The organism is Paenibacillus sp. V4I7 (assembly GCF_030817275.1).
Taxonomy (GTDB): Bacteria; Bacillota; Bacilli; order Paenibacillales; family NBRC-103111; genus Paenibacillus_E.
The window spans coordinates 3,457,406-3,572,748 of the sequence record NZ_JAUSZD010000002.1 but is presented as its reverse complement, the minus strand read 5'-3'; the positions used below and the strand labels follow the sequence as shown (position 1 = coordinate 3,572,748).

Annotated in this window: 116 protein-coding genes (2 of these 116 running past the window's edge); 113 read left to right on the top strand and 3 right to left on the bottom strand. The window is 42.7% G+C overall.

Features of this window, described 5'->3' with window-relative positions:
• The 6 genes from lepB to QFZ80_RS17605 form a co-directional block, all read left to right on the top strand.
• On the top strand, window positions 1–408 hold the 3' portion of the coding sequence (lepB, locus tag QFZ80_RS17630) for a signal peptidase I (RefSeq protein ID WP_307545068.1). The gene continues 210 nt to the left of window position 1, outside the view; only the last 408 of its 618 coding nucleotides appear in the window; the start codon falls outside the window, past its left edge; its stop codon occupies window positions 406–408.
• Window positions 409–419: 11 nt separating this feature from the next.
• Window positions 420–1,292 carry a ribosome biogenesis GTPase YlqF gene (ylqF, locus tag QFZ80_RS17625; RefSeq protein WP_307545070.1) on the top strand — a complete coding sequence of 291 codons (873 nt, stop codon included), beginning with the start codon at window positions 420–422 and terminating at the stop codon, window positions 1,290–1,292.
• A gap of 164 nt (window positions 1,293–1,456) precedes the next feature.
• On the top strand, window positions 1,457–2,104 hold the full coding sequence (locus QFZ80_RS17620) for a ribonuclease HII (protein ID WP_307545072.1): 648 nt from the start codon (window positions 1,457–1,459) through the stop codon (window positions 2,102–2,104).
• Window positions 2,105–2,170: 66 nt separating this feature from the next.
• Window positions 2,171–4,015, top strand: coding sequence for a hypothetical protein (locus tag QFZ80_RS17615; RefSeq protein ID WP_307560219.1), 1,845 nt, complete (start codon window positions 2,171–2,173; stop codon window positions 4,013–4,015).
• Window positions 4,012–4,329 carry an EscU/YscU/HrcU family type III secretion system export apparatus switch protein gene (locus tag QFZ80_RS17610; RefSeq protein WP_307545077.1) on the top strand — a complete coding sequence of 106 codons (318 nt, stop codon included), beginning with the start codon at window positions 4,012–4,014 and terminating at the stop codon, window positions 4,327–4,329. The genes QFZ80_RS17615 and QFZ80_RS17610 overlap by 4 nt, the downstream gene beginning before the upstream one ends.
• Window positions 4,326–4,703: a YraN family protein gene (locus QFZ80_RS17605; protein ID WP_307545079.1), complete on the top strand. Its 378-nt coding sequence runs from the start codon at window positions 4,326–4,328 to the stop codon at window positions 4,701–4,703. The genes QFZ80_RS17610 and QFZ80_RS17605 overlap by 4 nt, the downstream gene beginning before the upstream one ends.
• 82 nt (window positions 4,704–4,785) lie before the next feature.
• Here QFZ80_RS17605 and QFZ80_RS17600 read toward each other — a convergent pair whose 3' ends face one another.
• On the bottom strand, window positions 4,786–6,357 hold the full coding sequence (locus QFZ80_RS17600; RefSeq protein ID WP_307560217.1) for a YifB family Mg chelatase-like AAA ATPase: 1,572 nt from the start codon (window positions 6,355–6,357) through the stop codon (window positions 4,786–4,788).
• A gap of 200 nt (window positions 6,358–6,557) precedes the next feature.
• Here QFZ80_RS17600 and QFZ80_RS17595 point away from each other — a divergent pair, with 200 nt between their 5' ends.
• From QFZ80_RS17595 to QFZ80_RS17080, 104 genes are all read left to right on the top strand, one after another.
• Entirely contained in the window at window positions 6,558–6,815 is a 258-nt protein-coding gene (locus QFZ80_RS17595) for a hypothetical protein (protein WP_307545083.1), read from the top strand.
• A 282-nt stretch (window positions 6,816–7,097) separates the two neighbouring features.
• On the top strand, window positions 7,098–8,258 hold the full coding sequence (gene sucC / locus QFZ80_RS17590; RefSeq protein ID WP_307545085.1) for an ADP-forming succinate--CoA ligase subunit beta: 1,161 nt from the start codon (window positions 7,098–7,100) through the stop codon (window positions 8,256–8,258).
• A 48-nt stretch (window positions 8,259–8,306) separates the two neighbouring features.
• Entirely contained in the window at window positions 8,307–9,239 is a 933-nt protein-coding gene (gene sucD, locus QFZ80_RS17585) for a succinate--CoA ligase subunit alpha (protein ID WP_029195344.1), read from the top strand.
• 115 nt (window positions 9,240–9,354) lie between these two features.
• The gene (gene dprA, locus QFZ80_RS17580) at window positions 9,355–10,446 is read left to right on the top strand and encodes a DNA-processing protein DprA (protein WP_307545087.1); all 1,092 of its coding nucleotides are present in this window, start codon (window positions 9,355–9,357) and stop codon (window positions 10,444–10,446) included.
• A 68-nt stretch (window positions 10,447–10,514) separates the two neighbouring features.
• Window positions 10,515–12,617 (top strand): type I DNA topoisomerase, encoded by a 2,103-nt coding sequence (gene topA / locus QFZ80_RS17575; protein ID WP_307545090.1) that lies wholly within the window; start codon window positions 10,515–10,517, stop codon window positions 12,615–12,617.
• Between the two features lie 12 nt (window positions 12,618–12,629).
• Window positions 12,630–13,946, top strand: a complete 1,317-nt coding sequence (gene trmFO, locus QFZ80_RS17570; RefSeq protein ID WP_307545092.1) for an FADH(2)-oxidizing methylenetetrahydrofolate--tRNA-(uracil(54)-C(5))-methyltransferase TrmFO — start codon at window positions 12,630–12,632, stop codon at window positions 13,944–13,946.
• A 195-nt stretch (window positions 13,947–14,141) separates the two neighbouring features.
• Window positions 14,142–14,696, top strand: a complete 555-nt coding sequence (gene hslV, locus QFZ80_RS17565) for an ATP-dependent protease subunit HslV (protein WP_047672807.1) — start codon at window positions 14,142–14,144, stop codon at window positions 14,694–14,696.
• 68 nt (window positions 14,697–14,764) lie between these two features.
• Window positions 14,765–16,162, top strand: a complete 1,398-nt coding sequence (hslU, locus tag QFZ80_RS17560; RefSeq protein ID WP_307545094.1) for an ATP-dependent protease ATPase subunit HslU — start codon at window positions 14,765–14,767, stop codon at window positions 16,160–16,162.
• A gap of 41 nt (window positions 16,163–16,203) precedes the next feature.
• Entirely contained in the window at window positions 16,204–16,989 is a 786-nt protein-coding gene (gene codY, locus QFZ80_RS17555) for a GTP-sensing pleiotropic transcriptional regulator CodY (protein ID WP_029195350.1), read from the top strand.
• 223 nt (window positions 16,990–17,212) lie between these two features.
• The gene (gene flgB / locus QFZ80_RS17550; RefSeq protein ID WP_307545095.1) at window positions 17,213–17,620 is read left to right on the top strand and encodes a flagellar basal body rod protein FlgB; all 408 of its coding nucleotides are present in this window, start codon (window positions 17,213–17,215) and stop codon (window positions 17,618–17,620) included.
• A gap of 6 nt (window positions 17,621–17,626) precedes the next feature.
• Window positions 17,627–18,076: a flagellar basal body rod protein FlgC gene (gene flgC, locus QFZ80_RS17545; protein WP_171648834.1), complete on the top strand. Its 450-nt coding sequence runs from the start codon at window positions 17,627–17,629 to the stop codon at window positions 18,074–18,076.
• Between the two features lie 20 nt (window positions 18,077–18,096).
• Window positions 18,097–18,405: a flagellar hook-basal body complex protein FliE gene (gene fliE, locus QFZ80_RS17540; RefSeq protein ID WP_307560215.1), complete on the top strand. Its 309-nt coding sequence runs from the start codon at window positions 18,097–18,099 to the stop codon at window positions 18,403–18,405.
• A gap of 43 nt (window positions 18,406–18,448) precedes the next feature.
• Window positions 18,449–20,032 (top strand): flagellar basal-body MS-ring/collar protein FliF, encoded by a 1,584-nt coding sequence (gene fliF / locus QFZ80_RS17535; protein ID WP_307545098.1) that lies wholly within the window; start codon window positions 18,449–18,451, stop codon window positions 20,030–20,032.
• Window positions 20,033–20,044: 12 nt separating this feature from the next.
• A complete protein-coding gene (gene fliG, locus QFZ80_RS17530) occupies window positions 20,045–21,061 on the top strand; it encodes a flagellar motor switch protein FliG (RefSeq protein ID WP_171648839.1) in 1,017 nt (338 codons plus the stop codon).
• On the top strand, window positions 21,054–21,887 hold the full coding sequence (locus QFZ80_RS17525) for a FliH/SctL family protein (RefSeq protein ID WP_307545100.1): 834 nt from the start codon (window positions 21,054–21,056) through the stop codon (window positions 21,885–21,887). The genes fliG and QFZ80_RS17525 overlap by 8 nt, the downstream gene beginning before the upstream one ends.
• Window positions 21,884–23,209: a flagellar protein export ATPase FliI gene (gene fliI, locus QFZ80_RS17520; RefSeq protein WP_171688263.1), complete on the top strand. Its 1,326-nt coding sequence runs from the start codon at window positions 21,884–21,886 to the stop codon at window positions 23,207–23,209. Before QFZ80_RS17525 ends, fliI begins: the two co-directional genes overlap by 4 nt.
• A gap of 9 nt (window positions 23,210–23,218) precedes the next feature.
• On the top strand, window positions 23,219–23,662 hold the full coding sequence (gene fliJ, locus QFZ80_RS17515) for a flagellar export protein FliJ (protein WP_307545105.1): 444 nt from the start codon (window positions 23,219–23,221) through the stop codon (window positions 23,660–23,662).
• Between the two features lie 24 nt (window positions 23,663–23,686).
• On the top strand, window positions 23,687–24,604 hold the full coding sequence (locus tag QFZ80_RS17510) for a MotE family protein (RefSeq protein WP_307545107.1): 918 nt from the start codon (window positions 23,687–23,689) through the stop codon (window positions 24,602–24,604).
• 32 nt (window positions 24,605–24,636) lie between these two features.
• Window positions 24,637–26,070, top strand: coding sequence for a flagellar hook-length control protein FliK (locus tag QFZ80_RS17505; RefSeq protein ID WP_307560211.1), 1,434 nt, complete (start codon window positions 24,637–24,639; stop codon window positions 26,068–26,070).
• Window positions 26,071–26,105: 35 nt separating this feature from the next.
• Entirely contained in the window at window positions 26,106–26,549 is a 444-nt protein-coding gene (locus QFZ80_RS17500; protein WP_373460111.1) for a flagellar hook capping FlgD N-terminal domain-containing protein, read from the top strand.
• Window positions 26,546–26,932 carry a TIGR02530 family flagellar biosynthesis protein gene (locus tag QFZ80_RS17495; RefSeq protein ID WP_307545111.1) on the top strand — a complete coding sequence of 129 codons (387 nt, stop codon included), beginning with the start codon at window positions 26,546–26,548 and terminating at the stop codon, window positions 26,930–26,932. The genes QFZ80_RS17500 and QFZ80_RS17495 overlap by 4 nt, the downstream gene beginning before the upstream one ends.
• An 89-nt stretch (window positions 26,933–27,021) precedes the next feature.
• Window positions 27,022–27,843, top strand: a complete 822-nt coding sequence (flgG, locus tag QFZ80_RS17490) for a flagellar basal body rod protein FlgG (protein ID WP_307545113.1) — start codon at window positions 27,022–27,024, stop codon at window positions 27,841–27,843.
• Between the two features lie 61 nt (window positions 27,844–27,904).
• Entirely contained in the window at window positions 27,905–28,126 is a 222-nt protein-coding gene (locus QFZ80_RS17485) for a flagellar FlbD family protein (RefSeq protein ID WP_029195364.1), read from the top strand.
• Window positions 28,127–28,612 (top strand): flagellar basal body-associated FliL family protein, encoded by a 486-nt coding sequence (locus tag QFZ80_RS17480; protein WP_307545114.1) that lies wholly within the window; start codon window positions 28,127–28,129, stop codon window positions 28,610–28,612. It begins immediately after the preceding gene.
• 35 nt (window positions 28,613–28,647) lie between these two features.
• Window positions 28,648–29,646 (top strand): flagellar motor switch protein FliM, encoded by a 999-nt coding sequence (gene fliM / locus QFZ80_RS17475; RefSeq protein ID WP_171688257.1) that lies wholly within the window; start codon window positions 28,648–28,650, stop codon window positions 29,644–29,646.
• Window positions 29,636–30,928, top strand: a complete 1,293-nt coding sequence (gene fliY / locus QFZ80_RS17470; RefSeq protein ID WP_307545115.1) for a flagellar motor switch phosphatase FliY — start codon at window positions 29,636–29,638, stop codon at window positions 30,926–30,928. The genes fliM and fliY overlap by 11 nt, the downstream gene beginning before the upstream one ends.
• Window positions 30,929–30,952: 24 nt before the next feature.
• The gene (locus QFZ80_RS17465) at window positions 30,953–31,315 is read left to right on the top strand and encodes a response regulator (protein ID WP_029195368.1); all 363 of its coding nucleotides are present in this window, start codon (window positions 30,953–30,955) and stop codon (window positions 31,313–31,315) included.
• A gap of 48 nt (window positions 31,316–31,363) precedes the next feature.
• Window positions 31,364–31,993 (top strand): flagellar biosynthetic protein FliO, encoded by a 630-nt coding sequence (locus tag QFZ80_RS17460; RefSeq protein ID WP_307545116.1) that lies wholly within the window; start codon window positions 31,364–31,366, stop codon window positions 31,991–31,993.
• Complete coding sequence (gene fliP / locus QFZ80_RS17455) at window positions 31,990–32,763, top strand: flagellar type III secretion system pore protein FliP (RefSeq protein WP_307545117.1); 774 nt, start codon at window positions 31,990–31,992, stop codon at window positions 32,761–32,763. The genes QFZ80_RS17460 and fliP overlap by 4 nt, the downstream gene beginning before the upstream one ends.
• A 26-nt stretch (window positions 32,764–32,789) precedes the next feature.
• Window positions 32,790–33,059 (top strand): flagellar biosynthesis protein FliQ, encoded by a 270-nt coding sequence (gene fliQ / locus QFZ80_RS17450; RefSeq protein ID WP_029195371.1) that lies wholly within the window; start codon window positions 32,790–32,792, stop codon window positions 33,057–33,059.
• A gap of 12 nt (window positions 33,060–33,071) precedes the next feature.
• Entirely contained in the window at window positions 33,072–33,872 is an 801-nt protein-coding gene (gene fliR, locus QFZ80_RS17445; RefSeq protein WP_307560208.1) for a flagellar biosynthetic protein FliR, read from the top strand.
• Between the two features lie 10 nt (window positions 33,873–33,882).
• Window positions 33,883–34,977, top strand: a complete 1,095-nt coding sequence (flhB, locus tag QFZ80_RS17440; protein WP_307560206.1) for a flagellar biosynthesis protein FlhB — start codon at window positions 33,883–33,885, stop codon at window positions 34,975–34,977.
• A 21-nt stretch (window positions 34,978–34,998) separates the two neighbouring features.
• Window positions 34,999–37,032, top strand: coding sequence for a flagellar biosynthesis protein FlhA (flhA, locus tag QFZ80_RS17435; RefSeq protein WP_307545120.1), 2,034 nt, complete (start codon window positions 34,999–35,001; stop codon window positions 37,030–37,032).
• Complete coding sequence (gene flhF, locus QFZ80_RS17430; RefSeq protein WP_307560203.1) at window positions 37,029–38,333, top strand: flagellar biosynthesis GTPase FlhF; 1,305 nt, start codon at window positions 37,029–37,031, stop codon at window positions 38,331–38,333. The genes flhA and flhF overlap by 4 nt, the downstream gene beginning before the upstream one ends.
• Window positions 38,330–39,199, top strand: a complete 870-nt coding sequence (locus tag QFZ80_RS17425; protein ID WP_307545122.1) for a MinD/ParA family protein — start codon at window positions 38,330–38,332, stop codon at window positions 39,197–39,199. The genes flhF and QFZ80_RS17425 overlap by 4 nt, the downstream gene beginning before the upstream one ends.
• A gap of 49 nt (window positions 39,200–39,248) precedes the next feature.
• A complete protein-coding gene (locus QFZ80_RS17420; protein WP_307560201.1) occupies window positions 39,249–40,352 on the top strand; it encodes a protein-glutamate methylesterase/protein-glutamine glutaminase in 1,104 nt (367 codons plus the stop codon).
• 50 nt (window positions 40,353–40,402) lie between these two features.
• Window positions 40,403–42,469 carry a chemotaxis protein CheA gene (locus QFZ80_RS17415; protein ID WP_307560199.1) on the top strand — a complete coding sequence of 689 codons (2,067 nt, stop codon included), beginning with the start codon at window positions 40,403–40,405 and terminating at the stop codon, window positions 42,467–42,469.
• A gap of 27 nt (window positions 42,470–42,496) precedes the next feature.
• A complete protein-coding gene (locus QFZ80_RS17410) occupies window positions 42,497–42,958 on the top strand; it encodes a chemotaxis protein CheW (protein ID WP_307545125.1) in 462 nt (153 codons plus the stop codon).
• A gap of 36 nt (window positions 42,959–42,994) precedes the next feature.
• Complete coding sequence (locus tag QFZ80_RS17405; RefSeq protein WP_373460110.1) at window positions 42,995–43,582, top strand: chemotaxis protein CheC; 588 nt, start codon at window positions 42,995–42,997, stop codon at window positions 43,580–43,582.
• Entirely contained in the window at window positions 43,579–44,073 is a 495-nt protein-coding gene (locus QFZ80_RS17400; protein ID WP_307545127.1) for a chemotaxis protein CheD, read from the top strand. Before QFZ80_RS17405 ends, QFZ80_RS17400 begins: the two co-directional genes overlap by 4 nt.
• Window positions 44,070–44,507: a hypothetical protein gene (locus tag QFZ80_RS17395; protein WP_307545128.1), complete on the top strand. Its 438-nt coding sequence runs from the start codon at window positions 44,070–44,072 to the stop codon at window positions 44,505–44,507. Before QFZ80_RS17400 ends, QFZ80_RS17395 begins: the two co-directional genes overlap by 4 nt.
• 19 nt (window positions 44,508–44,526) lie before the next feature.
• The gene (locus QFZ80_RS17390; RefSeq protein WP_307545129.1) at window positions 44,527–45,315 is read left to right on the top strand and encodes a FliA/WhiG family RNA polymerase sigma factor; all 789 of its coding nucleotides are present in this window, start codon (window positions 44,527–44,529) and stop codon (window positions 45,313–45,315) included.
• A 35-nt stretch (window positions 45,316–45,350) separates the two neighbouring features.
• Entirely contained in the window at window positions 45,351–46,760 is a 1,410-nt protein-coding gene (locus tag QFZ80_RS17385; RefSeq protein ID WP_307560197.1) for a flagellar assembly protein A, read from the top strand.
• A 19-nt stretch (window positions 46,761–46,779) separates the two neighbouring features.
• On the top strand, window positions 46,780–47,103 hold the full coding sequence (locus QFZ80_RS17380) for a hypothetical protein (RefSeq protein ID WP_307560195.1): 324 nt from the start codon (window positions 46,780–46,782) through the stop codon (window positions 47,101–47,103).
• Window positions 47,104–47,137: 34 nt separating this feature from the next.
• Window positions 47,138–47,758 (top strand): hypothetical protein, encoded by a 621-nt coding sequence (locus QFZ80_RS17375; RefSeq protein WP_307560193.1) that lies wholly within the window; start codon window positions 47,138–47,140, stop codon window positions 47,756–47,758.
• Window positions 47,751–48,266: a hypothetical protein gene (locus tag QFZ80_RS17370; protein WP_307545133.1), complete on the top strand. Its 516-nt coding sequence runs from the start codon at window positions 47,751–47,753 to the stop codon at window positions 48,264–48,266. Before QFZ80_RS17375 ends, QFZ80_RS17370 begins: the two co-directional genes overlap by 8 nt.
• Before the next feature lie 250 nt (window positions 48,267–48,516).
• A complete protein-coding gene (gene rpsB / locus QFZ80_RS17365) occupies window positions 48,517–49,215 on the top strand; it encodes a 30S ribosomal protein S2 (RefSeq protein ID WP_029195233.1) in 699 nt (232 codons plus the stop codon).
• 112 nt (window positions 49,216–49,327) lie between these two features.
• Window positions 49,328–49,978, top strand: coding sequence for a translation elongation factor Ts (gene tsf, locus QFZ80_RS17360; RefSeq protein WP_307443477.1), 651 nt, complete (start codon window positions 49,328–49,330; stop codon window positions 49,976–49,978).
• Between the two features lie 92 nt (window positions 49,979–50,070).
• Window positions 50,071–50,796, top strand: a complete 726-nt coding sequence (gene pyrH / locus QFZ80_RS17355) for a UMP kinase (RefSeq protein ID WP_029195235.1) — start codon at window positions 50,071–50,073, stop codon at window positions 50,794–50,796.
• 3 nt (window positions 50,797–50,799) lie between these two features.
• Complete coding sequence (gene frr, locus QFZ80_RS17350; protein WP_029195236.1) at window positions 50,800–51,354, top strand: ribosome recycling factor; 555 nt, start codon at window positions 50,800–50,802, stop codon at window positions 51,352–51,354.
• A 64-nt stretch (window positions 51,355–51,418) separates the two neighbouring features.
• The gene (locus QFZ80_RS17345; protein WP_029195237.1) at window positions 51,419–52,192 is read left to right on the top strand and encodes an undecaprenyl pyrophosphate synthase; all 774 of its coding nucleotides are present in this window, start codon (window positions 51,419–51,421) and stop codon (window positions 52,190–52,192) included.
• A gap of 45 nt (window positions 52,193–52,237) precedes the next feature.
• The gene (locus tag QFZ80_RS17340) at window positions 52,238–53,032 is read left to right on the top strand and encodes a phosphatidate cytidylyltransferase (RefSeq protein WP_307545134.1); all 795 of its coding nucleotides are present in this window, start codon (window positions 52,238–52,240) and stop codon (window positions 53,030–53,032) included.
• Between the two features lie 24 nt (window positions 53,033–53,056).
• Complete coding sequence (locus QFZ80_RS17335; protein ID WP_307564151.1) at window positions 53,057–54,202, top strand: 1-deoxy-D-xylulose-5-phosphate reductoisomerase; 1,146 nt, start codon at window positions 53,057–53,059, stop codon at window positions 54,200–54,202.
• A 268-nt stretch (window positions 54,203–54,470) separates the two neighbouring features.
• Window positions 54,471–55,730 carry an RIP metalloprotease RseP gene (gene rseP, locus QFZ80_RS17330; RefSeq protein WP_307545135.1) on the top strand — a complete coding sequence of 420 codons (1,260 nt, stop codon included), beginning with the start codon at window positions 54,471–54,473 and terminating at the stop codon, window positions 55,728–55,730.
• Between the two features lie 22 nt (window positions 55,731–55,752).
• The gene (gene proS / locus QFZ80_RS17325; RefSeq protein WP_307545136.1) at window positions 55,753–57,201 is read left to right on the top strand and encodes a proline--tRNA ligase; all 1,449 of its coding nucleotides are present in this window, start codon (window positions 55,753–55,755) and stop codon (window positions 57,199–57,201) included.
• Between the two features lie 66 nt (window positions 57,202–57,267).
• The gene (locus QFZ80_RS17320) at window positions 57,268–61,578 is read left to right on the top strand and encodes a PolC-type DNA polymerase III (RefSeq protein WP_307560191.1); all 4,311 of its coding nucleotides are present in this window, start codon (window positions 57,268–57,270) and stop codon (window positions 61,576–61,578) included.
• 229 nt (window positions 61,579–61,807) lie between these two features.
• A complete protein-coding gene (rimP, locus tag QFZ80_RS17315) occupies window positions 61,808–62,266 on the top strand; it encodes a ribosome maturation factor RimP (protein ID WP_307555430.1) in 459 nt (152 codons plus the stop codon).
• 36 nt (window positions 62,267–62,302) lie between these two features.
• Window positions 62,303–63,400: a transcription termination factor NusA gene (nusA, locus tag QFZ80_RS17310; protein WP_047672911.1), complete on the top strand. Its 1,098-nt coding sequence runs from the start codon at window positions 62,303–62,305 to the stop codon at window positions 63,398–63,400.
• 29 nt (window positions 63,401–63,429) lie between these two features.
• Complete coding sequence (gene rnpM, locus QFZ80_RS17305; protein WP_029195245.1) at window positions 63,430–63,744, top strand: RNase P modulator RnpM; 315 nt, start codon at window positions 63,430–63,432, stop codon at window positions 63,742–63,744.
• Window positions 63,734–64,063 carry a L7Ae/L30e/S12e/Gadd45 family ribosomal protein gene (locus tag QFZ80_RS17300; protein WP_235549131.1) on the top strand — a complete coding sequence of 110 codons (330 nt, stop codon included), beginning with the start codon at window positions 63,734–63,736 and terminating at the stop codon, window positions 64,061–64,063. The genes rnpM and QFZ80_RS17300 overlap by 11 nt, the downstream gene beginning before the upstream one ends.
• On the top strand, window positions 64,053–66,980 hold the full coding sequence (gene infB, locus QFZ80_RS17295) for a translation initiation factor IF-2 (protein ID WP_307545138.1): 2,928 nt from the start codon (window positions 64,053–64,055) through the stop codon (window positions 66,978–66,980). The genes QFZ80_RS17300 and infB overlap by 11 nt, the downstream gene beginning before the upstream one ends.
• Before the next feature lie 6 nt (window positions 66,981–66,986).
• The gene (gene rbfA / locus QFZ80_RS17290; protein ID WP_307545139.1) at window positions 66,987–67,346 is read left to right on the top strand and encodes a 30S ribosome-binding factor RbfA; all 360 of its coding nucleotides are present in this window, start codon (window positions 66,987–66,989) and stop codon (window positions 67,344–67,346) included.
• Complete coding sequence (locus QFZ80_RS17285) at window positions 67,343–68,344, top strand: DHH family phosphoesterase (protein WP_307545140.1); 1,002 nt, start codon at window positions 67,343–67,345, stop codon at window positions 68,342–68,344. The genes rbfA and QFZ80_RS17285 overlap by 4 nt, the downstream gene beginning before the upstream one ends.
• A complete protein-coding gene (gene truB / locus QFZ80_RS17280; protein ID WP_307560189.1) occupies window positions 68,341–69,255 on the top strand; it encodes a tRNA pseudouridine(55) synthase TruB in 915 nt (304 codons plus the stop codon). Before QFZ80_RS17285 ends, truB begins: the two co-directional genes overlap by 4 nt.
• 43 nt (window positions 69,256–69,298) lie before the next feature.
• Window positions 69,299–70,234 (top strand): bifunctional riboflavin kinase/FAD synthetase, encoded by a 936-nt coding sequence (locus tag QFZ80_RS17275; protein WP_307560186.1) that lies wholly within the window; start codon window positions 69,299–69,301, stop codon window positions 70,232–70,234.
• A gap of 167 nt (window positions 70,235–70,401) precedes the next feature.
• Entirely contained in the window at window positions 70,402–70,671 is a 270-nt protein-coding gene (gene rpsO / locus QFZ80_RS17270) for a 30S ribosomal protein S15 (RefSeq protein ID WP_029195252.1), read from the top strand.
• A 267-nt stretch (window positions 70,672–70,938) separates the two neighbouring features.
• On the top strand, window positions 70,939–73,041 hold the full coding sequence (locus QFZ80_RS17265; RefSeq protein ID WP_307560184.1) for a polyribonucleotide nucleotidyltransferase: 2,103 nt from the start codon (window positions 70,939–70,941) through the stop codon (window positions 73,039–73,041).
• A 154-nt stretch (window positions 73,042–73,195) separates the two neighbouring features.
• Entirely contained in the window at window positions 73,196–74,248 is a 1,053-nt protein-coding gene (locus QFZ80_RS17260) for a polysaccharide deacetylase family protein (RefSeq protein WP_307560182.1), read from the top strand.
• A 106-nt stretch (window positions 74,249–74,354) separates the two neighbouring features.
• Complete coding sequence (locus tag QFZ80_RS17255; protein ID WP_307560180.1) at window positions 74,355–75,611, top strand: M16 family metallopeptidase; 1,257 nt, start codon at window positions 74,355–74,357, stop codon at window positions 75,609–75,611.
• Complete coding sequence (gene dut / locus QFZ80_RS17250) at window positions 75,598–76,053, top strand: dUTP diphosphatase (protein WP_307560178.1); 456 nt, start codon at window positions 75,598–75,600, stop codon at window positions 76,051–76,053. The genes QFZ80_RS17255 and dut overlap by 14 nt, the downstream gene beginning before the upstream one ends.
• Before the next feature lie 153 nt (window positions 76,054–76,206).
• Window positions 76,207–77,106: a dipicolinate synthase subunit DpsA gene (dpsA, locus tag QFZ80_RS17245; RefSeq protein ID WP_307560176.1), complete on the top strand. Its 900-nt coding sequence runs from the start codon at window positions 76,207–76,209 to the stop codon at window positions 77,104–77,106.
• Window positions 77,103–77,696 (top strand): dipicolinate synthase subunit B, encoded by a 594-nt coding sequence (locus QFZ80_RS17240; protein WP_171648901.1) that lies wholly within the window; start codon window positions 77,103–77,105, stop codon window positions 77,694–77,696. The genes dpsA and QFZ80_RS17240 overlap by 4 nt, the downstream gene beginning before the upstream one ends.
• A 36-nt stretch (window positions 77,697–77,732) precedes the next feature.
• A complete protein-coding gene (locus tag QFZ80_RS17235; protein ID WP_307560174.1) occupies window positions 77,733–78,770 on the top strand; it encodes an aspartate-semialdehyde dehydrogenase in 1,038 nt (345 codons plus the stop codon).
• Between the two features lie 51 nt (window positions 78,771–78,821).
• Entirely contained in the window at window positions 78,822–80,039 is a 1,218-nt protein-coding gene (dapG, locus tag QFZ80_RS17230) for an aspartate kinase (RefSeq protein WP_307545149.1), read from the top strand.
• A gap of 25 nt (window positions 80,040–80,064) precedes the next feature.
• Window positions 80,065–80,928, top strand: coding sequence for a 4-hydroxy-tetrahydrodipicolinate synthase (gene dapA, locus QFZ80_RS17225; RefSeq protein WP_307545150.1), 864 nt, complete (start codon window positions 80,065–80,067; stop codon window positions 80,926–80,928).
• Window positions 80,929–81,098: 170 nt separating this feature from the next.
• Window positions 81,099–82,775 carry a ribonuclease J gene (locus QFZ80_RS17220; RefSeq protein WP_307443445.1) on the top strand — a complete coding sequence of 559 codons (1,677 nt, stop codon included), beginning with the start codon at window positions 81,099–81,101 and terminating at the stop codon, window positions 82,773–82,775.
• Window positions 82,776–82,997: 222 nt separating this feature from the next.
• Entirely contained in the window at window positions 82,998–83,732 is a 735-nt protein-coding gene (locus QFZ80_RS17215) for a ClpP family protease (RefSeq protein ID WP_373460108.1), read from the top strand.
• Entirely contained in the window at window positions 83,729–83,968 is a 240-nt protein-coding gene (locus QFZ80_RS17210) for a YlzJ-like family protein (RefSeq protein ID WP_171688227.1), read from the top strand. Before QFZ80_RS17215 ends, QFZ80_RS17210 begins: the two co-directional genes overlap by 4 nt.
• 64 nt (window positions 83,969–84,032) lie before the next feature.
• The gene (locus tag QFZ80_RS17205; RefSeq protein WP_307545151.1) at window positions 84,033–86,582 is read left to right on the top strand and encodes a DNA translocase FtsK; all 2,550 of its coding nucleotides are present in this window, start codon (window positions 84,033–84,035) and stop codon (window positions 86,580–86,582) included.
• 123 nt (window positions 86,583–86,705) lie between these two features.
• The gene (sleB, locus tag QFZ80_RS17200; protein ID WP_307560172.1) at window positions 86,706–87,485 is read left to right on the top strand and encodes a spore cortex-lytic enzyme; all 780 of its coding nucleotides are present in this window, start codon (window positions 86,706–86,708) and stop codon (window positions 87,483–87,485) included.
• Between the two features lie 102 nt (window positions 87,486–87,587).
• A complete protein-coding gene (gene yfmF, locus QFZ80_RS17195) occupies window positions 87,588–88,868 on the top strand; it encodes an EF-P 5-aminopentanol modification-associated protein YfmF (RefSeq protein ID WP_307545153.1) in 1,281 nt (426 codons plus the stop codon).
• A 3-nt stretch (window positions 88,869–88,871) separates the two neighbouring features.
• The gene (gene yfmH / locus QFZ80_RS17190) at window positions 88,872–90,161 is read left to right on the top strand and encodes an EF-P 5-aminopentanol modification-associated protein YfmH (protein WP_307545154.1); all 1,290 of its coding nucleotides are present in this window, start codon (window positions 88,872–88,874) and stop codon (window positions 90,159–90,161) included.
• On the top strand, window positions 90,158–90,913 hold the full coding sequence (ymfI, locus tag QFZ80_RS17185; protein WP_307545155.1) for an elongation factor P 5-aminopentanone reductase: 756 nt from the start codon (window positions 90,158–90,160) through the stop codon (window positions 90,911–90,913). The genes yfmH and ymfI overlap by 4 nt, the downstream gene beginning before the upstream one ends.
• A 96-nt stretch (window positions 90,914–91,009) precedes the next feature.
• Entirely contained in the window at window positions 91,010–91,261 is a 252-nt protein-coding gene (locus tag QFZ80_RS17180) for a DUF3243 domain-containing protein (protein WP_307545156.1), read from the top strand.
• 93 nt (window positions 91,262–91,354) lie between these two features.
• Entirely contained in the window at window positions 91,355–92,206 is an 852-nt protein-coding gene (locus QFZ80_RS17175) for a hypothetical protein (RefSeq protein ID WP_307560169.1), read from the top strand.
• Window positions 92,207–92,334: 128 nt separating this feature from the next.
• The gene (locus tag QFZ80_RS17170) at window positions 92,335–93,078 is read left to right on the top strand and encodes a DUF3388 domain-containing protein (protein WP_373291262.1); all 744 of its coding nucleotides are present in this window, start codon (window positions 92,335–92,337) and stop codon (window positions 93,076–93,078) included.
• Between the two features lie 48 nt (window positions 93,079–93,126).
• Entirely contained in the window at window positions 93,127–94,011 is an 885-nt protein-coding gene (locus QFZ80_RS17165; RefSeq protein WP_307560167.1) for a helix-turn-helix domain-containing protein, read from the top strand.
• 142 nt (window positions 94,012–94,153) lie between these two features.
• On the top strand, window positions 94,154–94,645 hold the full coding sequence (locus QFZ80_RS17160) for a YajQ family cyclic di-GMP-binding protein (protein WP_047672977.1): 492 nt from the start codon (window positions 94,154–94,156) through the stop codon (window positions 94,643–94,645).
• Between the two features lie 128 nt (window positions 94,646–94,773).
• Complete coding sequence (gene rimO, locus QFZ80_RS17155; RefSeq protein ID WP_171688220.1) at window positions 94,774–96,102, top strand: 30S ribosomal protein S12 methylthiotransferase RimO; 1,329 nt, start codon at window positions 94,774–94,776, stop codon at window positions 96,100–96,102.
• Window positions 96,099–96,683 carry a CDP-diacylglycerol--glycerol-3-phosphate 3-phosphatidyltransferase gene (pgsA, locus tag QFZ80_RS17150; protein WP_307545160.1) on the top strand — a complete coding sequence of 195 codons (585 nt, stop codon included), beginning with the start codon at window positions 96,099–96,101 and terminating at the stop codon, window positions 96,681–96,683. Before rimO ends, pgsA begins: the two co-directional genes overlap by 4 nt.
• A 160-nt stretch (window positions 96,684–96,843) precedes the next feature.
• Window positions 96,844–98,094 carry a competence/damage-inducible protein A gene (locus tag QFZ80_RS17145; RefSeq protein ID WP_307560164.1) on the top strand — a complete coding sequence of 417 codons (1,251 nt, stop codon included), beginning with the start codon at window positions 96,844–96,846 and terminating at the stop codon, window positions 98,092–98,094.
• Between the two features lie 175 nt (window positions 98,095–98,269).
• Window positions 98,270–99,313 (top strand): recombinase RecA, encoded by a 1,044-nt coding sequence (recA, locus tag QFZ80_RS17140; RefSeq protein ID WP_047672987.1) that lies wholly within the window; start codon window positions 98,270–98,272, stop codon window positions 99,311–99,313.
• A gap of 76 nt (window positions 99,314–99,389) precedes the next feature.
• Window positions 99,390–100,082, top strand: coding sequence for a regulatory protein RecX (locus tag QFZ80_RS17135; RefSeq protein ID WP_307560162.1), 693 nt, complete (start codon window positions 99,390–99,392; stop codon window positions 100,080–100,082).
• Window positions 100,083–100,468: 386 nt separating this feature from the next.
• Window positions 100,469–102,010: a ribonuclease Y gene (gene rny / locus QFZ80_RS17130; protein WP_307545163.1), complete on the top strand. Its 1,542-nt coding sequence runs from the start codon at window positions 100,469–100,471 to the stop codon at window positions 102,008–102,010.
• A gap of 117 nt (window positions 102,011–102,127) precedes the next feature.
• Window positions 102,128–102,922 (top strand): TIGR00282 family metallophosphoesterase, encoded by a 795-nt coding sequence (locus tag QFZ80_RS17125; RefSeq protein ID WP_307545164.1) that lies wholly within the window; start codon window positions 102,128–102,130, stop codon window positions 102,920–102,922.
• A gap of 114 nt (window positions 102,923–103,036) precedes the next feature.
• On the top strand, window positions 103,037–103,297 hold the full coding sequence (locus QFZ80_RS17120; RefSeq protein ID WP_028558349.1) for a stage V sporulation protein S: 261 nt from the start codon (window positions 103,037–103,039) through the stop codon (window positions 103,295–103,297).
• 124 nt (window positions 103,298–103,421) lie between these two features.
• Entirely contained in the window at window positions 103,422–104,363 is a 942-nt protein-coding gene (locus tag QFZ80_RS17115; RefSeq protein WP_307560160.1) for a dipeptidase, read from the top strand.
• A 205-nt stretch (window positions 104,364–104,568) separates the two neighbouring features.
• Window positions 104,569–106,317: a 2-oxoacid:acceptor oxidoreductase subunit alpha gene (locus tag QFZ80_RS17110; RefSeq protein ID WP_307545166.1), complete on the top strand. Its 1,749-nt coding sequence runs from the start codon at window positions 104,569–104,571 to the stop codon at window positions 106,315–106,317.
• On the top strand, window positions 106,305–107,171 hold the full coding sequence (locus QFZ80_RS17105; RefSeq protein WP_057301495.1) for a 2-oxoacid:ferredoxin oxidoreductase subunit beta: 867 nt from the start codon (window positions 106,305–106,307) through the stop codon (window positions 107,169–107,171). Before QFZ80_RS17110 ends, QFZ80_RS17105 begins: the two co-directional genes overlap by 13 nt.
• A 95-nt stretch (window positions 107,172–107,266) precedes the next feature.
• Window positions 107,267–107,836, top strand: coding sequence for a phosphate propanoyltransferase (gene pduL, locus QFZ80_RS17100; RefSeq protein ID WP_307560158.1), 570 nt, complete (start codon window positions 107,267–107,269; stop codon window positions 107,834–107,836).
• 129 nt (window positions 107,837–107,965) lie between these two features.
• Window positions 107,966–109,435 (top strand): tRNA (N6-isopentenyl adenosine(37)-C2)-methylthiotransferase MiaB, encoded by a 1,470-nt coding sequence (gene miaB, locus QFZ80_RS17095; RefSeq protein WP_373460411.1) that lies wholly within the window; start codon window positions 107,966–107,968, stop codon window positions 109,433–109,435.
• Window positions 109,436–109,544: 109 nt separating this feature from the next.
• Window positions 109,545–109,934 (top strand): YlbF/YmcA family competence regulator, encoded by a 390-nt coding sequence (locus tag QFZ80_RS17090; protein ID WP_307555434.1) that lies wholly within the window; start codon window positions 109,545–109,547, stop codon window positions 109,932–109,934.
• Window positions 109,935–110,039: 105 nt separating this feature from the next.
• Window positions 110,040–110,816, top strand: a complete 777-nt coding sequence (locus QFZ80_RS17085) for a phosphonate ABC transporter ATP-binding protein (protein WP_307560153.1) — start codon at window positions 110,040–110,042, stop codon at window positions 110,814–110,816.
• Complete coding sequence (locus QFZ80_RS17080; protein WP_307560151.1) at window positions 110,813–111,295, top strand: low molecular weight protein-tyrosine-phosphatase; 483 nt, start codon at window positions 110,813–110,815, stop codon at window positions 111,293–111,295. Before QFZ80_RS17085 ends, QFZ80_RS17080 begins: the two co-directional genes overlap by 4 nt.
• An 83-nt stretch (window positions 111,296–111,378) precedes the next feature.
• On the opposite strand, the gene QFZ80_RS17075 is transcribed toward QFZ80_RS17080, so the two are convergent.
• Both QFZ80_RS17075 and QFZ80_RS17070 read right to left on the bottom strand, forming a co-directional pair.
• On the bottom strand, window positions 111,379–111,777 hold the full coding sequence (locus tag QFZ80_RS17075; protein WP_307545170.1) for a hypothetical protein: 399 nt from the start codon (window positions 111,775–111,777) through the stop codon (window positions 111,379–111,381).
• Between the two features lie 90 nt (window positions 111,778–111,867).
• On the bottom strand, window positions 111,868–113,115 hold the full coding sequence (locus QFZ80_RS17070; RefSeq protein ID WP_307545171.1) for a sensor histidine kinase: 1,248 nt from the start codon (window positions 113,113–113,115) through the stop codon (window positions 111,868–111,870).
• A 214-nt stretch (window positions 113,116–113,329) separates the two neighbouring features.
• On the opposite strand from QFZ80_RS17070, the gene QFZ80_RS17065 reads away from it, so the two are divergent.
• The 3 genes from QFZ80_RS17065 to QFZ80_RS17055 form a co-directional block, all read left to right on the top strand.
• On the top strand, window positions 113,330–113,506 hold the full coding sequence (locus tag QFZ80_RS17065; RefSeq protein ID WP_307545172.1) for a hypothetical protein: 177 nt from the start codon (window positions 113,330–113,332) through the stop codon (window positions 113,504–113,506).
• A 113-nt stretch (window positions 113,507–113,619) separates the two neighbouring features.
• Window positions 113,620–114,630 (top strand): 2-oxoacid:acceptor oxidoreductase family protein, encoded by a 1,011-nt coding sequence (locus QFZ80_RS17060; protein ID WP_171688207.1) that lies wholly within the window; start codon window positions 113,620–113,622, stop codon window positions 114,628–114,630.
• 34 nt (window positions 114,631–114,664) lie between these two features.
• Window positions 114,665–115,343 carry the start of a thiamine pyrophosphate-dependent enzyme gene (locus QFZ80_RS17055; protein WP_307560148.1) on the top strand. Its footprint extends 1,625 nt past the window's final position, so 679 of the gene's 2,304 nt are visible here — the first part of the coding sequence; it begins with the start codon at window positions 114,665–114,667; its stop codon lies beyond the right edge, outside the window.

Sequence of the window (115,343 nt, the reverse complement as noted above, 5' to 3'; positions counted from 1 at the left end):
CTCATTGTCAATAAAATTGTTTATGATATTCGCTCACCTAAACGCGGAGAAGTCATCGTATTCCATGCTCCGGAAGGTAAGGATTACATTAAACGCGTAATTGGTCTTCCTGGTGAGACGGTTAAGGTTACGGGTGACAAAGTGTTCATTAATGGTCAAGAGATTGATCAGGCTTTCATTAAAGAAGCGATTGAACAAGCGAATAAAGAAGGGCATGCTTATAATACATTGTCAGATTTCCCGGAGACGAAAGTACCCGAAGGTGAAATCTTTGCAATGGGAGATAACCGTCCGAATTCCAAAGATAGCCGGGCAAAAAGTGTTGGCTTCGTACCTTACAACAAAATCGTAGGTCGCGCTGAAGTTATTTTTTGGCCAGTGAGCAAAATTAGTTTCATACATTTTTGAGGTGAAGTAGAATGACCATTCAATGGTTTCCCGGTCACATGACCAAGGCTCGAAGACAGATAGAAGAAAAGCTTAAGCTGATTGATGTTGTTATCGAGCTCTTGGATGCCCGCATCCCGCTTTCAAGCCGGAACCCGATGGTAGATGAGATTTTAAAAGGTAAACCGCGCTTGGTTCTGCTTAACAAGAATGACTTGGCAGATCCACAAGTTACGGCGGATTGGGTTAAGTATTTTGCTGATCAGGGCCTACCGGCATTGCCGATTGATGCAGCAACAGGAACGCACGTCAAAGAAATTTTGCCGCGAGTTAAGCAGCTTTGGGCACACAAAATTGAGAGCCAGCTTCGCAAAGGGATCAATCCCCGCGCAGTAAGAGCGCTTATCGTAGGTATTCCAAACGTTGGAAAATCCACGCTGATTAATCAGTTAGCAGGTAAGAAAATTGCGGCAACCGGAGATAAGCCTGGTGTTACGAAGGGGCAGCAATGGATTAAAGTTGGAACCGAAATGGACTTGCTCGATACGCCAGGTATTTTGTGGCCGAAATTCGAAGACCAAATGGTTGGAATGAGATTGGCAGCAACGGGCGCCATTAAAGAAGAGCTGCTTCATTTAGATGAGATTGCACTCTTTGTCGTTAAATACATGGTTCAGAATTATGGAGCTGGTATTCAAGAACGATTTGGGGTTCAAGATCTTCCAGAGGATTTGGACGACATACAGGAAATGGTCAAAGTCATGGAAGCTATCGGTCGTAAGCGTGGAGCGATTGTGAGTGGGGGCAAAGTGGATTTGGACAAAGCCTCATTAATCATTATTCGTGAGCTTAGAGCAGGCAAGATGGGGCGCATTTCTTTGGAGAGGCCCCTTGATAAAAGGTAGTCAGGTCAATAAGTAAAGAAGGAAACGGTCACTTTTGGACTCAGCTGATCAAGCGGGTTCGGGGGTGGCTTTTTCTTTTTTACATATGTACATTGAAAAAAAAGGGTGTGGCTTGACCAAGTGCCAATCCTATATAATGAGGAGATGGAAAGGGGCGAAAGCCATTGCTGGAGCATGAAAAACAACTGTGGGAGCAAGGTTTTACTCTAATAGCGGGTATTGATGAGGTAGGCAGAGGCTGTTTATTTGGGGATGTAGTCGCGGCTGCGGTTATACTTCCGATGGGATATGTGCTGGAGGGTGTGGACGACTCCAAGAAGCTTTCTGAAAAGAAGCGAGATATCTTCTATGATCAAATCATGGCGGAAGCTTTAGCTGTTGGTGTAGGCATTGTGGATGTGGATAGAATTGAAGCGATCAATATAAAACAGGCGGCCAGGCTTGCTATGAAGCAGGCTGTGGAGCAGTTAAACATAGCACCTGATTTTCTTCTTGTGGATGCGGAGAACGTTGATGTGGACATAGAACAATCCGCGATCATTCATGGAGATGCACTTAGTCAATCCATTGCAGCCGCATCGATTATTGCTAAGGTTACCCGAGATCGCATGTGTGTGGATTGGGATGAACAGTTTCCCGAATATGGACTTGCTATACATAAAGGATATGCAACAAAGCACCATAGAGAGATGCTCTTGCGGTATGGTCCTACACCGCTGCATCGGAAATTATTTATACGTAAAGTGATGGCGCAATTGGAAGAGAAAGAGATTGTGCTCGAGTCTGAACAGCTGGAATTGGATCTCATTTAACTTATTATAGTAACGAAAAGGCAACAAGCCGCCGATAATATACATAAGTGTTTAGGAAGATTTGAGGTGAACGCCATGAATATTAGTGGTTTAATTCGCAGTTTAGTCGGTGATTTAACAGCATCTGAAAGTAAGGTGCTTGAATTAAAAGTAGGACAAATTGTTAAAGGTGTTGTGCTTCAGTTGCTCAGTGACCAAGAAGCGTTGATTAATATTGGCGGTGTGCAGGTGCGTGCCAAGTTGGAAACACCCCTTAAGCAAGGGGATGTTACGATGCTGCAAGTACAGCCCGAATCCAGTGGTGGTCAGATCCTGCTCAAGCCACTAACGGCATCAGATGTACAAATTACGGAGGATTCGCTCAGTGAGCTGTTAAAGGCATTCACGATAAAAGATACGGCTGGGAATCGTCAAATGGTGCAGCAGATGCAGCAGGAAGGCGTTCCGGTATCAAAGGAGAATGTGAAGGCTTTTGAGGCTGTAATGCGCAGCATGCCTGAGGGTGTCCATAAGGAAGAATGGGCACAGGCGGCTGTACTTGCCTATAAAAAGGGATTGCCGCTCACAGAGGCGACAGTGGGGGCTTTGAGACAGGTTACCACGGGGCAACCTGTCGGTAAGGTGCTGGAGCAGCTAGAGCAGCAGGCGACAGCCCTGCTTGAGCAAGATCCGGCACATCCGGCAGCGGATACCGCGAAGCAGGTGGTATCGCTGCTCAAGGAGCTGCGGGCTTCCGCTGCAGCTACGTGGCCTGCGCGGCCGGAGGCGCCGGCCGCTGTTACGCCAACTGCTCCGCAGGCTGGCGGTGGGGCTAAGGCGGCTCCCGCAGGGTCGCCGCCTGCAGTAGTGCCCGGCAGTGCGCCTGCGGCCGCTGCCGTTACGGCTCCGCCCGCTGCAACAGCAGCTGCGGGCGCGGAGCTTCCCGCGGCGGCTGCGCCACGCGCGGAGACCGCTACCGCCGCCTCGGCGCAGCCGGCGGCGGGGCCCCTGGCCGCCCGCGCAGCGGGGGCGGCCTCGCCAGAGGCTCAGGCGCGCAGCGCTGAGCCTGCAAGTGAAGGCGAACCGCCCGCGGCGAGTTCGCAGGTACAACCAGAGCCGCCTGCGAAGCAGAAGGCGGCAACAATAGAGGCGCATAATAGCGCGCCTCAAGAGGTCGAGGCTGATCCAGAGCCAAACTGGATCAGCCGCATGCTCAAAGCTGTAGGCGTGGAGCACGAGTCTCATCTAGCGGTGAAGCTAGATGAGCGCTCAGACGCTATGCTACGGGGGCGCAATAACTCGGACGATCAGCTGCCTAATCTGATCGCCACAGCATCCCAGCAGGACGACCCCGTCAAGCCTGCTGCTGACACACTGAAGAGTCTGCTGCTGCAGCTTACAGCCTCTGATGACACGCCAGCGCCGCTCAAAGAGGCGGCGCAGCAAGCGCTTGGGCAAATCACAGGGCAACAACTCATGTTGACAGGTGACAAGAGCTCTATGTTTGCACATATGACATTGTTTGTCCCCTTCATGGATGGCACTGGCCAGCAATCTGCCACCATTCACATCCAATCCCGCAAAGGGAAGCGCGGGGAAGTAGACGCGAGCAATTGTCGTTTGCTGTTCGACCTCCAAATGAAAGTGATGGGCAATACACTACTCGATGTGCATGTCATAAATAAAATCGTATCTTTGAACATCCACAACGATCATCCTGCCTTAGCTCCCTTAATGGAGGAGTCCAAAGAAGAAATTACAGCAGCCATGCATAAAGCGGGTTATCAATTTATCTCATTAAAATGCTCGCCATATCCGCTGCCGCCTGTTGTGGAGAATGAAGCTTCCAAGCAAGGGGCATCTGATGGTAGAGTAGATCTTCGAGCGCTCTATCAGCCAAAGGTCTACAAAGGGGTGGATTTCCGAGCATGACTAAGCAAAGGAATGCATCCGAGGATCCGCAACCGACTCCTCTTAAGAAGGCTGTAGCGCTTCGCTACTCACCTGAAGCGCAAAAAGCCCCAACCCTCATTGCGAAAGGGAAAGGGCACATGGCAGAAGCCATTCTTCAGAAAGCCAAGGAGAATGGGATCCCTATTCAAGAGGATTCCTCTTTGGTTGAAGTGTTGTCTAAGCTGGATTTGGATCAAGAAATCCCCCCAGAACTGTATCAATTGGTCGCTGAGGTATTAAGTTTTATCTATCGTTCAGATAACCGAATGAGATCGTCGAGGAATAATGGATGACGGAACTTCGTAAAGATGACCGGAAGCAGTTGGGGAAGCTTGGTGAAGAGTTGGCAGAAGCATTTCTAAGTGAGCGTGAATACCGAATTGTGGCACGTAATTGGCGCTGCCGTACTGGCGAGCTTGATATTATTGCAGAGAAAGCCAATAAGTTAATTTTTGTTGAGGTCAGAACGAGGCGCCCTTCAGGCCGTTTTGGCTCAGCCAAAGAATCCGTCGACTATCGCAAGCAATTGAAAGTCAAAGAGACAGCACAATTTTACTTGCATCGATTTCAAAAATACGAGCAATCCATTCAATTTGATGTGATCACTGTAGAGCTATCCGTGGATGGCGCAGCACCTCATATTGAACACATAGAAGGAGCGTTTTGAAGTCGTTTGTCGATATGACAACGGGTCGAAAGGCTTTTTTTGTGGTATAAACATATTTAGATGTTTACAATCTTTAATAACATCAGATTTCAATCTCTTCAATCCGCTGTTTTTTATCCAAATTACGGTATTGGATTGCCTCCGCCAGATGCTGCGGCTGGATGCTGTCACATTCCTCAAGATCAGCAATGGTTAGGGCTAGCCGGAGGATGCGATCATGGGCTCTTGCACTAAGTCCCAAAGCTTCAAAAGAGGCACTTAGCAGTTGATCACCTTCTGGTGTGAGATGACAAATTTGTCTCATCTGCTTACCGTTCAATTCATTATTATATTGGATGCCAGATCCTGCATAGCGTTGTTGTTGTCTTTGATGTGCCCGCATAACTTGCATTAACATTTCTTTTGAGGACAAGTGATTGGTTCGTTCCTTTAGTTGTGTGTAACTTGGTTTAGGTACTTCGACATGAAGATCGATGCGATCAAGCAAGGGGCCTGATATCTTAGAACGATAATGAACAATTTTAGCAGGACTACAGATGCAAGCATTAGCTTCTGTTTCGGCTCCATAATACCCGCAAGGGCATGGATTCATGGCGGCAGCCAATATAAAGTGAGAGGGGAAAGTGTAAACCGCTCTTGCTCTTGCAATTGTAACATGACGATCCTCAAGCGGCTGTCTAAGTACTTCGAGGGCAGTTCTCGTGAATTCCGGCAGTTCATCTAGAAAAAGAATGCCGCGATGAGATAAGCTAACTTCTCCCGGTTTGGGTATTGTTCCACCTCCGACAAGTCCGGCGGGTGAAATTGTATGATGCGGGGCTCTAAAGGATCTTGTACGCATGAGAGATGAGCGATCAATGAGCTTTCCTGAGGCACTGTATATCTTCGTGACTTCTAATGCTTCTTGGTCAGACATAGGTGGCAGAATCGAGGGCATGCGCTTAACAAGCATCGTTTTCCCCGTTCCAGGAGGACCGATTAATAGAATATTATGCATCCCAGCTGCAGCGATCATCATGGCACGCTTCACTTGATGCTGTCCGTTGACATCGGCATAATCTTCGACAAAGTTGTGTTCTTCGGCAGAAATTGTCGAAAATTCACTACCTTTACAATTAATGCCATTAAATATAAATTCGTGATGAGATTGCTTGTTCCAGGACTTGAAATCAGAAAGGTTAGTTATCGCGCACACCTCAATACCTTCAATTAAAGCAGCTTCAGGAGCATTCGCGAAAGGAAGACAGACGCGTTTTATCCCTATCTTTTTCGCGGCATGCGCCATAGAAAGAACGCCCGGTATGGGGCGAAGAGAACCATCCAAAGCAAGTTCACCTAGAAACAAAGTGTGCAGAAAGCTGTCCATTGGCACTTGACCGGTTGTAATCAGAATTCCTACCGCAATGGCTAAATCAAATGATGAGCCTTCTTTGCGTAAATCTGCTGGTGCGAGATTGACTGTAATTCGATCCATGGGGAATGTGTACCCACAATTTTTGATGGAGGAGCGAACTCTTTCAACCGATTCCCGAATTGCCGAGTCGGGGAGACCAACCAAGTTAATTTGTGGTAAGCCACTTGAGATATCGACTTCTACTTCTATCGTTTGTCCTTCTATTCCCTGCAAGCAAGCGCTCATGACTTTGCCATACATAATAAAAACACCTTCCTCTCCATAGTTACGCAGCTATATCGAGCTGTCATAAAGTGGGATAAAAGGTGCTTCCTTATTGATCCATTTTATACTTTGCCCTTATTGTATACGATAATGGTAAAATTACGCAATCCGGAAATGATCACCGCGTACGTTTTAAAAATGCACGGCTTGCACATACTGGAACTAGAGGTGATGATATGCAGGAGAAACCATATTTTTGTCCCAATTGTCGTTCCAATCGTATCAAGTTTAGTGTAATTACAAGCTATTCTCAGTCGTTTTTGAAGGACGCTTTATCAGGAAATATTACAGAATTCAAGGATCCTGACGCAATACCAGAGCCAGAACCTACGATTCAATGCTTGGTGTGCAGTTTCACGGGTAATGAGCTTCGCTTCATTAAACAAGCGGAGCGTGAACCGCGAATAAATACACCGACAACGCCGCTCTACTAAAAAGTCGAAGCTAGACGTATTTTTCAGTTATTGAAAATACGTCTTTTTTTTATGTTGAAGTGATAGCTAAAGTTTTTCAGTGTGAAAGGAAACTTCTAACGCATTAACGAAAAAAATAAGGAAACTGTCGAAAATTAGTGATACAATGGTTAGGGCTTGTGAAGAAGTGTGATACTAATTCCGGCAGCAAGATTTATTTCGTGCACTACACAAATAGGAAATTACACTTTTTCCCTGTATAGCACGTTTAGAAAGTCCATACTGATAGGAGGATTTTAGGAAATGAATATCCATGAGTATCAAGGCAAAGAAGTCCTGAGACAGTACGGAGTCAACGTTCCTAACGGAAAAGTTGCTTTTACCGTTGACGAAGCTGTTGAAGCAGCGAAAGAACTCGGAACATCCGTCGTCGTTGTAAAGGCGCAAATTCATGCCGGAGGTCGCGGGAAAGCAGGCGGCGTTAAGGTAGCCAAAAGCCTCGATGAAGTTCGTACATATGCAAGCGAAATTCTTGGTAAAGTTCTTGTCACTCACCAAACAGGTCCTGAAGGCAAAGAAGTTAAACGCCTGTTGATTGAAGAAGGCTGTGACATTAAGAAAGAATATTATGTTGGTGTGGTTGTTGACCGTACAACAGGTAGCGTCGTTTTGATGGCATCTGAAGAAGGCGGTACGGAGATTGAAGAGGTTGCTGAGCATTCTCCTGAGAAAATCTTCAAAGAAGTTGTGGATCCTGCGATCGGTCTTCAAGCTTTCCAAGCACGCAGACTTGCTTACTCCATCAATATTCCTAACGAACTTGTTAACAAAGCAGTTAAATTCATGCTTGCTCTTTATAAAGCATTCGTAGAGAAAGACGCATCCATTGCCGAAATCAACCCTTTGGTTGTTACTGGTTCTGGCGACGTTATGGCTCTTGATGCCAAATTGAACTTTGATTCCAACGCTCTTTTCCGTCACAAAGATATCGTAGAACTTCGTGACCTTGAAGAAGAAGATGCGAAAGAAATTCAAGCTTCTAAGTATGACCTGAGCTACATTGCTCTTGATGGTAACATCGGTTGTATGGTTAACGGCGCAGGACTTGCTATGGCCACTATGGACATTATCAAGCACTACGGCGGAGACCCGGCTAACTTCCTAGACGTAGGGGGCGGTGCTACGAAAGAGAAAGTAACAGAAGCTTTCAAAATCATCTTGTCCGATGAGCAAGTTAAAGGGATCTTCGTTAACATCTTCGGTGGGATCATGCGTTGTGATGTAATTGCTGATGGTGTTGTAGCTGCTGCCAGAGAGCTTGGACTTTCCCGTCCGCTTGTTGTTCGACTTGAAGGAACAAACGTTGAACTTGGTAAAAAGATTCTTAATGAATCCGGCTTGAACATTGTTGCTGCTGACTCCATGGCAGATGGCGCACAAAAAATCGTTGCTTTAGTTAAATAATTAAACCCGAGCGGTTTCAAATAATATAGGGGATGTGAACAAAAGATCATGAGTATTTTGGTTAATAAACATACAAAAGTCATTACTCAAGGGATTACCGGCGCTACGGGTTTGTTTCATACCAAAGGCGGTCTAGAATACGGCACACAAATGGTTGGTGGCGTAACCCCAGGTAAAGGCGGAACAAAAGTAGATATCACATTAGAAAACGGTGAGCTAGTTCAGCTTCCAGTTTTCAACACCGTTATCGAAGCTAAAAATGCAACTGGTGCTACGGCATCCGTTATCTATGTACCACCAGCTTTCGCTGCAGAGTCAATCATTGAAGCTATCGAAGCTGAACTTGATCTGGTTATCTGTATCACAGAAGGTATTCCTGTTCTTGACATGGTTAACGTGAAACGTTACCTGGAAGGCAAGAAAACCGTTCTAATCGGACCTAACTGTCCGGGCGTTATCACACCAGGCGAGTGCAAAATCGGTATTATGCCGGGTTACATTCATACGCCAGGGCACGTAGGTGTAGTGTCCCGTTCCGGGACACTAACTTATGAAGCCGTTCATCAATTGACAACTCGCGGCATTGGACAATCCTCTGCTGTAGGTATCGGTGGAGATCCTGTTAAAGGCTCCGAGTTCATCGATATCCTTAAACGCTTTAACGATGATCCAGATACGTATGCTGTCATCATGATTGGTGAAATCGGCGGTACGGCAGAAGAAGAAGCGGCTGAGTGGGTTGCTGCAAACATGACGAAGCCAGTTGTAGGCTTTATCGGCGGTAAAACAGCTCCTCCAGGAAAACGCATGGGCCATGCTGGCGCGATTATTTCCGGTGGTAAAGGAACAGCAGCTGAGAAAGTTGCAACAATGGAAAGATGTGGTATCCGTGTAGCGGCTACACCATCCGAGATGGGATCCACACTTGTTAGCGTGCTTGAAGAAAAAGGCATGCTGGATAAAGTTATTACAAAAAAATAGTTTTTTCTAACGAAGGTAAGCAACCTTCCATCTCCCTGATTCAGGGATTTGGGAGGTTTTTTGTTTTTCTTGACTTTGCAATTATTTGTTATTCAAGAAGGGAGTGTATATACTTATGGATAATCGTTTCATTTTGTTTGGCCTTCACGAGCTCGAGGGCGTTGGTTGGAAAACCATTCTTCAGCTCCTGAGCCGTTTCCCTGATCCGCATGTGCTGTTTGAGCTTTCAGCTGCAGCGATTGCCTCAAAAGGTATCCGAACTTCCATTGCTGAACAAATTGCCACGTGTCTTACACCGACATTTATTGAGCAAAAGCTTCTGTTATATAAGAAGCACTCCATTCAAATTCTCACACTTTTAGATGAGGACTACCCTCCGATTCTTAAAGAAATTGCGCAGCCTCCCTGGGTGTTATATGTGAAAGGGAATGTTTCATTATTGAATGGGCGACTCCTCGGTATAGTGGGAACACGTACTCCTACGCTTTATGGAAAGAAGATTGCTGAGGAGTGGGCAGCTGCCCTTTCAAGAGCAGGATTTGGTATCGTAAGTGGACTGGCAAGGGGGATTGACAGCAAGGCACATATTGGTGCATTGCAAGGTAAATCCAAAACGGTTGCAGTTCTTGGATGTGCGATTAATCAAATTTATCCGCGTGAAAATGCATTATTATATCGAAATATAGAACAAGAGGGTGTCATCATTTCTGAATATCCTATAGGCACGGGCATGCGGCCAGGAATGTTTCCGCAGCGAAATCGAATCATAGCAGGATTGTCATTAGGCGTTACGGTTGTGGAAGCAGCAGAAGATAGTGGATCACTGATTACAGTTGAGTTTGCGGTGGATGAATCAAGAGATGTATTCGCCGTTCCCGGTCCTATTGACTCTAACCAGAGTAGTGGTGTCCACAAGCTACTAAAGGATGGCGCTAAATTGGTTACCCGTGTTGAGGAGATTGTAGAAGATTATAAACATATGTTGAGCGAGGGAGATCAGGGTGCCATGAAGAAGCCTTTGCCGACATTTTCGCTTACGGATGAGGAAGGCGAAATCGTTCGAAAGTTGTCGAATGAGCCCGTCTCGATTGATGCTCTGTTAGAGGACGGTCAATTTACGTTTGGACATTTGCATGCAGTTCTGTTATCTTTGGTAATGAAAAAGGCGATTAAACAGCTTCCGGGTTCTACTTACATACTAGCATAGGCTAATACGAAGCTTTTCTTCTCGCCAATGACTTTACCTTGAAACCAAGAGGGGAGGAAGGACGATCCATGGCGGATTCTTTAGTCATAGTTGAGTCACCAGCAAAAGCCAAAACCATTGGCAAATATTTGGGAAGTAAATTTATCGTAAAAGCCTCGATGGGTCATATTCGCGACCTTCCGAAAAGCCAAATTGGCGTAGAAGTGGATCGTAACTTTGAGCCTAAATACATAACAATCCGCGGTAAGGGTTCTATACTTAAAGAATTAAAAGATGCGAGTAAAAAAGTGAAAAAAATATATCTGGCGGCGGATCCGGATCGTGAAGGCGAAGCAATTGCCTGGCACTTAGCTCATTATTTGGATGTAGGTCCCGAAGAGCTCTGCCGTGTTGTATTTAACGAAATAACGAAGGATGCGGTTAAGGATGCCTTCAAAACGCCGCGTCGAATTAATCAAGATCTCGTTAATGCACAGCAAGCTCGACGCATATTGGACCGACTCGTTGGTTATAAAATCAGTCCTTTACTTTGGAAGAAAGTAAAAAAAGGATTATCTGCAGGCCGAGTTCAATCGGTTGCGGTTAAATTGATACATGACAGAGAGAATGAGATTAAGGCCTTCGAACCTGAAGAATATTGGTCCATTACCGTTGTTTTGGATGCTGGTAAAACCATGTTCGAAGCAAAATATCACAGCATTAACGGTGAGAAAAAGGAACTGCACTCGCAAGAGGATGTTGATCTGATTCTAGCTGCTATGGGCAGTGATGCTTTTACAGTGAAAGAAGTAAAAGAGAAAGAACGCCAACGTAATCCTTCTCCTCCTTTCATTACAAGTTCTATGCAGCAGGAAGCCGCGAGGAAACTTAATTTCCGTGCGTCGAAGACCATGTCTGTGGCACAGCAGTTATATGAAGGAATAGACTTAGGAAAAGAAGGCACGGTTGGTTTAATTACCTACATGCGTACCGATTCAACCCGTATTTCGCCGGTTGCTCAAGAAGAAGCCAAGGATTTTATCATTAATAAATATGGTCCTGCCTTCTACCCGGAGACACCACGCCAGTACACGAAGAAAAATGCTAACGCGCAGGACGCACATGAAGGTATTCGACCAACATCAGTTCTTCGAGAACCTGATCAAATGAAGGCGTTTCTCAGTAAAGATCAATATCGTCTGTACAAGCTAGTCTGGGATCGTTTTGTAGCAAGTCAAATGGCTTCAGCCGTCTTGGATACGATGACCATTGATTTAACAGCTGGTGAAACCTTATTTAGAGCGAATGGTTCTAAGATGAAATTTGCTGGATTTATGAAGGTTTATGTCGAGAGCAATGACGACGGGACGACAGAAGAGGACAAATTGCTGCCGCCTCTGACTAAGGGTGATTCCTTGCAGAAGCAAAGCGTGGATCCGAAGCAGCACTTTACTCAACCGCCTCCAAGGTATACGGAAGCGCGTTTAGTTAGGGCGTTAGAGGAAATGGGCATTGGGCGTCCGAGTACGTACGCACCGACACTGGAGACGATTCAGAAGCGTGGGTATGTTGCAATCGAAGAGAAGAAATTCATGCCTACGGAGCTTGGTGAATTAGTTATCCAATTGATGGAGGAGTTTTTTCCTGAAATTCTTGATATCGAGTTCACGGCTCATATGGAAGAAGAGCTTGACTTCGTAGAAGAGGGAAAAGAGGACTGGGTTCGAGTTCTGGATACGTTCTACACATCCTTTGAGAAGCGGCTTATATTCGCAGAAGAGGAAATGAAGGAAATCGAAATCCAGGATGAAATTTCGGATGAGATTTGCGAGAAGTGCGGTAAACATCTTGTCTATAAAATGGGGCGTTTCGGTAAGTTCTTGGCGTGTTCAGGATTCCCGGATTGCCGCAATACGAAACCGATCATTAAAGATATTGGTGTTACATGTCCAACTTGCCATACCGGGAAAATTGTCGAACGCAGAAGCAAAAAGGGGCGAGTTTTCTATGGTTGCGATCAGTATCCAACCTGTGACTTCGTCTCATGGGATAAACCGGTCAATAAGCCATGTCCTGTTTGCAGCTCGATGATGATCGAGAAAAGAAGCAAGAACGGCGTGAATATTCAATGTACCGGGTGTGATCATAAAGAAGAAGTTAGTGAAGATAATTCAGATGATATGAAAGATTAGAGGTGTCCGATTTTGCCAGAATATCCAAGAGTGACAGTCATCGGTGCAGGATTGGCTGGAAGTGAAGCCGCCTGGCAAATTGCCCGTCAGGGCGTGCCTGTTACTTTATACGAAATGCGTAATGTCCGTAAAACCCCAGCACATATAACTGATCAATTTGCTGAACTAGTCTGTAGTAACTCACTACGTTCGAATGGACTTACCAACGCGGTAGGAGTACTGAAGGAAGAAATGAGACGTATGGATTCGCTCATTCTATCTTGTGCCGATGAGCATGCTGTACCAGCAGGAGGCGCATTAGCTGTTGACCGTGACGGGTTCTCTCAAGCTGTTACATCGACGCTCCGTAACCATCCGCTCATAGAGGTTCGCAATGAGGAAGTTCAAACCTTGCCTGAAGGCATTACAGTTGTTGCCTCAGGTCCATTAACTTCACCTGCTCTTTCTGCAGGACTTAAAGAGCTAATGGGTGAGGAGTACTTGTATTTTTATGATGCAGCAGCTCCGATTGTGGAGAAGGACTCCATTGATATGAATAAGGTGTACTTGGCTTCTCGTTATGATAAAGGGGAAGCAGCTTACCTTAACTGTCCTATGACAGAAGAAGAGTTCAATGTTTTCTATGAAGCTTTAATAACTGCTGAGGTTGCTGAACTGAAAGAATTCGAGAAAGAAATTTATTTCGAAGGCTGCATGCCCTTAGAAGTCATGGCGAAACGCGGTAGACAAACAGTACTGTTCGGGCCAATGAAACCAGTCGGCTTAATAAATCCACATACAGGCAAGATGCCGCATGCTGTCGTTCAACTCCGTCAAGATAATGCAGCCGGAACTTTGTATAACTTAGTCGGTTTCCAAACCCATTTGAAATGGGGAGAGCAGAAACGGGTGTTGTCCCTGATTCCAGGGTTAGAGCAAGCAGAGTTCGTACGCTATGGTGTTATGCATCGTAACACGTTTATAAATTCTCCGAAGCTTCTTGACCCTACTTATCAATTTAAACGTCGTGAGAATCTGTTTTTTGCAGGTCAAATGACGGGTGTAGAAGGATATGTGGAATCAGCGGCTTCCGGTCTGATAGCTGGTATCAATGCGGGGCGATTAGCTAAAGGGCAGCCTTGTTTGGTTGTACCGGAGGAAACGACTCTCGGCAGCATGGCACATTACATTACAACAGCTGATTTCAAACATTTTCAACCGATGAATGCTAATTTTGGTTTGCTTCCACAATTACCCGAACGAATTCGCAATAAAAAAGAGAAATACGAGAAGCTGGCTAACCGTGCTTTGGAAAGTATTCAGAATTTTAAGAAAACATATGCAGAGTAGGTTGTAATTGGACTCTTTGCTATGTTACTATAATTATGTTTTGTAGCATTTTTCATTCGTTTCCTCATACATTTACCTCTAGATGCGGTCATATCTCGAATTGACCTCGCTAGAGGTTTATCTCATTTATGAGACCGAAACCAACGTACAGAGTAACTTTCATGGTGTATGATTCCATTTGAGAGGTGAGAAGAGATGGATCCTAATCAAGCTACGTTTCATGCGACAACAATCTTTGCCATTCGTCATCAAGGCAAGGGAGCTATTGCTGGAGATGGGCAAGTGACATTTGGCAACAGCATGATTATGAAAAGCACGGCCAAAAAAGTTCGGCGTTTACATAGAGGGAAAGTCATCGCTGGTTTTGCTGGTTCTGTTGCCGATGCGATTACACTTTTTGAGAAATTCGAAGGTAAGCTGGAGGAACACCACGGTAATTTGCAGCGTGCTGCGGTAGAGCTTACGAAGGATTGGCGTCAAGATCGCGTTCTGCGGAGGCTTGAAGCAATGATGATCGTTATGGATTCAACCGGTTTACTACTGCTTTCAGGAAATGGTGAAGTGATTGAGCCTGATGACGGTATATTGGCTATTGGGTCTGGCGGCAGCTTCGCATTAGCTGCAGGAAGAGCGCTGCACCGCCATGCGTCGTCGCTTAGTGCTAAGGAAATAGCCCACGCTGCGCTAACAACTGCAGCTGAAATATGTGTCTTTACGAATCATAATATTATTGTGGAAGAGATTGAATAGTTAACGATTGAATAGTTAATGCTTACGATGTTAGTTTTGCTAAAGCAAAACTTTTAGGAGGGTACAAAATGGCAAACAGCTCCCTTACACCTAAACAAATTGTCCAAGAATTGGATCGATACATAGTAGGTCAGAAGAAAGCGAAGAAATCGGTTGCTATTGCTCTGCGAAACCGTTATCGGAGAAACCTCGTGGACGAGGCTATGCGGGATGAAATTGTTCCGAAGAATATACTCATGATCGGGCCTACCGGCGTTGGAAAGACTGAAATTGCGCGCAGATTAGCTAAATTGGTAGGCGCACCATTTATTAAGATAGAGGCCACCAAATTCACAGAAGTCGGCTATGTTGGTCGCGACGTGGAGTCAATGGTACGTGATCTGATCGAAACTTCCGTGCGTATGGTTAAGGCTGAGCGGATGGAAAAAGTGAAAGACCGTGCTGAGAAGCTCGCTAACGAGCGTCTTGTTAACTTGCTTGCGCCAAGTCCTACGCGTTCCAAAACACAGCGTAATCCTCTTGAGATGCTGTTTGGAGGGCAAAACCAACCAGATCAAGAAGAAAGTGCTCCAGATCCTTCACTTGCCGCCAAAAGGGCTCAAATCGCTGAGCAATTGACTAATGGTAAATTAGAGAATGAAGTTGTAGAAATCGAAGTGGAAGACTCTTCACCATCAATGATGGATATGCTGGCTGGTCAAGGCAATGAACAGGCTGGTATGAATATGCAGGAGATGTTCGGCAATCTTCTTCCGAAAAAAATGAAGAAACGTAAGCTGCTTGTAAAGGAAGCTAGGAAAGTGTTAGCTCAAGAAGAAGCGCAAAGATTGATTGACATGGATGAAGTGATCCAGGAATCTGTTAACCGTGCCGAACAGTCCGGTATTATTTTTATTGATGAAATCGATAAGATCGCTAGCAATAGCCGCGGCGGTAGCGGACCGGACATCTCTCGGGAAGGTGTTCAGCGAGACATTTTACCGATAGTAGAGGGTTCAACAGTTGTGACCAAATATGGGCCTGTGAAGACGGATTATGTCTTATTTATTGGTGCAGGTGCTTTCCATATTGCTAAGCCTTCTGATTTAATCCCAGAGCTTCAGGGAAGATTCCCGATTCGAGTAGAATTAAGTAACTTGACCTTAGAAGACTTTGTTTCTATTTTAAAAGAACCTAAAAATGCATTAACAAAACAATATACAGCATTATTGCAAACGGAAGGTATAACGGTTGAGTTTGCAGACGAAGCTATTTATGAAATTGCACGTATCGCGGTTGAGGTTAATCAGAATACGGAGAATATTGGTGCTCGGCGATTACACACCATTTTAGAAAAATTGCTGGAGGATTTATCCTTTGAAGCGCCTGAGATTACATTGGAGTCCATTGTCATTAACCCGGAATATGTCCGTGAGAAGCTTGGTGATATTGTACAAAACCGAGATTTAAGTCAATATATCTTATAATAAAGAACTACCGCATGGTTAAGTAAGTAGGAGGCATTTAAATGAGTTTATTAAATAAAACAAGAAGGCTAAATCGCTTGCTGCAAAAAGAAGCTGGCAATGCAGTTAGCTTTATGGATATGGCCGAGGTGCTGCGTGATATTGTTATTGCGAATATCTACGTCGTTAGCCGCAAAGGCAAAATTTTAGGATATGCGGTAACGAATGATCCTGTTTCTCCAGAAATGAATCAAACGATATTAATTGAACGCAGATTTCCGATGGAGTCCAATAATCTGCTGTTAAAGATTGAGGAAACATCTTCAACAGCAGAGCCGGATAGTCCATATTTCTATTACACGGAGCAAATGAAAGATATGTTTCCATATACGCATACTACTTTAGTACCAATTATTGGTGGTGGCTCTCGTTTGGGAACGCTTATTTTAAGTCGTAGTGAAGGAACTTTCATTGATGATGACTTAGTTCTGGCTGAATATGGATCTACAGTAATCGCGATGGAAATATTAAGAGAACGTGCTGAAGAAATAGAGGAAGAAGCTAGAAGCAAAGCAGTCGTTCAAGTTGCGATCGGTTCCTTATCTTTCAGTGAAATGGAAGCAGTGGAACACATTTTTGAAGAATTAGATGGTAAGGAAGGTCTTTTGGTAGCTAGCAAAATTGCCGATCGGGTAGGCATTACTCGATCAGTTATTGTAAATGCACTTCGCAAACTGGAAAGTGCCGGAGTTATTGAAACTCGTTCGCTTGGTATGAAGGGCACTTATATCCGTATTTTAAATGAGCAATTAATACAAAGTATCGAGCAATTAAAAACAAAATTATAGATAAACATATAGAAAAGCCCTGTCTTGTAAAAGATAGGGCTTTTTTCTTATTGTAAGTTATCGTAATATCTTAGATGATAAGAAAGGTCAACGAATGTTTTACATATTTCTACAATAAGGACCATTTCGAATTATTTTATGAAAATAATGTCGAAATAAGAAGGAATCGATAAATACAATGTTGAAGTATATGTCAAATATTCTATAGACGGGGGGTATCGAAATGTCTTTGTTAGACAAACCAAGTTGGAACTTGATGGAGCGATCGCTTGATGCATCGACTCTAAGACAAAAGGTTGTAGCAAACAACGTAGCCAATGCGGATACACCCTTCTTTAAGCGTTCGGATGTTGTGTTCGAAGAACTTTTACAAGGTCAGATGAATTCTTCAACACCCTCTATAGAAGGTTATCGGACAGACCCTAGGCATTTCTTAATAGGGAAATCCACAAATCTGCCAAATTCAGAATTAAAAACAGATGAATCGACAGCAATTAACAATAATATGAACAATGTCGATATGGATTATGAAATGTCGTTAATGGCAAAAAACCAACTTAAATACAATGCAATGATTCAGCAAATGAACAGCGAATTCAAAAAAATGCGCACAGTACTAGGAGGGAAGTAATAACCAATGAGGTTAACCAATGGATTTGACATCAGTTCATCGGCACTGACTGCTCAGCGATTAAGAATGGATGTTGTCTCTTCTAATATAGCGAATGCGGATACAACACGTGCAAAGTTCGTAGATGGGAAATGGGTTCCCTATACAAGGAAGTTAGTTGCTTTTGAAACGAAGTCACAACCCAGCTTTGCGCAGTCGCTTAATTCAGCAATGGCTGATGGTACAGGTGAAGGTGTGCGGGTGAATAAAATTTTTGAAGATAAGTCACCATTGAAGCAAGTATATAACCCAACTCATCCAGATGCGGATGGGAATGGATTTGTTTATATGCCCAATGTCGATGTGCTTAAAGAAATGGTCGATATGATCTCAGCTACTAGATCTTATGAAGCGAATGTAACCGCCCTTAATGCAAGTAAATCAATGATAACCAAAGCTTTGGAGATTGGTAGATAACCACTACAGGAGGTTGCATCATGATTGACAAAATAAGTTACAGTCCACTAAACATCATGAGTTCCATTCAACCAAAGGATAACTCCGGTGAAGGGGCTGCTGATCTTGGTAAAAGATTCGGTTCGTTCCTGAATGACGCCATGACAAACTTAAACACGCAACAAAAGCAAGTGGATAATTTGAATCAGAGTTTCATCAAAGGTGAGCTTTCCGATGTTCATCAACTGACAATAGCCTCTGAGAAAGCATCGATAGGACTTGAGTTGACTGTACAAGTCAGAAACAAAGTCCTTGAAGCTTACCAAGAAATGATGAGAATGCAGCTGTGATTGACTTAGATGCTGCTAAATTTTGGTTCGATGAGGTGACAGAGTGAACGAGAACCTGCTCCAGTACTGGGAAAAGGTGAAGCAATATTGGAATCGATATAGTAGAACTACGAAAATCACTTTTATAGCAACGATTGTCCTACTGATTCTTACTGCTGCAATAATAAGTATTAATCTATCAAAAACGGAGTATTCACTCGCATTTACGGAGTTACAGCCAAGTGATGCTTCAGCCATCAAGTCCTATCTAGATACCGCAAAGATTCCGTATCATCTTAGTGCTGATGGTAAAAGTATCGAAGTACCAACAAGCGAAGTAGCAAATGTAAAGCTTGGTGTAGAGTCCCAAGGTTTAAATAAGAACGGCTCTTTAGGCTTTGGTGCATTTAGCGACAGCAGTTCATTTGGCATTACAGACAACGAATTCAAAGTGAAATACTTGAACGCGATACAAGGCGAGCTTCAACAGTTGATTAACGCTAATCAAGCAATCGCTAGTTCTAAAGTTCTCATCTCACTTCCAGAAGAAGGACCCTTCTTACAGCAACAGCAAGAGAAAGCAACGGCGTCTGTCGTCGTGCAAACGAAACAGGGCTATACATTAGATCAAGCAAAGGTTGATACGATTTATAATTTAGTATCTCACAGTGTTAAGAATCTCCCTCTAGAGAATATTACGATCTCAGACCAATATGGACAGAGTCTTGTATCTTCGAAGGTCGGCGGAACGTCATCCTCGAGTTTAGTCACTAGTCAAGCGGATATTAATAACCAGTTCCGAAATGATTTACAGAAGAATATCAATACGATGCTGGGTACGATGTTTGGCCGTGACAAAGTGAATGTAAGTGTATTCTCAACCATGAATTTTGATCAAAAGAAAAGCAAAGAGCAGCTTGTCAGCGCTCCGAATCAAGTGGATCAAAAAGGGCTGGAAATTTCCCTGCAGGAAGCAAGCGAGTCTTATCAGAACAATGGTGCTGATACAGGTGGTGTACCAGGTACAGGGACTACAGATGTTCCAGGATATCCTGGGGCGGCCAGTTCAGGCAATTCTAACTCAGAGAAAAATAATAAGACTGTCAATTATGAAGTCAATCGAATTACGAATGATATTATCTCTACGCCTTATGTTGTGAAAGACTTAAGTATTAATGTAGGAATTGAGCCTCCGGTTAAAGATGATCCCAACTCATTGACGGCTGAGACCAAGGCTGCGGTGCAAAGTGCACTAGTAAACATTGTAAGAACTGCTTTAGCGGATAATAAGGTTACATATACAGACGAAGATTTACAGAAAAAAGTTACTGTATTCGCACATTCTTTTGCAAGACCAACGGACACACTCGCTTCGAAAACAACAACATACTTAACGTATGCAGGTTTAGCTTTAGCGGCGCTAGCAATTGGACTAATTGCAGGGTTTGCAATTAGAAAACGAAGAAAAGCTGCACAACAACAATTGGAACAAGAAATGAATATTGCAGCAGGCAAAGCAGAGCTTCCAACGATTGATATCGAAAATGTTACTAATGACAATCAAGTACGCAAGCAGCTAGAGACTCTTGCCAAAAAGCGACCAGAAGACTTTGTCAATTTGCTTCGTACTTGGTTAGTAGACGAATAGAGGTGCACTTGTATGGCCAAAGCTGCTCTGCAAGGGTTAACCGGACGACAAAAGGCAGCCATTCTTTTGATCAGTTTAGGCCCTGAGGTGTCTGCTCAAATATTTAAACACTTGCGAGAAGAAGAAATTGAGCAGTTAACGCTAGAGATTGCGAATGTTAGAAAAGTAGATTCTTATGAAAAAGAAGCCATTTTATCTGAATTTCATCAGATCTGCTTAGCCCAAGAGTTTATTTCTCAAGGTGGTATTGCTTACGCCAAGGATATCTTGGAAAAGGCATTGGGATCACAAAAAGCGCTTGATATTATCAATCGTCTGACAGCAACTCTGCAAGTGAGACCTTTCGATTTTGCAAGAAAAGCAGATCCTGCTCAAATTCTTAACTTCATTCAAAATGAGAATTCTCAGACAATCGCTTTGGTATTGTCTTATTTGCAAGCTGATCAAGCTTCGATCATCTTGTCGTCGCTACCACAGGAAAAGCAAGCTGATGTTGCTAAGCGTATTGCACTCATGGACAGCACCTCTCCTGAAGTCATTAGTCAGGTAGAACGCGTTCTTGAACAAAAGCTATCTTCAACTGTAACTCAGGATTACACAAATGCAGGTGGTATTGCTTCTATTGTTCAAATTCTGAATGGTGTCGATCGGGGTACAGAGCGTACCATTCTCGATTCCCTAGAAATTCAGGATCCGGAACTTGCGGAAGAAATTAAGAAACGGATGTTTGTCTTCGAAGATATTGTCAATATTGACAATCGTTCCATTCAGCGAATTATTCGCGACATTGAGAATGCTGATTTACAGCTTGCCCTTAAAGTTGCAAGCGAAGAAGTTCGCGATGCCTTGTTCAAGAATATGTCCAAACGTATGGCGGATACCTTTAAGGAAGAAATGGAATTTATGGGACCCGTACGTTTACGTGATGTTGAAGAAGCTCAGACCCGGATTGTTGCAACGATTCGCCGCTTAGAAGAATCTGGTGAAATCATCATCGCACGTGGTGGAGGAGATGATATTATTGTCTAATGTCATTAAATCATTTGCTTATTTTCCGTTAGATGATAAGAAATTAGTAGAAACGATTTCACCACTTGAATTATTACGCTCAGGTATGTTAACGGATGAAGCCAATCAATTGACTCCTGAACAGCAGCAGGAACTGACAGAAGCTACAAGTATGAAGGAGCAGATCCTTCAAGACGCTGAGACTTTTGCCCATGAACAAATCGATCAGGCTATGCAGGAGTGTACTGCACTTCGAGAACAAACGCATGCAGAAATCACGAGTTGGTGGGAGAGCCGCCGTGCTGAAGATAAAGAGCACATCGCGCAATCCAGACAATCAGGATTTGAAGAAGGGTACGAACAAGGAATTGTTCAAGCCGAAGATAATCTCCGACAAGAATACGGTGAGATGTTATCAGAAGCTCGAGCCATTTTGGAACAAGCTTACAAGCTTAAGCAGCAAATCATTCAAGAATCAGAACCCTTCTTAATTGAGCTTAGCACTTCGATTGCTGAGAAAGTAATTGGGCGTCAGTTAACTTTAAACCCAGAATGGGTAATTGATTTAATTCAGATGGTTCTTTCACGTAGACGAGAAAAAGGGATTATCGCGCTTTGTGTAGCACCTTCACAGTTTGCGTACATTCAAGATGCACGCGAAGAGTTACTAACTTCCATTGATTCACAAGCGGAATTACAAATTATCCCGGACTCTACGGTACAAGACCGAGGCTGTGTGATACGTTCCTCATTTGGAAGCATTGATGCGAGAATTGATACTCAGTTAAAAGAGATCAAGTCGGCGCTAAGACAATTGGCAACTCAAAGTGAGGTATCCGAGTTATGAGCAGCAAGCTGCCAAATGCTGATAAGTACAAGGAGCATCTGCATACGATTGATCCAATTCGAGTGAACGGTAAAGTGACGCAGGTGATCGGGCTGACAGTTGAGTCAGAAGGTCCTGATGTGAGCATTGGTGATCTTTGCTACATATATCCGCACAAGTCTAACAAGCCGCTAAAGGCTGAAGTCGTTGGATTTCGCAGCAATAAAGTGGTCCTGATGCCACTCGGTGATTTGGATGCCATAGGTCCTGGATGCGATGTCGTAGGTACCGGAAAGCCGCTTACTGTTCAAGTTGGCCATGAGCTGCTTGGTAAGGTATTAGATGGTTTGGGACAACCCTTAGATGGTTCATTCCTGCCCTCTAGAATGGCCCAATATTCAACGAATAATGTACCTGGTAACCCGCTAACACGTCCACGCGTTCTGAATCCAATTTCGGTTGGTGTTCGCTGTATTGATGGTTTACTAACAATTGGTAAGGGACAACGTGTCGGTATTTTCGCAGGTTCTGGTGTAGGTAAAAGTACGTTGATGGGAATGATTGCCCGTAATACATCCGCTGATGTCAACGTTATTGCTCTTATTGGTGAGCGTGGTAGAGAGGTTCTAGACTTTATCGAAAGAGATTTAGGTCCTGAAGGACTTGCTAGATCCGTTGTGATTGTTGCAACGTCGGATCAACCCGCTTTGATCCGAATCAAAGGTGCGATGATTGCAACTAGTATTGCCGAGTATTTTCGAGATCGCGGCTTAAATGTCATGATGATGATGGATTCAGTCACTCGTTTTGCTATGGCACAGCGTGAAGTCGGACTTGCCGTTGGAGAACCTCCAGCTACACGTGGTTATACGCCATCGGTTTTTGCAATGCTTCCACGGCTTCTAGAGCGTTCAGGTACGGGGCCAAAGGGCTCCATTACCGCATTTTATACCGTGCTTGTAGATGGGGATGACATGAATGAACCTATCGCTGATGCTGTACGAGGTATTTTGGACGGACATATTGTCCTAAATCGCAGCATTGCTAATAAGGGTCATTACCCAGCCATCGATGTTTTATCCAGCGTAAGCCGAGTCATGAAAGAAATTGTTCCTACTGAACACATGGAAGCAGCTGATCAATTGAAACGACTTCTTTCTATATATAAAGATTCGGAAGATCTTATCAATATAGGGGCATACCAAAAAGGTTCTAACCCAAATATTGATATTGCAATGGATAATATCGAGGCAATATGGGATTTCACGAAGCAAAAAACCTCTGAAAAGTTAACGTTTGAAGAAGCTCAAGAACGTTTGATTCATGAATTTTATAAGGGATGAGGCTCCTGAATGAATTTTCGTTATTCTTTCCAGCAAATTGTCGATTTGAAAAACAATGAACGAACACAGGCAGAGTGGATACTGTCTGAGGCAATGGGGCAACTAAGGAACGAAGAAACGAGTTTGCATGGATTGTTTGAGCAAAAAGATAGCCTTCATAACGAAATGGCAAGTGTATCTAGCAGTTCGGTATCCATCTCCAAGATGCTGTTGATGCAAAATTACATGAATCATGTTGATCATCAGATCGCCCGCAAGCACTTGGATGTGCAGCAAGCACAGCATGTCGTGCTCAAAAAGCAGGAACATCTTTCAGAAAGAATGATTGATGAGAAGGTATGGTCGAAAGCAAGAGAGAAGGCTTACAACCAATTTCAATCTTTTGTCGCGAAAAAAGAGCAAGAAGCTCTAGATGAAATGGCCACCAACCGTTTCAGACGACTCACGTATTGAGGAAGGTAAAGGAGGGAAGAGGAGATGGCCGATACAAGCATAGAGGGTGCATCTTATAGTGCACTGGAACGATTTCTGATATGGTTTGTCATCCCCTTTGTGTTTACGGCAGTTTTGCTCTTCGTACTGTTGTCAATATTTGATTATGATATCAAGAGCAGTATACAGAAGGCGCTGCACAATACACCGATCATTGGGGCAATCGTCCCTGCTCCCAAAGAAAAAGCAGTAGTTACCAGCGATGGTAAAGTGCCGACTTCTGAGCAAAGCATCAAGAATAAAGATGAAGAGATTACTAAGCTAAACGCAAGAATTGCTGAACTTCAATCGGCTTTGCAGAAAGCTGATTCAACAACTGAGCAGAAGGATCTATCACTGAAAGATGCTCAGGCGAAGTTAACCGAACTGGAAGAGAAGCTGAAGAATAAGACACAAACTGAAGAAGAATACAACAATCAAATTACTCAACTTGCGAGTATGTATGCAAAAATGAATCCAAGTAAAGCTGCCCCTATCATTGAAGCATTGACACCTAAGGAAATGGTACTAGTTTTTTCAATGATGAAAGCAGATAGTCGTGGAGCAATTCTTGAGAAAATGGATCCGATTAAAGCAGCTGAGGCTTCAATTGGGGTTAAGGATGTTGTTCCAGCTCGAGATAAACAAATCGCTGCTTTGCAAGAGAGATTGGCAACGAATGGAGCGAAAGACTCGACCAAGACCGGAACATCCGTAAGTAAAACAGATCTTGGGCAAACTTTTGCCAACATGACGCCGAAAAGTGCTTCAAATGTTCTACTGGAAATGAATAAATCTAATCCTGATAAAGTGTTAGCTATTCTCAGTGGAATGGATAACGCTTCTCGTTCTAAAGTCATGTCTTCTTTGTCAGACGCAAATAAAGAAATCGCAGCTTCAATTACAGCTAAACTTGTTCAGTAATGTCATTGATTTCACGAAGGGAGGTGAAAAAAATGGACGTACAAATGCCAATAGTACCTACAGGAAATAATGCTGCTTCAACAGCAACAGGCAAAGCAAGTTCGGCAACCAAAGATACTTTTTTTAATCAAGTATTAGATGGTCAAATTGTACAAGAGAGTGCTTCTGGTGATGTAAATGCTTCCGATCCAGCTCTTTCTCTGAACATGCTGCTTCAAATGCTTCAAAGCTTGGTATTACCCCTTCAAGGTGCCGCTGTACAGGAGGTCGAACAGGGGACGGAAGATCAACCTCTATCAGAAATGCTCTTGGAGGCAATGAACAGTAATCCTGCGCTTGCTGAACAAATATTACAAGACCCCAATGTAAAGAAGTGGTTCGAAGATGCTGAGCAGTTGTTAAATACACTTGGCGATTCACAATCTAACGAGGCTTTCACATTACCGAATGGATTGAATCTTCAGCACGCAGATACATTAAACTTACAGGCTCAGAATACTTTGCTTACCCTGACAACTTTGACTAAACAGCAGCCAGACAACGCAATTTTGAAGTTTTTGAACCAGGACTTACTTAGTACTATTGGGCCTTTGCTTCCAGAACTAATGGCGACTCTGAAGGGACCAACATCAATAACTGCTGCAACAACGAATATGCCTAAGTCCATTGAAGGTTTAGTAGATGGAAGTAAAACTGACACCTCATCTGTTGACAGAGCTAGTCACGTTAAACAGGCGAAAAAGCTTGGTGTTGAGCAGAAGAGTGATGGAGATTTATTGACAATCGTGCAACCTACAAAGTCAAAACTTGAGCTTTTAGCAATTAAGAATGTACTTCACGCACCAGTAATCGAGTCTACTTCAAAATCCGAAGAATCATTTGTAGATCTTGTTGATTTGCCAACTGAAACCGCTACAGCAACAAATACAATCGTTACGATCGGTGATCTGCAGAAAGCACAACAGGCTACTATCCCAGTTGATAAAGTGCCAACAACAACGATCAATGCAGCGAATTTTACTGAAGAAATGACAGAGCATGTATTGAAGAACATGAAGATTACGATGGCTGAAGGTATTTCCGAAGCTAAGCTATCTTTATTCCCTAAAAATCTCGGTCACATTGATGTAAGAATCTCGATGCAGGATGGTCAATTGATTGCTCAGTTTGCAGCTGATTCCTTGGCAGGTAAACAGATGCTGGAAAGTCAGCTTCCACAGTTAAGACAAGCTCTTCAAACACAAGGTTTGCAAGTTGAGAAGCTTGAGGTTACTCAAAATCAAAACATGCAATCCAGTATGTTCCAAGATCAACGTCAGCAGCAAACATTTGGTCAATCTCAGCGTCAAAGCAAAAATGGTTCAAGTAACTACGATGAAGATTCACTTGATTTTAATCAAGAAATAGAAAATGTAGCTCAAATACGAACTGCAGTTAATGGAAACTCCTTCGATGTTATTGCTTAAAAAGCAATGAATATGAAGTAGTTGGAGGTGAAGGTGTGGCTACAAGCCCGATATCAGGTAATGTTGCTGATCTGATCAATGCTGGCAAAAATACAAAAAGCAAAGATAAAGACAACAATACATTAGGCAAAGATGATTTCCTTAAAATCTTGATTACACAACTTCAAAATCAAGATCCGACACAACCTTTACAAGATAAAGAGTTTATTGCACAAATGGCGCAATTCACATCCGTAGAGCAACTTACGAACATGGCCGGTGAAATGAAGCTAATGCGTCAATCTCTTGGTTTTGTTTCAGGCTTGATTGGGAAATCGATCACATGGACGGATATTGACTCATCTGGAGCATCTGTCGAAAAGTCTGGTGTTATTGATTCCATTACATTTAAAGACGGAAATCAATACGCCAATGTGAAGGGAGTGGAAATTTCTCTTGACAAGCTCAAGAAAATTGAGAATGTTGGAGAAACCAAATGACAGAGAGAATATCCATAGGGCAGCTTTATCCTAATGCGGTTTCTCCTGCGTCTACGAGACGAACACCTGTACAGCAACCGGCATCCAATCCCGGTATTCCAACTTTTCAGAAACTTCTTCAGGAGCAATTTGTTCGTTTCAGTCATCATGCAGAGGTTAGACTGAAAGAGAGAGACATTCAATTAAAGCCAGAGCAATTGGATAAGCTCAACAAAGCAATCGACAAAGCTGCTGCTAAAGGTGCGAAGGATGCGCTTATGATTCTGGGTGGCAATGCCTTAATTGTTAATGTTCCTAACCGAACTGTTGTGACGGCGCTTGATGGAAACGCAATGAATGAACATGTTTTTACACAAATAGATAGTGCCATTATTATTTCTTGACCATCAGGCTCGACCGTGAAGGAAGCCTGGGGCTGTGGAGCGATTGAAGCAGCTCACTTTATTTATAATCCGATTAGGAGGCCTATTAGATGTTAAGATCTTTGTACTCAGGCGTTTCAGGTATGCGTGGTTTTCAAACGAAATTGGATGTTATTGGTAATAATATCGCAAACGTAAATACCATCGGATTCAAAGGCAGTCGCGTTATGTTTAAAGATATTCTTAGTCAAACCGTTGCAGGAGTTAGTGCTGCCGATGAGAACCGCGGTGGTGTGAATGCTCAGCAAGTAGGTTTAGGAGTTAGTTTGGCTGCCATTGATACTGTACATACAGCAGGAAGTGCGATGACAACGAATGTCCCAACTGATTTGCGTGTTAACGGGGATGGATTTTTTGCCGTAGGGACTACTGAGCAGGTAGATGCACCTTATTTGACAAGATCAGGTAACTTTACCTTAGATCCAACCAGAAACCTTGTAAATGCTGAAGGACTGCATGTCATGGGTGCTGAAGGTGCGGGTCCGATTGTGCTTCCAGATGATATTGTTTCATTCTCGATTGCACAAAACGGTGATATCATTGGTGTTAACACGGTTGGTGAAACGGTTGCTACAGGTCAAAAAGTTGGAGTTGTTAAAGTAATTAACCCCGCAGGTCTTGAGAAAATTGGTGGGAATTTGTATCGCATGACAGCTAATGCGAACCCAGAAGGTGCAATTGAAGTTGGTGCACCAGGTAATCCAGAAACGGGTACAGGGACACTGATCTCAGGACAACTGGAAATGTCGAACGTTGACTTAACGGGTGAATTCACCGAAATGATTATTGCTCAACGTGGATTCCAAGCGAATTCGCGGATTATCACAACTTCAGATGAAGTGCTTCAAGAAGTCGTTAATCTTAAACGTTAATCTTAAGTTGATGTGAAAGCGGGGAGCTAGACTCCCCTTATCCTGATACAGGAGGAGAAACATGATTTCTCTCACTCGTTTAAACGGTAAAGCTATTATCCTGAATGCTATACTGATCGAACTTATTGAAGAGACTCCAGACACAATGATCACGTTGACAACAGGCAAGAAAATCACAGTACTCGAAAAAGCAGAGGTTGTGGTAAGCTTAGTGCGGACCTACATGCAAGAGATTGGCTCAGTACGAGCGACAATAAAGTCCAGGGATGCGGAGGGTTCGTAAGTGTTTAAGAACAAAATTTTTATACTCATTGTCTCCATATTAATTGCAATTACTTTGATTTTGACGGCTGCCTTTGTTTTGTGGAATTTTATGGAGAAAAATAATCAATCCAAAGACCCTGCGGTACAAGCTCAGGAAGCTGTTGCAAGCGTGAAGCCAACGAAAGCGCCATCAGCTGAGGCTGTAAAGGCAAACACAGCTATTATTAAAGACATTTTGACTAACTTATCTGGCAGTCAGAATTTTATTAAAATCAGCTTCGCTTTTGAGTTAGAGAACTCGAAGTCAAAAACGGAATTTGATAGTTTGCTTGAATCTGCTGTTAAAGGCACAATAGTACAAGCGCTAGGGGATTTGACAAAGGAACAAATTGAAGGCAGTAAAGGTTCAGATAGTTTAACTTCTACGTTAATGAACAAGCTTAACCCATTGTTACATGAGGGTAAAATCAAGCAAATTTGGATAACCGATAAAGTACTTCAATAACTCGCTTTTGATTTTGCTTAAAGGAGGTGACTCGAATGGTTGATGTTCTGTCGCAAAATGAGATCGATGCCTTGCTAGCTGCTTTGTCCTCAGGCGAAATGGATGCGGATGAACTTAAGAAAGAGGAAACGCAGAAGAAGGTAAGGGCTTATGACTTTAAGAGAGCAGTACGTTTCTCAAAGGATCATATTCGTAGCTTAACCCGGATTCACGAAAACTTTGCACGATTTTTAACAACGTATTTTTCTGCTCAGCTCCGTACGTTCGTACAGATTAGTGTTGTCCAGGTTGAACAACTGCCCTACGACGAATTTATTCGTTCGATCCCGAAAATGACCATTTTGAACATCTTTGAAGCGGAGCCTTTAGAGGGTCGAATGGTGCTTGAGGTTCATCCCAATGTCGCATTTGCTATGTTGGATCGTTTGTTAGGCGGTGCGGGTACGACCCCAACCAAAATTAATGCTTTAACTGAGATTGAAACGATTGTGATGGAACGTATTTTTAGCAGAGCATTCGATAGTTTACAAGAGGCATGGAAGACTGTCATTGATATTCAACCTCGTTTAGAGGCCCTGGAAACAAATCCGCAGTTCATGCAGATTGTTTCACCCAATGAAACCATTGCACTAATATCACTTAGCACCAAAATCGGTGATACAACAGGGATGATCAACTTGTGTATCCCTCATGTGGTTATCGAACCCATCATGCCTCGACTTTCTGTGCATCATTGGTTTGTCTCCCAGAAGAAGACGAGAGCACCTGAAGAAGTGGAAGCACTTCAATCGCGCTTGGAAAAAACCAAGCTGCCTCTCATTGCAGAATTGGGATCGTCCGAAATTTCAATACGTGATTTCCTTGGCTTAGTGCCTGGCGATGTAATCCCGCTGCATAAATCCGTCGAAGATTCGCTTCAAGTCAAAGTGGGCGAGAAGCTGAAATATCTCGGAAGCCCCGGTACCTTAAAAGGGAAGATGGCTGTACAAATTACAGAAATCGTAAACGAAGGAGAAGAAGATTATGACGAATAACAGAGATTATTTGTCCCAGGAAGAGATCGATGCTTTGTTGAGACAGTCATCGGACGATAGTTCAGCCTCTTCTTTTAACGGGCCTCCTAAAGTTGAAGACTATTTATCTCCCCTAGAACAGGATGCACTTGGTGAAATTGGTAATATCACGTTTGGTAGTGCAGCGACAGCGCTTTCGACTTTGCTTGGAAAGAAAGTAGACATTACGACACCAAAGGTTTCTATTATTGGTAAAGAAGAATTGGAAGAGCAGTTTCCAAGACCTCATGTAGCCGTTCATGTGAATTATGTTGATGGTTTTGATGGTATTAATCTACTTGTCATTAAAACACGTGATGCCCAGGTCATTGCTGATTTAATGATGGGCGGTGATGGTACTGGCGGTGATGAAAATCTTAGTGAAATTCACATCAGCGCTGTCCAAGAAGCCATGAATCAGATGATGGGATCTTCTGCTACGTCCATGTCCACTATCTTCAATCGATTTGTCAATATCTCTCCCCCAGGAATCGACATATTAAATTTGTCGAAAGGAGAAGGAAAACTACCCGACGAGGACGTATTTATAAAGATATCGTTCCGACTAGCCATTGGCGATCTTATTGATTCTAACATCATGCAATTATTACCTGTTCCATTCGCCAAAGAAATGGTATCGATTCTCATGGGTGGTGATTCTGACTCTTCAATGGAGGCTGCGCCAGCGGCTCAAGCAGCGGCTCAAGCACCGGCTCCGTCACCAGTACCAGCACAGGAAGCTCATACACCGCCTCCTGCAGCTCCTAGTTCAATATACGATCAGCCTATGTACCAACAACAGCAGCCCGTGTATGAACAACCGATGTATCAACAGCCACCAATGGGGCAGCCCATGTATCCACCACAACAGCCCATGTACCCGCCACAACAACCCATGTATCAGCAGCCTCCGGCAGCTTATGGTGGAATGCCTAATCGAAATGTAAATGTTCAACCCGTACAATTCGGGAATTTACAATCGGGTTCGTTGGCGCAGGCTGATGATACAAACCTTAATTTACTACTGGATATACCTCTTAAGGTAACTGTAGAATTAGGCAGAACGAACAAGGTGATTAAAGACATTTTAGAACTTTCCCAGGGTTCTATCATTGAATTGGATAAGCTGGCAGGTGAGCCTGTGGATATCTTAGTCAATAATAAGTTGATTGCCAAAGGCGAAGTTGTCGTCATCGATGAAAACTTTGGGGTTCGTGTTACAGACATTGTTAACCAGTGGGAACGAATTCAAAAATTACAATAATTTAATTTTAGGGGGATTTTACTCATGGCTAACCGTATTCTAATTGTTGATGATGCTGCATTTATGAGAATGATGATTCGTGATATTTTATCTAAAAATGGTTATGAGGTTTGTGGAGAAGCGAATGATGGTGCTCAAGCCATCGAAAAATACAAGGAATTGAAACCAGATTTAATTACAATGGATATTACGATGCCTGAGATGGACGGCATTCAAGCATTGAAAGAAATCAAAAAAATTGAACCTACTGCTAAGGTCATTATGTGTTCGGCGATGGGGCAGCAAGCCATGGTTATTGATGCCATTCAAGCAGGGGCTAAAGACTTTATCGTGAAACCATTCCAAGCAGACCGTGTTATCGAAGCGATTAAAAAGACTCTAGGTTAAGCCGTCTACGTTCGGTTGAGTCTTACATAAACCGAAAGGGTTGTGACTATGAGAAGACTCCAATCGAAACGACTGATTACTGCAATATTAAGTGTAGTCGCAATGTTATATACCAAAGCTATTAGCTTTGCTGAAACAGAGCCGGGACAAGGTCTTCCAACATCGGAATTTCCGACTACGGACTCATTTAATTCGTTTGGCATGATTGTCAAGGTCATTTTCTTTCTCGTATTAATTATTCTCTTATTCTTTGTTCTTATAAAGTACATAGCTAAGAAAAATAAAGGTATGATGTTCGGGAACTCAATTCGTTCTTTAGGTGGAGTTCCCCTCGGACAAAATAAATCGATTCAGATTGTTGAAATTGGTCATTCGCTCTTCGTGGTTGGCGTCGGTGAGAACATTCAGTTGTTGGATAAGATCAATGACGCCGATGAAGTTGCGTATATTTCGGAATTGCTTACTTCTTCTCAAGATGATCGTGTTGGCTTTGGTGCAATAAGTAACTGGATAAGCAAACTTTCTGTTAGAAAGAAAGAGATCGAGGAAGAAGTGGAAATTACTTCATCCTTTCAACAAGTATTTCACGATAGGCTGCAGCGAGTATCAAACCGTAATAAAGATGCTCACGAATGGCTTTCTGATCAAAAACAAACAGATCGGTTGAATGATGAATGAAAAGAAATAAAATAGTTATTACATTTCTGATTGTAGTAATATCAGTATTCCTCTTAACTCTGACAGCTTCTGCTGCTGAAGTAGATCCAAACAATCCGATACCAGGGTTAAATGTGAATATTGGAACTAGTGGCACAGCAGGTGGATCATCTAATACCGTAACTTTATTGCTCTTATTAACCGTATTAAGTCTTGCACCATCTTTTCTTATTTTAATGACTTGTTTCACAAGAATTGTCATCGTGCTTGGATTCGTTCGAACATCACTTGGAACCCAGCAGATGCCGCCTAATCAGGTTCTAATCGGACTAGCTCTGTTTTTAACCTTTTTTATCATGTCTCCAACTTTGGGGGAGGTTAATCAGACAGCTCTGCAGCCTTATCTGAAGGGTGAAATTAATCAGACCCAGGCTTTTGAGAAAGCAGCCTTACCAATGAAGAAGTTTATGTTTAAACATACACGTCAGAAGGATCTAAAGTTGTTCTTAGACTACAACAAAGCTAAAGCACCTACAGGCGTAGAAGATATACCGATTACTTCATTAGTTCCGGCATACGCAATAAGTGAACTGAAATCAGCTTTCCAGATGGGGTTCATGATTTTCATCCCATTTCTAGTCATTGATATGGTTGTATCCAGTACCTTAATGGCAATGGGAATGATGATGTTACCGCCTGTTATGATTTCACTCCCTTTTAAAATTCTACTTTTCATACTTGTAGATGGTTGGTATCTTGTGGTGAGATCATTACTCCTAAGCTATGGTTAAGGATCAAGATATCGGAGGTTTCCTAAATGGGCTCGGAATTTGTAATACGGATTGCTGGTGAGGCTGTTTATACCGTTCTTAAAGCAAGTGCACCCATGCTTATTATTGGGCTTGTCGTTGGTCTGATCATAAGTATTTTTCAAGCAACGACGCAAATTCAAGAACAAACCTTAGCGTTTGTTCCCAAAATTGTCGCGGTTCTGCTGTCTATCTTAATATTTGGCCCTTGGATTATGAATACACTGGTTGACTTTACCTTTAATTTACTCAACAACCTTTACAAATTCGTTGGATAGGTTGTGAGCGATATGACATACTTTTTCCAAGTTATCCCTATCTTTCTGCTTATTTTTTGTCGAATTACATCGTTCTTTGTCGTAGTTCCAATTCTCTCTTCAAGAAATGTTCCGATGATGTTCAAAATCGGTCTATCTGTATTCATCTCGCTAATCATTTTTGCGACTATGGGGTTGGATAAACCCATTCCCATGGATGGTGAATACATTCTATTGATCATTCGTGAAATGCTTGTTGGCGTTTTACTTGGTTTTCTCGCCTATATCTTCTTTACGGTTGTCCAAACAGCCGGCTCTTTTATGGATATGCAAATCGGCTTCAGTATGGCGAGTGTGATTGATCCTCTAACGGGGGCCTCAACCCCAATGTTAGGTAACCTTAAATACATGGTCGCTGTGCTTCTTTTTCTTTCTTTTGATGGACACCATTATTTGGTCAGAGCAATTATTGACAGTTACCGCTGGATACCGCTCGACAATCAGTTGTTCACACGCATCTATGATGGACAAATTTCGAATTTCTTATTTCAATCGCTGTCTAAAATGTTTTATCTCTCGTTTCAACTCGCTGCTCCTATCATAGCAGCCCTTTTTTTGACAGATTTAGGACTAGGTCTCTTAACGAGGGTGGCTCCGCAGTTCAATATTTTCGTTATTGGCGCACCTTTGAAGATGATTCTTGGTTTTTTCCTGTTAATTATTCTTTTCCCTGAATTAATATCACAATTTCAACATTTATTTGCAATAATTTTTGATTACATGGAGAAGTTGCTTCAACTGATTAGCGGCACACAGCAACCATCACCTAAGTAGGAGGTAAGCCGTGTCCCAAACATTTCGATTGAAGCTTGATTTACAATGGTTTGCTGGGGAAAAGACGGAACCTGCTACAGCAAAGAAAAGGCAAGATGCTCGTAAAAAGGGTCAAGTTGCGAAGAGTATGGACTTGCCTGCGGCATTTATTTTACTCTTTTCATTTCTATCGTTCCTCATGTTCGGTGGTTATATGAAAGAGAAGATGATAAAAATCTTTCGCAACGTTTATGAGAATCAACTGACGATGGACATTACAGCCGCAAACGTTCAGGTATTATTCGTAGATTTAGTTAAACAAGGGTTAATCATTTTAGCTCCAATTTTCATCCTTGTGGTTTTAGTAGCTTTTATTGGGAATTATGCACAAATTGGCTTTATGTTCATTGGCGAACCCCTGATGATGAAGTTTAACAAGATCAATCCGATCGAAGGTTTCAAGCGAATTTTTTCGCTGCGAACCGTTATGGATTTTCTTAAGTCGACATTGAAGATGTTAATTATCGGATATGTCGTGTACACGACATTAATGGGGGAAAAAGCTAAACTGCTAGGTCTTGGCCATGCTCCATTGGAGAGTACATTTTCATTTATTGCCTCACTCACGCTAAAACTAGGGATCAAAATTGGAGCGATTTTAATTGTACTCGCCATTTTTGATTACATTTACCAAAAGTATGAGCACGAGAAAAGTCTGAAAATGTCCAAACAGGATATTAAGGATGAGTATAAGAAGAGTGAAGGGGATCCCCTTATCAAAGGAAAGATCCGCTCGAAACAGCGCCAGATGGCCATGCAGCGCATGATGCAAGAAGTCCCCAAAGCTGATGTTATTATTACCAATCCAACCCACTTTGCGGTTGCTTTGAAATATGATTCGAACAATATGCAAGCCCCAACTGTTATTGCTAAGGGCGCGGATTATGTTGCTTTAAAGATTAAAGAAGTTGCGAAGATAAACGGTATTATGACGATGGAAAATAAACCGCTTGCTCGAGCGATCTTTGCACAGGTGGAAATTGGTGAATCCATTCCCGCTGAGCTGTTCCAGGCTGTCGCTGAAGTATTGGCTTATGTATATAAAGTGAAGGGCAAAACGAACTAATGAGGAGGGAGGTACAATCAGATGAAGATCAAGGATTTATTTGTTCTTATAGGCATTATCGGAATTGTATTAATGATGATTGTACCGGTTCCAATCCCCTTGCTGGATTTTCTTTTAATTATTAATATATCGATTGCCTTAATGATTATTTTGGTTGCTATGAATACAAAAGAAGCCCTTCAGTTCTCAATCTTCCCTTCTTTGCTCCTGATTACGACTTTGTTTCGGTTGGCGTTAAACGTATCAACGACGCGAAACATTTTGTCGCATGCAGAAGCAGGCGACGTGGTCAGAACTTTTGGATCTTTCGTTGCTCAAGGCAATATCGTCGTGGGATTCGTCGTGTTTCTCATCCTTGTCTTGGTACAATTCATTGTAATTACCAAAGGTTCTGAGCGCGTTGCCGAGGTTGCAGCGAGATTTACACTCGATGCGATGCCTGGAAAACAAATGAGTATTGACGCAGATTTGAATGCAGGTTTAATCAACGAGGTCCAAGCCCGTGAACGTAGACAAAAGATTGAACGAGAAGCTGATTTCTATGGAGCAATGGATGGTGCGAGTAAGTTTGTAAAAGGGGATGCCATCGCGGGCATTATCATCCTCGTCATCAATTTGATTGGTGGCTTCATTATTGGGATGACCATGAAAGGGATGCCTTTCGGCGAAGCACTCGAAACATTCTCAATTCTGACCATCGGTGATGGACTCGTCAGTCAAATTCCTGCTCTATTGATTTCAACGGCTGCCGGTATTATCGTAACACGAGCATCTTCTGAAGGTAATTTAGGCCACGATATTACGAAACAATTAACAGCACAACCTAAGCTTCTATATATTGTTGCTGGGACACTTATGGTACTTGGCATTTTCACTCCTATTCATTGGTTTACCACGTTTCCGATTGCTGGTTTGTTAATTTTTGCGGCATTTAGAATGCAAAAGAATTTGGAACGCGAAGCGATCAAAGAAGAACAATTGGTGGAAGAGCAGCAAATTGAGGAAGTGCGAAGTCCTGAAAGTGTCATTTCCTTGTTACAAGTGGATCCCATCGAGTTTGAATTCGGTTATGGTTTAATACCACTTGCTGATACCCAACAAGGTGGAGATTTACTAGATCGGATTATTTTGATTCGCCGACAATGTGCGCTTGAGCTTGGGGTTGTCGTACCCGTTATTCGCATACGTGACAATATTCAACTACGTCCTAATGAGTATATCATCAAAATAAAAGGCAATACGGTTGCACGCGGCGAACTACTTCTAAATCACTACCTAGCCATGAGTCCTGGTATTGATGATGATTCAATAGCAGGTATTGAAACGACTGAGCCTGCCTTTGGATTACCTGCTATATGGATAGATGAAGTGACTAAAGAAAGAGCGGAGCTATCTGGCTACACAGTCGTCGATCCTCCTTCCGTAGTGGCTACACATTTAACCGAAATTATTAAGAAACATACACATGAACTTCTGGGTCGCCAAGAAACAAAAGCACTTATTGAGAATGTTCGCGAGTCTTATCCAGCACTTGTTGATGATCTTATTCCTTCCGTGTTATCGGTTGGGGACGTTCAGAAGGTATTGGCAAAGTTACTGCGTGAGAAAATTTCTGTACGTGACTTGGTAACGATTTTGGAAACTCTTGCTGATTATGGCTCTTATACAAAGGATCCAGAAATACTGACTGAATATGTTAGACAGTCATTATCAAGACAAATCACTCAGCAGTTTACTTCTTTAGGTGATTCCCTAAAAGTTATTACGGTTGGTCCTTCTGTGGAAAAGAAAATTGCCGATTCTGTTCAACAATCAGATCAAGGAAGCTACTTAGCACTAGATCCATCTTCTTCACAAATTATTTATCATCGCGTCAGCGAGCAAGTTACTAAATTGATTCAATCCGGACAACAGCCTGTTATTTTAACCTCACCAACGATTCGGATGTATCTAAGACAATTGCTTGAGAGAACTTTGCAAGATATACCTGTATTATCCTACAGCGAATTAGAGCCTAGCGTTGAAATTCAGAGTATGGGGGTAGTCAATTTATGAGAGTAAAAAGATACGTTGTCGATTCCATGCCGGACGCTTTGCAAAAAATTCGAACGGATTTAGGCAAGGATGCGGTAATCCTCAATACCAAGGAAATTCGCACAGGTGGTTTTCTTGGTCTTTTCGGAAAGAAAAAGATTGAAGTTATCGCTGCAATTGATGGAGCAAGCACGAATTCAGGAGGGGCCGCTCAGCGGTTAGCACCTCAAACGCAGCCTCAGCAACAAAAAGTCATAACTCAAGATCAACCTGCAAGAGCCCAAACGCATTTGTCAGATTTTCCTGATGTCCCAGATGTGATCGCTCCTGTTTCTGCTAAAAAAGTACCCGTTACCGCTAGCGCAGGCGTTGAGACGCAACAGACATATACATCACAGCAGTCTTACTCACCTGTTTCGGTAAATGCACCTAATAGAGTCAATCTCAAAGATGAGCATCTCATGGAGGAGCTCAAACAAATGAAGGAAATGATGAGAAAGCTTACTCACGCATCCGACGTGTCAAATCTCCCTGAACCTTTACAGAAGATTGAACAACGATTATTTGACCAAGAAGTAGATCCTACATTAGTTCGTCAGATTATGGATGAGGTAATGGCAGATTTTCAACTTGCAGAAGAGCCTTTAACGGATGAGTCAGCTCTTCAAGTCGTGCGATCCAAGCTGGGACAGGTGTTTCAGTCCAATTGCAGTAAACAAATTTCACCACAAACACGTGTGGTACATTTCGTAGGTCCAACAGGTGTTGGTAAAACGACAACCATAGCAAAATTAGCAGCAGAGCAAGTGTTGAAATATCAACGTAAGGTTGGTTTTATTACTTCAGACACGTATCGAATTGCAGCAATTGAGCAGTTGAAAACATATGGAACAATCTTGAATGTACCCCTTGAAGTTGTTTTCTCGCCGCAGGATTTAGCGAAAGCATTTCATAATCTAGAACAATGTGACATCATTTTTATGGATACGGCTGGACGCAATTTTCGAAATGAAATGTATGTTTCGGAGCTTAACTCTTTGCTTAAGACACAAGGAAATAGTGAGACCATTCTGGTACTTAGCTTAACAACAAAGTATCGGGACATGAGAGCGATCACGAACAATTTTAATAAGTTTAAGTTAGACAAAGTCTTATTCACCAAAATGGACGAAACAGACTCCTACGGTGCTATTGTAAATGTTGTTCACGAGTTCTCACTGCAGCTTTCGTATGTTACGAACGGTCAAAGCGTACCCGATGATATTACGGAAATGAATGAGTGGCAAATCATCGATTTGTTATTGGAGGAACCTAGAGCATGAAGGATCAAGCAGAAGGGTTGCGGAACCTGGTACAGATACAGAATGACAAAGGCACAAAAGCAACCAGGATTATTACCGTGACTAGCGGAAAGGGAGGCGTAGGCAAATCAAATTTTACGCTAAACTTTGCTTTAACGCTTCAGTCCCAAGGATATAAGGTTCTTGTTTTTGATGCAGACATTGGGCTTGCCAACATTGATGTGCTTATGGGGATTTCCTCCAAATACAATTTGTATCACTTGTTGAAAAAGGAAAAAACGATCTGGGAAATTATCCAGAAAGGCTACAATGATTTAGATTTTATTGCTGGTGGTTCTGGATTTAACGATTTACTTCGCTTAACCGATGAAGAACTGAACTACTTTGCCGAGCAAGTCATGCAGCTCAACGGGTATGTTGATTTTATCATTTTTGACACAGGAGCTGGATTGTCCAAAGAAACGTTGAAATTTATTCTTGCCGCCGAAGAAGCGTTCGTTGTCACAACGCCTGAGCCTACTTCCATAACGGATGCTTATGCCATTATTAAAATGGTTAACTCAATGGGACATGACGTTTCTTTTAAACTCGTTATCAACCGAGTAACCGATGCCAAGGAAGGCAAGCACACGGCTGATAAGATTTCTTTAGTAGCTAAACAATTTCTGGATATTCAAATCCCTACCTTAGGATTCGTTGATGATGATGCGGCTGTATCTAAGGCGGTTAAAAAGCAGATTCCTTTTACTGTTGCTTTTCCCAATTCGGCTGCATCACGCAGTCTTCAATTATTAGTTGATAATTATTTGAATGGTTATCAAGTAGTCGAAACACCAACATCCGGTGTCAAGGGCTTTTTAAATAAAATGATGAAACTTTTAAAATAGGATTTTCGCAAATCGTGTCGAATATGCACATAAGAGGGAGGTAAGCAGCTTGGCACCATATAACATTCTTGTCGTAGATGACTCCGTCTTTATGCGAAAAATTATAAGCGATTTGATCTCAGATAACCCTCAGTACAAAGTAATAGGAACAGCAAAAAATGGTCAAGAAGCTATTGAACAAGTGAAGCTTTTACGCCCCGATGCCGTTACGATGGATGTGGAAATGCCAATAATGAACGGTTTGGATGCTTTACAACGAATCATGGCAGAACAACCAACGCCCGTCATTATGTTAAGTTCCTTAACCCAGGAGGGTGCTTTTGAAACGATTAAAGCGCTCGAGTGGGGCGCTGTCGACTTTATTCGAAAGCCGTCAGGCTCCATATCCCTTGACCTGTATAAAGTTAAACAACTTCTTCATGAGAAGCTGCATATGGCAGTTCGAACGAAGTTAAGGCCGGTACAGCAGCAGCCTGTGTCTCCGCAGGTTATACAACCGTTAATATCCAAAGGTAATGACAGTTTGATGAAAGCACCGGATACTAAACTTGCTGCTAAGCCTGTTTCAACGCATTTCGATCATCTAGTAGCCATAGGTACTTCAACAGGAGGACCTCGCGCCTTACATCAGGTGATCTCTCATATTCCTGCAGGTTTTCCTGCGCCGATCTTAATTGTTCAACATATGCCACCTAATTTCACCAAATCATTAGCCCAACGTCTGAATGACGTTTCTCAGATACAGGTTGTCGAGGCTGCGGAAGGGGATGTGCTACAAACGGCAACAGCTTATGTAGCTCCGGGAGGATGGCATATGGTCATCTACAAAGATACTGACAAAACGTACAAAATTAGATTGACCAAAGAAGATCCTCGTTCTGGCCACCGGCCCTCGGTGGATGTCATGTTTGAGTCCTTGCTTGGTATGAGTGAGTTGAAGCGGCACATCGTCCTGATGACCGGTATGGGCAGCGATGGAGCTAAAGGCATGCTCTCATTAAAGCAATCTGGCGTATCAACAACCATTGCCGAGTGCGAAGAAACCTGTGTCGTATACGGGATGCCTAGAGCTGCTGTAGAGATCCAAGCTGCGATGCATGTTTTGCCACAGCAGGATATAGCCATTCGATTAGCTCAATGCGTACTTAATTAATGAAATTTAGCATGCAGGTTACATAATGATTCTATTGGAGGTGTGTGGTTTTGGAACTTAGTCAATATTTATCCATGTTTATCGATGAATCGAAAGAGCATTTGCAATCTTTGAATGAGAACTTACTTAATTTAGAAAGCAATCCCCAGGATATTAGTATTGTTCATAACATTTTCCGCTCTGCTCATACGTTGAAAGGGATGTCCGCAACAATGGGCTTCGAGGATATCGCTGCTCTTACGCACGAGATGGAAAATGTGTTGGACTTGGTACGTAACAGTAAAATTGAAATGAACCCATTCATTTTTGACTGCATTTTCAAAAGTCTTGATTCATTGGAATCCATGGTTGAAGATATTATTCAAGGTGGTACTGGGAAAGCAGATGTTTCACCAATCGTCGTTGCTCTTCGTTCCATCGTGACAGGTGACTATAAAACCGCACAAGCTCCGGCTGTGACAGCTGCGAAGGAACCAGCAAAAGGTATCGAAGTTGATGAGTTTCAATTCTCTATTCTTCAACAATCGATTGACTCGGGATTCCTTGTATTCTATATCGAAGTAAGTGTTAATGAAAATTGTGTACTTAAGGCAGCAAGGGCATATATGGTGTTCGATGCACTGGAAAGAATGGGCGAAATCGTGAAAGCGACGCCATCCGTACAAGAAATCGAACAAGAGAAATTTGATCGTTCCTTCTCACTTTATTTCATTTCTATGGTTGATCAAGCAACATTAGAGAAAGAAATTTTGAACGTTTCCGAAATCCAATCTGCCGTCATTATCACAGTTGATTCCGAATCGCTTGCCGAATTATCCCGTCCAAGAACTGAAGTTGAGGCGGCAAGACAAGAAATAGCTGCAGCGGTTGCAGAAGCGATCACACCTGTTGTATCTGTTGAAGCCATACATAATGTTGAGCCAGTTGCGACTGCAGTTAAACTAGTTGCAGGTGGGGCACCTGTTGCAAGTCGTACAATTCGTGTTGATATTGAACGCTTAGACGCACTCATGAATCTGTTCAGCGAACTATTAATTGATCGAGTACGTTTAGAACAACTTGCTAGCGAGGTTAAACGTAATGATCTGACTGAAACCGTTGAACATATGTCTAGGGTCAGCAGTGATTTGCAAAATATAGTATTGAAGCTCCGCATGGTTCCTGTTGATTCTGTATTCAATCGCTTCCCACGGATGATAAGGGACTTGGCTAAATCGCTAGATAAGAAAGTAGATTTGGTCATTACAGGTGCTGAAACGGAATTAGATAGGACCGTTATTGATGAAATCGGTGACCCCCTTGTACATTTACTGCGTAATGCCGTAGATCATGGTATTGAGTCTATCAGCGATCGATTGGCAGCTGGTAAAAGTGAGCAAGGTACCATTCAGTTGCGTGCTTTCCATAGTGGGAATCATGTCTTTATAGAAATTGAAGAAGATGGTAGAGGGATTTATAGAGAAAAAGTATTGAAGACTGCACTCAAGAATGGCCTTGTAACAGCAGAACAAGCAGCGAAGTTAAGTGATTTGGAAGTATACAACTTGTTGTTCGCATCTGGTTTTAGTACGGCCGAGAAAATTTCTGATATTTCTGGACGTGGCGTTGGTCTTGACGTTGTGAAAACGAAGATTCAGATGTTGGGTGGGCATGTTCAAGTTGATTCCAAACCAGGTTTTGGAAGTAAGTTCTCTGTTCAATTACCACTGACGTTGTCCATTATTTCTGCCATGCTTGTGCGTCTTGGCAGCGAAAAATATGCGATACCGTTATCATCCATTGTTGAAACTTCAGCTATTCAGAAGCAACAGATTCGAAACATTCACGGTAACAAAATGGTGGAGTATCGTAATACGGTTATTCCTCTTGTATCTCTCAGTACATTGTTTAATGTACCTGATTTTAATGAGGATCTTGAGGAAGAGACTGAGATTGTTGTTGTACGTAAAGGGGACAAACAAGTTGCCTTGATGGTAGACGAATTTATTGGTCAGCAAGAAATCGTTCTCAAAACATTAGGTAAATATTTATCCGGACTATTTGCAATATCTGGTGCAACGATTCTAGGGGATGGACAAGTCGCATTGATCATTGATCCGAATGCATTGATTAAATAATTACATACTTTTAAGGAGGGTTTCACAATGGGAGAAGAGAAAAAGGTAATCGTCTTCGCACTTGGAACGGAAGAGTACGGTGTGGAAGTTGAGAAAGTTAGAACGATCGAAAGAATGCAGCCAATGACGCGCGTACCTAAAGCGCCGGCCTTTATTAAAGGCGTTATTAATCTTCGTGGTGTTGTTATTCCAATTATTGATCTTCGCTCAAGATTCGGACTTGAAGAGCTAGTTAATTCAGATGCTACTCGTATCATCATCGTATCTGCCGGTGACTTTGAAGTTGGCCTTATCGTAGATTCTGCGAATGATGTTATCGATCTGGACACAGACAATATTGATAATCCACCGGAAATCGTGGGCGGTATCAAAGCCAAGTATTTGGATGGTATCGCACGCGTTGGCGAACAAAGATTGCTAGTTCTGCTGAATTTAGAGCAAGTATTGGATCGCAATGAAATTCAACAGCTAGAAAGAGTAGAGGAATAACTTGTGGATGTGTTTAGTCGATTAGAGGATTTTCAAATGGATGTTCTCAAAGAAGTAGGTAACATAGGTGCGGGGCATGCAGCTACTGCCTTATCTACTTTGCTGGATAAGCCAATAGATATGCTTGTACCAAAGGTTAGAATGCTTCCTTTCGAAGAAATCTGCGAAAGTGTTGGCGGAGCAGAAACGGTTGTTCTTGCAATCTTCTTACGTGTTGATGGAGATGCGCCAGGGAATATGTTTTTTATCCTAGATTTAGATGCCGCCAAAAACATGTTAAGAGAATTGATTGGGTTACATATCGAAGATCAAGAAGAGTATTCAGAGCTGGAATTATCGGCTTTGAATGAAATCGGGAATATTCTTGCCGGTTCTTATTTATCCTCTCTTGCTGATTTCACGAATTTGAATATGCAGCCTACTGTCCCTGCGTTAGCAATTGACATGGCTGGTGCCATTTTAAGCTATGGTTTATTGCAATTTGGTCAAATGGGAGATCAAGCGCTTCTCATTGATACCAAATTTATGGAAGGGGAAAATGAAGTACAAGGGCATTTCTTCTTAATTCCTGATCCGGAATCGTTTGGCAAAATATTTTCGGCATTAGGGGTAGAGTCTCCATGACGTTAGATAATTTAGTTAAAGTAGGAATGGCTGACCTGAATGTTGCTCACCAGACAGGTGTATTGAAGACAACAGGGCTGGGTTCGTGTGTGGGTGTCACCTTATATGATAGCCGCGTAAAAGTGGCAGGTATGGCTCATGTGATGCTGCCTTCGTCCGAGATAGCTCGTGAAGGCTCGCTGAACCTTGCTAAATACGCGGATACGGCTATTCCTGAGTTAATATCCAGAATGGAAAAGCTCGGAGCTACTGTAAATAGGCTTGAAGCTAAGCTTGCAGGCGGTGCTCAAATGTTTGCATTTGCTGGAAATAATGATACGATGAGAATTGGTCCAAGAAATGTAGAATCTTGTAAGGAAATGTTGAATAAATACAAAATTCCGATTCGTGCTGAGGATACCGGGGCTAATTACGGTCGAACGATAGAATTCCATAGTGAAACCGGCATCCTGGTTATTCGAAGTGTCCAATTAGGAGTAAAGGAAATTTGATGATGATTGGAACCATTCGAATTAATGTCATCGTAGCATCATTGGCGGGCTTATTTACATTTGCCTTATCGATCGGCAATAATTTATTTCTTTCTACTTGTCTTAAAAGTGCATACAGCTTTCTTATTTTATTCGTTCTAACATTTGGTTTTAGATGGGTGTTGGGTGTAATGATAGGAGCTGAACATGCTGCAGGCGGAGCATCTTATGCGAATCCCGCGACAGAATCATCCGTTGGTCAATCATTGGATTTGACTACGCCAGATGAGGATGAGGAAACACGTGAGATGATGAAGGCTAACCTTGGCAGTAATAACTCTGTACGATCTAACGAAATGCAATTTTCACCACTGAATCCACCTAAGCTAGTCACCAAGAATAATTTGGACCCTGAACAACTGGCGGGTGCCTTAAGGCGAATGTCTGAAGACTAAGGATGGTGAAACATAAATTATGATCGAACAAAAGCAATCACAGCTAGTCAATATCGAGTTATGGAAGCAATGGAAGGAGCAGGGCTGGGTTCCCGCTAAGCAGTCGCTTATCGAGAGCTACTTGCCCTTAGTTGATTATGTTTCCGGACGTATGGCAATAGGACTTCCCAAAAGTGTTTCGAGAGAGGATCTATCGAGCTTTGGTGTGATGGGCCTTATCGATGCTGTGGAGAAATTTGACTATTCACGCGGACTACAATTCGAAACCTATGCTTCTTGGAGAATTCGTGGTTCTATTATTGATGGACTTCGGCAAGGGGATTGGGTACCTCGTTCTGTGAGAGAAAAGGCTAAGAAGGTCGAAGATGCTTACCAGAAGCTAGAGCAGCAGTATCTACGTTCCGTTACGGATGCTGAGATCAGCAATTATTTGCAAATTAGTGAGCAAGATTTTCAGCAAATGCTTCAGGATATTTCGATTACAACTGTTTGTTCGATCGATGATCCCATCCGAGAGGAAGATTCGGAAACACGCCTTTCATTACTTGTTGACGAAAAGGCTAAGAACCCTGAGTTTCAAGTGAATGAGTTTTATTTGAAGGAATCTTTGGCGAAGGCTATTGAAAGATTAACGGAGAAAGAGAGAACGGTTGTCTCGTTATTCTATTTCGAAGAGCTGTCCTTAAGCGAAATTGCTGAGGTAATGTGCTTGTCTCCTTCTCGTATTTCACAATTACATTCGAAAGCAATTCTTCGGCTTAAAGGCGTACTAGGTCGATTTAAGACGCAATTATTTCAAGATACATAGCATACAATCAGAAGGTAATGAAAGGTGGTTTGTCTATGCTTGAGAGGAACATGCCTTTGGATTTTTACATTAGTATTTCCATCTCGGATGACAAATTAACAGCTTATTTGTTAATTAACAATGCTGATAACGACTTTCAAGTAACAGCAGGACAATTGGAAGAGTTAGCTCAAAGGAATCACATCGTTCACGGTTTAAACCGACCTTTACTTGCTCAAATAGCTGCAAATCCGAAACCTTTTTATCATCAAAAAGTAGCGATTGCAGCGGGGACGAAGGCAATAGAAGGCCAGAGCGGCTATATTAAATTTATATTTGATTTCGATGAGGATGAAAAAAAACCGCTGGAGCTGGATGACGGCAGAGTAAACTATAAAGAAGTTGTATCCCTTCATAATGTTAGAAAAGGACAGCTTATCGGGCAGCGTTTTCTGGCAACGGAAGGCACACCGGGAAGAGCGGTTACAGGCGAAACCCTTTTTACTAAAGCGGGGAAAGAAGCTAGATTTAAATTAGGCAAGAATGTGGTAACGGACGCTGAACAAATGGGCCTTTATTCTACTATTGATGGTATGGTGGTAAGAACAGATCGTGACAAAATTAATGTGTTTCCTGTCTATGAAGTGAATGGAAATGTTGATTATAATATTGGGAATATTGATTTTATCGGGACAGTGGTTATTCGAGGAAATGTCCTTCCTGGTTTTAAAATCCGTGCAGCTGGGGATATTCGTGTCACTGGTGGTGTGGAAGCGGCAGAACTGGAAGCCGAAGGTTCTATTGAAATTAGTGCAGGCATTGTAGGGCAGAATAAAGCACATGTCAAAGCAGGGAAGAATGTAAAAAGTTCCTTCATTCAGGATGCAATTGTTGAAGTCTCTGGAGAACTAACGGTTTCTCAGAGTATCATGCATTCAACGATTAGAGCAGGCAAGGCTGTAAATTGTAATGGTTCCAAAGGACTCATTGTTGGAGGCACCATACAAGCCGGGGAGCGTGTTACTGCGAGGACGATAGGGAATTCGATGTCAACGGCTACTGTTGTTGAAGTTGGTGTTCTACCTGAGCTTCGTAATGAAATGATTGATCTACGCAACCAATTAAAAGTGTATATGGAAAATATGGATAAAACGGATAAAGCGCTTACCTTATTAAATCAATTAGCAGCAGCAGGTCAACTAAGCACGGATAAAGTGGCCATGCGAATCAAGTTGACTCATACGAAAAAACAAGCTTTAGAAGAGCAAAATACCATTAAAGAGCGTATTTTTGAGATTGAGAAATCGTTAGAGGACTCCGAAAAAGCGAAGGTAGAAGTATTGTCTACCATTTATGGAGGAACGAAGATTGTCATTGGCCGGTATACGAAATTTGTCAAAGATCCAACAAACCGTATGACGTTCCGTTTAAGTGAAGGCGATATTTCCATGAGTGCCTATGTGTGAGTGAAGGAGAGGGTAAGCGATGAGTTTTAAAGCCATCGATTTACAGTTCGCTGTACACAAAAACGATGAAGCGGGCATCCGTCAAAATCAGCTTATGCAAAAACCGCGGCAGGACGAAACGATTTTGGAGAATCAAGCTGCTCAAACAACGGAGAAGGATCGTCATCGTAGCAGCAAGCTTGAAGAGAGCGTTCGTACAGATATCAAGGATCATGGCGACCAGCGTCAGCAGTCTAATAAGGGGAACGCAAAGAACAAAGGTAAGACAGTTTCAGCTTCCCCTGAAGGCAGTCATCAGCCAGATCATCCATATAAAGGGCATCATATTGATTTATCCTTATAACAAGTTATCTCACATATAGAAAAAGGTGAACCCAATGGCTATGCAGCCGTGGATGTATGTCGTACTTCTAGGACTTATCTTGATTGTTTATGCACGTTTCCTGCCTAAGGAGCAAGCGTCAGCGTCCACTAAGACGAACGTAGTCCAAGACATCGAGGAAACCATCGAGCATTTCGCTGCTGAGATGGACGAACAAAATCAAACGCTGCTCAATTTGTTCTCCAAAACGAAACAAGATTACGAGATAGAGCTTGCTAAGCTTGCAGGCAGACTGGAATCATTGGAAAAGCAAAAGCATGAACTGTCCCAGGAATTAACGAAAGTGCATGTCAATCATCAAATGAATCAAAGAACAAATGCGGCTACTGATATCTCGTCTGAAGCTCAGCATGCTGTAGACTCGAGTATACCTATTACTAATCCAGCCGATTCTGTTCAAGTTACATCCTCTGAACTTGCTGCAGCCTCTAAAGAATCGATAGTGGAAGAACCTATCTACACTGGATTGAGTATGAAGAGCAGATACAGTGAGCTATTTTCACTCCATGATCAAGGAAAAGGCGTCGAAGCCATTGCTAAGAAGCTAGGCATGAATAAAGGCGAGGTCAGTCTAATCCTTCAATTATCCAGACAGGAGGAAAGGGCCCGTGTTTAAAAATAGGTCGTACGTTTTTGGAATAGGGACTGGAATTATTGTAGGAGCCTTACTTCTGCAAATTATGTCTGTGCGGGCTAGTGCACCTGGTCAAATAGGCATTGCATTGGATGAAATGGATCCTCAGAAGTTAAAGGTTGAAGCTACGAAATACTACCAAGTATTCGATAAGAACACAAAAGTATATACACAAACTGAGTTCGATGCAGCAGTTTTGAAAAAGGTCAAAGAGGAAACAGACAAATTGACGGCAGCTAAACCTCAGGAACAGCCCAAAGCAAATACACCTGAAGCTACTCCGAAAATAATTATTTATGTACAGCCAAATCTTGATGCGACAGCTGTCAGTGAACTTCTTGTGAAATCTGGTATTATTACTGATCGGAAAGCTTTCGTTACGGAGCTTGAAAAACAAGGTGGCAACACCAAAATTCAAATCGGTTACCATGTTTTCGAGGGAGTTACGGATATCCCAAAAGTCGTGACCAATTTAATTACAGTTCAATAGATAGTCCGACAAATGGATCTTAATTATGAGGTCTGTTTTTGTTGTTTCTGTACATATAGATGCCATTTGAAGGGCAAAATGACTATTATGACAAAAGGTTGCATAGGCATTTTAGTTGTGGTATATTTATTCACGGTGTTAAAAACTCACGCCCGTCAATTTGCATAATGGTGCTTACTTTGGTAAGTTTTATGCAAAGATGCGACAGGCGGCGGATACCAAATAAACCATTTTAGAGGAGGGATTGGGGATGGCAGTTATCTCCATGAAACAGCTTTTAGAAGCTGGCGTACATTTCGGTCACCAAACACGTCGTTGGAACCCGAAAATGGACAAATACATCTTTACAGAAAGAAACGGTATTTACATTATCGATCTACAAAAAACGGTTAAAAAAGTTGAAGAAGCATACAACTTTGTTAAATCCGTTTCTGAAGATAATGGTACGATTCTTTTCGTAGGAACAAAAAAACAAGCACAAGATTCCGTTGCTGAAGAAGCAGAACGTTGCGGAATGTACTTCATCAACCAACGTTGGTTGGGTGGTACGCTAACAAACTTCCAAACGATTCAAAAGCGTATTGACCGTTTGAAAACTCTTGAAAGATGGGAAGAGGACGGTACTTTCGAAGTTCTTCCTAAGAAAGAAGTTATCATTCTCCGTAAAGAGAAAGATCGTCTTGAGAAATTCTTGGGCGGAATCAAGAACATGAAAGGTCTGCCTAGCGCACTTTTCATTATCGACCCACGCAAAGAGCGTATTGCTGTTGCGGAAGCTCGCAAATTGGGTATCCCAATCGTTGGTATCGTTGATACAAACTGCGATCCGGACGAAATTGATTACGTGATCCCAGGTAACGATGATGCGATTCGTGCCGTTAAGTTATTAACAGCAAAAATTGCTGATGCAGTTATCGAAGCACACCAAGGCGAGCAAACAACAGCTTAATCTATAGGAATGTGAAAAGGGTGGTTGGAAGGTGTAACAGCCTGTCACCACCCTTTTTTTAAAGAATCACAGGTTTTACATACCAATAACAACTATCGGGAGGTTTCTTTCAATGGCAGTTACAGCAGCACAAGTGAAAGAGTTACGTGAAAAAACAGGCGCAGGAATGTTGGATTGTAAGAAAGCGCTTGAAGAAGCAAACGGGGATATCACCAAAGCAGGCGAATTGCTTCGCGAGAAAGGTCTTTCTGCTGCAGCTAACAAAGCAGGCCGTATTGCTACTGAAGGCGCAGTAGAATCTTACATTCACGCTGGCGGTAAAGTAGGCGTACTTGTTGAGATCAACTGTGAAACTGACTTCGTTGGTAAAACAGAGCAATTCCGTACTTTCTGCAGAGATATCGCAATGCATATCGCAGCAGCTAACCCGACTTATGTACGTCGTGAAGAAGTGCCTACAGAAGCTTTGGAGAAAGAAAAAGAAATTCTTCGTAACCAAGCTTTGAATGAAGGCAAACCAGAGAAAATCATTGACAAAATGGTTGAAGGCCGTATCGGTAAATACTACGAAGAGTTCTGTTTGATGGAGCAACAATTCGTTAAAGATCCAGACAAAACAATCGACCAATTGTTGAATGAAAAAATTTCAGCAATCGGCGAGAACATCTCCATTCGTCGGTTTGTACGTTTTGGCCTTGGTGAAGGTCTTGAGAAAAAACAAGAGAACTTTGCGGAAGAAGTTATGTCCCAAGTTAAACTATAATAGGCATTTAAAAAAGATGGAACACTTGGTGTTCCTTCTTTTTTAGCCAATAAGAGAGATCTTTTCAAGCATTGAAACGGAGGTTATACAAGTTGGGTCAACCTTTTTATAAAAGAATAGTGCTAAAATTGAGCGGCGAAGCTTTGGCAGGACAGCAGGGTTATGGCATTGATTCGGAAGTCATTACTTCCATTGCCCAACAGGTAAAGGATGTTGTGGAGTTAAATGTAGAAGTCGCTATTGTAGTGGGCGGTGGAAACATTTGGCGTGGTATTGCAGGTAGTGAGAAGGGTATGGATCGTGCGACAGCCGATTACATGGGTATGCTTGCAACTGTCATGAATTCATTGGCTCTGCAGGATGCACTAGAGAATCTGGATGTGCCTACAAGAGTTCAATCATCCATTACTATGCAGCAAGTGGCTGAACCATACATCCGCAGAAGAGCAATGCGTCACCTTGAAAAGGGGAGAGTTGTTATTTTCGCGGCAGGTACAGGGAATCCATACTTCTCAACGGATACAACTGCAGCTTTAAGAGCAGCTGAAATTGAAGCAGAAGTTATTCTCATGGCCAAAAATAAAGTCGATGGCGTATACTCAGCAGATCCTTTCAAAGATCCAACAGCGAAGAAATTTGAGACGTTAACCTATATGGAAGTTATCAGTAACAATCTTGGTGTCATGGATTCCACCGCATCTTCCCTTTGTATGGATAACAACATCCCGTTAGTGGTGTTCAATATCACAGAAAAAGGGAATATCAAACGAGTGGTCCTTGGCGAGAAAATTGGGACTACAGTTAAAGGGAGTGTCTAAACCATGCCACAATCAGTAAAAAAGAATGCAGAAGATCGGATGGATAAAGCAATTGGCGCATTGAGAAGAGACTTAACTTCTCTTCGTGCAGGCCGTGCTACGCCATCTTTATTAGATCGCATCCAAGTGGAATATTACGGAGCAATGACTCCTGTGAATCAACTTGCGAATTTAACAACACCTGATTCGCGTACTTTACTCATTCAGCCATGGGACAAAAGTTCGATGACATCGATTGAGAAAGCGATTATGAAGTCTGACTTAGGATTAACGCCATCTAATGACGGCTTGGTTATTCGAATTGTAATTCCAGCTTTAACAGAAGAGCGTCGTAGCGATCTTGTAAAAATGACGAAGAAATTTGGCGAAGAAGCAAAAATTGCTATTCGTAACATTCGTCGTGATGCCAACGATGAGATCAAAAAGTTAGAAAAAGCAGGGATATCCGAAGACGAGTCCCGCAAACATCAAGAAGATATCCAAAAGTTCACAGATAAATTCGTAGCTGAAGTTGAGAAAGTTTTGGCTGCTAAAGAAAAAGAAATCATGGAAGTATAAGATAGATATGCCCCCGGGTATTCGCTGGGGGTTTTTCATCTTTCCCTAGTTGGGAGGAACAACTGTGCTCAAGCTAATTAAGAAATGGTTAGGAATCAATGTTAAGTCTGTTTCTTCAGCTATACCAGCTATCGAATTAGACAAAGTGCCAGCACATGTCGCTATCATTATGGACGGGAACGGTCGTTGGGCTAAGCAAAGAGGCTTGCCTCGCGTAGCAGGGCATCATTCCGGCATGAAAAATGTCAAGAAAATTACAATGGCTGCAAATGAGATCGGTGTTAAGGTGCTAACGATGTATGCTTTTTCAACGGAAAATTGGAAAAGACCGAAGGAAGAAGTTGAATTTTTGATGAAACTTCCTCAAGAATTTTTTCCTTTAGAAATTGAAGAGCTGATCGAAAACAATGTTCGTATCCGAATGACTGGTTGGAAAGAAGGCTTACCTGATTACACACTCAAAGCGATTGAGGGAGCTATCGAACGGACGAAAGATAATACAGGACTCATTCTGAACTTTGCCTTGAATTATGGTGGGCGTAAAGAAATGATTGCTGGTGTTCAGGATATGATTCGTGATGTTCAAAATGGCAAACTACAAATAGAAGATTTGGATGAGGCAAGTTTTTCTTCCTATATGTTAACTTCGGATTTACCAGATCCAGACTTGTTAATTCGAACAAGTGGTGAGCTCAGACTAAGCAATTTTCTACTTTGGCAATTAGCATATTCGGAGCTTTGGTTTACGGAGGCATACTGGCCGGAATTCACGGAATCATTATTTATGCAAGCAATTGCAGAATATCAGCGCCGCGGGAGAAGATACGGAGGTATCTAATCACTTCGTATGTTTCCGGTGTGTGTTCATCTAGGGGGATTCAACTTGAAGCAAAGGATCGTCACGGGGGTCATTGCCGGGCTCGTTTTCATTACGTTATTAGTACTAGGTGGTTATTGGTACGCTGGGTTAATCGTGTTACTGTCAATAATCGGCTATCGTGAATATATGCAAATGAATGACTTCACGAAGTATAAATTAACAGCGGTTGTTGCTTTAATCTCCTTGTTATTCTTAACGGTACCGTGGGAGGCTTTTGGTGGTTCACTTCCCGTTTCTTCGACCGCCATTATTTGGCTGACCATGTTTGTTTTGCTTTTCATTACAGTCGCTTCAAAAAATACGATAACAATAGATCAGGTTTCTATTATTTTACTTGGAGTCATTTACATAGGTTTTGGATTCAATTATATGATTGCTGCACGCTTAATGGAGCATGGCTTATTTTGGTCAATAGTTGTGTTTGTATGTATTTGGGCTTCGGATTCAGGAGCTTATTTTGTCGGTTCGAAGCTGGGAAAACATCTTCTGTGGCCTCAAATCAGTCCTAAGAAGTCAATTGAAGGAGCTGTAGGTGGCGTCGTTATTTCGATGATTGCCGCACTAGGATTCGCCTTGTATGCACCGGATTTGCTTGGGTTTGGCAAAGCATTGATGCTTGGCTTCATAATTGCTGTTGTTGGACAAGTCGGAGACTTAATACAGTCGGCTTATAAGCGAGTAAAGGGTATAAAAGATACGGGAACCTTACTTCCCGGGCACGGTGGAGTACTCGATCGGATGGATAGTTGGCTTATCGTATTTCCATTTATTCATTGGCTTGGAATTCTTACTCACTAATAGTCATAGGCGAGGTGGAATATGATGAAACGGATTGCCATTCTGGGGTCTACAGGGTCTATTGGTACACAAACCTTAGATATTGCCCAGCATGCCCCAGATAAATTTCAAATTGAAGCATTATCTGGCGGTTATAATAGTCAATTATTGATTGAACAAGTTAAAAAGTTTCACCCAAAAGTAGTATCCGTAGCGACCAAGGAGCTGGCCGACGAAGTTTCCAAGAATGTTTCGTCATCTACGAAGGTGTTATATGGTGAAGAGGGATTAATGGAAGTTGCTGCATCAACAGATGCAGACTTGGTTGTAACTGCTTTGGTAGGGAGTCAAGGACTTAAGCCTACGATGGCCGCGATTGAAGCTGGCAAACACATTGGACTCGCAAATAAGGAGACGTTAGTAAGTGCAGGGCACATTGTAAAGGATGCTATTCGTCGAAAAGGCGTATCTTTGCTGCCTATTGATAGTGAACATTCGGCTATATTTCAATGTTTGAATGGTGAGAATCGCTCACAGATTGCGAAGATTACGCTTACTGCTTCTGGGGGTTCCTTTCGAGATCGATCGCGAGAAGAATTAGAGGGAGTAACGGTCGAACAAGCCCTACAGCACCCGAATTGGTCGATGGGAGCCAAAATTACGATCGATTCAGCAACGATGGTCAATAAAGGTCTTGAGGTTATCGAGGCTCATTGGTTATTCGATCTGTCGTATGACGAAATAGATGTCCTCATCCATCCTGAAAGTGTCATTCATTCCTATGTTGAATTTGTTGACAATAGTGTTATTGCTCAGCTGGGTAATCCGGATATGCGTGTTCCTATCCAATACGCATTAACCTATCCAGATAGATACCCTACGCCTACCCATCGGTTAGATTTAGCAGCCATTGGCAAGCTTCATTTCCGTGAGATGGATTACAATCGGTATCCGTGTTTACGAATGGCATTTGAGAGCGGAAAACAGGGAGGTACTACACCTACTGTTTATAATGCAGCGAACGAAATCGCAGTTGCACGCTTCCTCAAAGGTGAGATTACGTTTTTGCAAATTGAGCAGATCATTGAAGCTGTTTTGCAGAAACACGAATCCCATTCTAAACCTCATCTAGACGTCATTCATGAGCAGGATATTTGGGCAAGAGCCTTTGCATCATCCATCGTTTTTTAATTTTATGAGAGCTTAGGTCAGCGAGGTTGGCTCGGCTCTTTTTTCAATCTATCAGCTAGGCGCTCAATAAAGTAAAGTCTAATTCAAACTCTCAGCTCGTATACTGTGCTAAAAGGGCATAGCTTGTATTCAGCAGTTCAATAATGTTAATCTAAGAACATGCTGTCCATAAGTGGATGCTTAGAAGGCAGGTTTTCAAACGAAAACGTTATGGTTTTTGCAAACATAGGTAAGTTTTCTGAAGAAAACTCGAAGGAGGAAATACGACTTGTCAGCCATAGAAGTTGGATTGAAGGTTATTTTGTTGTTTTTCGTTCTCGTTACGATTCATGAATGGGGTCATTTTTACTTTGCGAAACGTGCAGGCATCTTAGTTCGAGAATTTGCAATCGGCTTTGGACCCAAAATTTTCTCATATAAAAAAGGGGAAACTCGCTATACGTTGCGTATTCTGCCAATTGGCGGATTCGTTCGCATGGCAGGGGAAGACCCGGAACTTGTCCAAGTGAACCCTGGACAAACGGTTGCCGTTAAATTAAATAAACAAAATCAAGTTTCATCTCTTTATCTTGATCAACTAGATCGACGTTCGAATGTTATCATTGGTGTCGTGGAACAAATTGATTTAGAAAGAGCGCTTCAAGTTTCACTTGATGTTGACGGAGAAAGCGTTACTTATCCCATTGATCCACAAGCTATGATGGTGACCAAAGGGACAGAAACACAGATTGCTCCATATGATCGTCAGTTTGGTTCCAAAACGGTTGGCCAGAGAGCAATTGCTATTGTGATGGGCCCTGTGATGAACTTCATACTTGCGATTGTGTTATTTTTTATCGTTGTTATTATGTCGGGCGTATTTACGAACGTTAAGCTTGATTCCGTGCTTGCAGGTAAAGCCGGGGAGAAGTCAGGTCTCCACAAAGGGGATATCATCATATCGATTGATAATCAACCGATTGGTGATGACCGCGAGAAGCTTGTCACCTCGATTCAATCATCTGCAGGAAAGCCGATGACCTGGGTTGTGGATCGTTCAGGTAATCCAATTACTCTTCAGGTTACACCTGAAATGGAAGCAGGGGCCGGTAAGCTCGGTGTAGTCATTTCTGGGGATCGCAGAAGCGCAACCTTTAGCGAAGTGTTAACTGGCACATACGAACAAGTCGTTGGAACAACGATTGGCATTGTGACTGGTTTACAGAAGCTTGTGATGCTGCAGTTTAAACTTGATGATCTTGGCGGACCTGTCCGGACAGCTCAAGTATCAGCTGAATTTGCCAAAATGGGAATAACTTACTTAATCTCATGGGCAGCTACATTAAGCCTGTATCTAGGTATATTTAATCTCCTGCCTATTCCAGCTTTAGATGGAAGCCGACTTCTATTTATGGGTCTAGAAGCATTACGCGGGAAGCCAATTGATCCGAATCGGGAAAGTATGGTTCATTTTGTTGGTTTTGCACTGCTAATGCTGCTCATGGTGGCAGTTACTTACAATGACATTTTAAGATTAATTAAGGGATAGTCCTAATTGTGTAGGAGGGTTTATGTCAAACGATAAACAGTTTGTTAAAGAGATTACACCACAGGGAGAGGATTTCTCCCGTTGGTACATAGATGTGATCAAGAAAGCTGATTTAATGAGCTATTCACCAGTGCGCGGCTGTATCGTGTTTAAACCGGACGGCTATGAAATATGGGAAAACATACAACGTGAACTCGATAGCAAATTCAAAGAAACGGGTCACCGGAACGCCTATTTCCCGTTATTTATTCCAGAGAGTTTTTTCCAGAAGGAAAAAGAACACGTAGAAGGCTTTAATCCAGAGCTGCCTTGGGTCACTGAAGCAGGCGGAGAGAAGCTCGAAGAACGTCTAGCTATTCGTCCAACTTCGGAAACGATGATTGGTCATATGTATTCGGAGTGGATCAATTCCTATCGCGATCTTCCCCTTTTGATTAATCAATGGGCTAACGTAGTTCGATGGGAGAAGCGCACATTGCCTTTCCTTCGAACTACGGAGTTCTTGTGGCAGGAAGGCCATACGGCTCATGAGGATGAGCAGGATGCACGCCGTGAAACGATGCAGATGTTGGATGTTTATCGCCAATTTGCGGAAGATTTCTTAGCAATCCCAGTTATTGTTGGGCAGAAGACTCCTTCTGAGAAATTCGCGGGTGCTATCGATACTTTCTCTATTGAGGCGATGATGAAAGATGGGAAAGCGGTGCAAGCTGGCACATCTCACTATTTGGGTACGAATTTTGCAGTCGCTTTCGATATTAAGTTCTTGGACCGTGAAAATCAGCATCAATTTGCTCATACGACTTCATGGGGAGTTAGTACTCGACTTATCGGTGCGCTTATCATGGTTCATGGCGATGATCGTGGGTTGGTATTGCCACCTAAAGTTGCCCCAACTCAAGTCATCATGATTCCGATTGGTCCTCCAAAAACACGGGAACAAGTTATTGGACGGGTAGACGAATTGTATGCAGAGCTTAAGAAAGCAGGCGTTCGAGTTAAAGTGGATGACCGAGCCGACCAAAGCCCAGGTTGGAAATTCAATGAATATGAAATGCGCGGTATACCGATCCGTGTTGAATTAGGACCTCGTGACATGGAAAATGGACAAGTTGTTCTCGTCTCTCGTGTAAGCGGGGAGAAGAAAACAGTTCTGCAAACTGACTTCGTTCAGGAAGTTCAAAATTTACTTGCTGAGATTCATCAGCAGATGTATGATAAAGCGAAGCAGTTCCGTGACGATCATTACATTGCGGTAGATTCTATTGATGAGTTCAAAACATTCCTAGAGACGAAACGCGGATTTGCATTGGCCGGCTGGTGCGGGTCTAGCGTTTGTGAAGATCAAGTGAAGGAAGAGACGGGGGCAACAAGCCGAAATATTCCATTCACACCTTCAGAAACGAAATCAACATGTCTGGTTTGCGGCGATGCCGCTAAACATACGGTCGTTTTTGGCCGAAGTTATTAATTACAATCAAGGGCAAATGGAAGCAACAATTCCATTGCCCTTCGTATTTTTATGGGGAGGCTGTTCATGAGTAATTTGGCTGATAAACGGAATCGCTTTGAGCTTTTGATGCAGCAAGCCGAGATTCCAGCCGATATCGTGCGGTCATTTTTTGCGGAAGGCTACATCGAGCAAGTAGAAATTAGTCGAAAAAATCGCGACTGGACCTTTTATTTGGTGAAAAATGAAATAGTGCCTCAAAATATTTATCGGTCTTTTTGTAAAATGATTCAAGAGAAGTTCGCTCAAATTGCGAAGATTCGTTTTATTTGGAAATATGAGCAAGTAGAACCCGCTGCTTTGGTGGATGAATACTGGAGCCTATTTATGGAGTGGCTGCAGCGTGAAGTAGCATCGATTAATGGTTGGATGTCCAAAGCAAGGTTTGAGGTACAAGGTCATACGCTAACGCTAATAATGCTAGATCAGATTGGACTTGAACTTGCTAAAAAGAAAAATGTAGATATGTTCATACGGAACTTTTTTCATAACTTTTTTCAAACAGAATTAAACGTAAAGTATGCGATTAGTGATTCCACTGAGATCGAAGCTGAGTATGAGAAATTTGCGAAGCGTCGCGAGCAAGGCGAGAAGACCATCACCCAAGAGATCATGATGTCCATCGACATGGAAGAAGAAGCATCCTCATTACCAGATACGGATCTCAAGCTTGTTATGGGCTACGATATCAAAGAGGTGCCAACACCACTCAAGGACATTCAAGAAGAAGAGAAGAAAGTAACGGTTCAGGGTACCGTATTTGGACTAGACGTCAAGGAATTGAGAAATGGAAACACATTATTTACATTTAACCTGACCGATTTTACAGATTCTTTGGCGATGAAAGTATTTGCGAAAACCAAAGATGACGTGAAAATTATGAGCCTTCTTGCAAATGGAACATGGATTAGAGCGAGAGGGAAGGTCGAGTATGATCGTTTCATGCAAATTCCTGAACTTGTCATGATTCCGAATGACCTGAATGAAGTCATGGCTCCCAAGGATCGGATGGACGATGCAGCTGAGAAGCGTGTTGAGTTTCATTTGCACACGACCATGAGTACCATGGATGCTTTGACACCTATTGATCAATATGTGAAAATGGCGGCTAAATGGGGACATAAAGCCATCGCGGTTACGGATCATAGTAACATTCAGTGTTTCCCTGATGCAGGAAAAGCAGCCAAAAAGCACGGAATTAAAGTGATTTATGGTGTGGAAGCAAACGTTGTGAATGACTCTGTTCCTATTGTAATGAATGGTAGAGATATGGATCTGAAGCAAGCAACTTATGTGATATTCGACGTAGAGACAACGGGGCTTTCTGTTACCAATAACCAAATTATCGAGCTTGCAGGTGTTAAAATGCAGGACGGTAAAGAAATTGATCGGTTTGCAACGTTCATTAATCCTCACGAGAAAATTCCTTATAACATTCAACAATTGACGAACATTAACGATGAAATGGTAAAAGATGCACCAGATATCGAGGATGAGCTACCTAAGTTTATTGAGTTTGTCGGTGATTGTGTTCTCGTAGCCCATAATGCACGATTTGATATGGGTTTCCTTCAAGCGAATTTGAAACGTATGGGATTGCCAGAGGTTACGAACTCCGTACTGGATACCCTAGAGCTTGCTAGATTTTTATTCCCTTCAATGAAGAACCATCGATTGAATACCTTGTCGGATAAATTTAAAGTAGGCTTGGACAACCATCACCGGGCGATTGATGACTCTATTGCATTAGGTTTTGTTTTATATCATTTAATTAATGAGGCTAATGATCGACAAATAACGAATCTTGCTAAATTGAATGATTATGTAGGAAAAGATTTGTCTAATCAGCGTCCTTTCCATTGTTGTGTTTACGCGCTAAATGCCGTTGGGAAGAAGAACTTATTCAAACTTATATCCTTATCCCATACAACCTATTTGCAGCGGTCTGCTACGATTCCCAAAAGTGTTCTAGTAGAGCATAGAGAAGGTCTTCTTATCACCTCGGGCTGTGAAAAAGGGGAATTCTTTGAAGCTGTTCTAAATAAATCAATCGAAGAAGCCGAACAAGTGGCTGAGTTCTATGACATTCTTGAGATTCAACCTGTGAGCTATAACATGCATCTGGTAGAGAAGGGCCTTGTTGGGAGCGTCGAAGATTTAGAAAATGCTGTACGACGTGTTTGTGAAATTGGTTATAAGACAGGTAAACCGGTTATTGCTACAGGGAATGCTCATTATCTGAATCCTCGTGAGAAAGTATGCAGGGATATTGCCATTAATGGAATTACCGGGTTTAGTCCACTTAAAGCTATGAAAAAACCGGATGCTCATTTCCGTACGACCAAAGAGATGCTGGAAGAATTCAAGTTTCTTGGTGAAGAAAAGGCGATTGAGGTTGTTATTCGCAGTACGAATGATCTAGCGGATCGCTTTGAAGTTATTGAGCTTTTCCCTGACAAGCTGTTTACACCTATCATTGAAGGTGCCGACGAAGAAATTCGTACCACCTGTTACCATACAGCGAAGAAAATGTATGGGGATGAACTTCCGGAAGTCATTATCGCCCGGCTTGAGAAAGAGCTTGTTCCGATTATTAAGTTCGGTTTCTCTGCCAACTATTTGATTTCCGAACGTCTTGTGAAAAAGTCGAATGCGGACGGTTATCTCGTAGGTTCAAGGGGTTCCGTTGGTTCTTCCGTGGTTGCGATGATGTTAGGCATTTCCGAGGTTAATCCGCTGCCTCCTCATTATATATGTGTATCTTGTCAGCATAGTGAGTGGTTCCTGGACGGGAGCGTTCCGAGTGGATTCGATCTTCCTAATAAAGTTTGCCCGAATTGCGGGGGGAATTTAAAAGGTGACGGTCACGACATTCCGTTTGAGACATTTCTTGGCTTTAAAGGGGACAAGGTTCCCGATATCGATTTGAACTTCTCTGGCGTTTATCAACCGATTGCGCATAATTTTACGAAAGAAATTTTTGGTGAGAAGAATGTATTCCGTGCGGGTACCATCGGTACTGTCGCTGAGAAGACGGCATTCGGATTCGTCAAGAAGTATGAAGAAGAGCAAGGCCAGAAGTGGCGAGGTGCTGAAATTAGCCGATTGGCTGCTGGCTGTACTGGGGTTAAGCGAAGCACGGGGCAGCATCCCGGCGGTATTGTCGTTGTACCGGATTATATGGAAGTTGATGATATCACACCCGTTCAATACCCAGCTGATGATAAGAATTCGGAATGGAAAACGACCCATTTTGATTATCATGCCTTTGACGCCAATTTGCTGAAACTTGATATTCTCGGACACGACGACCCGACGATGATGCGGATGCTGCAAGATTTAACAGGCATTGATCCAACGACCATCCCTATGAATGATGCGAAAGCGATGAGTATTTTCAACTCAACAGAAGCGATTGGGGTCAGACCGGATCAAATTCGATCTCCAGTAGCGACTTACGGTGTTCCGGAAATGGGAACCAAGTTCGTTCGTCAGATGCTTCAGGAAACACAGCCAAGCTCCTTTGCCGATTTACTGCAAATTTCTGGTTTGTCACATGGAACGGGTGTTTGGCTTGGAAATGCACAGGAGTTAATTAAAAAAGGGATATGTAACATTAAGACAGTTATTGGCTGTCGGGATGATATCATGCTCTTCTTGATTTATAAGGCAGGAATGGATGCAGGTCTTGCTTTCAAAATTACCGAGAGTGTTCGTAAAGGTAAGGGGCTTACAGATGAATGGAAAGATGAGATGAAACGCTGTAATGTGCCAGCTTGGTATATTGAATCTTGTGAACGGATTGAATATATGTTTCCAAAGGCGCATGCTGCTGCTTATGTTATCTCTGCTGTTCGTACTGCTTACTTTAAGGTTTATCATCCGATAGCGTACTATGCGACTTATTTTAGTGTTCGTGCGGCTGACTTTGACTTAGAGCTTCTGTGCCAAGGATATGATGCCATTCTTAAAAAGTTGATTGAGATTGAAGAGAAAGGCTTCCAAGCGCTGCCGAAAGAAAAAGCGATGGTTTCCATTTTGGAGATGTCCCTCGAAATGACGTCTCGTGGCTTCAGTTTCAAACCGATTGATATCTATCGTTCGGATGCGACGCGGTTTATTATCGATGGTACGTCACTTATCCCGCCATTTGCAGCAATGTCAGGTATCGGAGATAACGCAGCCAAAAATATTGCCGCTGCTAAAGAGGAGGGCGACTTCCTCTCCATCGAAGATTTCCAAAATCGATCCAAAGCCTCAAAGACGGTCATTGAGATGCTCAGCGCGATGGGATGTTTCCGCGGGCTGCCGGAATCGAATCAATTGTCCTTATTCTAAGCTTCCGAAGTCAGTTTTTCTAAGAAAAACTTTTAGCTGTCAAGTGAAAATGATTAACAAGTTTGCTATTGTAATGCAAAGAATGGTTATGGTATAATTTTTATTGGCAATAATGAGGATATCATCTTGTGATTAAAGAGTGGGGAAACCCACTCTTTACATTTTGATATAGGACTTTTCGGAATACGATAAGGGAAAGTCAATTTAGGAGGTACATTTATCTGTGGCTATACAAGCGCAAATCAAATCCGTCATTGAGGACATGCTGAAGGATTTCATTGAACAAAATGGATTTGAACTCGTGGATATTGAATATGTCAAAGAGGGCAGCAACTGGTTCCTTCGTGTCTATGCAGACAAGGAAGGCGGAATTGATATAGATGATTGCGGCCGCATCAGTGAATACTTAAGTGTTCAATTGGATGAAAAAGATCCCATTGCTGATGCCTATTTCTTGGAAGTTTCTTCACCAGGCGCGGAACGTCCGCTTAAGAAGACACAAGATTATCACAAGGCTGTGAATAGTCATGTATTTGTTACCACCTATGAACCGATAGACGGTTCCAAGGAATTTGAAGGTTTACTGCTTTCCTTTGACGAGGAAGAACTCGTTATTGAAATTGGCAAAAAGAAAATAATTATCCCGTTCGCTAAAGTAGCAAGCGCTCGTCTAGCTATCGTTTTTTAGTGACCGTTACTTATTGAAAGGGGGGACTCAGTTCAAATGAACACGGATTTTATCGAAGCGCTGTCGGAAATTGAACGTGAGAAGGGTATCTCAAAGGAGTTACTTATCGATGCAATTGAAGCAGCGATGATTTCAAGTTATAAACGTAATTTCAACACCGCACAGAATGTGCGAGTTGATATCAATCGCCATACTGGCCTCATCAAGGTATATGCCCGTAAAACCGTAACTGAGGAAGTATTAGATCCGAGATTGGAAATTTCACTTCACGCTTCTCGTGAAATTAATCCGAATTACCAATTGGAAGATATCGTTGAAATTGAAGTGACTCCTCGTGATTTCGGACGTATTGCTGCTCAAACTGCGAAACAAGTGGTGACTCAGCGTATTCGTGAAGCCGAGCGTGGCTTAATTTATAATGCTTTTATCGACAAGGAAGAAGATATCGTTACAGGTATCCTTCAGCGCCAAGATCAACGTAACATTTATGTGGACTTGGGTAAAGTTGAGGCTGTGCTGCCTTTGACTGAATTGATGCCTACAGATAAGTTCAAACAGGGCGATCGGATTAAAGCGTATATCACGAAAGTGGAAAATACGACGAAAGGACCGCAAATCATTTTATCAAGAACACATCCAGGACTGTTGAAGCGTCTTTTTGAACTGGAAGTGCCTGAAATCTTTGATGGTGTGGTCGAGATTCGTTCAGTTGCGCGTGAAGCCGGTTTCCGATCCAAAATTGCTGTTCATTCTCGCAACGCTGAAGTTGATCCCGTAGGATCCTGTGTAGGGCCTAAAGGTTTACGTGTTCAAACGATTGTAAGCGAACTGCGCGGCGAGAAAATAGACATCGTTCGTTGGATGGAAAGCGTGGAAGAATACGTAGCCAATGCGCTTAGCCCTTCCAAAGTGCTTGAAGTGCAAATTCATGAAAATGAAAAAATGGCGCGTGTCATTGTCCCTGACTATCAACTTTCCTTGGCTATTGGAATCAAAGGGCAAAATGCTCGTCTTGCTGCCAAATTGACAGGTTGGAAAATAGACATCAAAAGTGAAACACAAGCCGAACAAGAATATGGCAGAGTGAAAACTTATTCAGAAGAAATGCATCAAGATTCTGTGAGTGTCGATTAAGTTTTTGTTTGGAGCAAGGGGTGATCGGAATGAAGCAGAGAAAAATCCCTCTGAGAAAATGCGTGGCCTGCCAGGAAATGATGCCGAAGAGGGACTTGATCCGCATCGTCAAAACGCCTGAAGATGAAATTCTCATAGATCTTAAAGGGAAAAAGTCTGGGCGCGGTGCCTACCTGTGCGGTAAAGTTTCTTGTTTTAAATTGGCGAAGAAAAGTAAAGCCCTGGATAGAGCGCTGAAGCATGCCGTTGGTGCCGATATTTATGACCAATTGGAGCAAGATTTCATTCGTGTTGAAGATGAGTTCCTCTCTTCCAAAGAGGAGGAGTCTGAAGATGAATCCTAAATTTCTATCCCAATTGGGCTTGGCGATGCGGGCAGGGAAGCTAGTAACCGGTGATGAAGGTGTGTTTAAAGCGATTCGCTCGGGAGAAGCCAAGCTTGTCATTATGGCGGAAGATGCATCCGCTAATACACGTAAGAAATTTCAAGACAAATGCCAATTCTATGGGATTAAACTCATGGAAATAGGTACGAAGTATGAGTTGGGCCGCAGCATTGGGAAAGAAATGCGTGTCACCATAGGTGTATTGGACGGAGGCTTCGCGCAGATGCTGCAGAAGAGTCAAGAAAATCCTGCGGAGGTGAAACATATTGACCAATAAACAAGACAATAAAGATAAGACTCGCGTTTACGAATACGCAAAACAACTCAATATGAGCAGCAAAGAAATTATTACCATCCTTAAACGTCTGAATATTCCCGTTAACAATCATATGAGTGTAATGGAAAATGACGCAGTAAGCAGTGTAGAAAAGTTTTTTCGTGATATTAAAGCCAATGCGGCTGCCAAACGAGCAGCTACGGACGGAGGAAATGTGAGTTCATCTACGACGAATCAGAATCCTGCAACGCAGGCTCCAGCACAAGAGAATAAAGGTGCAGCAACACCGGCTTCGAAGCCAGTTGCTTCAGAACCAACGAACAGCACAACTACAAATGGTGCTGTAACAGCGCCTCAAGGACAATCTACGCCTAATACGGCTAGTCGTCCATCTCAACCTGGGCGTGATCAACGCCCAAGCGGTCAAGGATCTTCGCAAGGCGGACAACGTCCAAACAGTCAGGGCCAAGGTGGACAACGTACAGGTTATCAAGGTTCCAACCCAGGCGGACAGCGTCCTAGCGGCCAAGGCTCCAGCCAAGGTGGACAACGTACGGGTTATCAAGGTTCTAATCCAGGTGGTCAGCGCCCTAGTGGTCAAGGCTCCAGCCAAGGCGGACAACGTACGGGTTATCAAGGATCCAATCCAGGTGGCCAGCGTCCAAGCGGCTCTACCGGCGGCTACAATAGCCAACGTCCTAGCGGCGGTCAAGGCTACAGCCAAGGTCAAGGCCAAAGCGGAGCTCCACGCACGAATAGTAACTATGCAGGTTCCCGTCCGAGTCAGGGTACTGGAGGACCAGGAGCTGGTGGTGGACAAAGCGCGAATAGCGGCCGTCCACAAAATGCAGGCCCGAACCGCAGTGCTGGTCCAAACCGTCAGTCTAAACCGTTTGATAACCGCAACAATAATCAAAGCGGAAGACCTGTCATTCAAGAAGCGAAGCCGCAGTTCCACGTAGGAGCCACAGCAGCTGAATTGGATGATGCAGCAGCTAAAGCAGGTGTAATTACAACTAAGAAATCCAAACCAACACCTAAGCGTTTTGATGATAACCGTTCCGGCGGCAATCGCGGACCTGGTGGACAAAACAGAGGCAATCAACGCGGTAACAATAGAGGAAGATACCAACAGGAAACTGTTAAAAAAGAGAAAATTGACAACACTCCTAAGAAAATCATCGTTCGTGGCAGTATGACTGTTGGTGAAACAGCGAAATTACTTCACAAAGATGCTTCTGAAGTTATTAAAAAGCTTTTGTTCTTGGGTACAATGGCAACTATCAACCAAGAGCTTGATTTGGAAGCTATTCAATTGATTGCATCCGAGTTTGGCGTTGAAGTTGAAATTAAGATTAAAGTCGAAGAAGACAATTTCGAAACTTTCGAAGAAATTGACGATGAGGCAGATCTGATTGAGCGTCCGCCAGTTGTTACGATCATGGGTCACGTCGATCATGGTAAAACGACTTTACTTGATGCTATTCGTAAAACAAGTGTAACCGAGGGTGAAGCAGGCGGTATTACGCAGCACATCGGTGCTTACCAAGTTGAAGTTAACCAAAAGAAAATCACTTTCTTGGATACGCCTGGTCACGAAGCTTTTACAACCATGCGTGCCCGCGGTGCACAAGTAACTGATATTACAATTATCGTTGTTGCTGCTGATGACGGCGTAATGCCACAAACGGTTGAAGCTATTAACCATGCTAAAGCAGCGGGTGTTCCGATCATTGTTGCAGTTAACAAGATTGATAAAGAAGGCGCAAATCCAGATCAAATCAAACAAGCACTTACAGCTTATGAATTGGTTCCGGAAGAGTGGGGCGGAGATACGATTTTCTGTGAAATTTCCGCAAAACAACGGATTGGACTTGAAAATCTGCTTGAGATGATTCTGCTTGTTGCGGAAGTTCAAGAGTATAAAGCTAATCCGAACAAACGTGCTAGAGCGACCGTAATCGAAGCCGAGTTGGATAAAGGTCGTGGTCCAGTTGCCAGAATCCTGATTCAACATGGTACATTAAAAGTCGGAGATAGCTTCGTAGCTGGCGTGTGCTTCGGCCGCGTAAGAGCGATGGTGAATGATAAAGGTAAACGTCTGAAAGAAGCCGGTCCTTCAACACCAGTTGAAATCACGGGTCTTACAGAAGTTCCACAAGCTGGGGATCCATTCCTTGCTTATGAAGATGAGCGTAAGGCAAGAGACATTGCAGATCGTCGTTCCATAGCACTTCGACAATCCGAGATGACGGCGAATTCGCGTGTTACGTTGGATGACCTCTTTAAACACATTAAAGACGGCGAAATCAAAGAACTGAATGTAATCATCAAAGGTGACGTTCAAGGCTCTGTTGAAGCCCTCAAAAGCTCACTTGAGAAGATCGAAGTGGAAGGCGTTCGCGTTAAAATTCTTCACAACGGTGTTGGTGCTGTTACGGAGTCTGATATTATTCTGGCTTCTGCATCTAATGCGATTATTATCGGCTTCAATGTTCGTCCTGAACCTGCTGCGAAAGCAACGGCAGATCAAGAGAAAGTTGATATCCGTCTGCATAACATTATCTACAACGTAATTGAAGAAATCGAGCAAGCGATGAAGGGCATGCTGGATCCTATCTTTAAAGAAGTTGTACTCGGTCAAGCAGAAGTACGTAATGTGTTCAAAATTACGGGTTCAGGTACAATTGCTGGATGTATGATTATCTCAGGCAAGATTGCTCGAAATGCACAAACACGCTTGATCCGCAGTGGTATTGTCGTGCACGAAGGTAAAATTGACTCCCTGAAACGATTCAAGGATGACCAAAAAGAAGTGGCACAAGGTTATGAATGTGGTATATCTCTTGAGCGTTATCATGATATTAAAGAGGGCGACATTATTGAAGCCTTCATCATGGAGTCCGTTGAGAGGTGATGACAAATGGCTAGAGTTCGTGTAGGTCGAGTTGGCGAACAAATCAAGAAAGAATTAAGCCAGATCGTTCAGTCCGAATTAAAAGATCCACGCATTGGTTTCTTAACCGTAACTGGTGTAGAAGTAACGAACGATTTATCCTTAGCTCGTGTTTTTCTTAGCGTAATGGGGACAGAAGAAGAGAAAGCTGCAACACTTAAGGCGCTTTCTGTAGGTTCTGGATATATTCGCTCGGAATTAGGCAAGCGAATTCGTTTACGTAAAATTCCAGAACTGCAATTTAAGTTCGATGCTTCTATTGATTATGGAAGTCATATCGATAACTTGTTGCATAAGCTTAATCAGGAAGGAAATTCAAGCATATGAGAAGTGGAATGAACCATGCCACCGAATACAGACAGCAGCTGGCAGCAGCAGCTACGTTTATCGAGCAGCATGATGATTTCCTGGTGGTATCTCACATCCAACCGGATGGGGATGCCGCCAGTTCTACGTATGCAACCGGTTGGATTCTTAAACAACTGGGAAAATCCTTTACAATGATCAATGAGGGCACTATGCCCTCTAAATTTTCCTATTTATGGGGAAGTGATCGAGTACTTGATTATGGCAAGGAAGTTCCAGAAAGACTTTATCAAACCATCATAAGTGTAGATTGTGCTGATTTCTCCAGAATGGGTAGGATCAGCACTCTTTTTGATGACCAAGCACGGCTGCTCAATGTTGATCATCATCCAACGAACGATAGATTTGGTTCGTGCCATTTAATTAAACATGATGCCGCTGCAACCGTTCAAATTTTATATGATTTAGCTATACATATGAAGCTTGTACCGAATTTGGAGTTTGGTGATTGTATCTACACTGGCTTGCTGACAGACACAGGTGGTTTTCGGTATTCAAACACCTCGCCTGAGGTCATGCAGATCGGAGCAACGCTGTTATCACTTGGGGTTCAGGGCTCTGTCATAGCTGAGCAGGTGCTGGAAAGAGTCACTTATTCTCAAATCGTACTTCTGCAAAAAGCTTTATCGACACTTTCATTTGCAAATGATCGTAAATTAGCATGGCTTGCTGTTTCTCTGGCAGATTTAGAGTTAACTGGTGCCTCAAGCGACGATCTGGATGGGCTTGTCAACTATCCGCGTAATGTGGAAGGTGTGGAAGTGGGCATGCTATTTAAAGAGAAGTCAGTCGGTGTAATTAAAGTAAGTCTCCGCTCATCAGGACTTGTTGACGTTGCTGCAATTGCGCAATCACTTGGCGGAGGCGGCCATGTTCGTGCATCAGGCTGTACAATCCAAGGTACGCTTGAGGAAGCAATAGCCAAAATGGTTCAGGAAGTAGGGAACGAACTCATATGACGTTAGAAGGCATTTTGCCTGTATGGAAACCGGCGGGCTTCACTTCTCATGATGTTGTAGCCAAAGTTAGAGGTATCCTTGGGATCAAACGCATCGGCCATACGGGAACGCTAGACCCGCAAGTAACCGGGGTTTTGCCATTATGTATAGGTAGAGCGACTCGAATGGTTGAGTACATTCAGGAGTTGCCCAAGGAATATGAAGCTGTTCTTCGAATCGGTCTTTCTACCGATACGGAGGATATGACGGGTACGGTGTTGGAAGAAGTTCCGCAGGTGACTTTGGATGAATTAAGGGTCCGTGAGGTTCTTCATTCTTTTGTCGGAGAAATCGAACAGGTCCCACCGATGTTCTCAGCAGTGAAGATTGATGGGAAACGACTCTATGAATTAGCCCGTGAAGGCAAAGAAGTAGAGCGGAAGTCACGTAAAGTGACGATTCATAAGCTAGACATTCTTCATATGGATCTACAGCAAAACCATCCAGAGATTCAATTTCGTGCTTCTTGCTCCAAAGGGACCTATATAAGAACCTTATGTGTGGATATAGGTAAGGCTCTCGGATATCCGGCGGTGATGAAAAGTTTAATTCGTACATCGACGGGCAGTATTCGCCAAGAGCAGTGCTTAACATTTGAACAGATTGAACAAATGAAGGCTCAAGGATTACTACAGGTGCATATGATTCCTATGGATCAGGCGATTTCACATATCCCATTCATTGAACTATCTGCCGGGGAAGCTATACATGCACTACAAGGGAAGAAAATACCTATGACTGTGAATCGGACGGCTCATGCAGATGCATCACAAACCATTTTCAGGGCTTATTCGCCTGATGAACGGTTTCTTGGTTTGTATGAATGGAACAGCGCTAGCCAAGTCCTGATCCCAGCCAAAGTTTTCCTCTAATTATAACGTCACGGGACAGGTTGAAATGGGTAGGTGGAAAGTTATGCGCATAATACCAATATCATACCCCATTAATATGGATGATTTGGACCTAATTGTAGGAGAGCAAGTGGTGGCAATTGGTGATTTCGATGGTGTACATTTGGGACATCAGGAAGTCATTGGACGAGCCCTACGTACGGCTAAGAATCTTGGGCTGAAGGCCGCCATTATGACCTTTCACCCACATCCTAGGGCAGTAATGGGTCAAGATAGATATACAGATCTAATAACTCCGATGAGTAAGAAAATGAAAATGTTTGAATCGCTGGGTGTGAATCATACCTACATTGTTACCTTTGATGCCTCTTTAATGCGGTTATCCCCGGAACATTTCGTGGATCAAGTATTGGATCGGCTTGGTGTGGAAAGTGTCATATGTGGTTTTGATTTTACATTTGGTTTCCAAGGTAAAGGTACCCCGGATTCGCTTTGTGAGTTGAGTCATGGGAAATTTTCTGTAGAAGTGGTGAGACCCTTTCATATGGATGGCGAAAAAGTTAGCAGTACACTCATTCGTGAATCATTGCAGCAAGGAGACATCGACACAGTTACCAGACTACTTGGGCGTCCCTATAGTATAAGCGGCATCGTTGTGGATGGAGAGAAGCGTGGGAGAACACTTGGCTTTCCTACAGCTAATATTCAACTGGATGAGTCTTACGTCATCCCTACGAATGGTGTTTATGCGATTAAAGCTTCTGTTAAAGGGGAAACCTATAAAGGGGTTATGAATATAGGTGTAAAGCCTACTTTCACAACCGGAGAATTAAAGCCCTCATTCGAAGCTCATTTATTTGATTTCTCCGAACAAATTTACGGCGAGCATATGAATGTTGAGCTCATAGCTTTCCTTCGACCAGAGCGGAAATTCTCATCCCTAGACGATTTGGTTACTCAAATTAAACTTGACGTCGAAACGGCCAAGAACAAATTATAACGTTCCAGTTGAAACAAGCATTTACTTCTACTATGCGATTATGATATACTGAATAACGTTGCCAAAAGGAACTATCCTTTGTGGCATGAACCTTAGCTTGGACCTACGCTATCATCGGCGATTTCTAGGCTAGTGGGGATACAATAGAATTTAGGAGATGAACAATCATGGCATTAACTCAAGAGCGTAAAACACAACTGATTCAAACTCACAAGGTACATGATACCGATACGGGTTCACCTGAGGTACAAGTAGCAATCCTTACAGAAAACATTGTCAACCTGACTAATCATCTGCGGACTCACAAGAAAGATCATCATTCCCGCCGTGGTTTGCTCAAAATGGTTGGTCAACGCCGTAAGCTACTAGCATACGTGAAGAACAAAGATGTGAGCCGTTACAGTGCTTTGATCGAAAAGCTTGGTTTGCGTCGATAAAACCGACAATGAGAAGCAACCTGTTGCTCCTTTGCTGGGCTTGATAAAGCTTTGGCGAAGAAAGGCAACGAGGTTGCTTTTTCTTGTATTTTTAAAACGGAAAAAGAAGGAAATACTAGACATTACGCAGAAATAGTGGATGACTCCAACGTTAGGCAATTTTTGAGTACATACGGAGCATAATAATAAAGGTTTCTGAACCTTACTTTCTGTGCGTGTTTATCAAACACATATGAATTGAATAGAACAATTCCTTAGGAGGATGTTATGGAGAAAAGGGTACAAATGGAACTTGGCGGCAAACCGTTCATTCTTGAAACGGGCAGACTGGCCAAACAAGCGAATGCAGCTGTAACTGTACGTTATGGCGATACGGTTGTGCTGAGTACAGTAACAGCTTCAAGCGGACCGAAAGATCTGGATTTCTTTCCGTTAACGGTTAATTATGAAGAAAGATTGTATTCCGTAGGTAAAATTCCAGGTGGTTTTATTAAACGTGAAGGACGTCCAAGTGAGAAAGCGATCCTTGCGAGCCGTTTAACGGATCGTCCGATTCGCCCTCTTTTCCCTGAAGGCTTCCGTAATGACGTGCAAATCGTTTCCATCGTTATGAGCGTAGACCAAGAGTGTCCGCCAGAAATGGCAGCAATGATTGGTACTTCTGCCGCACTAGCAATCTCTGATGTTCCTTTCAATGGGCCTGTTGGTGGCGTGATTGTTGGACGAGTAGATGGGCAATTCGTTATTAACCCGACGGGTGAGACAGCGGAGAAAAGTGATCTTCACTTGACAGTTGCCGGCACGAAAGATGCAATAATGATGGTAGAAGCTGGTGCGAATGAAGTTTCAGAGGAAGTTGTCCTCGAAGCAATCATGTTTGGGCACGATGAAATCCGTAAGATTGTTGCGGTGATTGAAGAATTAGTTGAACAAGCGGGGAAACCGAAAATGGAGGTCAAACTTCATACGGTTGATGCCGAGGTAAATCGTGCAGTTCGTGAATTTGCTCAAGCTAGATTAGTTGATGCAATTAAAATTCCTGAAAAGCATGCAAGACAAGATGCAATCGATGTTGTGAATGCCGAAGCTGTGGAACATTTTACAGCCTTGTATGCAGAAACTCCAGGGTTACTTGGCGATGTGAAAGAAACGCTTTATGATATCGTTAAAGAAGAAGTACGTCGTTTGATCACACATGATAAAGTGAGACCAGATGGACGTAAACCAGAAGAAATTCGTCCAATTGATTGTGATATTGATTTGTTACCGCGTACTCACGGTTCAGGTTTGTTCACACGTGGACAAACACAAGCTCTTAGTATTTGTACATTAGGCGCTTTAGGCGATGTTCAAATATTGGATGGCTTGGATCTTACAGAAACCAAACGTTTCATGCATCACTACAATTTCCCTCCGTTTTCCGTTGGGGAAGCAAGACCGCTTCGTCCACCGGGTCGTCGTGAAATCGGACATGGTGCATTAGGAGAAAGAGCTCTTGAGCCGATCATCCCTAATGAAGTTGAATTCCCTTACACAATTCGTCTTGTATCTGAAGTGTTGGAATCGAATGGTTCAACATCCCAAGCTAGTATTTGTGCAAGTACACTTGCTCTTATGGATGCTGGTGTTCCAATTAAAGCTCCGGTTGCTGGTATTGCAATGGGTCTGATCAAAGACGGAGATCATTTCTCCATTTTATCCGATATTCAGGGTATGGAGGATCATCTTGGCGATATGGACTTTAAAGTTGCGGGAACCGCTGAAGGTATTACAGCCCTGCAAATGGATATCAAGATCGATGGGATTGATCGCAGTATCCTACAGCAGTCCTTGCAGCAAGCCAAAGAAGGCCGTTTGCACATTTTAAGTAAAATGGTATCTCGTATTTCTGAGCCGAAGAAGACTCTTTCCAAATACGCGCCTAAGATTCTTACGATGAACATCAACCCGGACAAAATCCGTGATGTCATTGGTGCCGGTGGTAAAATCATCAATAAAATTATTGAAGAAACAGGCGTGAAAATTGATATCGAACAAGATGGCCGTGTATTCATCGCTTCATCCAATCAAGAGATGAACGAAAAAGCACGTTCGATTATCGAAGGCATCGTTCGCGAGGTTATTGTAGGTGAAACTTACCTTGGAACCGTTAAACGCGTTGAGAAGTTCGGAGCATTCGTAGAAATTTTGCCTGGTAAAGAAGGTTTGGTTCATATTTCACAAATCTCCACAGAGCGTGTAGCGAAAGTGGAAGACGTAGTAAACATTGGCGATCAAATCACCGTCAAAGTAACTGAAATTGACCAACAAGGAAGAGTTAATCTTTCTCGCAAAGCGACATTAACTTCGCAAGTCCCGGCTCAAACCTAAGCCGCGTGACTTGTAAAGTCCCTTTTAAATAGTTTTGGATAAAGAGTCAGATCAATCTGTCTCTTTTTTGCTATTTAGACATACCTGGACATGCCTCGTTCTACTCTTGTCCTTTCCTGCATAAAATCAGGACATAAGGAAGGGGGATCTGTGTATGCTCCACAAAAAATGGCTTCTTCTTGGAAGTTTTTTTGCTTTGGTTCTGCTTACATTGGATGCAATCCCTAGCATAGGAACTTACATTCATGCAGTGAAAAATAATCAAAGTAAGTATCTAGCAGATAATAATTGGAGAGGTGAAGAAACACTCCCTGTCTTTGCCACTGCCACCTTAAAATCAACTGAACAAAAGAAGTCAAAGCAAAGCATTTTATTAGAAACGATTATGAAAGAAGCTGAAAAACGAAAGATTGCCCCCATCAATGCCAAAATTGATCCCGTTTGGAAAGCTATTCCGGGTTACAATGGATTGGAAGTCGATATTGAGGAGACGCTTAAGCTAGCAGAGCATCACTTAACGCCGAATAAAATAAACTATATAATGAAAGAAGTGCAACCAAGTATTCAATTGAACGATCTCGGTCCGAATCCGATATATAAAGGGAATCCCAAGAAGCCAATGGTTTCTTTCATGATCAATGTTGCTTGGGGAAATGAGTATTTGCCTAGTATGTTAGACACTCTCCGCAAAGAAAATGTACATGCGACTTTCTTTCTGGATGGCTCGTGGTTGAAGAAGAACGTAGAAATGGCCAAAAAGATCCAAAGCGAAGGGCATGAATTGTCTAATCATGCTTATTCGCATAAGGATATGAGAAGTATAACGCGAAGTAAAGCGGTTGAGGAAATTTCTAAAACAGAGGATCTGTTGAAGCAGCAGCTTGGTGTGAAGAACATGCTGTTTGCGCCTCCTTCGGGTTATTTTAACCAAGAAACGGTTCAAGTAGCATCGGAGTTCAATCTGCAAACGGTACTTTGGACTTTCGATACGATAGATTGGAAAAATCCAGGGTCTGAGCGAATCCTTCAACGGTTATCGACTAGTGTCGAGCCAGGATCACTTATTTTGATGCATCCAACGACCTCATCCAAGGAAGCGCTGCAAGGTATGATCCGTATAATTAAAAATAAAGGATTGTCGATTGGCACCGTATCTGAGCTTTTATCCTCTAAACGTGTTGCTGAAGCAGGTAAAATCGCAAAATAATCGACGAATCAGCCGCAAAGTTGAGTCATTGGCACATTTTTGTTAGACTGAGTAAGTATAATTTGGGAAAAGGACTTTAGGTGCTACAATTCGAGGAGGAACCTTGGTGATCAAATATCGCTTACATAATGGCTTGAGAGTCGTCATGGAACAAATTCCTACGTTTCGATCGGTAACGTTCGGGATCTGGGTGAAGACGGGCTCGCGTAATGAGTCTCAAGATAGTAACGGCATTTCGCATTTTATTGAACACATGTTGTTCAAGGGGACAGAGCGCCATTCAGCCAAAGATATCGCGGAGATATTTGATGGAATCGGAGGAAATGTGAATGCATTCACCTCCAAAGAGTACACATGCTATTATGCAAAAGTTCTCGATGATCATTTGCCTCTTGCGATGGATATGCTTTCGGACATGTTTTTCCATTCTGCATTTGATGAGAGTGAGTTAGAAAAAGAGAAGAACGTCATTTATGAAGAGATCTCTATGTATGAAGATACACCGGACGATCTGGTTCATGATTTATTGGCCAAAGCTTCTTATGGCTCACATCCGCTGGGGTATACGATCCTCGGAACCCAAGACAATTTATCGAAAATGAAATCCGAAGATCTGCGTAACTATATGAAGCAATATTATAATACAGAAAATACGGTTCTAAGTATTGCTGGCAATATTGACGATAGTGTGCGCGAGCTTATTGAGAAGCATTTCGGTGAATTCGCTCAAACGGGTGTGGAAACAAGTTATGATGCACCGGATTTCCTTGGAGAACTGATTTTCCATGCGAAAAAAACAGAGCAAAATCACATCTGTCTATCCCTTCCAGGTCTTTCGCTTCAAGAAGAGAATCTATATCCGATGGTACTGCTCAATAATGCCATTGGCGGTGGAATGAGTTCTAGATTGTTCCAGGAGATTCGTGAGAAACGCGGACTTGCTTATTCCGTTTATTCGTATCATTCTTCGCATATCGACAGCGGCATGTTCACGATTTATACAGGAACAGCACCGAAGCAGACGGAAGAAGTGCTCAAAGTGACTATGGAGCTGCTGCATGATATTGCGGTGAATGGAATGACAGATTCTGAACTAAAGAAAGGAAAGGAGCAGCTGAAGGGCAGCTTGATCCTTAGTTTGGAGAGTACCAGCAGCCGGATGAACCGATTCGGGAAAAATGAGTTGATGACTGGTAAGCATTACAGCCTCGACGAAATGATCGAGCGAATTGAAAGCGTTCAGATGGAGAACATTCGTCAATTGACGAAAACGCTTTTCTCCACACCTTTTTCTCTGTCTATGGTGGGAAATTCGGATGATGTAATTAACGGCTTCAGGAGGGATCAGCTTGTCTCTCTCTAACTTTGATGTTCAAATTAAACGGGTATCCGGACAAGAGGATATCCTTCTGCCTCAGAAAATGTCCGCTGCTGCAAGTGGCTTCGATCTTCATGCTGCAGTAAGCGAGCCGATAGTGCTAGGTCCGGGTGAGCGTCAACTCATCCCGACAGGCTTTGCACTCAGCATGCCGCCTGAGCTTGAAGCTCAGATCCGTCCGAGGAGCGGGCTTGCCTACAAGCATGGCATCACAACACTGAATTCACCGGGAACAATTGATGCCGACTACCGCGGGGAAGTGAAAGTGCTGCTGATTAATCATGGGCAGGAGCCGTTCACCATTCAGCGGAATGAGCGAATTGCGCAGATGGTATTCCAGCTTGTGCCACAGATCCAGCTCAATGAGGTTTCGGAATTAACGGAGACGGAGCGAGGATCAGGCGGTTTCGGCCATACAGGACGGTAATAGACCTTCTACATACGTAAGCATAAATGCGAGAACCCCTTCCAATTGAAGGGGTTCTTTTTGTTTTCCAACGAACTGAGCACGAAAAGTCACCCATCCTTAGGCGAACGCATACTATAACGTATCGAAACGGACCGAGAAAGAGGTGTAAGAATGCTCACTGGGATTTCGGTTGCTATTATGGGTGGAGACGCCCGGCAGCTTGAAGTAATTCAGAAATTTACTGAACTTGATGCTACGGTGATATTAATCGGCTTTGACAATTTAGGGAGGCAATTTAGCGGTGTTTTAAATGCTAAACTCGATCCCTTGCTGTTTCAAACCGTAGATGTACTTATTTTACCTGCTGTTGGTACGGATGATTCGGGACAAGTGGAATCTATATTCTCGAGTGAAGAGATGAGACTGACGGACGATCTTATGTCATCACTGCCAAAGCATGCCAAAGTGTATACAGGAATGGCCAAAAGCTTTCTGAAAAAGCTTTGTGCATCACATGGGATTGAGGTAGTGGAGTTATTCGAGCGTGATGATATTGCGATTTATAACTCCATTCCGACTGCTGAGGGAGCGCTCATGATGGCGATCCAGAACACCGATATTACCATCCATGGTTCAGTCAGTATGGTTTTAGGTTTTGGTCGTACAGGGTTTACAATGGCCAAAACTTTGCAGGGATTAGGGGCAACCGTGAAGGTTGGCGTGAGGAAACCGGAGCATTTTGCAAGGGCGTGGGAGATGGGTTTTCAGCCTTTTTATACAAAGGACCTGTACCCGGAAGTGGGGAATATTGACTTGCTTTTTAACACAATTCCGACTATGATAGTCACAGCGCAAGTTATTACTAATATCCCACATCGCGCGCTCATCATCGATTTGGCCTCTAAACCCGGTGGAACGGACTTCCGATTTGCCGAGAAAAGAGGCATCAAAGCGATGCTAGCGCCCGGTTTACCTGGCATCGTCGCCCCCAAAACAGCTGGCCGCATCATGGCAAACACACTCAGTCAGCTGATCGTGGAAGACTTCAAAGACAGGAGCGATGTGGAATGAATTGGCAAGGGAAAACAGTCGGATATGCTTTAACTGGTTCTCACTGTACGTTGGAAGAAGTCATGCCGCAGATTAAGAGATTTGTAGATGCAGGTGCACGTGTCATTCCGATTGTATCGAATACAGTCATGACCACCGACACACGTTTTGGCAAATCAGATGACTGGCAGCAACAGATTAAGGATATTACAGGGAACGAAATTATATCTACTATTGTAGCTGCAGAGCCTCTAGGTCCATCCAAGCTGCTTGATGTGATGGTTATTGCACCATGCACAGGGAACACGACTAGCAAGCTAGCAAATGCAATGACAGAGAGTCCAGTACTTATGGCAGCAAAAGCGCAAATGAGAAATTTGCGGCCGCTAGTTTTAGCGATTTCGACCAATGATGGGCTGGGTTTAAACGCGATGAATATTGCAAAGCTTCTCATTACCAAAAACATTTATTTTGTGCCCTATGGTCAAGATGCACCTGGAGCGAAGCCAAATTCGTTGGTAGCTCGAATGGACTTGATTATGGAAGCCTGTGAAGCTGCTCTTGAAGGTAAGCAATTGCAGCCCATGATTATTGAGAGATTTCTATACTAATTCATATATAACATCTTGAAGGGGAGAGTCCAGCTCATGTCGAACCAGAAGCTTTTTAACGTTGCAGTCGTAGGCGCTACAGGCGCAGTAGGAGAACAAATTATCCGTCTATTGGAAGAACGGAATTTCCCCATCAAGGAATTGAAATTACTATCTTCCGCTCGTTCAGCGGGCGTAAAGCTTTCTTTCAAAGGTCAAGAAGTAACCGTTCAAGAAGCGACACCGGAAAGCTTTCAAGGCGTTGATATAGCTTTATTTAGTGCTGGAGGCGATGTTACGAAGGCATTGGCTCCTCACGCGGTTAAGGCGGGGACGATCTGTATCGATAATACGAGTGCATACCGCATGGATCCTGAAACACCACTTGTGGTACCTGAGGTAAATGTCGAGAAAATTAACGAGCACAAAGGCATTATTGCCAATCCGAATTGTTCCACGATCCAAATGGTAGCTGCACTTAAGCCTTTATATGATCGATATGGGATTTCCCGTATCATCGTATCTACGTACCAAGCTGTTTCTGGAGCTGGTGCTAAAGCGATTAACGAAATGTTGAGACAATCGAAAGAAGTGCTTGAAGGAAATGATGTGAATCCGGATATATTGCCGGTTGGTTCTTTGCCAGTAAAACATCAAATCGCCTTCAATGCGATTCCGCAAATCGATAAGTTCCTCGATAACGGTTTTACCAATGAAGAAATGAAAATGATTCTTGAAACGAAAAAAATTATGGGCGATGAGTCCATTGAAGTTACAGCTACATGCGTTCGTATTCCGGTTGTTTATGGTCATTCTGAGTCTGTCTATGTTGAATTAAAAGAAGATTTCGACGTAGAAGAAGTGAAGATGTTACTTGCTAATGCCCCTGGTATTGTTCTAGTTGACAATCCGGCTGAGCAGCAATATCCACTTGCTACAGATGCAGCGGGTAAACTGGAAACTTTCGTTGGTCGTGTACGCCGTGATTTGAGTAATCCGAAAGCGCTAAATATGTGGATTGTTTCTGACAATCTGCTTAAAGGTGCTGCTTGGAATGCTGTACAAATTGCTGAATATATTGCTATAGAACAATAATCGGCAAGTATGACTGCGGTAATCATCATGCAGTGAATATGGGGGAAACTCATGCGAATCCTTGTACAAAAATTTGGAGGCACTTCGCTTTCTACCGCTCATGCCAGAGAACACGTTATTGGACACATTCAAGACGCACTTATCAATCATTATAAATTGGTTGTTGTTGTATCTGCGATGGGAAGAAAAGGAGAACCCTATGCGACTGACACGCTCTTAGACCTCGTTCGCAAGAACGGGGAGGGGCTGCCAGCCCGGGAACTCGATATGTTAATGGGCTGCGGAGAGTTAATATCTGCGGTACATTTGTGCAGCTTATTACAGGCAACAGGTATTAGCTCTACGGTTTTGACAGGTGGGCAAGCTGGTATTCTTACGAATGATGTTCACGGTAATGCCCAAATAGTAGCTATGCAGCCCAACCGGATTCTTGAATTGTTGGAGCAAGATAAGGTAGTCATTGTTACCGGATTTCAAGGTAAAACAAGCCAAGACGAACTAACCACATTAGGGCGCGGGGGTAGTGATACATCGGCTACTGCTCTTGGGGCTGCCCTTAAAGCTGAAATTGTAGATATTTTCACGGATGTCAACGGGATATTGACAGCGGATCCACGGATCGTTGAGGATGCTAAACCGTTAGTTCGCGTAAGCTTCGCTGAAATCTGCAATATGGCACATAACGGTGCTAAGGTGATACATCCACGCGCGGTAGAAGTAGCCATGCAGGCTAATATTCCGATTCGCGTGCGATCTACGTTTTCCAAAGAAGAAGGAACGTTGGTAACATTCTCAGACAGTAGCCCTACGGATATTAGTCAAGTGAAGGATCGATTCGTTACAGGAATTGCCCATTTTACGAACATTACTCAAATTCATGTTGCTGCGGTTGAAGGTCAATTCGATCTTCAGCTTCGTGTATTTAAAACGATGGCGCTGCATCAGATTAGTGTTGATTTTATAAACGTCAATCCATCGGGAGTCGTTTATACGGTGTTCGATCATGAAGCGGAACGCGCTCTAAAACTGCTCAGAAGTCAAGGCTATGATCCTAAGGCCGTGAGTGGGTGTGCAAAAGTTTCAGTGATCGGCGGCGGTATGAACGGAGTGCCAGGTATTATGGCGCAAATTGTTGAGGCATTAACGGTAGAGGATATACGTATCCTTCAATCAGCCGACTCTAATACAACGATTTGGGTGCTTGTCCATGGTATTGATATGATTAAATCAGTTAGGGCACTACATCATAAGTTCAATTTATATAAGTGAAATGTGAGATTGAGGAGGTATAACGTTGGATTTTGGAAGAGTAATTACAGCTATGGTCACTCCTTTTGACGAGAACTTACAGGTGAACTGGGAGCAAGTGGAACCATTAATTAACTATTTGATCGAAGAACAGCAGTCCGATAGCCTTGTTATTTGTGGCACGACCGGTGAGGCACCAACATTAACAGACGATGAGAAGCTGAAGCTTATCGAACTATCCGTTCGTTATGCCAGGGGGCGCTGCAAGATCATTGCAGGTACTGGAAGTAATGACACTGTGCACACTATTCATTTTTCCCAAAAAGTTGAGAAACTTGGAGTCGATGCTTTACTGATCGTAGCTCCTTATTATAACCGCCCTTCCCAAGAAGGGTTGTACCAGCATTTTAAAGCAGTAGCTGAGTCTGTTCAGATTTCGATTATGCTCTATAATGTACCGGGACGCACAGGGGTGAATTTGGATGCGGAGACAACTATTCGTCTATCCCAAATTTCGAATATCGTGGCTACCAAAGATTGCGCTAACACGGATCAATTGACACGTATACTTAATGATGCAGCTCCTAATTTCCTTGTGTATAGCGGGGATGACAGCAGTGCGCTGCCTGCTCTAGCGGTAGGATGTCAGGGAATTATTAGTGTTGCTAGTCATGTGATTGGAAAAGAAATGCAATCTATGATAAAGTATTATTTAGATGGTAACACTCAGCAAGCGGCAGAACTTCATCGTAAGCTTCATCCTGTTTTTACTGGCATTTTCCGTGTACCGAGTCCTGCTCCAATTAAACATGCTCTTGCATTGAAAGGCATTCAAACTGGAGGCGTAAGACTTCCGTTAGTTCGTGTATCCGAGCAAGAAGGACAATTCATCCAATCACTTTTTGTATGATAACGCCTAATGAATCGGTGCTTCCGGCATCGGTTTTCTTTTTTTGGGAAATCTAAAGTAATAGGTATTAACTTGTATTTGTTGTTTTTTTTCATGTATAATGGTTGCAAGTGACTAGTTCGGTTTTTTCATTTAAAATTCGTCGTCCAATCTTAGAAGGAGGTATATTCTTGTCCAAAAAAAATATTGATAAACTTTTGATCTTCGCTCTTGGCGGCGTGGGCGAAATCGGAAAAAATATGTATTGCGTTCAGTATGCGAACGATATCATCGTCATTGATAGTGGTTTGAAATTTCCAGAGGAGGACATGCTTGGAATCGACATCGTGATTCCAGACATTGGATATCTAACGGAGAATCGGGATAAAGTGCGCGGCATTATCATCACTCACGGCCACGAAGATCATATTGGCGGCTTACCTTATGTACTTAAGCATCTTAACGTTCCACTTTATGCAACTAAGCTTACAATGGGACTTATCGAAGCTAAGCTGAAGGAAGCAAATTTACTTGGTACTACGAATCGGATCCTCATTAATTCGGAATCCGTTCTATCCTTAGGCGTTCTTACTGCAACATTCTTCAAAACCAATCATAGTATTCCTGATTCTGTGGGTGTCGCTTTAGATACACCGGAAGGTGTTGTTGTTCATACAGGAGACTTTAAGTTCGATCAAACTCCTGTAAATGATCAATATGCGGACTTGCATCGTATGGCAGAGATTGGGAAGAAAGGCGTACTTGCCTTGCTTTCCGACAGCACAAATGCAGAACGCCCTGGTTACACAGGTTCTGAGCGCAGTGTTGGGGTTGAAATTGAAGAAGTGTTCCGTAAAGCTAAGCAAAGAGTTGTTATTGCGACATTTGCATCCAACATTCACCGTGTTCAACAGGTGTTTGATGCAGCCGCAGCAACAAATCGCAAAGTAACAGTAATCGGTCGCAGTATGGTTAACGTGGTTTCGATCGCTAGCGAGCTAGGGTACTTGCACATTCCGGATGGCATGCTAATTGAGCCAGAGGAAGTTAACAAGCTTGCCGCTGATCGCGTTGTCATTCTTTCCACAGGAAGCCAAGGAGAGCCGATGTCGGCTCTTACAAGAATGGCACGTTCAACCCATCGTAAAATTGATATTTTACCTGGTGATACGGTTATTATTGCGGCAACTCCAATTCCGGGGAATGAGCGTTATGTAGGCCGTACCGTAGATGAGTTATTCCGTATTGGCGCTAATGTGATTTACGGTCCAGGTTCTGTTACTGGCGTACACGTATCAGGTCACGGTAGTCAAGAAGAATTGAAATTAATGCTCAATCTTATGAAGCCTAAGTACTTTATTCCGATTCATGGCGAATATCGCATGCTGCGTCAACATGCCATCCTAGCCGAGTCTGTCGGCATTCCTAAAGAAGATATATTTATGTGCGATATCGGTGACACGGTAGAAATTCAAAATGGCGTTGCTCGCAAAGGATCTAAAGTTCAAAGCGGCAACATTCTGATTGATGGACTGGGTGTTGGAGATGTAGGCAACATTGTGTTGCGTGACCGTAAATTACTGTCTCAGGACGGAATCCTTGTGGTCGTAGTTACACTCAGCAAACAAGATGGCAAAATTTTATCTGGACCAGATATTATTTCTCGCGGATTCGTGTATGTACGTGAATCTGAGGGTCTCTTGGAAGAAGCTAATCGTATCGTAACGAATACGTTAACGAAATTAATGAATGAAAATGTAAATGAGTGGGCATCTTTAAAAACAAATGTGAAAGATGTTCTCGGACGCTTTTTATATGAACAAACCAGAAGAAGACCGATGATCCTTCCTATTATCATGGAAGTCTAGGCTCGAACAAGTCACTTGAACCTATGCAAATAAGTAAAAGCTCTCTCCATCACTGGAGGGAGCTTTTTTTCTTCTAGTCCGCAGGGTGCGAATGCATGAAAGTACGCAAATTTATTCATACTATGGGAGATTATGAACCGTACATGCAAAGTTTGCTAGCACAATGCAGTTTAAGCTTACAAAGCTGTTTTTGCAAAAGCAAAACTCGAAGGGGGATTTTCAGTGGCAGAACCCACAGGACCGAAACAACAAGAACCAATAACTGAAGAAGGTAAGAAAAACGCAGTTCTCGAAAACATTCAACAGTTAGGTCAAACGAATACACTTTCTGGCGAATCTAATATTTTCTGCCTCACCATTATTGGACAAGTGGAAGGACATATTGTTCTCCCTCCCCAGAATAAAACGACCAAATATGAGCACCTAATTCCGCAATTAGTCGCCGCAGAGCAGAATCCGAAGATTGAAGGCGTTATGATTATTTTAAATACGGTAGGGGGAGATGTAGAAGCAGGACTTGCCATCGCAGAGATGGTGGCAACACTATCGAAGCCTTCCATTGCTTTGGTACTTGGTGGCGGACATAGTATTGGTGTTCCTATCGCAGTATCAGCGGACTACTCGATTATTGCTGAAACGGCAACGATGACAATTCACCCAATTCGTTTAAATGGTTTAATTATTGGAGTCCCACAAACATTTGAATATTTGGATAAAATGCAGGAACGTGTTGTGCGGTTTGTTACGAAGCACTCTAATGTAACAGAAGAAAAGTTTAAAGAGTTGATGTTTAAGACTGGGGAGTTGACAAGGGATATTGGGACAACAGTCATTGGTATAGACGCTGTTAAGTATGGATTGATAGATCAAGTAGGCGGTATCGGTGATGCAATCCGTGAGCTTAATCAGCGTATAGAGATTAAGAAAGCAGCGGCGAGCGGAGGCATTGTACAATGATCCATTACTCCGTTATCCCGATGGATGTGATTTTTGAAGGAATGGAGACTTATGAACCCAAGTTTATCGAGATCGATCAGGGTGGAGTCAAAATGCAAATTGAACCGATTAGTGGCTTTCAGGCACGAATCGTTAGGTTGTTTAGCTGTAATCCTCAGGATTATTTGAACAATCAATATGCCCCAGGAACTATTATTTCATATAGTCCTGTAGTTGAGGCAACTTTAACTTTCTAGCCTGCTCTTCCTGTATCATCCCCCAAGTCAAATATGGTATAATGTGGACTTGGGGGTGGCAAGCGTGGCGAAACGCAAGAAAAAAGGCAAGGCTCTAAAAACAAGCTTGTTATTCGAGTTATATGGTATTCTCATTCTAATCTTCTCGGTCATTGCACTTGCTCATCAAGGGCATGTTGGGAATTCGTTGATTTACCTTTTTCGATTTTTTGTGGGAACGTGGTATTCACTTATACCGCTGATTTTCATATATGTGGCCTTATATGCGATGATCAAGAGAGCTTGGCCACAGATGGTTACGCCCAAGAAAGCAGGCATACTGCTGTTCATTCTTGGCCTACTAATAAAAAATCATATTGATTTGTTCGCTCAATTATATCCTGATGGCGGTTTCACATCAGGGAAAGTCATTGCATCCACATGGAATGCTATGTTAGATGGTCTGAAACCAACAGAAGCTGGCAAAGCGGCATTGGAACATGGTATTGGTGGCGGAATGATTGGCGCTATGCTATACAGTGTCCTTTACTTTCTGTTCGATTATTTGGGAGCGAGATTAATCCAATACGCCCTGTTTGTCATGGGCTTTATTCTGGCAACAGGCATTTCTTACGTGGACGTTGGCAATATCGTGAAGGGTCGATTCAGTAATGTTGGCCAAAATTTTAAAGATAGAATGAAAGAGTGGCTGCAGGATCGCGAAACACGTCAGCCCCAAACTGTCTCCGCAGGTACTAGTACGACTAAGGCGAAGAAATCCTCTTATGTTCCAGTTGATGATGAGTTCGATGAGGAGGTTTTCCAGCCTGTTAAACGGGCGAAGAAGACACCACTCTTTATGGAGCTGCTTCGTCCAAATAAGGAAAGTCGGAAAAAGACGGCAGTCGAGAGTAATTCAAATTCAGATGAATTAAATGATTTAGATGCAGCAGATGAAACCGAGCAAGTTCTTTATAAGTCAAGTGCGAAGCAAGCTGCTGAATCTGATTCACCATCCACAGATCAACCAATCACACCTATTATTCGTGATTTTCAGGAGCAGGTTTTTCAAGAAGCTCAGCAGGCAGTCAAACATCCTGCAGCTTCCTCTACAGCGCCTGTTTCTAAAGTACAGGGAGCAGGGGCTGTTGACACGGATGATGAACCAGTTACGCTAGAATTTCAGGAGAATGTGCCGATTGTGCAAACACGGCCATATGAGATGCCGTCCCTTGAATTATTAGCGAAGCCTGCTGTTGGCAAAGGCAGTGAGATGGCGGACTATAAAGCGAATGCAAGGAAGCTAGAAGCCACCTTGGAGAGCTTTGGGGTTCGTGCCAAGGTGCTGGAGGTCGTCAGAGGCCCTGCCGTGACACGCTACGAGATACAGCCTGATGTGGGTGTGAAGGTCAGCCGAATCGTCTCTTTGACCGATGATATCGCGTTGGCGCTTGCAGCCAAGGATATTCGGATGGAAGCGCCGATTCCTGGTAAAGCTGCGATCGGCATTGAGGTGCCGAATCTGGAGGTTTCGATTGTGACCATGCGTGAAGTCATGGAAACATCTGCTTTTCAAGAATCCAGCTCAAGGCTATCCGTTGTACTTGGACGAGATATTTCTGGACAACCAATTGTCGGAAATTTGGCAAGAATGCCTCACTTACTTGTAGCTGGAGCGACCGGTTCAGGTAAATCCGTCTGTATTAATGGGATTATTACGAGCATTTTGTATAAAGCAAAGCCGAATGAAGTGAAGTTTCTTATGATCGATCCGAAGATGGTTGAATTGAATGTTTACAATGGGATTCCTCATCTACTGGCACCAGTTGTAACTGATCCTCGACGAGCTTCGTTAGCACTTAAGAAAGTCGTCGTTGAGATGGAAAAGCGTTATGAACTATTCTCAAAAAGCGGAACCCGAAATATTGAGGGCTACAATGCAATGTTGACAGAAAGCGGTACAGCAGTCCCTCTGCCTTATTACGTGGTTATTGTGGATGAGTTAGCCGATTTAATGATGGTTGCTGCTAATGATGTGGAAGATTCTATCACGCGACTTGCTCAAATGGCCCGTGCTGCGGGTATTCATTTAATTATTGCTACACAACGACCATCCGTTGATGTTATTACGGGTGTGATTAAAGCCAATATTCCATCACGTATTGCGTTCGGTGTTTCGTCTCAAGTAGACTCAAGGACCATTTTGGACATGGTCGGAGCCGAGAAGCTGTTAGGTCGAGGCGATATGCTTTATTTGCCAGTTGGCGCGTCCAAACCTGTTCGTATTCAGGGTGCCTTTTTATCTGACCAAGAGGTTGAACATGTGGTTGGATTTGTACGCACGCAGGAGCAGGCGAATTACCAAGAAGAAATGGTTCCGCATGTGGAAGAAATGCCGGAACAACAAAATGAATTTGAAGACGAGCTGTACGACCAGGCTGTTCAAATTGTATTGGAAGCCAAGCAAGCCTCTGTGTCCCTGCTGCAACGACGTATGAGAGTCGGGTATACACGTGCGGCAAGGCTGGTTGACTCTATGGAAGCCAAAGGGGTCGTCGGCCCGTACGAAGGCAGCAAGCCTCGAGAGGTGCTAATGTCGATTGAACAATACCATCATAATCGGATCAGTTCCTAGCTTAAATAGACGAAAGTACAAGCACTCTCCTCAGGAGAGTGTTTTTTTTGTATAAACATAGAGTCCCTTTCTCATAATAAGCAAGAAAAGGCTGTAATTTGAAAAGTGAGGTTGAGAAGGGGAATGAATAAACGATTAATTGTACTTACATTTTGTATTGTTTTCGTATTAGTTGTCGCTTTTCAGTTGAAAGGAAAGTTCAATCCACCTGCAGAAGAAACGTTTAGTAAAAATGAAGTGCGATATGGAGCCACAGGAGCTGACGTTAACGAGCTGCAAGGCAGATTGAAGTTCATTGGCTTCTATAACGGCAGTATAGACGGAGATTATGGGTATAAAACTTTATTGGCAGTGAAGCGATTCCAAGGTGAGTTTGGGATGAAAGTAGATGGCGTTGTAGGTCCCAAGACCAAGCTTAAACTGTGGGAAGCTACGAAGAATTGGAGGCCTACAGCACCAACAACAGGAAGACAGAGCGGCGCAGGCAAAGAAACGGCTACTTCAAATAAAAAGCCAGCCAATTTGCTGCCTTCTAATAACCTGGGCTTATCAGAGCAGGATATTAATCTGATGGCAAATGCTGTGAATGGTGAGGCTCGGGGAGAACCCTATATTGGTCAGGTAGCAGTAGCAGCAGTTATTTTGAATCGTGTAAAGTCAGCAAGTTTTCCTAATACGGTTTCTGGTGTTATCTTTCAGCCTGGTGCTTTCACAGCCGTAGCAGATGGCCAAATTTGGCTAACACCAAACGAATCGACGAAAAGAGCAGTAAAAGATGCGCTGACCGGATGGGATCCTACGGGCGGTTGTATCTATTATTTCAACCCGGTAACAGCGACATCCAAATGGATTTGGAGCAGGACGCAAGTCAAAAATATTGGGAAGCATATTTTCTGTAAATAATTTAGACATGGACAAAGGAGAAGGAACCAGCTTTGGTTGCTTCTCCTCTTCGTATAGGAATATAATGGATTTATATCACGGACAATGAAGGGAGACCGACCTTTGAAGCAAATACAATTTGAGCGCACTACATGGAATCATATACGTTTACATGTGCTGCCGACAGATCGGTTTAAAACGTTTGCCATTTCAGTGTACATAGGCCGTCCTCTAGAGGAAGAAACGGTCACGAGTACCGCATTAACACCCTTTGTACTGCGAAGAGGTACGGAATTTCGCCCAGAAACAAAGCAATTTCGAGAATATTTAGATGATTTATATGGTGCAGGGTTCGGTTTTGATATTTACAAACGGGGCGATTACCAAATTGTTCAGTTACGCATGGATATCATCAATGACCGATTCGTAAAATCAGCACAATCTTTATTAGAGCAGGGACTTGACTTCGTTGGAGAAACTTTGACAAAGCCTGCGCTCGAAGAAGGACATTTTCGTAACAAATATGTCGATGCTGAGAAGCAGACTCTCCAAAAGCGCATAGAATCAGTTATTAATGATAAAATTCGTTACGCAGCTGAACGCTGTATCGAAGAAATGTGCAGTGATGATCCTTATCGACTTCACCCTTTGGGTAAAATCGATGATTTGGACCCTATCAATGCCGAGCAACTGTACGAACAATATAAACACTGGCTTCAAACGGCACCTATCGATATTTATGTCGTTGGAAATACGACGCTTTTTGAAGTAGAGGGTATTGTAAAGCAGGCATTCTCCATTGAACGTAAAGAGGATGTTGGTTATGTAACATCTGCCCCGCGGGGGGCAACAGGAGATGTGAAGACAATCGTTGAACGTCTGGATGTTAATCAAGGGAAACTGAACATGGGACTGCGAACAAATATTTCGTATCGAGATGAGCAGTACCCAGTAGCTCTTATGTATAATGGCGTTCTCGGAGGTTACCCACACTCCAAATTGTTTACGAATGTTCGTGAGAAAGCGAGTCTGGCCTACTATGCCTCTTCTCGGTTCGATGGTCACAAAGGCATTCTGACGATTCAATCAGGGATCGAAATGGCGAATTATGAGAAAGCGGTTGATATCATTCGAAAGCAGCTGACTGCCATGGAACAAGGAGATATCAGTGATATTGAATGGAATCAAACTCGAGCCATGATTGCCAATCAACTGCGCGAAATTCAGGATTCCGCATTTGAATTAATTTCATTTGACTTTAATGCTATTTTATCTGGAAAAGAACGTACGGTTTCAGGCTTGATTGAATCTGTGGAGCAGGTAGATATTGCGGCTATTGCAGAAGCTGCCAAGCGTGTTCAACTGGATACGATATACTTTTTGCGGGACCAGAAGGGAGAGTAGAAGATGCAGGTTATTCCTTATTCACATCTGGGTGAAACCATTTATCATGAGAAACTCGATAATGGGTTACATGTTTTTGTTCTACCCAAAGATGGTTTCCAGAAAACCTATGCGACGTTCACGACGCAATTCGGATCGGTTGACAACTCTTTTCAAGTTGAAGGGAAAGAGGCAGTTCAAGTTCCGGATGGCATTGCTCATTTTCTGGAGCACAAAATGTTCGAGGAGCCTGAAGGTGATATTTTCGCTACTTTCGCTTCAAACGGTGCTTCGGCTAACGCTTTTACAAGCTTTGATCGGACAGCATACTTATTTTCATCCACAGATCATTATTTAATAAATTTAACGACATTAATTAATTTCGTGCAAAATCCTTATTTTACAGATGAAAATGTAGAAAAGGAAAAAGGCATTATTGGTCAAGAGATCAAAATGTACGAAGACAATGCGGATTGGAGAAGCTATTATGGATTAATTGAATCCTTATATGCTAAGCATCCCATCCATATTGATATCGCTGGTACAGTTGATTCTATTGCCGAAATCTCAAAAGAAACCTTATATGAGTGCTACAACACATTCTATCACCCTAGCAATATGAGCTTGTTTGTTGTTGGAGGTGTGGATCCAGAAGAGGTTATTTCGCTAGTTAAAGGAAATCAAGCTGCCAAAACTTTTCCACCTCAAGGAAATATCCAACGATTTTTTCCAGAGGAGCCATTAGAAGTGAAGGAAGCGCGCAGAGTAACATTACTTCCTGTTTCAATGCCAAAATGTTTAATCGGATTCAAGGAGCCTGTGCCATCTGTAAGTGGGAAAGACTTACTAGTTAAAGAATTGACGACGAAATTAATGTTGGATGTATTGTTCAGCTCAAGCTCTGATATTTATCAGGCATTATATGATGAGCAATTGATTTCTGATAATTTTGGTCATGAATATAACTGTAGTGAGGGATATGCGTTCTCCATTCTTGGCGGAGATACTAAAGATCCGGACCAACTTGTAGCGCGCATACGCGAAGAGGTTGAGAAACGTAAGGATGCTGGGCTCGATGAAGTCACTTTCGAACGGAGTCGTAAAAAGAAAATTGGCAATTTCCTAAGGATGATGAACTCACCGGAATCCATAGCGAATGAATTCACTAAATACCGTTTTAAAGGTATTGATTTATTCGATATACTGCCTGTTTACGAGCAGATTACACTTGAAGACGTGAACCGTCGGTTCCGCGAGCATTTTGACTGGAGCAGACTTGCTATTTCGATTGTGCAAAGTCGTAAGCCGTCGTGACGTTTTCTAAGCCATTCAGTGAACAAACAGTTCTTATTACAGGAGCTAGCCGGGGAATTGGTGCAGCCATTGCTGAGCGTTTTTCCGCGGTAGGCATGAATGTGGTTATCCACTACCGTGAGTCACATGAAGCTGCCAATGAAGTAGCCAGATCCTGCATGAAACATGGCGCCAAAGTGTTAACCATTTCCGCAGATGTAAAATCTCGTGAGCAAATCAACAAGATGCAAGAAAAGCTGGAACAAAAAGACATGGTCCCTGATATTATCGTGAACAATGCGGGGATTTCTCACTTCGGAATGCTTTCTGATGTAAGTGAAGAAGATTGGGACCTGGTGATGAATGTAAATCTTAAAGGCGCCTTTCTTTGTACACAAACTTTCATGACTGCAATGGTCAAGCAAAAGTACGGCCGCATTATTAATGTATCCTCCATATGGGGCATCTCAGGTGCTTCCTGTGAGGTTGTATACTCAACAGCCAAAGGTGGATTGAACGCCTTTACGAAGGCGTTAGCGAAGGAGTTGGCTCCTTCTGGTGTGACGGTGAATGCTGTAGCGCCCGGTGCGGTATATACCGAAATGATGGCAGGATTCCAACCTGAGGAGCGGGAAGCGATCGCCAATGAAATTCCGGCAGGCCGTTTTGCTTTGCCTGATGAAGTTGCTTCACTTGTATACTTTTTAGCACTGCCTGAATCCGGTTATATTACGGGTCAAATCATAAGTCCAAATGGTGGATGGTTAACTTGAGTACAGTGTAGGAAGCCTCACGCATAATTTTAAGCTGGGAAGCGAATATTACGTATGTAATGACCATTTCTCATAATTTAAAGGAGGCTTCTTACAATGGCTACTGTACTTAAAGTATTTGATAAGTGGAAAGAGTTTTTGGCTGAACGTGTGAGTCAGGCTGGAAATGCGGGGATGAGTGAGGAAACCATCTCTAAGCTCGCTTTTCAAATTGGAGAATTTCTGGCAAATAAAGTGGATCCCGAAAATGAACAAGAGCGAGTGCTCAAAGAACTGTGGGATGCAGGGGATGAGCAAGAAAAACATACAATTGCCCGCCTCATGGTAAAATTAGTAGACAAAGGTTAATAACCGTTTTACAATTCAATAGGGTACTATGTGAAAGCCTCCTCTTTCGGAGGCTTTTGCACGCTTTATAAGGATGAAAGGAATTGTAACTTCATGACAATCAAACGTTTTGCGCTTGCATTATTGCTCTTATCTTTTATCGTAGCAGGGTGTGGAAATCGTGGAATTCCAACCATTAAGCAGGAATTGTTGGATAATAAATTATCAGTGCTAATGCTGACAGGAGCTAGTATGTCTGCGCCGGCTAAAGAGTCGGTAGGAAATGCGCTTCAGCAGTGGAGAGATGCTAATTTTATAGCCTTTGATTGGATCAAGGATTTGAATCAACTGGATGAAACCGTAATAGCAAAGTTGAAAGCAAGCAAATATGATTACATATATGTCATTGGTAATGAACTGTTCCCTTCTGCTAATGGGGTGATTGGACAAGGACTTTCGATGGGGAAGTGGACCTTATTACAAAGTCAGCTTGATATCAAAGGAATCACAAGTCAGGTAAATGAGCAAGCTTCGTTCTTACAAATTGATTCTCAACAGATTGAGACCTTGAAAAATAAATGGATCCAAGACCTTTTAGCACAAAATGTTCTCGTGGAGTGGGTGACTCGAAGCGATCGTCCCATTCCTTCTGCTTGGGCACCTTCGGAGGAAGCGGATCATATCGTTTTACTCGATAATAATGAACAGTGGTTCCAGCAGTTATCATTCCAAACGAGACAGCATCACTCTAACACGATTATTTTCTATACACCCGTAGATGAGGCACAAGTGCAGAAAGCTAAATCTATCGGAGTATCGGTTGTGGATCTTTCAGGAGCTGTATCGGCTGAACTAAACTGGACTCAAATTTTGGACAATCGTCTAGTTTTGATGAAAAACAGTTCTTGGAAAAAAGGTGGTACAATTTACAACGAACAAGAGCTTAAAGAACTAAAAATGAAATAAATTTGTGTAGGTTTATGCGATAAAAGAAGGACATTGACGGAAATTGTAGAAATTACTTGAGTAGGTATCGACTTGTTCGTTACAGATATTGCGATGAGGTGGAAAGATTGGACGTAAAAGAATGGTATATGGAGTACAAAATTCACAAAAACCGTCCCGGCTTATTAGGGGATATTGCTTCTTTGATGGGTATGCTGGATATTAATATTGTGACCATTAATGGGGTAGAAGATCGTACCCGTGGTATGCTTCTACAAACCAATGATGAAGAAAAAATTGACTTAATGGGTAAAATGTTAAGAAAAGTAGATAATATTACTATTACCGCTCTTAGACCCCCCAAGCTTGTTGATATTTTGGCTGTCCGTCATGGTCGGTATATTGAACGCGATTCGGATGATCGCAAAACATTCCGTTTTACTCGTGATGAATTGGGACTTTTAGTTGACTTCCTTGGTGAGATTTTCAAGCGAGAAGGGAACCAAGTTGTAGGTCTACGTGGCATGCCGCGAGTTGGTAAAACGGAGTCAATTATTGCAGGAAGTGTATGCGCAAACAAGCGCTGGACTTTCGTTTCCTCTACGTTACTTAGACAAACCGTACGCAGTCAACTGTCGGAAGATGAAATGACTCCAAATAACGTATATATCATTGATGGAATCGTTTCTACTATACGCTCAAATGAGAAGCATTATAGCCTTTTGCAGGACATTATGGGTATGCCTTCTACTAAGGTTATCGAGCATCCGGATATATTTATTCGGGAGTCGGAATACACATATAATCACTTCGATTATATTATTGAGTTGCGAAATAGCCCGGATGAAGAAATCAATTATGATTCATTTACGTATACGTCCGAACCTTTTTAATGTCTGTAACGTCATTAAATAAAGAAGATCCCGCGGGGAGGTGACCATATGTCTGATCTAGGACACATTTTACGTAAAACACGCCAGGAAAAAAAGATCTCGCTTGATGATCTTCAAGAAGTTACGAAAATTCGTAAACGCTACTTGGAAGCAATTGAAGAAGGAAATTACAAGGTTCTGCCTGGCAGCTTCTATGTCCGTGCCTTTATTAAAAGCTACGCTGAAGCGGTGGGACTTGACCCTACGGAAGTTCTCAACATGTACCAAACGACGAATCCCTCCCCAGCTGTAGAGAAACCAGTTGTAGAAACGATTCGTAATAATAGAACAAGTGTCCGTAATACCGAGAAATTGAGCCGCTGGGCTTCTGGTACGATGTTTGTCTGTTTCATTTTGCTTATATTCGGTATCGTATATTACTATACATACAAGAACTATAAGGGAACACCAGCGGATGAAAATCCTTCTTCTCAAACGCAATCACCGAGAATCACAGATTCTACGAATCCTGCGACTGGCACTGCTCCAAGTACGACAACGAATGCGTCCGGTGACGGTAAAGTGGCGCCTCTTGCGACTCCTACTCCGACACCGGTGCCAACACCAACACCATCCGTTCAGGTTAAGTTTAGCAGCAGCGAGAAGGGTGTGGATAATTACACGATAACCGGTGCTTCCAATCTGAATATTCAGATGAAAATATCAGGTTCCTGTTGGATACGTGTGGATTCTCTTACAGAGACAGGCGGTAAGGAAATGCTTAGACAGAAACTTTACAAAGCCGGTGATACGGACTCTTTTGATTTAACCGGTTCTGCGTATTTAAATGTAGGCGCAGCCAGTGCTTTGGAGCTTACTGTGAATGGTACGATCGTTCCTGTCGGGGATACACCAAACCCCAAAAGGGTACAGCTCAATTTGCAAAAAAACTAGCATTTTGACGTTTCCTGCGCTTTCCCGGGTAATGAATAATACCAAGAGATATCCTAGGCTGAGAGTGCTTAGGATGTTTCTTTTTTTACGGCTTCTTGCTATAATGCTATTGTAATTTGATGGAAAGGATGTTTTGTCTAAGATGAGTTCAGAATGCTCGTTTGATATCGTATCCAAGGTGGATATGCAGGAACTAAACAATGCCATACAGCAGGCGGAAAAAGAGATCCTAACCCGCTTTGACTTTAAAGGTAGTAAAAGCAGCATTAAATTGGATAAGGACCAACTTGTTGTTACCTCGGATGATGAGTTTAAGCTTCAGAATGTCCTTGATATTATGCACGCCAAAATGACGAAGCGCGGCATCTCGATTAAGAATCTCGAGTACAGTAAGGTAGAACCAGCGGCTGGTTCCACCGTAAGGCAGAAAATTAGCATGAAGCAAGGTGTCGATCAGGAGAACTCGAAAAAAATTAACATTCTAATTCGTGACTCCAAGCTTAAAGTTAAGACGCAAATCCAAGGTGATCAAATCCGGGTAACCGGGAAGAGTCGAGATGATTTACAAGCTGTTATTGCCTTGCTGCGTAAGGCGGAAATTCCTCTTGATTTGCAATTTGTTAACTTGAAATAGGCATACATACGATGTTCTTTGGAGAGTAGCCCCCTACATGTAGGGGGTTTTTACATTTTGACACCCTATAGGGCTTGTATTATACTGGTAGGGAGTGTTTTTTAGGACTATTGGAGGTTGTTTCTTTCATGACAGAAAAGGTTAAAGTAGTTACTCTCGGATGCGAGAAAAATTTGGTCGATTCCGAGATTATGTCAGGATTAATTCATGGCCGTGGCTTTCAGCTTGTTGAGAACAAGGAAGATGCCACTGTCATTATCGTGAACACTTGCGGGTTCATTGATGCAGCAAAAGAAGAATCCGTTAATACAATTTTGGATATGGCAGAATTAAAGCAAACAGCGAATCTCAAAGCGCTTATCGTATCAGGGTGTTTGACTCAACGCTACAAAAAGCAGTTGATGGAAGAAATGCCTGAGATTGATGGCATTGTGGGTACCGGAGATTTCGATAAAATCAACCATATCGTAGATGAAGCACTTCGCGGAAAGAAACCGGTTCTTGTTGGGAATCCGGTGTTCAATTATGATGCGGATCTGCCAAGACTCATGACTACACCTCGATATACAGCCTATGTGAAAATTGCAGAAGGTTGCGATAACGCATGTACATTCTGTAGTATTCCAATTATGCGAGGTAACTTCAAAAGCAGAAGTATGGAGTCCATTGTTGCTGAAGTAGCTAATCTTGCTGCACAAGGCGTTAAAGAGATTAGTCTAATCGCGCAGGATTCCACGAATTATGGAACGGATCTTTACGATGGTTTCATGCTGCCTACTTTGCTGAATAAAGTTAGTGAAGTGGAAGGCATCGAGTGGGTGCGACTACACTATGCTTACCCTGGATTCTTTAGCGATGAATTGATTGCTGTCATGGCATCTAATCCAAAGGTATGTAAGTATATCGATATGCCACTTCAACACAGTGAAGATTCTATTCTCAAACGTATGCGTAGACCTGGCCGCCAGAAGGATACACGTGAACTAGTTCGTAAAATTCGTGAAGCGATTCCGGATGTTGCCCTACGTACATCACTCATTGTAGGTTTCCCAGGCGAAACTGAACAAGACTTTGAAAACTTAAAACAATTTGTTCGCGACATTCAGTTTGACCGTCTCGGTGTTTTTGCCTATTCCAAGGAAGATGATACGCCAGCAGCGCGTTTGCCGGACCAAGTTCCTGATGATGTCAAAGAGTATCGTGCGAACGCGATTATGGAAATTCAGCGAGAAATCTCGAATCTGCGTGGCGGACGCCGCATCGGGCAGGAAATTGACGTGCTTATCGAAAGATACGATGGCAGAAGTGATGTATATATTGGACGTTCTCAATTTGATGCTCCTGAGATTGATGGAGAAGTATTCGTGTCAAATGCGAAGCTTAACATTGGTGAATTAGCTAAGGTTCGTATTACCCACTCTTATGAGTTTGACTTATCCGGGGAGGTAATTGCATGAACCTGGCCAATCGCATCACCGTGGCGAGGATTTTATTAGTACCTATTATCATGTTTTTTCTGTTGATTAAGGTGAAATTCCCTCAAATACGGATAGAGGAATTTAGCATAACATATAATCAAATTATTGCTGCTTTAATTTTCATTATTGCTGCGAGTACAGACAGTTTAGATGGTTACATTGCCAGAAAACGTAATCTTGTAACTAATTTGGGCAAGCTGCTTGATCCTTTAGCGGATAAGCTGCTTGTTACGGCTGTGCTCGTCTCATTAGTCGAAATGGATAAAGTAGATGCTTGGATTGTCATTGTCATTATCAGTAGGGAGTGGGCTGTTACAGGACTTCGCCAAATTGCTCTATTGGAAGGCACAGTGATGGCGGCTAGCAAATGGGGAAAAGCGAAGACGGCAGCTCAGATTACAGCCATCATTGCACTTCTTATCAATAATTTTCCTTTTACGTTTATGCACTTTCCTTTTGATGTTATAGCTAGTTGGGCAGCTGCAATTATTACCGTGTATTCTGGTGTAGAGTACTTTGTGAAAAATAAGCATGTCATAGATTTTTCGGAAAAGGCTTAATAGGGCAACCTATTGTTTTTTCTACCACTTAAGAAAGTATAAGTTTTCGGCTCCCGAAAACCGCTTTCTTATTGGCGATAAAAATTACCTCTAAACGCGGTCGCTCATCTTTGAATGGCCGAGGGGTAGAGGTTTTCTCATGTTAAGGAGGGAACTCGAGATGAAAGCAGAAATTATCGCTGTTGGAACGGAACTTTTACTAGGCCAAATTGTAAATACAAATGCTCAATTTCTCTCCAGAGAATGTGCTGCACTTGGCGTAGACATGTATTTTCAAACGGTCGTTGGTGATAATGAACAGAGATTGCTGGATAGCTTCAAATTAGCTGCTTCAAGGGCTGATGTCGTTATTTGTACAGGAGGTCTTGGACCTACGCAGGATGATTTGACGAAGGATGTGCTTGCTGCGTTTGTAGGCCGTGAATTGATTGTGCATGAGCCCTCTATGAAAACAATTACAGATATGTTCCTGTCGCGCGGGATCCATATGGTGGAAAGTAACAGACGACAAGCGATGATGCTAGTGGGAAGTGATCCTTTACATAACGAAACAGGGCTTGCTGTTGGTGTAGCATTTACATACGAAGGGACACATTTCATTCTTCTGCCAGGTCCGCCCAAAGAAATGAAACCGATGTTCTCCAAGTATGCGGCTCCTTGGCTGCGTGCACGGATGACCAATGAGATTCCGCTTTATTCCAAAATGCTCAAATTTGCCGGCGTCGGTGAATCTAATTTGGAACATCAATTACTTGATCTAATCCAAGCTCAAACGGACCCAACGATCGCTCCATACGCCAAAGAAGGCGAAGTGACGATTCGCTTAACTACTCGTGCACAGACATCTTCAGAAGGCGAACGAAATCTTCAAGTGACCGAACAAGAGATTAGAATGCGATTAGGAGAGTATCTCTATGCGGACCAAGATGTTCCCATCGAAACAATTGTGCTGCAATTGCTTGGCGAGAAGAACCAGACGCTTGCTGTGGCCGAAAGCTGCACAGGCGGCTTGCTAAGTGATTTGATTACTGCAGTGCCGGGGAGTTCCCAATCATTTCTTGGAGGAATTATTTGTTATTCGAATGCCTTGAAGCATAAGCTCCTCGGTGTTCCAATGGAAGTGCTGGAAGGGGAGGGTTCCCCTGGTGCTGTTAGCAGCGAGACAGCAACCTTCTTAGCGGAGCAATTGATTACTGTGACCGGAAGCGACTTTGGCATATCAGTCACGGGTGTAGCCGGTCCAAGTCCGTCTGAAGGCAAGCCAGTAGGGCTTGTTTATATAGGTTTTGCTCAAAAAGACGCAGCAACAACGGTTATTACTTTGCAGCTATCTGGTAACCGGGAGTCCATTAAGCATAGAGCTGCCAAAAGCGCACTCTATCATTTATGGAAACAGTTGAAAGATAGCTAGAGTTCGCATATAATGAGACTAAGTGTTAACGGAAGAACCGTAACAAAGCGATAACTTTGTTGCGGTTTTTTGTTTGTTCGCTAAAAAGTCGAATGTATGTTCGAAAAAATGCTTGGCAAACACCTGAAAACAAGTTATCATATACCTATAATGATAGAAGAAGGAAGTGAGTGTTTTGTCAGATCGTCGCGCAGCACTTGATAATGCTTTACGTCAAATTGAGAAACAGTTCGGAAAAGGCTCCATTATGAAGCTTGGAGAATCTACACATATGCAAGTTGAAACGATTTCATCCGGCTCTCTTGCGCTTGATATCGCTCTTGGAATAGGTGGATTTCCACGCGGAAGAATTATTGAAGTATACGGACCAGAGTCTTCCGGTAAAACTACTGTAGCTCTACATGCAATCGCAGAAGTACAGAAGAATGGTGGACAAGCAGCTTTTATCGATGCGGAGCATGCATTGGATCCTTCTTATGCAAGCAAGCTTGGTATTAATATAGATGAGCTTCTACTCTCTCAGCCGGATACCGGTGAACAAGCACTTGAGATCGCTGAAGCACTAGTACGAAGTGGTGCTGTAGATATTATTGTTATTGACTCTGTAGCCGCTTTAGTACCTAAAGCAGAGATTGAAGGCGATATGGGTGATTCTCACGTGGGTCTGCAGGCACGCTTGATGTCCCAAGCGCTTCGTAAGTTGTCCGGTGCGATCAACAAGTCCAAAGTTATCGCGATATTCATTAACCAGTTGCGTGAAAAAGTAGGCGTTATGTTCGGTAACCCAGAGACAACACCTGGTGGCCGTGCACTTAAGTTCTACTCATCCGTTCGACTAGATGTTCGTCGTGTGGAAACAATCAAACAGGGTAATGATATGGTTGGTAACCGCACAAGAATTAAAGTCGTTAAGAATAAAGTAGCTCCGCCGTTCAAACAAGCGGAAGTGGATATTATGTACGGTGAAGGAATTTCACGCGAAGGCAGTATTATTGATATCGGAACAGAGATGGATATCGTTAATAAAAGCGGAGCTTGGTATTCGTATGAAGGTGAGCGTCTTGGTCAAGGCCGTGAGAATTCGAAGCAGTTTTTGAAAGATAACAAAAGTATTTCGGAAACGATTGAATTACGGATTCGAGAGAACAGTAATCTAATCAAAGCAGTCCCTCTTAATGTTGACGAGGAAGACGATGAATTGGAACCAGATTTCGAATAAGTTTTTAATGATCATACATGAAAGCACCTTAAACCTTGTGTTAAGGTGCTTTCTTCATTGAAGGAGTTGGTTAGTTTTGAATAGCGAAGAGCAACAACCATTGTTAATCATCACCAAGGTAGAGAAACAGAAGCGTGGTAAGCATCGATACAATATATTTCTAAATGAAGAATACGCATTCTCGGTTCATGAAGACATTTTAATCAAGCATCGGTTAAACAAAGGAGAAACCATACATCTACAAGAAATCGAAAGCATTACGCTTGATGAGGAACAGAATATGGCTTATATAAAGGCAATAAGCATGATAGGCAGACGACCACATTCATTAAGTGAAGTAAAACGTAAGCTGAAAGAGAAAGGATTCGAAGTGCCTATCATTGCATGGGCATGTGAGAAGCTAGTCCAGCAAAATTATATCAATGATGAGGAATTTGCGAAAATGTGGACAGATAATCGCATTATTTCGCAGCGAAAAGGTCGTAATCTCATTCGACAGGAGCTCCAACAAAGAGGCATTGATAAAGAATTAGTTAAAAATGCGATGGAGACAATCAATCCCGAAGATGAGTATACGGGGGCGATGAAGTTGGGCCAAACGAAATGGAAGCAAACCTCAGGCAAGACAATAGATCGTAAAAGAAAGACGGGAGCTTTTCTAATGCGGAGAGGTTATACGGGCTCTATTGTCAACAAGGTTTTGGGGGTACTAAGCAGTGAATCGAGTGAAGAGGAATTTGAAATCTCAGATGATCCCTTTGATTGTTAATGACATTAATTATAATTTAAATAAGTTAATGACATTAAATATTTCGCGGGAACTGGAAATACTTATTCAGTCATCTTAGGGACATTCGCTTGACAAGCTTCTTCGACAAAAGATAAAATAACAGTGTATATTTTCATAATGTATTCAAAATCATACTCATTTCATTGATTTTGAGGGGACAGATGTAGAAACCGCCAATTTTTACACTGTTGATTATGGATTATTAGCACTATAGTGCCTCTAACGCACGGTGCGCATTCATTTAAAAGCCATACTCTTAATTAGTAGGGTATGTATGACTAGTCAAAACAATTAAAAATCGGATTAAAAAACCGAAGGGAATCCCAGGCTAACACCTTGGAGAAACCAACGAGGAGGTGAACAAGATGATGTCATTCATCTGGATCGCGATCATTCTCATTGTTGGAGCTGCATGCTTAGGGATTGGTTATTTTATCCGTAAATCTCTTGCAGAAGCGAAAATTTCCAGTGCTGAAACAGCCGCTGAACAGATTACAGAATCTGCAAAGAAGGAAGCAGAAGCACTGAAAAAAGAAACGGTTCTGGAAGCAAAGGACGAAGTGCATAAACTGAGGTCCGAAGCTGAAAAAGACATTCGTGAACGTCGAAATGAAATTCAACGACAAGAAAGACGATTGTTGCAAAAAGAGGAATCGCTGGATAAAAAATTAGAATCTCTCGAGCGTAAAGAAGAGCAAGTTGCCAACAAAGAGAAGCGGATCGAGGATACACAATCACAAATTGATCAGCTTTATAAAAGCCAAGTTTCGGAGTTAGAGCGAATTTCTGGTCTTACAATGGATGAAGCTAAGAGTATCATTCTTACAAATGTAGAACAGGAAGTTCGTCACGAAACCGCACAGCTTATTAAAGAAATCGAACAGCAGGCCAAAGAAGAAGGTGATAAGAAAGCCCGTGAAATCATCACGCTCGCCATTCAACGTTGTGCTGCAGATCATGTTGCTGAAACAACGGTTTCAGTTGTATCACTGCCAAATGAAGAAATGAAAGGCCGAATTATCGGTCGTGAAGGACGTAATATTCGCGCACTGGAAACATTGACGGGTATCGACCTTATTATTGATGATACGCCAGAAGCAGTTATTTTATCAGGATTTGATCCGATCCGACGCGAAATTGCTCGTACATCTTTAGAAAAGCTTGTTGCTGATGGACGTATTCATCCAGCACGCATTGAAGAGATGGTCGAGAAATCCCGTAAAGAAGTGGACGAGCGTATCCGCGAATACGGGGAGCAAGCCACGTTTGAGGTTGGTGTACACGGATTGCATCCTGACTTGATCAAAATTTTGGGTCGCTTGAAATTCAGAACAAGTTACGGTCAAAACGTGTTGAAACATTCCATGGAAGTAGCTTATCTGGCTGGTCTGATGGCCGGGGAGCTCGGGGTAGACGTAACTTTGGCGAAACGTGCCGGGCTGCTTCATGACATCGGTAAGGCGCTAGACCACGAGGTTGAAGGATCTCATGTGGAAATCGGTGTTGAGATTGGTAAGAAGTACAAGGAGCATCCAGTCGTTATTAATAGTATTGCTTCTCATCACGGTGACGTGGAAGCAACCTCTGTTATTGCGATGTTAGTAGGAGCTGCAGATGCTTTATCCGCAGCAAGACCTGGAGCACGCAGAGAGACGCTCGAAACGTATATCAAACGTTTGGAGAAGCTAGAAGAAATTTCGGAATCCTTCGAAGGTGTTGAGAAATCATACGCCATTCAAGCTGGTCGCGAAGTACGTGTAATGGTTCAGCCGGAGAAAGTGGATGATACCGAAGCATTCCGTTTAGCCCGCGATATTACGAAGAAAATCGAGAGTGAACTCGATTATCCAGGACATATTAAGGTTACGGTCATTCGTGAAACAAGGGCTGTTGAATACGCTAAATAAGATACCAATGCGAAAAGTGGCTGATATAGCCACTTTTCCTTATTTTCAGGCTTGTCATTGAATCTATCAATTGCTCGCCTTTGCATCTAGGGTTTATAAAGGAGCTATAACATTGTTATGAAAATTGTATTTATTGGAGATATTGTAGGATCTGTTGGAAGAAAAGCGTTAAAAAATAGTATGCCTAGATTAAAACAAGCTCATCCTCACGCAGTGTTCATTGCTAATGGTGAGAATGCTGCCGCAGGGAAAGGTATTACAGCGGCAATAGCTAAGGAAATCTATGAGATGGGCATTCAAGCCCTGACGATGGGCAATCATACGTGGGACCAGAAAGAGATTTTTGATTTCATTGATCGTGACGAGAAGATGGTTCGACCCGCAAACTTTCCTCCTGGGACACCAGGTAGAGGACATACGGTCATTAAGGTCAAGGATCAGGAATTACTGATTATTAATTTGCAAGGACGCACATTCTTACCGCCGATTGATTGCCCATTTCGTAAAGTGGATGAAATTCTTGAAGCGGATAAGAAGAAACATAAATTTGTATTTGTTGATTTCCATGCAGAAGCAACCTCTGAGAAAATTGCGATGGGTTGGCATTTAGATGGAAAAGTGTCAGCAGTTGTCGGCACTCATACACATGTACAAACGAATGATAACCGTGTTTTGCCGCAAGGAACAGCTTATGTAACCGATGTAGGGATGGTAGGGCCACGTGATGGTATTCTTGGCGTTGAACGTAATGCTGTACTGCAAAAGTTCAAAACACAGCTTCCAGTTCGATTCGTTACGGATGAAGGCAAATGGCATTTCCATGCTGTCGTGATTGAATTGAACGATCAGACAGGTTTGGCAAAAGGAATTAACCTTATCCGCTATGATGAAGATCAAGTTTTCATGGATTAGCAGATAATTTCAAATATTGCGAACATTTAAATCGGATAGGATAGCATGTTTGTTCAACCTTGAGAATATGATGGGTAATGGAATCTATCCATCATTCCCGAGGAGGTACTATTCATGGATGTATTAAAAGTTTCAGCAAAGTCTAATCCAAACTCCGTAGCAGGTGCATTGGCAGGTGTTTTGCGTGAGCGTGGAGCTGCTGAGCTCCAAGCTATAGGTGCAGGCGCCTTAAACCAAGCCATCAAAGCAGTAGCTATCGCAAGAGGATTTGTCGCGCCCAGTGGAGTCGACTTAATTTGTGTACCAGCCTTTACAGACATCGTGATTGACGGGGAAGATCGGACGGCCATTAAACTTATTGTAGAGCCAAGATAATAAACCGTACCATACTAAATACCAAGCCTGTTTACCTAGTAGACAGGTTTTTCACAATGCCTATCAAACCTCTGCTTAGGGGTTTTTGTGTTGTCTAGAAGATGGTGTATAGGAGGCTGCTAGGATGAGAATAATGGATGGTCACTGCGATGCGCTTACGAAATTGTATATGAACCCCAAGTTGGATTTCGATAAGGAAGAACAGGAATTGGATGTTAGTTATCCAAGGCTTAAGCAAGCGGGAGTAAAGGTTCAGTGTTTTGCCATCTATTTATCGGACTCCATTCAGCAGCCTACATTCGATCATATTTTGCAAATGGTGGATTTATTTCATCGAAAAATTATTGGTCATCCAGGAATGAAATTTATTCAAAATGTCGATGACTGGCGTGCTGTTGAAGCGGGGGAACAGATTGGAGCTATTCTCACTCTTGAAGGTTTAGATGCTTTAGCTGGTAACATGACGCATTTAAGGATTCTTCACCACCTTGGTGTTAGAAGTATTGGTTTGACTTGGAACTATGCAAATTGGGCTGCAGATGGTGTTATGGAGCCGCGTAAAAGTGGTTTTACAAGAAAAGGCAAGCTGATGTTAAAAGAATTAGAAACTATGGGTATAATAGCAGATGTATCACATTTATCAGTAGCGGCGTTCTGGGAATTAGTTGAGGTGTATGCTAAACCATTTATTGCTTCCCATTCGAATGCTCAAAAAGTTTGTCCTCATCCAAGAAATTTATCAGACGACCAAATCAAAGCTATCATCCAGTGTCAAGGACTAATCGGAATTACATTTGTTCCTTACTTTGTAGATAGCACAAATTTAGCTGTTCCCATTACGGCACTGCTGAAACATATTGATCATGTTTGTTCACTGGGTGGGGAAGGGCATATTGGCTTTGGATCGGATTTTGATGGGATCGAACAATGGATAAAAGGTTTGAGACATGTCGGTCAATACGGAAATATAATAGATGCTTTGTGTAGAAACTATAAGGAATCTCAAGTGGAGGCATTCCTGTATGGGAACTGGCGAAAGTTCATGCTCACCAATCTTCCAAAATGAAAGTTGGGAATCATTCTAATATTGATATGGATTCGATCTAAAAACTCTATGTTTTAGAATCGTTTAAACCCCTTGCAATTTGCTCTATAAAGGCATAGAATTTGGATGACAAGTGAAAGAAATTTTTTATAGCATCATTTTAAATTTCTACAAATTAGCTTTTTAAGGTCTACATGCAGCTACAATCAAAAGGAGTGGACGTACGGTGATTAGTCAGTTATCTTGGAAAATCGGAGGTCAGCAGGGTGAAGGGGTCGAAAGTACAGACCGCATTTTCTCTACTGCATTGAACCGTCTCGGTTACTATTTGTATGGGTACCGTCATTTCTCTTCACGGATTAAGGGGGGGCATACAAATAACAAGATTCGCATCAGCACTAAACCGATTCGCGCAATTTCAGACGATTTGGACATTCTGGTCGCTTTTGACCAAGAAAGTATCGATTTTAATGCACACGAACTTCGTGATAACGGTGTTATTGTTGCAGATGCAAAGTTTAACCCCGTTTTACCTGAAGGAATTAAAGCACGTTTGTTTCCAGTTCCAATTACTGCGATTGCAGAAGAACTAGGAACTTCCCTATTTAAGAACATGGCCGCATCAGGCGCTTCGTGGGCATTGCTCGGTTTGCCGCTTGACGTGTTTAATAAAGCTGTTGAGGAAGAATTTGGCCGTAAAGGCGCAGCTGTTGTAGAAAAAAATATTGAAGCTGTTCGTAAAGGTGCAGAATCCGTTCTGGAATTGGCCGGTGGACCTATTGCTGACTTCCAATTGGAACCAGCTGACGGCAACCAAAAATTGTTCATGATTGGTAACGATGCCATCGCTCTTGGAGCTGTTGCAGCAGGTTGCCGCTTTATGCCAGCTTATCCAATTACACCAGCATCTGAAGTTATGGAGTACTTGCAAAAAGCACTTCCTAAATTGGGTGGAACTGTTATCCAAACGGAAGATGAAATTGCTGCATGTACAATGGCTATCGGTGCTAACTATGCAGGTGCTCGTGCACTAACAGCTTCTGCAGGTCCTGGTCTGTCTTTGATGATGGAAGCTATTGGTCTGGCTGGTATGACTGAAACGCCTGTTGTTATCGTAGATACACAGCGTGGTGGTCCAAGTACGGGTCTTCCAACGAAACAAGAGCAATCTGACTTGAACGCAATGGTATACGGTACACACGGTGAAATCCCGAAAATCGTTCTTTCCCCAAGCACGATTGAAGAATGCTTCTATGATACGATTGAAGCTTTCAACCTTGCTGAGAAATATCAAGTTCCGGTTATTTTGATGACGGATCTACAACTCTCCTTGGGTAAACAATCCGCAGAGATGCTAGATTACAACCGTATTGTGATTGACCGCGGAGCGCTAGTAACAGAAGCTCCTGAAACAGAAGCGAATCAATTGTTCAAACGTTATGAGTTCACTGAGAACGGTGTTTCACCGCGTGTCATCCCTGGCGTGAAAAATGGTATTCATCATGTTACTGGTGTTGAGCATGACCAAACTGGTCGTCCTTCGGAAAGCACTGAAAACCGTCAACGTATGATGGATAAGCGTCTTGAGAAGCTGAAACACATTCAAGTAACAGATGCCATTAAATTCGACGCACCTCATGAGAATCCAGATCTTCTAATTATCGGAATGGGTTCCACTGGTGGAACAATTGATGAAGCAAGAAGCCGCGTTGAACTAGAAGGAATTAAGACAAATCACGCTACAGTGCGTTTGATTCATCCGTTCCCTGCAGAGCAGCTGAGACCTCTTGTTGAAAAAGCGAGAACAGTTATCGTTGTCGAAAACAACGCAACTGGACAATTAGCAGATCAAATTAAACTGCATGTTGGTCATGCAGATAAAATTAAAAACGTTCTTAAATACAACGGCAATCCGTTCTTGCCAGCAGAAATTGAACAAAAATGTAAGGAGTTGACTTTAGCATGGCAACATTAAAAGACTTTCGTAACAATGTAAAGCCTAACTGGTGTCCAGGTTGCGGAGACTTCTCCGTACAAGCGGCAATTCAGCGTGCAGCAGCTAATGTTGGTTTAGAGCCTGAAGGCTTAGCAATCGTATCTGGTATCGGCTGTTCCGGTCGTATCTCTGGTTACATCAATGCTTATGGTTTCCACGGTATTCACGGTAGATCTTTGCCAATCGCACAAGGTGTGAAAATGGCTAACCGCGATTTGACAGTTATCGCTTCAGGCGGTGATGGCGACGGCTTCGCAATCGGTATGGGACATACTGTACATGCGATTCGTCGTAACATTGATGTAACGTATATCGTTATGGATAACCAAATCTACGGTTTGACGAAAGGTCAAGCATCCCCACGTAGTGCCGAAGGTTTCAAAACGAAAAGTGTACCATCAGGTACAATTGAGTCTGCGATCTCACCATTAGAAGTTGCGATGGCTGCCGGTGCTTCTTTCGTAGCACAATCGTTCTCCAGTAACTTGAAACAGTTAACAGCTGTTATTGAAGCTGGTTTGAATCACAAAGGTTTCTCTTTGATTAACGTATTTAGCCCATGCGTAACTTTCAATAAAGTAAACACGTATGACTGGTTCAAAGAGAACATCGTAGATTTGGATGAGATTCCTGATTATGATTATACGAACCGTGTGATGGCAATGACCAAAATCATGGAAACAAACTCCATGTTGACGGGTATCATCTATCAAAACAAAGAGAAAAAGAGTTATGAAGATTCCATTCCAAGCTTCGCTAAAGAAGGACTTTCGAAACAAGACCTTAAGCTTTCAGAAGCAGATTTCAGTAAAATGCTTACTGAATTCAAATAATAGTTGCACCTTGAGGGCATATGGAGATTATCCGTATGCCTTTTTTGCTGAGCGGCAATACTGTCTACTATCACAAAAGTAAAAGGATGGTTACTATGAAAACAGTCCCGGTAGGGGTTTCAGCCAGACATATACATCTATCTCCAGCTCATATCGACATTTTATTTGGTCAGGGATATGAATTAACGACGTTAAAGGATCTCTCACAACCAGGACAATATGCGGCTCAAGAAACGGTCACGATTGTTGGACCCAAAGGTAAGATCGAGAAAGTACGTATACTTGGACCTGCACGTCCAAATACACAAATCGAAGTATCACGAACAGATGCATTTTCTTTAGGGATTAACCCACCGGTACGTGAGTCCGGACACATAGAACTCACTCCTGGCCTTCGAGTCATTGGTCCAAAGGGTGAGATAGATCTGGAACGAGGCGTAATTGTCGCGGCTAGACATATTCACTTTCATACTTCGGATGCTGAGAAATGGGGCATTCAAGATAAACAGCTACTACGTGTCAAAGTGAATGGAGCACGACCTTTGATCTTCGAGAATGTCATTGCGCGTGTATCTGATAACTATGCGTTAGACATGCATATTGATACGGATGAGGGGAATGCTGCTGGTGTGAAAACTGGCGATTTAGCTGAACTGATAGATTAGTTCTAGTAAGGCAAATTTCCATACAAATGCTAATTTCTTTTTGTACTATGTAGGCATGTGATGCTATAATAAAAGTTGCGTCAGTTTACTACAGCAAAACTCTTAGGAGGAAAGAAAGTGGCTAACCAAGTGAAATCCGATAAGGATTATTCCCAATATTTTCAGCCTCCTTCACTGACAGATGCAAAGAAGCGCGGAAAAGAAGAGATCGCCGTACACTATGACTTCACCATTCCTGAGGACATGCAGGAGTTCGGCAAAGATAAATATTATTTGATTCGCACTTACGGATGTCAGATGAATGAGCATGATACAGAAGTAATGAAGGGTTTACTCGAGCAAATGGGCTATCAAACGACAGAGGACAAGTACCAAGCAGATGTTATTCTGCTCAACACTTGTGCAATTCGGGAGAATGCAGAAGACAAGGTCTTCGGCGAGCTTGGCCATTTGAAGGCACTTAAAGCACAGAAACCTGGCCTTGTTCTTGGTGTTTGTGGTTGTATGTCGCAGGAAGAAGCGGTCGTGAATCGAATTATGCAAAAGCATGCTTTTGTAGATTTGATATTCGGAACGCACAATATTCATCGTCTTCCGACCTTATTGAAGGATGCCTTCTATAACAAGGAAATGGTTGTTGAGGTATGGTCTAAAGAAGGCGATATCGTTGAGAATTTACCAAAAAAACGTGAAGGAATCCGTGCTTGGGTGAACATCATGTTCGGCTGTGATAAGTTCTGTACCTACTGTATAGTTCCTTATACGCGCGGAAAAGAGAGAAGTCGCCGGCCACAAGACGTGCTTGCTGAGGTTAGAGACTTGGCTCGTCAAGGGTTTCAGGAAATTACGCTGCTTGGACAGAATGTCAATGCCTATGGTAAAGATTTTGAGGATATTGCGTATTCATTCGCGGATTTGATGGACGATATTCGTAAAATTGATGTGCCGCGTATTCGCTTTACGACTTCGCATCCAAGAGATTTTGATGATCGCTTGATTGAAGTGTTAGGTAAACGCGGTAATCTAGTAGAGCATATACATCTACCAGTTCAATCGGGTAATACCGAGGTTCTGAAAAGAATGAGCAGAAAATATTCCAGAGATCATTATTTACAGCTGGCCAGTAAAATTAAAGAAACGATGCCTGATGTCGTTCTGACAACAGATATTATCGTTGGTTTTCCAGGTGAAACGGATGAGCAATTCGATGAGACCATGTCTCTTTATGAGGAAGTAGGCTTCGATTTCGCGTTTACATTTATTTATTCACCGCGAGAAGGTACGCCTGCTGCCGATATGGAAGACAATGTACCGATGGAAGTAAAGAAACAACGTCTATATCGCTTGAATGAATTAGTAAATAAATACAGTAAAGCGAGCAACGAGAGATTGTTAGGGCAGACTGTTGAAGTACTTGTTGAAGGCGAAAGCAAGAATAATGCTGATGTACTAGCTGGTCGCACGCGGACGAATAAATTGATCCATTTTACTGGCGACAAGTCTTTAGTTGGCCAAATGGTTAAAGTGGAAGTGACGCATGCACAAACTTGGATTTTGAAGGGTGAGATTGTTCACAAACCCATGAAAATGTCCATTTAATTTGAAGCTGAAATAGATAGGAGCGTGTTTAGAAGTGTCCCAATGTGAACATAAACATAATGATAATGAACCTCATGCTTTTAAAGTAGAGGAGTTTACAAATACGGAAATGATCGTACGCGAAGATATTTTAACCAAAGCCAAGGAATTGGCTGAATTGTTAACGACTTCGAATGAAGTACAGTTTTATCAAAAGGCTGAGAAGCAAATCGCTACGAATCCTGATATCCAAGTGCTAATTGGTGCAATCAAAAAGAAACAGAAGGAAGTCGTTGCTTTTGAGACTTTCCAAAATGTTAAAATGATCGAGAAAATTGAGAATGAGATTGAAGTGCTGCAGGATCAATTAGATGAGATTCCGATTGTGAATGAATTCAAGCAAACACAAGAGGATATCAACTATTTATTACAGCTTGTTATGTCGGTCATTCGTGATACGATATCGGATAAAATTAATGTAGAAGCAGGTACAGCGGAAGCTCCGACATCTTGCGATTAAGATAACATCCTTTGGGAATTGGAAAATCGTCCTCTGCTCAGGCGTACTGCTTGATATGAGTGGCGATTTTTTCCCAAAAGGGCAGCTTATGAAATGAGTCTTTCTATGGGAAAGACGGAAGAAGACTTACTCGAAGGAGACATTGTCATGCTTACAGTTCGTAATTTAAGTAAAGTATATCCTCCGGACAATCAGGTACTTTCACAAGTGAGCTTTCAAGTTGATGAAGGCGAATTCATTGCGGTTATTGGGGGCAGTGGTAGTGGGAAAACCACTTTATTGCGATGTATCAGTCACCAAGAGAAATGGACAAGCGGTCAGTTGATCTATAACTCCATTGATATATCGAAGCCAGGTCCATTCGAACGCTTCAAATTAGGTAGAGATTTCGCATTTCTTGAAGAAAAGCCTGCTTTAAATCGAAATAAAAGCGCTGTCAAAAATGTCATGATGGGTCGTGTCTATCAAACACCTCTGCGTATTTTGACTGGCATGACTTCGAGAGATGAGCATGTGGACAGCATGGATTATTTGGAAAAAGTGGGGTTGCTTGATAAGGGTGAGAAGAAAGTGGGCCAGCTAAGCGGCGGTGAACAGCAGCGTGTTGCTATTGCTAAAGCTCTAATACTTGGACCAAAGGTACTTGTCGCCGATGAACCTGTTTCTGGACTTGACCCAAAATCAACGGAATATATCTTGCAGGATTTAAAATCGCTTTGCAAAGATCGAAATATGAGCGTCATTGCAACACTGCACCAAGTTGAACTTGCTGAAAGATATGCCACCCGTATTTGGGGACTTTCTGAAGGTAAAATTGTGCTGGATATTCCGGCAAGGTCACTCACCATGCGTGAAAAAAAGCTCTTATTTGGTGAAGTATGATCCAGGTCTTATTCGTTTGCTTAGGAAATATATGTCGATCTCCCATGGCTGAAGCGGTTTTTCGTCATCAGGTAAAAAAGGCGGGTCTCGATGCTGTAATTGCGATTGATTCTGCCGGAACTGGTGATTGGCACATTGGACATCCCCCACATCAAGGAACTAGGGACATATTGGATCAGTATCAGATTAATCATGAGGGTCTAAAAGCAAGGCAAGTTAGGTCCGATGACTTTGTACAATATACATATATCATTGCGATGGATGAGAGCAATGTAACTAATCTGGCATCGTTTGCTCCTGTTTTAGTTGAAGGTGAGAAACGAGCTGCCATTCATAAATTGCTGGATTTTTCACCTGATCGTGCTAATAAAGATGTTCCAGACCCTTATTACACGGGTAATTTTCAAGAGGTGTACGAGATGGTAGAAGATAGCTGCGAACGCTTACTAGCCTTTATTATCGAAAAAGAAAAGCTGTAAGATAATCTCTTATAAAATTAAAAAAGCAAGTGTGAGAAAAGATTCATTTCTTTTCACCCTTGCTTTTTTGTTGTGATGGAGCTCTAAAATATAGTTATACCGATGCGCTGCATATATTCAGATATGGCTTTGAGCATACTCGGGTGGATGGGAATAATGATATCGGTTGGACCTATTTCGAACAGCCCGCTGCGGTTATGGACGGTAGCTGCTTGGACATAAATGCGGAAGTAATCAGAACCCGGAGCTACATGGGTGAATTCCCGATTGGCTGATCGCAAGTTTACGAAGGTGACCGCTTTGAGAGCAGAATGATCGTATGGAATAATGCTAATGATATGTTCCAACTTGAAATAATAATTAATGTGGGGTTTGTGAAGGATCAACTCTTTGGATGAGACAGTAAGACCGAAATCCCTCTTCTTATGCGACATTTTCAAGTCGCCCTCAAGTGATTTAATCGGAATGAAATCTGAATTCATAGTAAAAGCCCTCCTTACCAGTCATGATGAACGCATGTCTTAACAGAATAGCACAGATCATCAAGTATGTTAATGGAGGTCTCTGGGTGTTCAATTTTGCTGAAATAAAATGGAGCATTGGGTGCCTTGGTTTAAATTACTGGAGAAGGAGATCTTCCCGTTCATCATTTTGATAATACTCATTACCACAACGAGCCCAAGTCCAGTCCCTTGTTCTTTGGTCGTGTAGAATGGCATGCCAAGCGAATTTAATTGCTGCTTACTCATTCCAACGCCAGTGTCAGAAATAGAGATTTGAACAGCATTAGGCAGCTTACAGGTGCTTAATGAAATCTTACCGCCGTTAGGCATGGACTCAATCGCATTTTTAACAAGATTCATCAAGCATTGGCGCAGCTTTTTGGATTCTCCTAGGATGTAAAGGGGATCCTCATTTTCATGACTAATATGGATAGCAACTTGATGATCTGTAGCAAATGGCGAGATGAAACGCAGCATAGCTTCTATCTCTTCTTTGAGTTCTAATTGTTCCTGTAAGTTAGATGACGGCTTGGCATAGTTTAAGTAATCACCTAGGAGGGCATTTGCTTGATCCACACCTGACAATGCAAGGTCGACATAACGTTTGTGATCGTTGAAGGATAGCTCTTTCTGATCCAGCAACTGAAGAAAGCCTCTTGTAGATGTGAGAGGATTACGTATTTCATGAGAAATGGTGGCTGCAAATTGGCCGAGCATTCGATCCTTTTCCAATGCGACAAGTCTTTGTTTGTGAATCTCATGCTTTTTCACAAAAAATTGTAAGTATGTAATCATCCAAAGAGAGAAAAAGGATAAAATTACGGTGTATGCAGCATACAAGCTTATAGGAGATCGTATGTTCAGCGCTAAAAGCGCATACAATACTACGTACACGAGCAGCATACCCGTTGCATAAGCGAATTTCATCTTGAGTATAGGTTGATTTGTCCTATTTCTAAAGAGAAATCCACCTAATAGTAAAACAGCACTGCTTATTAGAGCGGGTTGCCAATAGTAATTCAGGACGACCATACAGCCTATGTTAAATAAGGTCCAGGCAATAAAAGCTGGTATAAATCCGACAAACAGAATCACAGCAATCAAGCTGATCGGAAACAAATGGAGGGAATAAATTAAGGGATCAATGTCTTCAAATTTCCAGTACAAAAAGATGAGTACGATCAAAATAAGAGCAAATAGAGATCTACGCTGATGTTCTTTGTAAATGAAAATAGGGGTAAGAACTAGATGGATTAATATAGCACTCATGATGTAGAAGAGACCATGTAGTTCATTGGAAATGATTGAATGGAGCAAATGAAATGCCATCCTTTCCACTGTCCGACAGTATCTTTATTATTTCTACATTATCTCACATAAACTGACCTTATCAAGGGAAAAAGGCCATTTCGAATGCTAAAGATTTGATAAAGACTTATGGTGTTATTCCTATAAACCGCTGTATAATAAAGGAACACAATGATGCAAGCGTTTACAATCTAAGTTGGTTGTCAAACAAGGAGAGATGAGGATGCGGGCGTGCTCACAGGTTTGCGGTGTTGTCTTTAATCCGATTGATGATGATTATGTGGACGTATGTGCGGATTGTGAGGATGCCGAGAAAGATAATTCTGCTCAAGACGAGAATGAAGAGCCGAAAAGTTACTATTTGGGAGGGTGCGGCCTCATAATTGATTATTTACTATGAATGGACCCTTCAAAAAAAGGTTGATTACCAGAGATTTCTTGTTACAATGAGAGTAGATTTACTATTCATACTATTCATTCTTTATGCAGTTCATTTTTGAAAGGAGACCTGGCATGGTAACTTTACCTAAATTGAACGATCTCGGGTTTTTTGAGATTAGACTGGAATCCATCGGTGGGCTTGGCGCGAATCTAGCGGGTAAGATGCTGGCGGAAGCGGGAGTCGTTGGGGTGGGTTTGAACGGGGTTAGCTTTTCTTCCTATGGTTCAGAGAAGAAAGGATCGGCAGTGAAAGCACATATAAGGTTTTGTGACATGGATACGCGAATTCGGGATACTTCTCCGGTCGAACGACCGCATGTTGTGGGTGTTTTTCACGAATCGCTTTCCAAAACTGTAAACGTTATCAGTGGCATCTATGAAGATAGTACCGTACTTGTAAATTCGACAAAAACACCGGATGAGTTGAAGGAAAAGATGAAGCTCCGGGGAGGTACCATTGCCGTTATCGATGCAATTGGAATCTCGCTAGAGGAGAAGAACCGCGTGAATATGGCGATGCTTGGCGCGCTGTTCCGGTTGTGTGATTTCCTTGATCCAGATGTCATGAGAGGCGTTATTCGTAAATCATTAGAAAAGAAATATCCGCTTGCTGTAGCACCAGCCCTACGAACTTTTGACCGTGGTTACAATGAAGTTAAGTTCCAAACGTATGCGCTTCCCGAAGGGGAGACGATGCCCGATTTCGTTCGTTTCGATACGCCAGTGCTTGGCTATGAAACGCAGTCCATTGGTGGTGTCATTACGAATCCTGGGAACAGCATTCTGAAAGATTTAAGCATTTCACGTGCGGGGATGATGCCGCATTTCCATGAAGATAAATGCATTCACTGTGCTTCCTGCGATAATGTGTGTCCGGATTTCTGTTTCGTTTGGGATGAACTCCCCGACAAGAAGGGGCGGCCTCAGATGTTCTTACAGGGGATCGACTATCAATACTGTAAAGGGTGCCTTAAATGTGTACAAGCTTGTCCGACCGAAGCGCTCGTAAGTGAGCGGGAAGAGGATGGTTATGCGGACTTAAATCGCATGCCGCATCGATTCAATCTAGCTGTAAACTCTTAGAGAGTATTTATGGGAGAAGGGTGGAACTACTCGCATGTCCATTGATATCAAGAAGGAATTAGGGCAAGCCAAGGTCGAACAGCGCATTGTATATGAATCAGGTAACGAGATGGCGGCATATGCGGCTCATCAAATTAATTATCATGTTATGGGATACTTTCCGATATCTCCATCTACGGAGGTTGCCCAATTTCTAGATCTTATGAAGTCCAACGGACAACATGATATCGTGCTCATTCCAGCAGATGGTGAACATGGTTCGGCTGGCATATGTTATGGCGCTTCAACTGCTGGCGGCCGCGTATTTAACGCGACAAGCGCCAACGGTTATTTGTACATGTTAGAGCAAATGCCGGTACAATCGGGGACACGCTTTCCCATGGTAATGAACTTGGTATGTCGCTCTGTATCTGGACCACTGAATATTCATGGGGATCACTCCGATTTATACTATGCTTTAAATACAGGTTGGCCGATTGTGATGTGTCGGGACCCGCAAGCGGTCTATGATATGAATATCATAGCTTTAAAGCTGGCTGAGGATCCGGAAGTGCGCTTGCCGGTTCTGGTTGCTTCAGACGGCTATTTCACGTCCCACCAAAAGCGTAGAGTACAAACGTTCGCACATCGTGAGGATGTGCATGCTTTCGTCGGAGAGAAGCCACAGGGCTTCCCGGATACGTTGGATCGTAATAATCCGATTACCGTAGGTC

Bases quoted from the DNA above. Each gene is read 5' to 3' on its own strand.
- QFZ80_RS17380 (WP_307560195.1), top strand. From the start codon at position 46,780: ATGAGTTTTAAAGCCATCGATTTACAGTTCGCTGTACACAAAAACGAT.
- QFZ80_RS17390 (WP_307545129.1), top strand. From the start codon at position 44,527: ATGATCGAACAAAAGCAATCACAGCTAGTCAATATCGAGTTATGGAAG.
- rimO (WP_171688220.1), top strand. From the start codon at position 94,774: ATGACAGAAAAGGTTAAAGTAGTTACTCTCGGATGCGAGAAAAATTTG.
- QFZ80_RS17265 (WP_307560184.1), top strand. From the start codon at position 70,939: ATGGAGAAAAGGGTACAAATGGAACTTGGCGGCAAACCGTTCATTCTT.
- frr (WP_029195236.1), top strand. From the start codon at position 50,800: ATGCCACAATCAGTAAAAAAGAATGCAGAAGATCGGATGGATAAAGCA.
- QFZ80_RS17495 (WP_307545111.1), top strand. From the start codon at position 26,546: ATGACAGAGAGAATATCCATAGGGCAGCTTTATCCTAATGCGGTTTCT.
- QFZ80_RS17060 (WP_171688207.1), top strand. From the start codon at position 113,620: ATGGTAACTTTACCTAAATTGAACGATCTCGGGTTTTTTGAGATTAGA.
- pgsA (WP_307545160.1), top strand. From the start codon at position 96,099: ATGAACCTGGCCAATCGCATCACCGTGGCGAGGATTTTATTAGTACCT.
- fliM (WP_171688257.1), top strand. From the start codon at position 28,648: ATGGTTGATGTTCTGTCGCAAAATGAGATCGATGCCTTGCTAGCTGCT.
- QFZ80_RS17405 (WP_373460110.1), top strand. From the start codon at position 42,995: ATGGATGTTCTCAAAGAAGTAGGTAACATAGGTGCGGGGCATGCAGCT.
- flhF (WP_307560203.1), top strand. From the start codon at position 37,029: ATGAGAGTAAAAAGATACGTTGTCGATTCCATGCCGGACGCTTTGCAA.
- flgG (WP_307545113.1), top strand. From the start codon at position 27,022: ATGTTAAGATCTTTGTACTCAGGCGTTTCAGGTATGCGTGGTTTTCAA.
- rpsB (WP_029195233.1), top strand. From the start codon at position 48,517: ATGGCAGTTATCTCCATGAAACAGCTTTTAGAAGCTGGCGTACATTTC.
- sleB (WP_307560172.1), top strand. From the start codon at position 86,706: ATGAATAAACGATTAATTGTACTTACATTTTGTATTGTTTTCGTATTA.
- QFZ80_RS17485 (WP_029195364.1), top strand. From the start codon at position 27,905: ATGATTTCTCTCACTCGTTTAAACGGTAAAGCTATTATCCTGAATGCT.
- QFZ80_RS17075 (WP_307545170.1), bottom strand. From the start codon at position 111,777: ATGAATTCAGATTTCATTCCGATTAAATCACTTGAGGGCGACTTGAAA.
- QFZ80_RS17210 (WP_171688227.1), top strand. From the start codon at position 83,729: ATGATCCATTACTCCGTTATCCCGATGGATGTGATTTTTGAAGGAATG.
- tsf (WP_307443477.1), top strand. From the start codon at position 49,328: ATGGCAGTTACAGCAGCACAAGTGAAAGAGTTACGTGAAAAAACAGGC.
- fliG (WP_171648839.1), top strand. From the start codon at position 20,045: ATGGCCAAAGCTGCTCTGCAAGGGTTAACCGGACGACAAAAGGCAGCC.
- QFZ80_RS17170 (WP_373291262.1), top strand. From the start codon at position 92,335: ATGGAGTACAAAATTCACAAAAACCGTCCCGGCTTATTAGGGGATATT.
- QFZ80_RS17460 (WP_307545116.1), top strand. From the start codon at position 31,364: ATGAGAAGACTCCAATCGAAACGACTGATTACTGCAATATTAAGTGTA.
- fliQ (WP_029195371.1), top strand. From the start codon at position 32,790: ATGGGCTCGGAATTTGTAATACGGATTGCTGGTGAGGCTGTTTATACC.
- QFZ80_RS17610 (WP_307545077.1), top strand. From the start codon at position 4,012: ATGACTAAGCAAAGGAATGCATCCGAGGATCCGCAACCGACTCCTCTT.
- QFZ80_RS17160 (WP_047672977.1), top strand. From the start codon at position 94,154: ATGAGTTCAGAATGCTCGTTTGATATCGTATCCAAGGTGGATATGCAG.
- rbfA (WP_307545139.1), top strand. From the start codon at position 66,987: ATGGCTAGAGTTCGTGTAGGTCGAGTTGGCGAACAAATCAAGAAAGAA.
- QFZ80_RS17385 (WP_307560197.1), top strand. From the start codon at position 45,351: ATGCTTGAGAGGAACATGCCTTTGGATTTTTACATTAGTATTTCCATC.
- rnpM (WP_029195245.1), top strand. From the start codon at position 63,430: ATGAAGCAGAGAAAAATCCCTCTGAGAAAATGCGTGGCCTGCCAGGAA.
- nusA (WP_047672911.1), top strand. From the start codon at position 62,303: ATGAACACGGATTTTATCGAAGCGCTGTCGGAAATTGAACGTGAGAAG.
- QFZ80_RS17600 (WP_307560217.1), bottom strand. From the start codon at position 6,357: ATGTATGGCAAAGTCATGAGCGCTTGCTTGCAGGGAATAGAAGGACAA.
- QFZ80_RS17505 (WP_307560211.1), top strand. From the start codon at position 24,637: ATGGACGTACAAATGCCAATAGTACCTACAGGAAATAATGCTGCTTCA.
- QFZ80_RS17240 (WP_171648901.1), top strand. From the start codon at position 77,103: ATGAATTGGCAAGGGAAAACAGTCGGATATGCTTTAACTGGTTCTCAC.
- fliR (WP_307560208.1), top strand. From the start codon at position 33,072: ATGACATACTTTTTCCAAGTTATCCCTATCTTTCTGCTTATTTTTTGT.
- QFZ80_RS17605 (WP_307545079.1), top strand. From the start codon at position 4,326: ATGACGGAACTTCGTAAAGATGACCGGAAGCAGTTGGGGAAGCTTGGT.
- QFZ80_RS17425 (WP_307545122.1), top strand. From the start codon at position 38,330: ATGAAGGATCAAGCAGAAGGGTTGCGGAACCTGGTACAGATACAGAAT.
- QFZ80_RS17510 (WP_307545107.1), top strand. From the start codon at position 23,687: ATGGCCGATACAAGCATAGAGGGTGCATCTTATAGTGCACTGGAACGA.
- fliP (WP_307545117.1), top strand. From the start codon at position 31,990: ATGAAAAGAAATAAAATAGTTATTACATTTCTGATTGTAGTAATATCA.
- QFZ80_RS17085 (WP_307560153.1), top strand. From the start codon at position 110,040: ATGGGAAAGACGGAAGAAGACTTACTCGAAGGAGACATTGTCATGCTT.
- fliE (WP_307560215.1), top strand. From the start codon at position 18,097: ATGATTGACAAAATAAGTTACAGTCCACTAAACATCATGAGTTCCATT.
- rny (WP_307545163.1), top strand. From the start codon at position 100,469: ATGATGTCATTCATCTGGATCGCGATCATTCTCATTGTTGGAGCTGCA.
- QFZ80_RS17175 (WP_307560169.1), top strand. From the start codon at position 91,355: ATGACAATCAAACGTTTTGCGCTTGCATTATTGCTCTTATCTTTTATC.
- QFZ80_RS17400 (WP_307545127.1), top strand. From the start codon at position 43,579: ATGACGTTAGATAATTTAGTTAAAGTAGGAATGGCTGACCTGAATGTT.
- sucD (WP_029195344.1), top strand. From the start codon at position 8,307: ATGAGTATTTTGGTTAATAAACATACAAAAGTCATTACTCAAGGGATT.
- fliJ (WP_307545105.1), top strand. From the start codon at position 23,219: ATGAATTTTCGTTATTCTTTCCAGCAAATTGTCGATTTGAAAAACAAT.
- fliY (WP_307545115.1), top strand. From the start codon at position 29,636: ATGACGAATAACAGAGATTATTTGTCCCAGGAAGAGATCGATGCTTTG.
- QFZ80_RS17320 (WP_307560191.1), top strand. From the start codon at position 57,268: ATGAGTAATTTGGCTGATAAACGGAATCGCTTTGAGCTTTTGATGCAG.
- dpsA (WP_307560176.1), top strand. From the start codon at position 76,207: ATGCTCACTGGGATTTCGGTTGCTATTATGGGTGGAGACGCCCGGCAG.
- QFZ80_RS17120 (WP_028558349.1), top strand. From the start codon at position 103,037: ATGGATGTATTAAAAGTTTCAGCAAAGTCTAATCCAAACTCCGTAGCA.
- flgB (WP_307545095.1), top strand. From the start codon at position 17,213: ATGTCTTTGTTAGACAAACCAAGTTGGAACTTGATGGAGCGATCGCTT.
- hslV (WP_047672807.1), top strand. From the start codon at position 14,142: ATGGATCCTAATCAAGCTACGTTTCATGCGACAACAATCTTTGCCATT.
- QFZ80_RS17335 (WP_307564151.1), top strand. From the start codon at position 53,057: ATGAAACGGATTGCCATTCTGGGGTCTACAGGGTCTATTGGTACACAA.
- sucC (WP_307545085.1), top strand. From the start codon at position 7,098: ATGAATATCCATGAGTATCAAGGCAAAGAAGTCCTGAGACAGTACGGA.
- QFZ80_RS17410 (WP_307545125.1), top strand. From the start codon at position 42,497: ATGGGAGAAGAGAAAAAGGTAATCGTCTTCGCACTTGGAACGGAAGAG.
- QFZ80_RS17275 (WP_307560186.1), top strand. From the start codon at position 69,299: ATGCGCATAATACCAATATCATACCCCATTAATATGGATGATTTGGAC.
- hslU (WP_307545094.1), top strand. From the start codon at position 14,765: ATGGCAAACAGCTCCCTTACACCTAAACAAATTGTCCAAGAATTGGAT.
- QFZ80_RS17080 (WP_307560151.1), top strand. From the start codon at position 110,813: ATGATCCAGGTCTTATTCGTTTGCTTAGGAAATATATGTCGATCTCCC.
- rpsO (WP_029195252.1), top strand. From the start codon at position 70,402: ATGGCATTAACTCAAGAGCGTAAAACACAACTGATTCAAACTCACAAG.
- proS (WP_307545136.1), top strand. From the start codon at position 55,753: ATGTCAAACGATAAACAGTTTGTTAAAGAGATTACACCACAGGGAGAG.
- flhA (WP_307545120.1), top strand. From the start codon at position 34,999: ATGAAGATCAAGGATTTATTTGTTCTTATAGGCATTATCGGAATTGTA.
- codY (WP_029195350.1), top strand. From the start codon at position 16,204: ATGAGTTTATTAAATAAAACAAGAAGGCTAAATCGCTTGCTGCAAAAA.
- QFZ80_RS17285 (WP_307545140.1), top strand. From the start codon at position 67,343: ATGAGAAGTGGAATGAACCATGCCACCGAATACAGACAGCAGCTGGCA.
- QFZ80_RS17465 (WP_029195368.1), top strand. From the start codon at position 30,953: ATGGCTAACCGTATTCTAATTGTTGATGATGCTGCATTTATGAGAATG.
- QFZ80_RS17595 (WP_307545083.1), top strand. From the start codon at position 6,558: ATGCAGGAGAAACCATATTTTTGTCCCAATTGTCGTTCCAATCGTATC.
- yfmH (WP_307545154.1), top strand. From the start codon at position 88,872: ATGCAGGTTATTCCTTATTCACATCTGGGTGAAACCATTTATCATGAG.
- QFZ80_RS17180 (WP_307545156.1), top strand. From the start codon at position 91,010: ATGGCTACTGTACTTAAAGTATTTGATAAGTGGAAAGAGTTTTTGGCT.
- QFZ80_RS17260 (WP_307560182.1), top strand. From the start codon at position 73,196: ATGCTCCACAAAAAATGGCTTCTTCTTGGAAGTTTTTTTGCTTTGGTT.
- dapG (WP_307545149.1), top strand. From the start codon at position 78,822: ATGCGAATCCTTGTACAAAAATTTGGAGGCACTTCGCTTTCTACCGCT.
- QFZ80_RS17115 (WP_307560160.1), top strand. From the start codon at position 103,422: ATGAGAATAATGGATGGTCACTGCGATGCGCTTACGAAATTGTATATG.
- dprA (WP_307545087.1), top strand. From the start codon at position 9,355: ATGGATAATCGTTTCATTTTGTTTGGCCTTCACGAGCTCGAGGGCGTT.
- QFZ80_RS17145 (WP_307560164.1), top strand. From the start codon at position 96,844: ATGAAAGCAGAAATTATCGCTGTTGGAACGGAACTTTTACTAGGCCAA.
- QFZ80_RS17105 (WP_057301495.1), top strand. From the start codon at position 106,305: ATGGCAACATTAAAAGACTTTCGTAACAATGTAAAGCCTAACTGGTGT.
- QFZ80_RS17300 (WP_235549131.1), top strand. From the start codon at position 63,734: ATGAATCCTAAATTTCTATCCCAATTGGGCTTGGCGATGCGGGCAGGG.
- QFZ80_RS17065 (WP_307545172.1), top strand. From the start codon at position 113,330: ATGCGGGCGTGCTCACAGGTTTGCGGTGTTGTCTTTAATCCGATTGAT.
- QFZ80_RS17235 (WP_307560174.1), top strand. From the start codon at position 77,733: ATGTCGAACCAGAAGCTTTTTAACGTTGCAGTCGTAGGCGCTACAGGC.
- truB (WP_307560189.1), top strand. From the start codon at position 68,341: ATGACGTTAGAAGGCATTTTGCCTGTATGGAAACCGGCGGGCTTCACT.
- QFZ80_RS17165 (WP_307560167.1), top strand. From the start codon at position 93,127: ATGTCTGATCTAGGACACATTTTACGTAAAACACGCCAGGAAAAAAAG.
- ylqF (WP_307545070.1), top strand. From the start codon at position 420: ATGACCATTCAATGGTTTCCCGGTCACATGACCAAGGCTCGAAGACAG.
- fliI (WP_171688263.1), top strand. From the start codon at position 21,884: ATGAGCAGCAAGCTGCCAAATGCTGATAAGTACAAGGAGCATCTGCAT.
- QFZ80_RS17090 (WP_307555434.1), top strand. From the start codon at position 109,545: ATGATCGTACGCGAAGATATTTTAACCAAAGCCAAGGAATTGGCTGAA.
- QFZ80_RS17375 (WP_307560193.1), top strand. From the start codon at position 47,138: ATGGCTATGCAGCCGTGGATGTATGTCGTACTTCTAGGACTTATCTTG.
- topA (WP_307545090.1), top strand. From the start codon at position 10,515: ATGGCGGATTCTTTAGTCATAGTTGAGTCACCAGCAAAAGCCAAAACC.
- flgC (WP_171648834.1), top strand. From the start codon at position 17,627: ATGAGGTTAACCAATGGATTTGACATCAGTTCATCGGCACTGACTGCT.
- QFZ80_RS17125 (WP_307545164.1), top strand. From the start codon at position 102,128: ATGAAAATTGTATTTATTGGAGATATTGTAGGATCTGTTGGAAGAAAA.
- pduL (WP_307560158.1), top strand. From the start codon at position 107,267: ATGAAAACAGTCCCGGTAGGGGTTTCAGCCAGACATATACATCTATCT.